The organism is Sulfitobacter sediminis (assembly GCF_040811725.1).
GTDB lineage: Bacteria > Pseudomonadota > Alphaproteobacteria > Rhodobacterales > Rhodobacteraceae > Sulfitobacter > Sulfitobacter sediminis.
In genome coordinates this window covers 219,654-303,499 of record NZ_JBFNXX010000005.1, presented here as the reverse complement: position 1 = coordinate 303,499, position 83,846 = coordinate 219,654, and the positions used below count along the sequence as shown (strand labels likewise).

General features: G+C 64.1%; 85 protein-coding genes and 1 tRNA gene (1 of these 86 only partly in view). 55 read left to right on the top strand and 31 right to left on the bottom strand.

The window, feature by feature from the left end; all coding sequences use genetic code 11:
- Positions 1-164 precede the first annotated feature (164 nt).
- The 18 genes from AB2B41_RS09405 (at position 165) to AB2B41_RS09320 (ending at position 17,282) form a co-directional block, all read left to right on the top strand.
- Positions 165-1,220 carry an acyltransferase family protein gene (locus AB2B41_RS09405; protein ID WP_367877519.1) on the top strand — a complete coding sequence of 352 codons (1,056 nt, stop codon included), beginning with the start codon at positions 165-167 and terminating at the stop codon, positions 1,218-1,220.
- Positions 1,221-1,397: 177 nt separating this feature from the next.
- Positions 1,398-1,877 (top strand): 50S ribosomal protein L15, encoded by a 480-nt coding sequence (gene rplO, locus AB2B41_RS09400; RefSeq protein ID WP_367877518.1) that lies wholly within the window; start codon positions 1,398-1,400, stop codon positions 1,875-1,877.
- A gap of 122 nt (positions 1,878-1,999) precedes the next feature.
- Positions 2,000-3,370 carry a preprotein translocase subunit SecY gene (gene secY / locus AB2B41_RS09395; protein ID WP_367877517.1) on the top strand — a complete coding sequence of 457 codons (1,371 nt, stop codon included), beginning with the start codon at positions 2,000-2,002 and terminating at the stop codon, positions 3,368-3,370.
- The gene (locus AB2B41_RS09390; RefSeq protein ID WP_367877516.1) at positions 3,367-3,945 is read left to right on the top strand and encodes an adenylate kinase; all 579 of its coding nucleotides are present in this window, start codon (positions 3,367-3,369) and stop codon (positions 3,943-3,945) included. Before secY ends, AB2B41_RS09390 begins: the two co-directional genes overlap by 4 nt.
- Positions 3,946-4,196: 251 nt before the next feature.
- A complete protein-coding gene (gene rpsM, locus AB2B41_RS09385; RefSeq protein WP_367877515.1) occupies positions 4,197-4,565 on the top strand; it encodes a 30S ribosomal protein S13 in 369 nt (122 codons plus the stop codon).
- Positions 4,566-4,580: 15 nt separating this feature from the next.
- Positions 4,581-4,973 (top strand): 30S ribosomal protein S11, encoded by a 393-nt coding sequence (gene rpsK / locus AB2B41_RS09380; protein WP_367877514.1) that lies wholly within the window; start codon positions 4,581-4,583, stop codon positions 4,971-4,973.
- A 118-nt stretch (positions 4,974-5,091) separates the two neighbouring features.
- Complete coding sequence (locus AB2B41_RS09375; protein WP_367877513.1) at positions 5,092-6,108, top strand: DNA-directed RNA polymerase subunit alpha; 1,017 nt, start codon at positions 5,092-5,094, stop codon at positions 6,106-6,108.
- A gap of 246 nt (positions 6,109-6,354) precedes the next feature.
- Positions 6,355-6,774 (top strand): 50S ribosomal protein L17, encoded by a 420-nt coding sequence (gene rplQ / locus AB2B41_RS09370; RefSeq protein ID WP_367877512.1) that lies wholly within the window; start codon positions 6,355-6,357, stop codon positions 6,772-6,774.
- Positions 6,775-6,910: 136 nt separating this feature from the next.
- On the top strand, positions 6,911-8,287 hold the full coding sequence (locus AB2B41_RS09365) for a trypsin-like peptidase domain-containing protein (protein ID WP_367877511.1): 1,377 nt from the start codon (positions 6,911-6,913) through the stop codon (positions 8,285-8,287).
- On the top strand, positions 8,287-9,594 hold the full coding sequence (locus tag AB2B41_RS09360; protein ID WP_367877510.1) for a replication-associated recombination protein A: 1,308 nt from the start codon (positions 8,287-8,289) through the stop codon (positions 9,592-9,594). Before AB2B41_RS09365 ends, AB2B41_RS09360 begins: the two co-directional genes overlap by 1 nt.
- Before the next feature lie 171 nt (positions 9,595-9,765).
- Complete coding sequence (crcB, locus tag AB2B41_RS09355; RefSeq protein WP_367877509.1) at positions 9,766-10,146, top strand: fluoride efflux transporter CrcB; 381 nt, start codon at positions 9,766-9,768, stop codon at positions 10,144-10,146.
- A complete protein-coding gene (locus tag AB2B41_RS09350) occupies positions 10,143-11,186 on the top strand; it encodes an RluA family pseudouridine synthase (RefSeq protein ID WP_367877508.1) in 1,044 nt (347 codons plus the stop codon). Before crcB ends, AB2B41_RS09350 begins: the two co-directional genes overlap by 4 nt.
- On the top strand, positions 11,183-11,866 hold the full coding sequence (locus AB2B41_RS09345) for an HAD-IA family hydrolase (protein WP_367877507.1): 684 nt from the start codon (positions 11,183-11,185) through the stop codon (positions 11,864-11,866). The genes AB2B41_RS09350 and AB2B41_RS09345 overlap by 4 nt, the downstream gene beginning before the upstream one ends.
- Positions 11,863-12,579, top strand: a complete 717-nt coding sequence (locus AB2B41_RS09340) for an ATP12 family chaperone protein (RefSeq protein WP_367877506.1) — start codon at positions 11,863-11,865, stop codon at positions 12,577-12,579. Before AB2B41_RS09345 ends, AB2B41_RS09340 begins: the two co-directional genes overlap by 4 nt.
- Positions 12,580-12,782: 203 nt before the next feature.
- Positions 12,783-13,799 carry an amino acid ABC transporter substrate-binding protein gene (locus tag AB2B41_RS09335; RefSeq protein ID WP_367877505.1) on the top strand — a complete coding sequence of 339 codons (1,017 nt, stop codon included), beginning with the start codon at positions 12,783-12,785 and terminating at the stop codon, positions 13,797-13,799.
- Between the two features lie 126 nt (positions 13,800-13,925).
- Positions 13,926-15,164 carry an amino acid ABC transporter permease gene (locus AB2B41_RS09330; RefSeq protein WP_367877504.1) on the top strand — a complete coding sequence of 413 codons (1,239 nt, stop codon included), beginning with the start codon at positions 13,926-13,928 and terminating at the stop codon, positions 15,162-15,164.
- A gap of 1 nt (position 15,165) precedes the next feature.
- Positions 15,166-16,461, top strand: a complete 1,296-nt coding sequence (locus AB2B41_RS09325) for an amino acid ABC transporter permease (RefSeq protein WP_367877503.1) — start codon at positions 15,166-15,168, stop codon at positions 16,459-16,461.
- A gap of 53 nt (positions 16,462-16,514) precedes the next feature.
- Complete coding sequence (locus AB2B41_RS09320) at positions 16,515-17,282, top strand: amino acid ABC transporter ATP-binding protein (protein ID WP_367877502.1); 768 nt, start codon at positions 16,515-16,517, stop codon at positions 17,280-17,282.
- 60 nt (positions 17,283-17,342) lie between these two features.
- On the opposite strand, the gene AB2B41_RS09315 is transcribed toward AB2B41_RS09320, so the two are convergent.
- The 8 genes from AB2B41_RS09315 to ttcA form a co-directional block, all read right to left on the bottom strand.
- Complete coding sequence (locus AB2B41_RS09315) at positions 17,343-17,831, bottom strand: SixA phosphatase family protein (protein ID WP_367877501.1); 489 nt, start codon at positions 17,829-17,831, stop codon at positions 17,343-17,345.
- A gap of 1 nt (position 17,832) precedes the next feature.
- Positions 17,833-18,486, bottom strand: coding sequence for a ferredoxin (locus AB2B41_RS09310; protein WP_367877500.1), 654 nt, complete (start codon positions 18,484-18,486; stop codon positions 17,833-17,835).
- A complete protein-coding gene (gene argB, locus AB2B41_RS09305) occupies positions 18,483-19,346 on the bottom strand; it encodes an acetylglutamate kinase (RefSeq protein ID WP_367877499.1) in 864 nt (287 codons plus the stop codon). The genes AB2B41_RS09310 and argB overlap by 4 nt, the downstream gene beginning before the upstream one ends.
- A gap of 123 nt (positions 19,347-19,469) precedes the next feature.
- Positions 19,470-20,123, bottom strand: a complete 654-nt coding sequence (yihA, locus tag AB2B41_RS09300; RefSeq protein WP_367877498.1) for a ribosome biogenesis GTP-binding protein YihA/YsxC — start codon at positions 20,121-20,123, stop codon at positions 19,470-19,472.
- Positions 20,120-20,872: an MOSC domain-containing protein gene (locus AB2B41_RS09295; RefSeq protein ID WP_367877497.1), complete on the bottom strand. Its 753-nt coding sequence runs from the start codon at positions 20,870-20,872 to the stop codon at positions 20,120-20,122. The genes yihA and AB2B41_RS09295 overlap by 4 nt, the downstream gene beginning before the upstream one ends.
- Complete coding sequence (gene yidC, locus AB2B41_RS09290; protein WP_367877496.1) at positions 20,872-22,725, bottom strand: membrane protein insertase YidC; 1,854 nt, start codon at positions 22,723-22,725, stop codon at positions 20,872-20,874. The genes AB2B41_RS09295 and yidC overlap by 1 nt, the downstream gene beginning before the upstream one ends.
- Before the next feature lie 172 nt (positions 22,726-22,897).
- On the bottom strand, positions 22,898-24,439 hold the full coding sequence (locus tag AB2B41_RS09285) for a putative bifunctional diguanylate cyclase/phosphodiesterase (RefSeq protein WP_367877495.1): 1,542 nt from the start codon (positions 24,437-24,439) through the stop codon (positions 22,898-22,900).
- A gap of 132 nt (positions 24,440-24,571) precedes the next feature.
- Positions 24,572-25,429: a tRNA 2-thiocytidine(32) synthetase TtcA gene (ttcA, locus tag AB2B41_RS09280; RefSeq protein WP_367877494.1), complete on the bottom strand. Its 858-nt coding sequence runs from the start codon at positions 25,427-25,429 to the stop codon at positions 24,572-24,574.
- Positions 25,430-25,737: 308 nt separating this feature from the next.
- On the opposite strand from ttcA, the gene AB2B41_RS09275 reads away from it, so the two are divergent.
- Complete coding sequence (locus AB2B41_RS09275) at positions 25,738-26,268, top strand: DUF3833 domain-containing protein (RefSeq protein ID WP_367877493.1); 531 nt, start codon at positions 25,738-25,740, stop codon at positions 26,266-26,268.
- Between the two features lie 93 nt (positions 26,269-26,361).
- On the opposite strand, the gene AB2B41_RS09270 is transcribed toward AB2B41_RS09275, so the two are convergent.
- Complete coding sequence (locus AB2B41_RS09270) at positions 26,362-27,834, bottom strand: aldo/keto reductase (RefSeq protein ID WP_367877492.1); 1,473 nt, start codon at positions 27,832-27,834, stop codon at positions 26,362-26,364.
- A gap of 100 nt (positions 27,835-27,934) precedes the next feature.
- On the opposite strand from AB2B41_RS09270, the gene AB2B41_RS09265 reads away from it, so the two are divergent.
- Both AB2B41_RS09265 and AB2B41_RS09260 read left to right on the top strand, forming a co-directional pair.
- The gene (locus tag AB2B41_RS09265; protein ID WP_367877491.1) at positions 27,935-28,309 is read left to right on the top strand and encodes a TIGR04076 family protein; all 375 of its coding nucleotides are present in this window, start codon (positions 27,935-27,937) and stop codon (positions 28,307-28,309) included.
- On the top strand, positions 28,306-29,391 hold the full coding sequence (locus AB2B41_RS09260) for an aldo/keto reductase (protein ID WP_367877490.1): 1,086 nt from the start codon (positions 28,306-28,308) through the stop codon (positions 29,389-29,391). The genes AB2B41_RS09265 and AB2B41_RS09260 overlap by 4 nt, the downstream gene beginning before the upstream one ends.
- 47 nt (positions 29,392-29,438) lie before the next feature.
- Here AB2B41_RS09260 and AB2B41_RS09255 read toward each other — a convergent pair whose 3' ends face one another.
- Positions 29,439-30,092 carry a hypothetical protein gene (locus AB2B41_RS09255; RefSeq protein ID WP_367877489.1) on the bottom strand — a complete coding sequence of 218 codons (654 nt, stop codon included), beginning with the start codon at positions 30,090-30,092 and terminating at the stop codon, positions 29,439-29,441.
- Between the two features lie 137 nt (positions 30,093-30,229).
- Between AB2B41_RS09255 and AB2B41_RS09250 the strand changes: the two genes are divergently transcribed.
- The 5 genes from AB2B41_RS09250 to AB2B41_RS09230 are packed head-to-tail and all read left to right on the top strand — an operon-like array spanning position 30,230 to position 34,891.
- Positions 30,230-31,006 carry an ABC transporter ATP-binding protein gene (locus AB2B41_RS09250; RefSeq protein ID WP_367877488.1) on the top strand — a complete coding sequence of 259 codons (777 nt, stop codon included), beginning with the start codon at positions 30,230-30,232 and terminating at the stop codon, positions 31,004-31,006.
- Positions 31,003-31,734 carry an ABC transporter ATP-binding protein gene (locus AB2B41_RS09245; RefSeq protein WP_367877487.1) on the top strand — a complete coding sequence of 244 codons (732 nt, stop codon included), beginning with the start codon at positions 31,003-31,005 and terminating at the stop codon, positions 31,732-31,734. The genes AB2B41_RS09250 and AB2B41_RS09245 overlap by 4 nt, the downstream gene beginning before the upstream one ends.
- Positions 31,731-32,645 carry a branched-chain amino acid ABC transporter permease gene (locus AB2B41_RS09240; RefSeq protein WP_367877486.1) on the top strand — a complete coding sequence of 305 codons (915 nt, stop codon included), beginning with the start codon at positions 31,731-31,733 and terminating at the stop codon, positions 32,643-32,645. The genes AB2B41_RS09245 and AB2B41_RS09240 overlap by 4 nt, the downstream gene beginning before the upstream one ends.
- The gene (locus AB2B41_RS09235) at positions 32,642-33,616 is read left to right on the top strand and encodes a branched-chain amino acid ABC transporter permease (RefSeq protein WP_367877485.1); all 975 of its coding nucleotides are present in this window, start codon (positions 32,642-32,644) and stop codon (positions 33,614-33,616) included. The genes AB2B41_RS09240 and AB2B41_RS09235 overlap by 4 nt, the downstream gene beginning before the upstream one ends.
- A gap of 18 nt (positions 33,617-33,634) precedes the next feature.
- Positions 33,635-34,891 (top strand): ABC transporter substrate-binding protein, encoded by a 1,257-nt coding sequence (locus tag AB2B41_RS09230; protein WP_367877484.1) that lies wholly within the window; start codon positions 33,635-33,637, stop codon positions 34,889-34,891.
- A 69-nt stretch (positions 34,892-34,960) separates the two neighbouring features.
- On the opposite strand, the gene yidD is transcribed toward AB2B41_RS09230, so the two are convergent.
- From yidD to rpmH, 3 genes are read right to left on the bottom strand one after another with little or no spacing between them, the layout of a single operon-like run.
- Positions 34,961-35,182 (bottom strand): membrane protein insertion efficiency factor YidD, encoded by a 222-nt coding sequence (gene yidD / locus AB2B41_RS09225; protein ID WP_367877483.1) that lies wholly within the window; start codon positions 35,180-35,182, stop codon positions 34,961-34,963.
- Positions 35,179-35,604, bottom strand: coding sequence for a ribonuclease P protein component (gene rnpA / locus AB2B41_RS09220; protein WP_367877482.1), 426 nt, complete (start codon positions 35,602-35,604; stop codon positions 35,179-35,181). The genes yidD and rnpA overlap by 4 nt, the downstream gene beginning before the upstream one ends.
- A gap of 25 nt (positions 35,605-35,629) precedes the next feature.
- Entirely contained in the window at positions 35,630-35,764 is a 135-nt protein-coding gene (rpmH, locus tag AB2B41_RS09215; RefSeq protein ID WP_043868490.1) for a 50S ribosomal protein L34, read from the bottom strand.
- Positions 35,765-36,075: 311 nt separating this feature from the next.
- On the opposite strand from rpmH, the gene AB2B41_RS09210 reads away from it, so the two are divergent.
- The 4 genes from AB2B41_RS09210 to AB2B41_RS09195 all read left to right on the top strand — a co-directional run bounded on the left by AB2B41_RS09210 (position 36,076) and on the right by AB2B41_RS09195 (position 39,800).
- The gene (locus AB2B41_RS09210; protein ID WP_367877481.1) at positions 36,076-36,810 is read left to right on the top strand and encodes a TVP38/TMEM64 family protein; all 735 of its coding nucleotides are present in this window, start codon (positions 36,076-36,078) and stop codon (positions 36,808-36,810) included.
- Positions 36,807-38,225, top strand: coding sequence for a dihydrolipoyl dehydrogenase family protein (locus tag AB2B41_RS09205; RefSeq protein ID WP_367877480.1), 1,419 nt, complete (start codon positions 36,807-36,809; stop codon positions 38,223-38,225). Before AB2B41_RS09210 ends, AB2B41_RS09205 begins: the two co-directional genes overlap by 4 nt.
- Positions 38,226-38,261: 36 nt before the next feature.
- Positions 38,262-39,647 (top strand): sensor histidine kinase, encoded by a 1,386-nt coding sequence (locus AB2B41_RS09200; RefSeq protein ID WP_367877479.1) that lies wholly within the window; start codon positions 38,262-38,264, stop codon positions 39,645-39,647.
- 76 nt (positions 39,648-39,723) lie between these two features.
- Positions 39,724-39,800: transfer RNA gene (locus AB2B41_RS09195), tRNA-Arg, on the top strand.
- A gap of 38 nt (positions 39,801-39,838) precedes the next feature.
- Here the strand turns inward: AB2B41_RS09195 and AB2B41_RS09190 are convergent.
- Positions 39,839-40,867, bottom strand: coding sequence for a phosphotransferase family protein (locus AB2B41_RS09190; RefSeq protein ID WP_367877478.1), 1,029 nt, complete (start codon positions 40,865-40,867; stop codon positions 39,839-39,841).
- Positions 40,868-41,196: 329 nt separating this feature from the next.
- Between AB2B41_RS09190 and AB2B41_RS09185 the strand changes: the two genes are divergently transcribed.
- The 5 genes from AB2B41_RS09185 to AB2B41_RS09165 all read left to right on the top strand — a co-directional run bounded on the left by AB2B41_RS09185 (position 41,197) and on the right by AB2B41_RS09165 (position 48,260).
- Positions 41,197-42,609 carry a hypothetical protein gene (locus tag AB2B41_RS09185; RefSeq protein WP_367877477.1) on the top strand — a complete coding sequence of 471 codons (1,413 nt, stop codon included), beginning with the start codon at positions 41,197-41,199 and terminating at the stop codon, positions 42,607-42,609.
- A gap of 847 nt (positions 42,610-43,456) precedes the next feature.
- Positions 43,457-44,551 (top strand): ABC transporter ATP-binding protein, encoded by a 1,095-nt coding sequence (locus tag AB2B41_RS09180; protein WP_367877476.1) that lies wholly within the window; start codon positions 43,457-43,459, stop codon positions 44,549-44,551.
- 89 nt (positions 44,552-44,640) lie between these two features.
- On the top strand, positions 44,641-45,753 hold the full coding sequence (locus AB2B41_RS09175; RefSeq protein ID WP_367877475.1) for an extracellular solute-binding protein: 1,113 nt from the start codon (positions 44,641-44,643) through the stop codon (positions 45,751-45,753).
- A gap of 93 nt (positions 45,754-45,846) precedes the next feature.
- The gene (locus AB2B41_RS09170; protein ID WP_367877474.1) at positions 45,847-47,364 is read left to right on the top strand and encodes an ABC transporter permease; all 1,518 of its coding nucleotides are present in this window, start codon (positions 45,847-45,849) and stop codon (positions 47,362-47,364) included.
- Positions 47,365-47,366: 2 nt separating this feature from the next.
- Positions 47,367-48,260: an ABC transporter permease gene (locus tag AB2B41_RS09165; protein ID WP_367877473.1), complete on the top strand. Its 894-nt coding sequence runs from the start codon at positions 47,367-47,369 to the stop codon at positions 48,258-48,260.
- Between the two features lie 60 nt (positions 48,261-48,320).
- On the opposite strand, the gene AB2B41_RS09160 is transcribed toward AB2B41_RS09165, so the two are convergent.
- From AB2B41_RS09160 to AB2B41_RS09145, 4 genes are all read right to left on the bottom strand, one after another.
- Entirely contained in the window at positions 48,321-49,070 is a 750-nt protein-coding gene (locus AB2B41_RS09160; RefSeq protein WP_367877472.1) for a maleate cis-trans isomerase family protein, read from the bottom strand.
- Complete coding sequence (locus AB2B41_RS09155) at positions 49,070-50,227, bottom strand: M24 family metallopeptidase (protein WP_367877471.1); 1,158 nt, start codon at positions 50,225-50,227, stop codon at positions 49,070-49,072. Before AB2B41_RS09155 ends, AB2B41_RS09160 begins: the two co-directional genes overlap by 1 nt.
- Entirely contained in the window at positions 50,224-51,267 is a 1,044-nt protein-coding gene (locus AB2B41_RS09150; RefSeq protein ID WP_367877470.1) for a pyridoxal-phosphate dependent enzyme, read from the bottom strand. Before AB2B41_RS09150 ends, AB2B41_RS09155 begins: the two co-directional genes overlap by 4 nt.
- Before the next feature lie 115 nt (positions 51,268-51,382).
- Positions 51,383-52,543: a sensor histidine kinase gene (locus AB2B41_RS09145; RefSeq protein WP_367877469.1), complete on the bottom strand. Its 1,161-nt coding sequence runs from the start codon at positions 52,541-52,543 to the stop codon at positions 51,383-51,385.
- Positions 52,544-52,640: 97 nt separating this feature from the next.
- Here AB2B41_RS09145 and AB2B41_RS09140 point away from each other — a divergent pair, with 97 nt between their 5' ends.
- From AB2B41_RS09140 to AB2B41_RS09125, 4 genes are all read left to right on the top strand, one after another.
- Positions 52,641-53,510 (top strand): alpha/beta hydrolase, encoded by an 870-nt coding sequence (locus AB2B41_RS09140; RefSeq protein ID WP_367877468.1) that lies wholly within the window; start codon positions 52,641-52,643, stop codon positions 53,508-53,510.
- Between the two features lie 101 nt (positions 53,511-53,611).
- Complete coding sequence (locus AB2B41_RS09135) at positions 53,612-54,931, top strand: Rieske 2Fe-2S domain-containing protein (RefSeq protein WP_367877467.1); 1,320 nt, start codon at positions 53,612-53,614, stop codon at positions 54,929-54,931.
- Between the two features lie 3 nt (positions 54,932-54,934).
- On the top strand, positions 54,935-56,389 hold the full coding sequence (locus AB2B41_RS09130; RefSeq protein ID WP_367877466.1) for a glutamine synthetase family protein: 1,455 nt from the start codon (positions 54,935-54,937) through the stop codon (positions 56,387-56,389).
- 62 nt (positions 56,390-56,451) lie between these two features.
- The gene (locus AB2B41_RS09125; protein ID WP_367877465.1) at positions 56,452-57,219 is read left to right on the top strand and encodes an SDR family NAD(P)-dependent oxidoreductase; all 768 of its coding nucleotides are present in this window, start codon (positions 56,452-56,454) and stop codon (positions 57,217-57,219) included.
- 294 nt (positions 57,220-57,513) lie between these two features.
- Here the strand turns inward: AB2B41_RS09125 and AB2B41_RS09120 are convergent, their stop codons facing one another.
- The 9 genes from AB2B41_RS09120 to AB2B41_RS09080 form a co-directional block, all read right to left on the bottom strand.
- On the bottom strand, positions 57,514-58,296 hold the full coding sequence (locus AB2B41_RS09120) for a crotonase/enoyl-CoA hydratase family protein (protein WP_367877464.1): 783 nt from the start codon (positions 58,294-58,296) through the stop codon (positions 57,514-57,516).
- Between the two features lie 3 nt (positions 58,297-58,299).
- Positions 58,300-58,689: a monovalent cation/H(+) antiporter subunit G gene (mnhG, locus tag AB2B41_RS09115; protein ID WP_367877463.1), complete on the bottom strand. Its 390-nt coding sequence runs from the start codon at positions 58,687-58,689 to the stop codon at positions 58,300-58,302.
- Complete coding sequence (locus tag AB2B41_RS09110; RefSeq protein ID WP_367877462.1) at positions 58,686-58,973, bottom strand: K+/H+ antiporter subunit F; 288 nt, start codon at positions 58,971-58,973, stop codon at positions 58,686-58,688. The genes mnhG and AB2B41_RS09110 overlap by 4 nt, the downstream gene beginning before the upstream one ends.
- Positions 58,970-59,470, bottom strand: a complete 501-nt coding sequence (locus tag AB2B41_RS09105) for a Na+/H+ antiporter subunit E (RefSeq protein WP_367877528.1) — start codon at positions 59,468-59,470, stop codon at positions 58,970-58,972. The genes AB2B41_RS09110 and AB2B41_RS09105 overlap by 4 nt, the downstream gene beginning before the upstream one ends.
- 4 nt (positions 59,471-59,474) lie before the next feature.
- The gene (locus tag AB2B41_RS09100) at positions 59,475-61,040 is read right to left on the bottom strand and encodes a monovalent cation/H+ antiporter subunit D (RefSeq protein WP_367877461.1); all 1,566 of its coding nucleotides are present in this window, start codon (positions 61,038-61,040) and stop codon (positions 59,475-59,477) included.
- The gene (locus AB2B41_RS09095; RefSeq protein ID WP_367877460.1) at positions 61,037-61,396 is read right to left on the bottom strand and encodes a Na+/H+ antiporter subunit C; all 360 of its coding nucleotides are present in this window, start codon (positions 61,394-61,396) and stop codon (positions 61,037-61,039) included. Before AB2B41_RS09095 ends, AB2B41_RS09100 begins: the two co-directional genes overlap by 4 nt.
- 1 nt (position 61,397) lies before the next feature.
- On the bottom strand, positions 61,398-64,271 hold the full coding sequence (locus AB2B41_RS09090; RefSeq protein WP_367877459.1) for a monovalent cation/H+ antiporter subunit A: 2,874 nt from the start codon (positions 64,269-64,271) through the stop codon (positions 61,398-61,400).
- Between the two features lie 166 nt (positions 64,272-64,437).
- A complete protein-coding gene (locus AB2B41_RS09085) occupies positions 64,438-65,034 on the bottom strand; it encodes a hypothetical protein (protein WP_367877458.1) in 597 nt (198 codons plus the stop codon).
- Between the two features lie 256 nt (positions 65,035-65,290).
- Positions 65,291-66,394: a Do family serine endopeptidase gene (locus AB2B41_RS09080; protein WP_367877457.1), complete on the bottom strand. Its 1,104-nt coding sequence runs from the start codon at positions 66,392-66,394 to the stop codon at positions 65,291-65,293.
- A gap of 154 nt (positions 66,395-66,548) precedes the next feature.
- On the opposite strand from AB2B41_RS09080, the gene AB2B41_RS09075 reads away from it, so the two are divergent.
- The 3 genes from AB2B41_RS09075 to AB2B41_RS09065 all read left to right on the top strand — a co-directional run bounded on the left by AB2B41_RS09075 (position 66,549) and on the right by AB2B41_RS09065 (position 69,616).
- Positions 66,549-67,220: a winged helix-turn-helix domain-containing protein gene (locus tag AB2B41_RS09075; protein WP_367877527.1), complete on the top strand. Its 672-nt coding sequence runs from the start codon at positions 66,549-66,551 to the stop codon at positions 67,218-67,220.
- The gene (locus AB2B41_RS09070; protein ID WP_367877456.1) at positions 67,220-68,566 is read left to right on the top strand and encodes a sensor histidine kinase; all 1,347 of its coding nucleotides are present in this window, start codon (positions 67,220-67,222) and stop codon (positions 68,564-68,566) included. Before AB2B41_RS09075 ends, AB2B41_RS09070 begins: the two co-directional genes overlap by 1 nt.
- An 84-nt stretch (positions 68,567-68,650) precedes the next feature.
- Positions 68,651-69,616: an NADPH:quinone oxidoreductase family protein gene (locus tag AB2B41_RS09065; RefSeq protein WP_367877455.1), complete on the top strand. Its 966-nt coding sequence runs from the start codon at positions 68,651-68,653 to the stop codon at positions 69,614-69,616.
- Positions 69,617-69,622: 6 nt separating this feature from the next.
- On the opposite strand, the gene AB2B41_RS09060 is transcribed toward AB2B41_RS09065, so the two are convergent.
- Positions 69,623-70,600 (bottom strand): DMT family transporter, encoded by a 978-nt coding sequence (locus tag AB2B41_RS09060; RefSeq protein WP_367877454.1) that lies wholly within the window; start codon positions 70,598-70,600, stop codon positions 69,623-69,625.
- A gap of 108 nt (positions 70,601-70,708) precedes the next feature.
- Between AB2B41_RS09060 and AB2B41_RS09055 the strand changes: the two genes are divergently transcribed.
- The 11 genes from AB2B41_RS09055 (at position 70,709) to AB2B41_RS09005 (ending at position 79,378) form a co-directional block, all read left to right on the top strand.
- Positions 70,709-71,224 carry an SRPBCC family protein gene (locus tag AB2B41_RS09055; RefSeq protein WP_367877453.1) on the top strand — a complete coding sequence of 172 codons (516 nt, stop codon included), beginning with the start codon at positions 70,709-70,711 and terminating at the stop codon, positions 71,222-71,224.
- A gap of 60 nt (positions 71,225-71,284) precedes the next feature.
- Positions 71,285-72,229 (top strand): ABC transporter ATP-binding protein, encoded by a 945-nt coding sequence (locus tag AB2B41_RS09050; RefSeq protein WP_367877452.1) that lies wholly within the window; start codon positions 71,285-71,287, stop codon positions 72,227-72,229.
- The gene (locus AB2B41_RS09045) at positions 72,226-72,987 is read left to right on the top strand and encodes an ABC transporter permease (RefSeq protein ID WP_367877451.1); all 762 of its coding nucleotides are present in this window, start codon (positions 72,226-72,228) and stop codon (positions 72,985-72,987) included. Before AB2B41_RS09050 ends, AB2B41_RS09045 begins: the two co-directional genes overlap by 4 nt.
- Before the next feature lie 50 nt (positions 72,988-73,037).
- Positions 73,038-73,835 carry a S49 family peptidase gene (locus tag AB2B41_RS09040; RefSeq protein ID WP_367877450.1) on the top strand — a complete coding sequence of 266 codons (798 nt, stop codon included), beginning with the start codon at positions 73,038-73,040 and terminating at the stop codon, positions 73,833-73,835.
- Between the two features lie 39 nt (positions 73,836-73,874).
- Positions 73,875-74,003: a hypothetical protein gene (locus tag AB2B41_RS09035; protein ID WP_367877449.1), complete on the top strand. Its 129-nt coding sequence runs from the start codon at positions 73,875-73,877 to the stop codon at positions 74,001-74,003.
- 2 nt (positions 74,004-74,005) lie between these two features.
- Entirely contained in the window at positions 74,006-74,947 is a 942-nt protein-coding gene (locus tag AB2B41_RS09030; protein ID WP_367877526.1) for a calcium/sodium antiporter, read from the top strand.
- 10 nt (positions 74,948-74,957) lie between these two features.
- Positions 74,958-75,737 (top strand): SDR family oxidoreductase, encoded by a 780-nt coding sequence (locus tag AB2B41_RS09025; RefSeq protein ID WP_367877448.1) that lies wholly within the window; start codon positions 74,958-74,960, stop codon positions 75,735-75,737.
- 288 nt (positions 75,738-76,025) lie between these two features.
- Positions 76,026-77,891, top strand: a complete 1,866-nt coding sequence (gene uvrC, locus AB2B41_RS09020; protein ID WP_367877447.1) for an excinuclease ABC subunit UvrC — start codon at positions 76,026-76,028, stop codon at positions 77,889-77,891.
- Positions 77,892-78,025: 134 nt separating this feature from the next.
- Positions 78,026-78,691, top strand: a complete 666-nt coding sequence (gene pgsA, locus AB2B41_RS09015) for a CDP-diacylglycerol--glycerol-3-phosphate 3-phosphatidyltransferase (protein WP_367877446.1) — start codon at positions 78,026-78,028, stop codon at positions 78,689-78,691.
- Positions 78,688-78,936: a molybdopterin converting factor subunit 1 gene (gene moaD / locus AB2B41_RS09010; protein WP_367877525.1), complete on the top strand. Its 249-nt coding sequence runs from the start codon at positions 78,688-78,690 to the stop codon at positions 78,934-78,936. Before pgsA ends, moaD begins: the two co-directional genes overlap by 4 nt.
- A 1-nt stretch (position 78,937) precedes the next feature.
- On the top strand, positions 78,938-79,378 hold the full coding sequence (locus tag AB2B41_RS09005; RefSeq protein ID WP_367877445.1) for a molybdenum cofactor biosynthesis protein MoaE: 441 nt from the start codon (positions 78,938-78,940) through the stop codon (positions 79,376-79,378).
- Between the two features lie 3 nt (positions 79,379-79,381).
- Here AB2B41_RS09005 and AB2B41_RS09000 read toward each other — a convergent pair whose 3' ends face one another.
- From AB2B41_RS09000 to ubiA, 3 genes are read right to left on the bottom strand one after another with little or no spacing between them, the layout of a single operon-like run.
- Entirely contained in the window at positions 79,382-79,744 is a 363-nt protein-coding gene (locus tag AB2B41_RS09000) for a hypothetical protein (RefSeq protein WP_367877444.1), read from the bottom strand.
- Positions 79,731-81,638, bottom strand: a complete 1,908-nt coding sequence (locus tag AB2B41_RS08995) for an OmpA family protein (RefSeq protein WP_367877443.1) — start codon at positions 81,636-81,638, stop codon at positions 79,731-79,733. Before AB2B41_RS08995 ends, AB2B41_RS09000 begins: the two co-directional genes overlap by 14 nt.
- 60 nt (positions 81,639-81,698) lie before the next feature.
- Positions 81,699-82,661 (bottom strand): 4-hydroxybenzoate octaprenyltransferase, encoded by a 963-nt coding sequence (gene ubiA / locus AB2B41_RS08990; RefSeq protein WP_367877442.1) that lies wholly within the window; start codon positions 82,659-82,661, stop codon positions 81,699-81,701.
- Positions 82,662-82,673: 12 nt separating this feature from the next.
- Between ubiA and AB2B41_RS08985 the strand changes: the two genes are divergently transcribed.
- Positions 82,674-83,402, top strand: a complete 729-nt coding sequence (locus AB2B41_RS08985; protein WP_367877441.1) for a 16S rRNA (uracil(1498)-N(3))-methyltransferase — start codon at positions 82,674-82,676, stop codon at positions 83,400-83,402.
- A protein-coding gene (locus tag AB2B41_RS08980) for a hypothetical protein (protein WP_367877440.1) crosses the window boundary here: on the top strand, positions 83,399-83,846 show its 5' portion. It continues 83 nt past the right edge of the window; the window shows 448 of its 531 coding nt (coding positions 1-448); its start codon is at positions 83,399-83,401; the stop codon falls past the right edge of the window. Before AB2B41_RS08985 ends, AB2B41_RS08980 begins: the two co-directional genes overlap by 4 nt.

Sequence of the window (83,846 nt, the reverse complement as noted above, 5' to 3'; positions counted from 1 at the left end):
TGGGCATGAACTGATCCTCCTGAACAGGATGAATCAGAAAACACACCTCATGGGAATCCCCTTTGATTCAACGAAAGATGGAACCGCTCTAATCGGGCCGTAAGGGTCGGCTATGATAAGATTGATGACCGTCCGCGAAGCCCTCGCGCGACGGGAGGGTTGTGATGAGGCGGGACAGGCAGTTGGTTTTGATCAGTTCGCATATCGGTATGCGTGAGGCAGGAGATAGCGGTGCGCAAAGCACCGGGCGGCTCCATGCCATCGACACGGCCAAGGGGATCGGCATCCTTTTCGTTGTCTTCGGTCATGCCTGGCGCGGGGCTTTCCATGCCGGCATCCTGCGGGATGAGGCACTGTTTCGTGCCGTCGATAACATGATCTATGCCTGGCACATGCCTCTGTTCTTCTTCCTGTCCGGGCTCCTGTTCCTCGAAGTGGTGGAACGGATCGAGGCCGCGCCTTTCCTCGCAAGCCGGGTGCGGCGGCTTCTCTGGCCTTTCGTTTTGTGGACATGGTTGTTCTTCGGGATGAAACTGCTCGCGGGCGGGGCCGCGAACCATCCGGTGACGCTGGCCGATTTTCCGCTGATCCCGCTGCCACCCTACGAGCATCTTTGGTTCCTCTGGGCGCTGTTCCTGTCGCAGGTGCTGGTGCTGGGACTGTTCCGGGCGTTGCGACCGGTACTGGATGTCGCGCGGTTGCGCGTCGTCTTCGGTGTGCTGGCGGTGGCGCTCACGCTGCTGATCCCGTTTTTCTATGTGCCCTCGCCGACCTTTGGGGCAACGGTTGAGCATTTTCCCTATTTCGTGGCCGGTATCGCGCTGGGTGGCATTGCCAACCGAAAACCGCCCGCTTGGTTGGTGGTGATGGCGGGTGCGGTCTTTGGCTTGCTGATCTGGAATGCATCGCAGATCTGGGCGTCGCTGCTGGTGTCGCTGGTGCTGACGGTGTCTGCCTGCATCGTCTTTGCGCGCCTCGATCCCGGGGCCGAGCGACCCTCGGCACCGATTGCATTCCTCCGGCTTCTGGGTCTCTATTCCCTGCCGATCTTCCTGGCGCACACGATCTTTTCGGCAGCATTCCGCATCGGGCTGTTGAAGGTCGGCGTCGATGGGCTGAACGTCCATCTTCTCGTGGCGACCATCGTCGGGCTTGCCGGACCGATCGCCCTTGTCTGGGGAAGCAGGCGACTGGGTGTGGCGAAACTGCTGGGGTTCTGAACCTCTGAGCAAGGTCATATGCCATCTCTGACGGTTCTGGGGTCACGGACCTCTTGATCCCCCATCCCCGCACCGCTATACGCCCCCGGTGGCGCCGATTCCGCGCCGCATTATTTGAAACGCCGCGTTCACCCACTCCCGTCGCTGGGGGGTGTTTCCGGCAGAAGGAGAAGCGACATGAAATTGCATGAACTGTCCGATAACCCGGGCGCAGCCAAGAAGCGGATGCGCGTGGCACGTGGTCCCGGCTCTGGCAAGGGCAAGACCGGTGGCCGTGGTATCAAGGGTCAGAAATCCCGTTCGGGTGTGGCGATCAATGGCTACGAAGGCGGCCAGATGCCGCTCTACCAGCGCCTGCCCAAGCGTGGCTTCAACAAGCCGAACCGCAAGTCCTATGCCGTTGTGAACCTTGGTCTGATCCAGAAGTTCATCGACGCCAAGAAGCTGGACGCGAAAAAGCCGATCGACGGTGCTGCGCTGGTGGCCTCGGGCCTCGTGCGCCGCGAGCTTGACGGTATCCGCGTGCTGGCCAAGGGCGAGTTTTCGGCCAAGGTCGATCTGCATGTGGCCGGTGCCTCCAAATCCGCTGTCGAGGCGGTCGAGAAGGCCGGTGGCAGCGTGACCGTAGCCGCGAAAGCTGAGGCGGCGGCGGAGTAAACCGGTTTCGAGGCTTGTGAGCGGGCGCGCGCCCGCTTACATAGACTTTCGAGTTTTCAGGGACGCCGCCCGCTGGAAAACAGCCCGGGCGGCGTTTGCGTCACAAAAAAAGAGACCCGAAAATGGTATCAGCCGTCGAAAACATGGCCGCCAACACGAGCTGGTCCGCACTGGGCAAGGCCACGGACCTGCGCAACCGGATCCTCTTCACGCTGGGTCTGCTGATCGTCTACCGTCTGGGCACATTCATCCCCGTGCCGGGGATCGACGGCACCGCCCTGCGGGAATTCATGGACAGCGCAGGCCAGGGCATCGGCGGTATGGTGTCGATGTTCACCGGTGGTGCGCTGGGTCGGATGGGTATCTTTGCCCTTGGCATCATGCCCTATATCTCGGCCTCGATCATCGTGCAGCTGCTGGGGTCGATGTACGAGCCCTGGAAGCAGCTCAAGAAAGAGGGCGAGCAGGGACGCAAGAAGCTGAACCAGTACACGCGCTACGGCACAGTGGCGCTGGCGACCTTGCAGTCTTACGGTCTGGCCGTCAGCCTGGAGGCAGGCGATATCGCCGCCGATCCGGGCATGTATTTCCGCATCGCCTGCATGATCACGTTGGTGGGCGGCACGATGTTCCTGATGTGGCTGGGTGAGCAGATCACCGCGCGCGGCATCGGCAACGGTATTTCGCTGATCATCTTCGTCGGCATCATCGCCGAGGTTCCGGCTGCGCTGGCGCAGTTCTTTGCATCCGGCCGGTCGGGTGCAATCAGCCCCGCGCTGATCGTGGGCGTGCTGGTGATGGTCGTGGTGACGATCATGTTCGTCGTCTTCATGGAGCGCGCTTTGCGCAAGATCCACATCCAGTATCCGCGCCGCCAGGTCGGGATGAAGATGTACGACGGCGGCTCGTCGCACCTGCCGGTCAAGGTCAACCCGTCGGGTGTGATCCCGGCGATCTTTGCCTCGTCCCTGCTGCTGCTGCCGGTAACGATCAGCACATTCTCGGGCAATTCCACGGGGCCGATCATGTCGGTGCTGCTGGCGAACTTTGGCCCCGGTCAGCCGCTGTACCTGCTGTTCTTCGTCGCGATGATCGTGTTCTTTGCCTATTTCTATACGTTCAACGTGAGCTTCAAGCCCGAGGATGTGGCCGAGAACCTGAAAAGCCAGAACGGTTTTGTGCCCGGCATCCGCCCCGGCAAGAAGACCGAGGAATATCTCGAATACGTCGTGAACCGCATCCTTGTGCTGGGTTCGGGATATCTCGCACTGGTCTGCGTGTTCCCCGAGATCCTGCGCGGCCAGTTCGCGATCCCCTTCTACTTCGGCGGCACCTCGGTGCTGATCGTCGTGTCCGTGACCATGGACACCATCCAACAGGTGCAGAGCCATCTTCTGGCACACCAATACGAAGGCCTGCTTGAAAAGTCGCAATTGCGTGGCAAGGGCAAAGGCAAGACGACCCGCAAGAAACGGAGCCCCGTACGTCGATGAATATTATCCTTCTTGGGCCGCCGGGTGCGGGTAAAGGCACTCAGGCGCAGCACCTTGTTGCGTCGCGGGGGATGGTGCAGCTGAGCACGGGCGACATGCTGCGCGAAGCCAAGGATAGCGGCACCGAAATGGGCAAGATGGTTGCCGATGTCATGGCGCGGGGCGATCTGGTCACGGATGACATCGTCATCGGGTTGATCCGGGAGAAGCTGGAAGGTGCCAAGGGGGGCAGTTTCATCTTTGACGGTTTCCCGCGCACGCTGGAGCAAGCGGATGCCTTGGGTCAGCTCTTGGACGAGATGGGGCAAAGCATCGACCATGTGATCGAGCTGCGGGTGAACGACGAGGTTCTGGTGGACCGGATCGTGGGGCGCGCGGAGGAAGCGCGGTTGGCGGGCAAGCCGGTGCGGGCGGATGACAATGCCGAGAGCCTGAAGGTGCGGCTGCTGGCGTATTACAAGCAGACCTCGCCGCTGATCGGCTATTACCACGCCAAGGGGATGCTGACGGCGGTGGATGGTCTTGGGACCATCGACGCGGTCAAGGATGAGATTGCCGGGGTATTGGACGGTTAAGCCGGGCGCCGGAGTTTGCGAAAACTCCGCCCCGATTTCTTCGAAGATTTCAGGCCCCGGCCGATTGGGTTGACGCCCTGCCGAAAACCCCATAGTCAGCGCTATCTCGAAAGAGAATCAATTCGTGCCGAGGGTCGCGCCCGGGGCACGAGATCACCTGATCAGCCGGGCCCGACGCGCGCAACGCCTCGGGCTTATGTTGTGAAAAAAGGGTCTGGCGTTACGGACCCGCAACGAAAGGAAGACGACACGTGGCACGTATTGCCGGCGTAAACATCCCGACTGCAAAGCGGGTTCCCATCGCCCTCACCTATATCACCGGCATTGGCAACGCCTCTGCCAAGGCCATCTGCGATGCGGTTGGCATCGAACAGTCCCGCCGGGTCAACGAGCTTTCGGATGCCGAAGTGCTCAAGATCCGCGAGCATATCGACGAGAACTACACCGTCGAAGGCGACCTGCGTCGCGACACGCAGATGAACATCAAGCGTCTGATGGACCTGGGCTGCTACCGTGGCCTGCGCCACCGCCGCAACCTGCCGGTCCGCGGCCAGCGCACCCACACCAACGCACGCACCCGCAAAGGCCCCGCAAAGGCCATTGCCGGCAAGAAGAAATAAGGGAGGGCTGCACCAATGGCACGCGATACCCGCCGCACCGCAAAGCGCAAGGTCTCCAAGAACATCGCCGCAGGCGTGGCGCATGTGAATTCGACCTTCAACAACACCAAGGTCCTGATCTCGGACGTGCAAGGCAACGCGATCTCCTGGTCGTCCGCCGGCACCATGGGCTTCAAGGGCTCGCGCAAGTCGACCCCCTACGCCGCCCAGCTGGCCGCAGAAGACGCGGGTCGCAAGGCACAGGAACACGGCGTCAAGACGCTGGAAGTCGAAGTGCAGGGTCCCGGGTCTGGCCGCGAGTCGGCGCTGCGCGCGCTGGCGGCTGCGGGTTTCAACATCACGTCGATCCGTGATGTGACCCCGATGGCGCACAACGGCTGCCGCCCGCCGAAGCGCCGCCGCGTCTAAGGACAGATTTTTAACGCTGGGGCCCGTGTGATTTTGCACGGGCCCCGGCACGCATTTTGAAACCTCGGGAGTCTCGCGCCGACCGGACATGCGGCACGAGGCAGGAATGGAGGGATACATGATCCACAAGAATTGGGCAGAACTGATCAAGCCGCAGCAGCTGGACGTGAAGCCGGGGAACGACCCCGCGCGTCAGGCGACCGTGGTTGCCGAACCGCTGGAGCGCGGTTTTGGCCTGACCATGGGCAACGCGCTGCGCCGCGTGCTGATGTCCTCGCTTCAGGGGGCCGCGATCACCTCCGTGCAGATCGACAACGTGCTGCACGAGTTCTCATCCGTGGCCGGTGTGCGTGAGGACGTCACCGACATCGTGCTGAACCTCAAGGGTGTGTCGATCCGCATGGAAGTCGAAGGGCCCAAGCGCCTGTCGATTTCCGCCAAGGGTCCGGGCGTTGTGACCGCTGGCGATATCTCGGAGTCCGCGGGCATCGAGATCCTGAACCGCGACCACGTGATCTGCCACCTCGATGACGGGGCGGATGTGTACATGGAACTGACCGTCAACACGGGCAAGGGCTATGTTTCCGCCGACAAGAACAAGCCGGAAGATGCGCCCATCGGCCTTATCCCGATCGACGCGATCTATTCGCCGGTCAAGAAAGTGTCCTACGACGTGCAGCCGACCCGTGAGGGGCAGGTGCTGGATTATGACAAGCTGACCATGAAGGTGGAAACCGATGGCTCCATCACGCCGGATGACGCGGTGGCCTTTGCCGCGCGCATCCTGCAGGACCAGCTGGGCATCTTCGTCAACTTCGACGAGCCGGAATCCGCGTCCCGCGCGGACGAGGACGACGGTCTGGAGTTCAACCCGCTTCTGCTGAAGAAGGTGGACGAGCTGGAGCTTTCGGTGCGTTCTGCCAACTGTCTGAAGAACGACAACATCGTCTATATCGGCGATCTGATCCAGAAGACCGAGGCCGAGATGCTGCGCACGCCGAACTTCGGCCGCAAGTCGCTCAATGAGATCAAGGAAGTGCTGTCGGGCATGGGTCTGCACCTTGGCATGGATGTCGAGGACTGGCCGCCAGACAACATCGAGGACCTGGCGAAGAAGTTCGAAGACAACTTCTGAGCCTGACGGGTGGGCGGTGCGCCCACCTTACGTAAGGTGGAGGTTTCCTCCACCCCCGGGGTGGGCAGGATGCCCACCTTACAAGACCGGGCGATACCGCCCTTTCATCGCCCGCCCAAGGGCGGACGACTATCGGGTGACGCGCCTCCCTTCAGGAGACGCTTACCCCAAGGAGAGCGGCTGACACGCATCGGCTGCCGGACAAAGCAAAAACGCCCGTAGAGGGCACATGATTGGAGAAGAACAATGCGTCACGCACGTGGATACCGCCGCCTGAACCGCACACATGAGCACCGCAAGGCGCTCTGGGCGAACATGGCAGGCTCGCTCATCGAACATGAGCAGATCAAGACAACCCTGCCCAAGGCCAAGGAACTGCGCCCCATCGTGGAAAAGCTGATCACGCTGGCCAAGCGCGGCGACATGCATGCCCGCCGCCAGGCCGCGGCCAAGCTCAAGCAGGACGCCCATGTCACCAAGCTTTTCGAGGTGCTGGGCCCGCGCTATGCTGACCGTCAGGGTGGTTACGTGCGCGTGCTGAAAGCCGGCTTCCGTTACGGCGACATGGCACCGATGGCGATCATCGAATTCGTCGACCGCGACCGCGATGCCAAGGGTGCCGCCGACAAGGCGCGGCTCGAGGCCGAGGACGCGGCTGCGGAATAAGATATTTTCGCATCTTGCGAAGGGAAAGCCCTGCCGTCTGGCGGGGCTTTTTGTTTTGAGGTCGTGCCGGAGTTGTATTGGAAAGATGAAGCAGGGGAGTTGCGCGTCATGGGGACGGAGCGCATATGATCGGGTGATGCGGTTTCTTGTTATTCTCTTACTGGTCTTGGCGGTGCCCCTGAGCGCGCAGCAGGTGCCGACTTCGGTTGCGCAGATGCAGCTTTCGTTCGCGCCGCTTGTGCGCGCGGCGGCCCCTGCGGTGGTGAACATCTATGCCAAGATCATGGCCGAGCCGCGCCGGACGCCCCTGCAGAGCGATCCGTTTTTCGAGCGCTTCTTTCGCGATCCGTTCTCCGAGCGTCCCCGGGTGCAGAATTCGCTTGGCTCCGGCGTGATCCTGTCCGAGGACGGGATCGTCGTGTCGAATTACCACGTGGTGGGTATGGCGACTGAAATCCGCGTGGTGCTGAACGACCGGCGGGAGTTTTCTGCGCGGGTGCTTCTGGGGGATGAAGAAGCCGACCTTGCCATTCTGAAAATCGAGGCGGAGGAGGCGCTGCCCTATCTCGCGTTACGCGACAGCGAGACGGTGGAGGTGGGCGAGCTGGCGCTGGCCATTGGCAACCCCTTCGGCGTGGGCCAGACCGTGAGCAGCGGGATCGTGTCTGGGCTGGCACGCAGCCGGGCGGGCGGGGGCAATTCGGGGCTGGGGTATTTCATCCAGACCGATGCGCCGATCAACCCGGGGAATTCGGGCGGCGCGCTCATTGACATGTCGGGACGGCTCATCGGGATCAACACGTCGATCCTGACGCGGTCGGGCGGGTCTAACGGGATTGGCTTTGCCATTCCTGCGGACCTTGTGCGGGCCTTCGTGGAACAGGCGCGGGCGGGGGAGAGGGTGTTCGGGCGGCCCTGGGCGGGGATCAGCGGACAGCCGGTGGATGCGGATATGGCGGGGCCTCTGGGGTTGGACCGGCCCGGGGGGATCATCGTGTCGGGGCTGCATCCGGCAAGCCCCTTTGCCAAAGCCGGGCTGGAAGTTGGTGACGTGATCATCGAGGTGGATGGTCAGCCGGTGAACACGCCTGCCGAGATGATCTACCGCATGTCGGTGGCGGGGCTGGGGAAGGTCGCGGAGGTCACGCATCTGCGGGACGGTGTGGCGGCACGGCTCTCGGTGGCGCTGATCGCGGCACCGGATGAGCCGTCGCGGGACGAGACGGTGCTGGGGGAGCGGACGCTATTGCCGGGGTTGACGCTGGTGCGGGTGAACCCGGCCGTGATTTCGGAGTTGAACCTGCTCTTGGAGACCGAAGGCGTTGCGGTGACGGATACGGGCCGTTTCGGCCGCCGTGTGGGGCTGCGGGTAGGGGATGTGATCCTGGCGATCAACGGGGTCGAGATCACGCATCCGGAGGAGGCGGCGGCCGTGCTTGCCGGACAGGTCCGGGTGATCGAGATGGTGGTGCAGCGCGGCGCGGGGCGGACGATCCTGCGGTTCCGGGTCTGATGGCGGATCTCTTCGACACCGGGGACGTGCCCACGCAGGGCGGGCATCGGCCGCTGGCGGACCGGCTGCGGCCCGCCACGCTGGCCGATGTGATCGGGCAGGAAAAGGTGCTGGGGCCCGAAGGGGCGCTGACGACGATGCTGGCCTCGGGCACGCTGTCCTCGCTCATCTTCTGGGGGCCACCGGGGGTGGGCAAGACGACCATCGCGCGGCTGCTGGCGGATGAGACGGAGCTGCACTTCGTGCAGATCAGCGCGATCTTTTCCGGGGTGCCGGAACTGCGCAAGGTCTTCGAGGCGGCCAAGATGCGGCGGGCGAACGGGCAGGGGACGCTGCTGTTTGTCGACGAGATCCACCGCTTCAACAAGGCGCAGCAGGACGGGTTCCTGCCGCATATGGAGGACGGCACGATCCTGCTGGTGGGGGCGACGACGGAGAACCCCAGCTTTGAGCTGAACGCCGCCGTGCTGAGCCGGGCGCAGGTGATGGTGCTGGAGCGGCTGAGCCTCGCGGAGCTTGAGATGCTGGCGCAGCGGGCGGAGAAGGAACTGGGCCGTGCCCTGCCGCTTGACGGGCCTGCACGCGAGGCGCTGCTGGAGATGGCGGACGGCGACGGGCGGGCGCTGCTCAATCTCGTGGAACAGGTCTCTGGCTGGACGGTCGAGGGCAGGCTGGACACAAAGGCGCTGGGCGCGCGGCTGTCGCGGCGGGCGGCGCAATATGACAAGTCGGGGGATGCGCATTACAACCTCATCTCGGCGCTGCACAAATCGGTCAGGGGGTCGGACCCGGATGCGGCGCTCTACTGGTTCGCGCGCATGCTGGAGGGGGGCGAGGACCCGCGCTATCTCGCGCGGCGGATCACGCGGATGGCGGTGGAGGATATCGGGCTGGCCGATCCCCAGGCGCAGGCGATTTGCCTGCAATCCTGGGAGACCTACGAGCGGCTGGGATCGCCGGAAGGCGAACTGGCGCTGGCGCAGGCGCTGACCTATCTCGCGCTCGCGCCGAAGTCGAACGCCGCTTACGTGGCCTACAAGGGGGCGCGGAAGGCGGCGAAAGAGACGGGGTCGAAGCCGCCGCCCAAGCATATCCTGAATGCGCCCACGAAGATGATGAAGGAACAGGGGTATGGCGCGGGCTATGCCTATGACCACGATGCCGAGGACGGGTTTTCGGGGCAGAACTATTTCCCGGACGGAATGGAGCGGCCCGCGCTTTATGCGCCGGTAGAGCGGGGGTTCGAGCGGGAGCTGAAGAAGCGGCTGGCGTATTTCGCGAAGCTCAGGGCGCAGCGGGAGGGGTGAACTTTGCGGGGGCGTTCCTGCGCGAGGCACGCTTTTCTCAGACGGCGGCCCTGAGGTTTCCGTTGCGCCGGAGTTGTATTGGAAAGATGAAGCAGGGGATGGACGCCGGGACCGGATCATCCGCGCCACCCCCAGCTTGACAATTCGGCCCCGAAGCACGACAGAGCGGCCATGTTTTCAACCACCCTCCTTGTTGCTTTCGGCGGTGCCATCGGGGCAGCACTTCGGTTCCTGACCGGGGTCGGCATGCTGCGTCTGACCGGGCCGCAGGAGTTTCCGCTGGCGATAATCGCGGTCAATGTCATCGGCTCTTTCCTGATGGGCGTTTTCGTGGTGGCGGCCGCGCATCGTGGGCTGACCTATCTCAGCCCCTTCGTGATGACCGGGGTGCTGGGGGGCTTTACAACCTTTTCGGCCTTTTCGCTCGAGACCGTGACGCTGATGGAGCGGGGGGATTATTCGGGGGCGGTCCTTTATGTGACGCTCTCCGTGGTCCTCTCCATCGCGGCGCTGATGCTGGGGCTGTTCCTGGCGCGGGGGGTTTTCGCATGAGCAGGGTGCAGACCGTGACCGTGGGGCCGGGCGACGGCGACCAGCGGCTGGACCGTTGGTTCCGTTCGAAGTTTCCGCACGTCCCGCAGGGGCGGATCGAGAAGATGTGCCGCAAGGGCGAGATTCGCGTCGATGGCGGCCGGGTCAAGGGATCGACGCGGATCGAGGTGGGCCAGCAGGTGCGCATCCCGCCGTTGCCCGAGGGCGAGGCGCCCGCGCCGACCAGGGCCCGGATCAGCGAGGCGGATGCCCGCATGATCCGCGACTGCGTGATCTACAAGGATGACCATGTCATCGCGATCAACAAGCCCGCGGGGCTGGCCACGCAGGGCGGCTCGCGGCAGGGCGAGCGGCATGTGGACGGTCTGGCCGAGGCTTTGAAGTTCGATCTCGACGAAAAACCCCGGCTGGTGCACCGGCTCGACAAGGATACCTCGGGTGTCCTTTTGCTGGCGCGGACGCGGGAGGCGGCCAAAGCGCTCACCGCGTCGATGCGGCACCGGGAGACGCGCAAGATTTACTGGGCCGTGGTGGCGGGCGTGCCGACGCCGTATCTGGGCGAAATCCGCTTTGGCCTGGTCAAGGCGGGCGGGCGCGGCAAGGGCGGCGAGGGCGAGAAGATGATCGCCGTGCACCCGCGCGACATGGACGACACGCCGGGCGCCAAGCGGGCGCATACGCTTTATGCCACGCTGTTCCGCGTGGCCTCTCGCGCCGCATGGGTGGCGATGGAGCCGATCACCGGGCGCACCCATCAGCTGCGCGCGCATATGGCCGAGATCGGCCATCCCATCGTGGGCGACGGGAAATACGGCGGGTCGGGGCAGGAGAACCTTGGCGACGGCTGGGGCGCGCAACTGGGCGGGATCATCTCGAAAAAGCTGCACCTACACGCGCGGATGATGCGCTTCGAGCATCCCGAGACAAAGAAGGTCATTACCGTGACGGCGGACCTGCCCGAGCATATGGCGCAGACCTTCGAGACCTTTGGCTGGACCGAGGATCTGGCGCAGGAAGACCCTTTCGAGGAGTTGCGATGAGCGCACCGTTGCGGTTGGTGATCTTCGACGTGGACGGCACGCTGGTCGACAGCCAGGGCGATATCGTCGCGGCCATGGCGCGGGCCTTTGCCGCCGTGGACCTTGCCCCGCCGCCGCGCGACGAGGTGCTGGGCATCGTGGGGCTGTCGCTCGATGTGGCCATGCCCACGCTGCGGCCCGACCTGTCTGCAGCGGCGCATGCGCGGATGGCGCAGGCCTACAAGGATGCCTACATGCAACTGCGCGCGGATGCAGGCGTGGTGCAGTCCTCGCCGCTTTATCCCGGAGCGATGCAGACTCTGCAGGCGCTCTACGCGTTGCCCGAGGTGCTGCTGGGTGTTGCAACGGGTAAGTCGCGCCGGGGGCTCGACAAGCTGATCGAGGGGCATGGGCTTGAGGGCTATTTCGTGACGCAGCAGGTGGCGGATTTTCACCCGTCCAAGCCGCATCCCTCGATGATCCTGCAGGCCATGGCCGACACCGGCGTGACCCCGTCAGAGACGGTGATGATCGGCGACACCAGTTACGACATGGAGATGGCCGCCGCCGCGGGCGTGCAGGGCATCGGGGTGAGCTGGGGCTATCACCCGCGCGAGCGGCTGGGGCAAGCCAGCCGGATCGTGGAGGATTATGCCGACCTGCGGGCGGCACTGGACCAGATTTGGAGCGTTTCCGCATGAGCGAGTGGAAGGCAAAGCGGTTCTGGAAAGAGGCGACAGTGGAAGAGGCCGAGGGTGGCTTTACCGTCCGTCTGGATGCGCGACCCGTAAAAACGCCGGCCAAGCGGGCGCTGATCCTGCCCACCCGCGCCATGGCCGAGGCCGTAGCCGCAGAATGGAACGCGCAGGAGGAAGAGATCAGGCCGCACCTGATGCCCGCGACCAAGACCACGAATGCTGCCATCGACAAGGTTGCCACGCAGCATGCGGAGGTGGCCGAGATGCTCGCGGCTTACGGCGACAGCGATCTTTTGTGCTACCGCGCCGATCATCCCGAGGGGCTGGTGGCGCGGCAGGCGGAGCAATGGGACCCGATGCTGGACTGGGGGGCCGAGGCGCTGGGCGCGCGGCTGGAGCCACGCACCGGGGTGATCCATGCACCACAGGACCCCGAGGCGCTACGTATCCTGTCCGAACGGACACATGCGCTTTCCCCGTTCGAACTGGCAGCGTTTCACGATTTGGTGAGCCTTTCGGGCTCGCTGATCCTTGGATTTGCGGCGGCAGAACAGGTCAAACCGCTTGACGCGCTTTGGGACATATCGCGCCTCGACGAGATTTGGCAGGCCGAGCAATGGGGTAAGGACGACGAGGCCGAACAGATGGCCGAAATCAAGAAAGAAAGTTTCCTGCACGCCGGGCGCATGTTCACCCTTTGTTGCGCACAGGACTGAGCGTTCCCGGACGGGACTGCCTTTTCCTTAGGAAGACCATCGGTAATCGCGGCTTTTTTGGGCCGCGCGCCCTTGACGATCAAACATGAATCCGAGCAGACTATGGGCCACTGACCGGGAACCCGGTAAGTATCGCCTCCGGTGCCAGAAAGGTGCCGGTTCAACCGCCCAAAAAGGTGGCGGATTATCAGGAAGAGGTAACAATGAAAAAATCTGTACTTTTCGGCGCACTGACAGTCGCCGGTCTGGCTGCAGGCGCTGCGGCGGCTGCGACGCTGGACGACGTAAAGGCACGTGGCAAGCTGAACTGCGGTGTGACCACCGGTCTCGTGGGCTTTGCCGCACCCGATGCGAACGGTGAATGGAAGGGCTTTGACGTAGCTGTTTGCCGCGCTGTCGCCGCCGCCGTTCTGGGCGACGCAACTGCCGTCGAATTCGTTCCGACCACCGGCAAGACCCGCTTTACCGCACTTGCCTCGGGCGAAATCGACATGCTGGCCCGCAACACCACCTGGACCTTCTCGCGCGATGTCGATCTCAAGTTCGACTTCGTCGGCGTGAACTACTACGACGGTCAGGGCTTCATGGTGCCCAAGGCACTTGGCGTGTCCTCGGCCAAGGAACTGGATGGTGCGACCGTCTGCATCCAGACCGGCACCACGACCGAGCTGAACCTCGCGGACTTCTTCCGCGCCAACAACATCAGCTACGAGCCGGTGCCGATCGAAACCAACGCCGAAGCCCAGCAGCAGTACCTTGCCGGTGCCTGCGACGTCTACACCACCGACGCATCCGGTCTTGCAGCCACCCGCGCCACGTTTGAGGCACCGGGCGACCACATCCTGCTGCCCGAGATCGTCTCCAAAGAGCCGCTGGGCCCGCTGGTCCGTCACGGTGACAACGATTGGGGCGACGTGGTCCGCTGGACCCTGAACGCGCTGATCACGGCAGAAGAGCTGGGCGTCACCTCGACCAACGTGGGTGAGATGGCGTCCTCGACCAACAACCCCGAAGTGGCCCGCCTGCTGGGCACCGAGGGTGAGCTGGGCGCGATGCTGGGTCTGGACGCGGATGCCTTCAAGCGCGCGATCGAAACCCAGGGCAACTACGGTGAAATCTTCGCCAAGAACATCGGCGAGGAAACACCCATCGGTCTGGCCCGCGGCCTGAACGCACAGTGGACCGACGGCGGCCTGCTCTACAGCCCGCCCTTCCGCTAAGAACCAAAGCCGGGGGGCGCGGATCATTCCGCGCCCCTCGCGCATAAGACCAACAGAATACCGACACGCGGCACCGCCGAAAGGTGCCAGGCTTGAACCAACGGTCGGTCAACGGGGAACAATCTGATGTCGACAACAACCGACCCTCAAGGGGGCACGTTCCGGCCATCCATGCTGTTGAACGACACGCGCTATCGCTCGATGACGCTGCAAGTGATCGCGGCCATCCTGCTGGCGCTGGCGCTGGCCTACCTCTACCGCAACCTCGCGGCCAACCTGTCTGCGCAGGGTCTGAACATTTCCTTCGACTTCCTCGGCAGTCCGGCGGGTTATGACATCAACCAGGTGCTGATCGACTACAACAGCCAGTCGAGCAACCTGCGCGCGGCGATCGTGGGCGTTCTGAACACGCTGCTGGTCGCCTTTCTGGCCTGTGTGACCGCAACGGTCTTTGGCGTGCTGGCGGGCGTACTGCGGCTGTCGAACAACTGGCTGGTGCGCAAGCTCATGGCCTTTTATGTCGAGATTTTCCGCAACATTCCGGTGCTGATCTGGATCGTGATCATCTTCACGATCATGATCGCCGTGTTGCCGGGGCCCGCCGCCTTCCGGGGCGAGAACCCGGATTCGACGATGTTCCTCGACCTCGTCGCCTTTACCAACCGGGGCGTTTATGTGCCCGGCCCCTATTTCACCCGCGGCATCGGCGGCGAGGAGGGGAGCATCGTGAACTGGCTCCTGGTCCTCGGCACGCTGGTCGCGTCCTTCTTTGTCACGCGGATGGTCACCGCCCGCGCCAATGCCACGCAGGCAGCAACGGGCGTGCGGCCCAAGACGTTCTGGACGAACCTCGCGATCTGGTTCGTGCCGCTCTTGGCGCTGCTGTTCATCCTCGGGCTCAAGTGGGACATCCCCGAGCTTCGCGGCTTCAACTTTGGCGGTGGCATCAAGGTGGGCGGTCCGCTGATCGCGCTCTGGTTCGCGCTGTCGATCTATACCGGTGCCTTCATCGCCGAGAACGTGCGCGCGGGCATCCTGGCGGTCAGCAAGGGCCAGACCGAGGCCGCGGCCGCGCTGGGCCTGCGGCCCAACCGGGTGATGAGCCTGGTGGTACTGCCACAGGCGCTGCGGGTGATCATCCCGCCGCTGATTTCGCAGTATCTCAACATCACCAAGAACTCTTCCCTGGCCATCGCCGTGGGCTATGCGGACATCACCGCGACGCTCGGGGGCATCACGCTGAACCAGACGGGCCGGGCCATCGAATGCGTGCTTCTGCTAATGCTGTTCTATCTGGTGATCTCGCTGCTGATCTCGGCGTTCATGAACGTCTACAACAACGCCATTAAGCTGAAGGAGCGGTAAGATGAGTGATACACATGCACAATCCGTCGCCTTCGTCCGCGAGACGTCCCTGCCGCCGGTGCCGCCGCCTACGGCCGAGACCGGAGTGGTCAAATGGATGCGGCAGAACCTCTTTGCGACCTGGGCAAACGCGTTGCTGACAATTGCGGCCGCCTACGTGATCTACCTGGTGCTGTCGGGCACCCTGCCCTGGATTTTCGCGGGCATCTGGAACGCCTCCAGCCTGTCGGAATGCCGCGAGATATTGCAGGGGGTCAGCGGCGGTTGCTTTGCCGTTCTGACCGAACGCTGGAACCAGTTGCTCTTTGGCTTCACCTACCCGTCCGAGCTTTACTGGCGGCCCACGCTGGCCTTCGTGTTGCTGTTTGCGGCACTGGCGCCGGTGCTGTTCTTCGATCTGCCGCGCAAGCTCTTGATCTTCACTGGCATCTATCCCTTCCTTGCCTATTGGCTGATCTGGGGCGGCACGATCCTGGTGCCCATTCTGGCGCTGGCGGGTGTGGTCATCGGCTACCTCGTCTATGTGCGGCTTGAGAAGGTAAGCTTTGCCGCCGGGTTCTTCGGCGGCCTGGCGGCGGCCATCGTGACCTGGGTCATCGCGGGCTACATCACCGCGGCGGCCGAGAACGTTCTGGCGCTGCAATCCGTACCCTCGCGCGACATGGGCGGCTACATGCTCAACATGATGCTGGGCGTGACCTGCGTGTCGCTGTCGCTGCCCATCGGCATCGCGCTGGCGCTGGGGCGGCAAAGCTCCATGCCGCTGATCAAGTGGATCTGCGTGGTCTTCATCGAATTCATTCGCGGCGTGCCGCTGATCACGCTTCTGTTCGTGGCGAACGTCATGCTGGCCTATTTCTTCCCGCCAGGGTCCGGGGTGGACCTGTTCCTGCGGGTGGTGATCATGATCACGCTCTTCTCTTCGGCCTATATCGCCGAGGTGATCCGGGGCGGTCTCGCCGCCCTGCCCAAGGGGCAGTACGAGGCGGCGGATTCGCTGGGCCTCGATTATCCACAGGCGATGCGGCTTATTATCCTGCCGCAGGCGCTGAAAATCTCGATCCCCGGCATCGTGAACATCGCGGTGGGCCTTTTCAAGGACACCACGCTGGTTTCGGTCATTTCGATGTTCGACATTCTCGGCATGATCCGGGGTCCGATCCTCGCCTCGACGGAATGGAACGGCGTCTACTGGGAACTCTTGGGCTTTGCCTGCGTGGTTTTCTTCGTCGTCTGCTATTCCATCTCGCAATACTCGCAGTGGCTGGAACGCCGCCTTGCGACCGACCATCGTTGATCGTGCTCAAGTAGCAAAGCGATTGCGCATAATGAACAGAAAGGGCTGAACACATGGCCGATACTGCACAGATGAAGGTATCCGACGAGGTCGCGATCACCATCCAGAAAATGAACAAGTGGTACGGGTCTTTCCACGTGCTGCGCGACATCGACCTCACGGTCTTTCGGGGCGAACGCATCGTGATCTGCGGGCCTTCGGGCTCGGGCAAATCGACGCTGATCCGCTGCATCAACGCGCTGGAAGAGCACCAGCAGGGCACGATCGAGGTGGATGGGACGCTTCTGTCCTCGGACTTGAAGAACATCGACAAGATCCGGTCCGAGGTCGGCATGTGCTTTCAGCACTTCAACCTCTTCCCGCATCTGACGATCTTGGAGAACTGCACGCTGGCCCCGATCTGGGTGCGCAAGACGCCCAAAAAGGAGGCCGAGGAGGTGGCAATGCACTTCCTCACCAAGGTTAAAATCCCCGACCAGGCGAACAAGTATCCCGGCCAGCTCTCGGGCGGTCAGCAGCAGCGCGTCGCGATTGCCCGCTCGCTCTGCATGCGCCCGCGCATCATGCTGTTCGACGAGCCGACATCGGCGCTGGACCCGGAGATGATCAAGGAAGTGCTCGACACGATGATCGAGCTTGCCGAAGAGGGCATGACGATGCTTTGCGTGACGCACGAGATGGGCTTTGCCCGCCAGGTGGCGAACCGGGTGATCTTCATGGACGAGGGGCAGATCGTGGAGCAGAACGAGCCGGAGGAGTTCTTCAAGAATCCCAAGTCACCGCGCACGCAGCTGTTCCTGAGCCAGATCCTCGGACACTAAACCATGGGTGGGCGGTGCGCCCACCTTACGTAAGGTGGAGCCCCGCTCCACCCACCGGTCTCACAACTCGCGCGGCACGACGAAGTGCCGCGCGTCTGCTTTTCCCCAGTCCGCGTCGCGCCAGTCGTCGATGTCGAATTCCGCCACCAGCGTCGCGCAGGTTGGATACTGATCGAACTGCGGATGATCGGGCGCATGCGCCACGATTTCCCTGGCAAACCAGCCGATGCCGGGATTGTGGCCAAGCATCAGCACCGTCTTGCCCGTTGCCCTGCGCAGGGTGCGCAGGATGTCGTGGTGCGGGGCGAGGTAGAGGTCGCGGGTGAAGGTCGTGGGTGTCTCTTCCGGCAGGTTCAGCCGAACCAGCGTCTCGCGCGTGCGCATGGATGACGACGACAGCACTTCGTCCGGCAGAAGGCCCTGTTCCCTCAGCCAGTCGCCCATCGCGCCCGCCGACCGGCGACCGCGCGGATTGAGCGGGCGGTCATGGTCCTGCCCGCTGCCCGACCAGTCGGATTTCGCGTGGCGCATGAGGATGAGGCGTTTCATGTCAGTTTCCTCTGAATTGGCGCATGTGATAGGCGGATTGCGCGGGCAGGCGCCCGAAGCCCTGGCTGACCGGGCAGGCGCGGCGCACGGCGCAGCCAAGGGCCATGTTATCAGCCCCGGCGGGCGTTGCGAGGAAAGCCTTGCAGGCGGGCACATCGTAGCCTTGGGGCGTCAGGGCGCCAGAAAGGCAGGCGGTGCGGCAGGGTTGGTCCGGGCACGACTGGCAGGGATTTGGCGGCGATTCCGGCAGGTCGATCCGTTCGGGCAAGGCCAGCGCCCCCCGGAAGGACACGAAGAGCCCGGCGACATCGTGCACCAGCAGGTTGACGGGCGAAGCATGGATGCGGCCCGTGCGCAGGGCCCAGGAATAAAAGGGCCGAAAGGGCGGGCCACCGAAAGGATAGAGCGGCATGGCACCGATCTCCGCTGCCCAATTCCCGATCACGCGCGTTGACCAGCGGTCCACCGGGTCGGGTTCGCCGTCCTGGCCTTCGGGACTTTGGGTGAATGCGGGCCAGAAGGCAGGCTCATCCGGGCCCAGCATGACCAATGTGCCGCAGCCCTCGGGCAGGCCATCGTCAGGCGTGGCTTGAAAACCGCCGAGCAGGGAAAGCTGGCGCTGGCGCGCTTGGCTTTCCAGCTCGGCGTACCTCATCCGCGGCGGATGATGCTGCCCGCACCGTGTGGCGTGAACAGCTCCAAGAGGCAGGCGTTGGGCACGCGTCCGTCGAGGATGACGGCAGCACGGGTGCCACCGGCCAGCGCGTCGAGCGCGGTCTGCACCTTGGGGATCATCCCGCCCGCGATGGTGCCATCGGCGATCATCTCGTTGATCTGGCTGGCCGTCAGCTCGGTCAGCACTTCGCCTTCAGCATTCTTGACGCCCGCCACGTCCGTGAGCAGCAACAGGCGGTCGGCCTGAAGGGCGGCGGCGATGGCCCCGGCTGCGGTGTCGCCATTGATGTTGAAGGTCTCACCATTGACCCCCATGCCCAGGGGCGCGATCACCGGGATGATATCCTTTTCCGTGAGATCGCGCAGGATGCGCGGATCGACCTTCACGGGCTTGCCGACGAGGCCAAGTGCGGGGTCTTCCGCCTCGCAGAGGATCAGGTTGCTGTCCTTGCCCGACAGGCCCACCGCGCGCCCGCCCTGTTCCGAAATCGACTGCACGATATCGGAATTGACCGAGCCCGAGAGCACCATTTCCACCACCTGCATGGTGGCGGCATCGGTCACGCGCTTGCCGTTGACGAACTCGGACTTGATGTCGAGCCGTTTCAGCATGTCGTTGATCATCGGCCCGCCCCCATGCACGACGATCGGATTGACCCCGATCTGCCGCATCAGGGTGACGTCGCGGGCAAAGATCTGCATGCCCTCGTCGCTGCCCATGGCGTGACCGCCGAGTTTGATCACCACGGTGGCGTCGGCATAGCGTTGCAAATAGGGCAGCGCCTGTGACAGCGTCTGCGCGGTGGCGATCCAGTCGCGATTCATGTCTTGTTTTCTCATCTCTTGGCCCTCTTGGTGAGGGGATCATATGAGATCGGGCGGGATTGACCACTGCTGAAATGCGGTGCCGGGTGCAGCGGTGCAATTGAGTTGTAGTGGAAAGATGAAGCGGGGGTCGCCCTGTCACTCCAGCGTGGCGATGATGGCGCGCAGCGTAGGGATGCCCCATCCTTTTTCGGAACTTGTCACGACGATCTCTGGGTAGGCGGCGGGGTGTTTCGCGAGCGCCCGGCGCACCTGGTCGAGGATCTTTTCGCGGTCCTTCTCCTTGACCTTGTCGGCCTTGGTCAGCACCACCTGGAAGGTGACGGCGGAGGTGTCGAGAAGGGTCAGGATCTCGTCGTCCACTTTCTTGATCCCGTGGCGCGCATCGATCAGAACGAAGGCGCGGCGCAGGGTCTGGCGACCGGAGAGGTACTGCTTGAGCAGGCGCTGCCATTTCTCGACCACCGCAACGGGGGCGTTGGCATAACCGTAGCCCGGCAGGTCCACGAGGTAATGGCTGTCGCCTGCGGTGAAGAAGTTGATCTCTTGCGTGCGGCCCGGGGTGTTTGAGGCGCGGGCGAGGCCCTTCATGCCGGTCAGCGCGTTGATCAGGCTCGACTTGCCGACGTTGGAGCGGCCCGCGAAACAGACCTCCATCCGGTCTGGGTCTGGCAGGCCCGACATGGCCACGACGCCTTTGACGAACTGGGTTTCGCCGGCAAAGAGCAGGCGGCCCTGTTCCAGCGTCTGCGGGTCCGGCTCTTCGGCGAGGGGGAAGGGGAGCGTTGTCATGCGCGGCCTGCCTTGTCGCCCACACGGACGGTGCCGCCCTCGATCACGCGGGCGTAGACGCCGAAGTTCTGGTGGCCGAAGCTGCGCTCCAGCGTGCCGAGGGTGTCGGCATCGCGCTGCCCCGTGAAGGGGTTCGCGGTGGTATGGGCGCAGCGTTCGATGGGCTCCTCCACCCGCAGGACCGCGCCGCCGATGCGAACCTCGTGGCCGATCCAGTCGTTTTCCTCCCGAGGGGCCGCGCCGTCGAGCCAGATGTTGCCGCGCCAGCGTTCGGGCTCCAGCACGCCGCCCAGGGGGGCCGCCACGGCCTGATGGGAGGCGGTCGTCATGATGGAGATCGAGGGAAAGGCGCTGTCGGTCATGCCGCGCGCCCCTGCGCTCACGATTCCGGTGGGGCGGCTGCGGTTGGCGGGGCAAAGCGGCGCGATCCAGTCGAGAAAGCGTGCCTGATCCTGCGCGTCATCGGGGCAAAAGGTCAGCTCGCCAAGCGCCTCGTGGCGCAGTGTCACCCGCCGCGCGCCTTCGTCCAGCCGCGCCCAGAGACCGGCAAGCCCCGGCGTGCGCGTGCCAATCACGAAGTTGTGACAGGGCGCCCAATCGCCATCCTTCGCACTTGGCTGCGTCGCTTCGTGGGTCACCGCCCACGCCCTGTCCCAGGGCATGGTCTGGCCCGCGACCAGTTCAACGCTCTCGATGCTCTCACGTCCGTGGCTCTTGATCGGGTGCCGCCAGAGCGCCGAAACGTGCATCACTTCCCGCCCTTTTTCGCGGGCTCCTTCACATCATTCGCCGCCTTCGGCTTGCGCTTGAAGCTGGAGCGGATGTTGCCCAGCACGTCGGGCTTGTAGCCCTGGCTGCGCATGATCAGGTACTGCTGGGTGAAGGTGATCGTGTTGTTGGCAATCCAGTAGACCACGAGACCGCTGGCAAAACCGCCCAGCATGAACATGAAGACCCAGGGCATCCAGGCAAAGATCATCTGCTGCGTGGGGTCCGTGGGTGCCGGGTTCAGTTTTTGCTGCAGCCACATGGAGATACCGAGCAGGAGCGGCAGGATGCCGATGAAGATCAGCGCCATGAAGCTGGTGGGTTCGGGCGCGTCCCACGGAGCGAGGCCGTAGAAGTTGAAAATCGAGGTCGGATCAGGTGCGGAAAGGTCCCGGAACACGCCGAACCAGGGCGCGTGGCGCAACTCGATCGTGACGAAGATCACCTTGTAGAGCGAGAAGAAGATCGGGATCTGCAGAAGGATCGGCAGACAGCCCGCCGCCGGATTGACCTTTTCCTTCTTGTAAAGCTCCATCATGCCCTGCTGCATCTTCTGGCGGTCGTCGCCCGCCTGCTCCTTGAGCTTTTCCATCTGCGGCTGGAGTTCCTTCATCTTGGCCATGGAGACGTAGGACTTGTAGGCCAGCGGGAAGAGCACCGCCTTGATGATGAGCGTGAGGCCGATGATCGCCCAACCCATGTTGCCGATAAGCTTGTTCAGCTCATGCAGCAGCCAGAAGATCGGTTTGGTCAGGAAAAAGAACCAGCCCCAGTCGATGCTGTCGATGAACTTGGTCACCCCGGCGGATTCGTATTCGCGCAGGATCGCCCATTCCTTGGCACCGGCGAAAAGTTGCATGGAGATTTCCGACGTCGCACCGGTTGCGACAGTCTGGGTGGGCAGGCGGGTGACGGCGCGGTAGATGTCGGACCGTGCGTCGTAGGTCAGCGCCTGGTCGAAGGTCTGACCCGCGCCGGGGATCAGGATCGCCTGCCAGAAGTGATCGGTGAAACCGACCCATCCCGTGGTCACACCCTCCTGCACGATGGCCTGGCGGCCCCATTTCGCGTTGACCTCGGCCTCGGCGATGTCTTCCCAGTCAGTCTCGATCAGTTCCTCGTCCGCGATGGCAACGGCACCCTCGTGCAGGATAAAGAAGTTCTCCAGATCGTCGGGTTCCGTATGCTGGACGATCATGCCGTAGGGGGCGAGGGTGACCGGCGCGTCGCCGTTGTTTGTGACGCTCTGGGTCATGGTGAACATGTAATTCTCATCGACCGCGATCGTGCGGCCAAAGACCTGGCCCGCGCCGTTGTCCCAGCTCAGCGTGATGGGGCTGTCGACGCCGAGGGCCTCGCCGCTGATCAGCGTCCATTCCGTGTCGGGGCCGGGGACGGCGTCAGGCGCGAGCCCGGTGCCCGCGGCCCAGCCCTGCAGCGCGTAATAGGCGTCAACGGTGCCCTGCGGCGACAGCATGGTCACGATCGGCGCGCCTTCGTCCAGCGTGGTGCGGTAATCCTTCAGTTTCAGGTCGTCGATGCGCCCTCCGACAAGCGAGATGGACCCGGTCAGGCGGGGTGTATCGATCTGCACGCGGGGCGCATTCGCGATACTCGCGCTGTCGGACTGGCTTACCGCATCGACGCCCGCAGGCGCGGTGCCCGCCGCCGGTGCCGCGGGCACCGCGGTGTCAGTGGGCGTGCCTTGAGTTGTCTGGACGGTGCCATCTATCGGGGTGTCGGGTTCTGGCGGCGGGAACAGGACAAACCAAACCAGGATCACGACGAAGCTGAGCGCCGTCGCGAGGATGAGATTCTTATTCTGTTCGTCCATGGGGACCGCCACCTGACTGTCTGCCGAAAACTAGGGTGGTTCAACAGAGGTCAGCCCTAAAGGTCAAGCGGATTCGGGCGAATTGCGACGCTTGGCCCGGGTGCGGGCGGGGATTGGCACGGATTTGCGGAAGCGGTTGCGGATCAAGGCCCGGTGGCCGCATGGCGGGGCGTCAGCGGGTCTTGTCGTTCATGATCCGCGGGACGTCCTGCAGCTTGGCCATATGTTTGTCGATCCAGTCGAGCGTCTGCTCGAAGGGCATCGGTCTGCCGATGCCGAAACCCTGGACGTGATCGCAGCCCAGTTGCGCGAGAAGGACGTGTTCGCCGACGGATTCGACCCCTTCGGCCAGCGTCTCTACCTGCAGCCTCTCCGCCATGGTCAGGATCGCGCTGATCATGCGCTGCTGGTCGGGATCGCGGTCGGCCTTCATCACGAAAGAGCGGTCGATCTTGATCCGGCTCACCGCAAATCGGCGGATCGAGGCGATCGAGGCATGACCGGTGCCGAAATCGTCGAGATCGATCCGGCAGCCAAGATCGCCAAGTGCATTGATGTTGCGCGTGATCATGTCGTCCGGCGCGCTGGCCACCACGGTTTCAAGGACCTCAACCGCCAATCTGGCCGGTGCGAGATTGAACCGGTCGAGTTCCCACTTGATCTTTTCCAGCAGCTTGGGATTGGACAATTCGGAGCCCGCGAAATTCACGCCAACCTGCGGGACATCGACCCCCGCGCTGTCCCAGGCCTTGAGCGCCGCGAAGGCGTGGTAGATCATCACCTCCGCCAGCCGCTCCAGCTGGCCGGCCTGCTCGACCGCCGGCAGGAACAGCGAGGGCGGGATCAGGCCGCGCTCGGGATGGTTCCACCGCGCGAGCGCCTCGAACCCGGTGACCAGCCCGGTATCGGTGGAAATTTGCGGCTGGAACCAGGGCTTGATCTGTCCGTTCTCCAGCGCGGTGACGACCTCCTCGCGGAGTTCGGCGCGGGCCCTCCGGTCGTGGCGCATCTGGTCCGAGAAGGCGCGCACCGTCGACGGGCCGCGCCGGTGCGCCTCGCGCAGGGCAATGGCGGCAGCCTGCAACCATTCCGCGCCGGTGTGCCCCGGTGCACGGCTGTGCTGGCAAAAGCCCACCGATGCAGACACATAGACGCCCATCCCATCGACCGAGATCGGCTCCTCGATCGCGTGCTGGAAACGGTTGGCCAGTTGCAGGCACATCTCGAGATCGAGGTGGCGCACCGGGTCGGTGCAGACCGCAAAGCGCGCGTCGCCGATCTGGGCAATCCGGTCGTTGCTGCGCAGCACCGCTTTCAGCTCTTCGCCGACGCGCCGCGCGATGGTGTCGGCGGCCTTCTGGCCGTAGCGTTCGATGATCTCCTCGAAGTCGTCGATCAGGATGCAGAAGGCAGCGGCGCTGCGGCGGGTTTCCTTGGCCTTGACGTAGGCGGTTTCGATCAGATCCTCGAAGACCGTGCGCGTCAGCAGCCCGGTCAGCGCCTCCTCGCTCCGCGCGAGCCGGCCGTTCAGGTTGCCGCCCACAAGGTAGACCACGGGCAATAGCCCCGCGAGCACGATAAGCGCCCCTTCTCCTCCGAACCAATAGGCAGCGAGGCAGAGCGCGGGCAGAAAGGCCAGCGCCGGCGGGCCGAGCAGCGCCAGAGACATCCGCCGCCTGAGATGTTTGAGAACGGAAGGCCATTTCTGCGCCATATATCGTCTCCCCTAGGCAACGCGGGGGCGTTGCTGGGGGGGGCTAGAGGAAAGCGGTGAGGGGGGGGTAACGGGGCAGGGTGGCGGGGAAGGAAATTTGTTTAAAACTCTTCGTATCTGGCTTGCCGTGCGCTATTGCCCGGTTGTGCGCTCCAGTCCGGCGAAATCGAAGAGCTTGGGGTCCAGCAGGTGAGAGGGGCGCGCGTTCATCAGCGCGCGGAACATCACCTGGCGGCGTCCGGGGCTGCGGGCCTCCCAGCCGTCGAGGATTTGCTTGACCTGCTGGCGCTGCAGCCCGTCCTGCGATCCGCAGAGGTCGCAGGGGATGATCGGATAGTTCATCGCGGTCGCGAACTTCTCGCAGTCGGCCTCGGCCACATGGGCGAGCGGGCGGTAAACGAAGAGATCGCCTTCCTCGTTCAGCAGTTTGGGCGGCATGGTCGCCAGCCTGCCGCCGTGAAAGAGGTTCATGAAGAAGGTCTCGAGGATATCGTCGCGGTGATGGCCAAGCACGACCGCCGAACAGCCTTCCTCCCGCGCGATGCGATAGAGATTGCCGCGTCTGAGCCGCGAGCAGAGCGCGCAATAGGTGCGGCCCTGGGGCACTTTGTCCACCACGATGGAATAGGTGTCCTGATACTCGATCCGGTGGGGCACGCCCATCTTCCGGAGAAACTCCGGCAGAACGGTCGCCGGGAAGCCCGGCTGGCCCTGGTCGAGATTGCAGGCCAGGATCTCCACCGGCAAAAGCCCGCGCCACTGCAGTTCGTGCAGGACGGCCAGCAGCGTGTAGCTGTCCTTGCCGCCCGACAGGCAGACGAGCCATCGCGCCTTGGGCGCGTCAGCATCGTGTCCGCCCTTTTCGATCATCCCGTATTGCTCGATCGCCTCGCGGGTATGGCGCACGATGCGCTTGCGGAGTTTCTTGAACTCCGTCGTCTGCGGCGCACCGTGAAAGAGCGGGTGGATGTCTTCGGGTTGATCGAGCATGCGGTCTGATAGATCAACGGGCGGAGCGGGGCAATTGCTTTGGTGATGCGGCCCCGAAAGGGGTGTTGCGCTGCAGATTTTGATCGTTAACGCCGGTTGGAAGGACGACAAGGCGGGATCACCAGCCGTACACCGCCCGTACACCCACCGTACATGGGCTGTGAACTTGAAGCCGACCCGCGTTGCAACGTTAACGGGCCGCGCGGTGAAGGCGAACCTGCGTCGGATCGGTTGGGTTGATCCGGCTCATTGCCGCGTTACTTCCTCAAAGGCGGCGATAGGGCCGCGGAGCAGAAGCAGGGTTTGTGATGCGTATCCTCGTGATGATCTGGGCTCTGATGCTTGCGCTGGCTGGATGCACCGGCAAGCCGTCCATCGACGATCCGAAGCTGTCGGACCGCGCATTGCGGATCGAGGAGTTCTTCGACGGGAAGGTCGTGGCGACCGGCCAGTTCCAGGATACCTTCGGCACGGTGCGGCGGCGCTTCGATGTCGACATCGACGGCACGTGGGACGGCCGGACGCTGACATTGGTCGAGGATTTCGATTACGAGGACGGCTCGGAAGAGCGGCGCATCTGGCGGATGACAAAGACGGGACCGCAGACATGGACCGGAACCGCGGATGGCGTTCTGGGGCAGGCACGGGGAACCGCGCGGGGAGACACGTTCAACTGGGTCTACCGGATCGACCTGCCGGTGCCGGATGGCACGTTGCGGGTGGCCTTCGATGACTGGCTTTGGCTGGTAAGCGATACGCGGGTCTACAACCGGGCCTACATGAAGAAATTCGGCGTGGATATTGGCGAGGTGCATATCACCTTCGACAAGGTGCGGTGAGAAACCGGCAAGGGTGAGTGATCGGCTGCCGCCGTGATTGGCAGAGCGGTTCTGAGGCTGCGGTGCGGCGCGTCGGGGCAATCGTGCAGCCCGTCACCCATCGCGAACCATCGCTTCGACGTCGATTTCCACCTTGTGCGCACCGATCAGCCCGGCGATCCGGTAGAGCGTATTCACCGGCTTGATATCGCGGAAGACGCGACCGTGCGCTTCGGAGATATCGACGACATCCGCTTCGTCGGTGATGTAGACGCGGGTGCGCACGACGTCCTCCGCGCCCCCCCCCAGCGCCTCGATGGCGGCGATGATCCGGTCGAGGATGTAGACGGTCTGCGCACCGGCGTCCTCCGGTGCCACGGCGCGGCTGTGGCCGGACACGGCCGTGGTGCCGGCAACAAGAATGCGGTCGCCGATCCGGCGTGCACGGCAATAACCGGCGATGTCCTCCCATTTCGAGCCCGTCAGCACGCGGGTCTCTCCGGGGCGTCCCGGTACGGCGTGCGCGGTCTGGGCGGGGGGCATCTCTGCCAAGTGATGCGACAGGTCGCCCGAGGCTGTCAGGAACGGCGGCTTGCGGTATTCGTCGCCACAGTCGCCGGGGATCGGCCGGGTCTGTTGAAAGCCCTTGTCGAGCGTCGCCCGGTCCTCGTCATCCAACGCGAAGGAGAAGAGGCGCATGTTGTCCTTCGCATGCATGTTCTCGCCCAGCCGTGCGCCGATGATCACACCGGCGACATGCGGCTGGTCGAGCACCCAGCGGGTGGCGACGTTCGAGACCGACACCCCGTGTTTGTCGGCCACTTTCTTCGCGGCCCGCAAGATCGCCTGCAGCGCGTCCCATCCCCCGGCTTCGTCGATGAAGCGCTTGTATTTCATCTTGGACCAGTCGGCGATCTCGTCAGGCTCGGGCTGGTCGACCCAACGGTCGGAGAGAAACCCGCCGCAGAGCGTGCCATAGGCCAGAACATGCGCCCCGTGTTTGGCGCAGACCTTTGCCATCTCGCCCGCCGCGCGGCGGTCGATCAGCGAAAAGCTGACCTGATTGGTGCGCAGGGGAACGCCATCGGACAGGGCGAGATTGAAATGCGCGGCGTCGAAATTCGTCACGCCCAGTTCCGCGATCAGGCCTTCGGCGCGCAGGCGTGACAACTCGTGCAGGCTTTCGAGCAGGGTATCGTCCAGGTAATCCCAGCAGTGGAATTGTAGGAGATCCACACGCTCCGTCCCAAGCCGGTCCAGCCGGGCCTGCACGCCTTCGCGGATCGCCCCGGCGCTCAGGGGACCGGGGGTCGGCACCCATTTGGTGAAGGCCAGCGGGCGCGGGTCGGGCGCACGCGCGAGCAGCCGCCCGGTCAGGATTTCCGCGCTGCCGTAGTGATCGGCCATGTCGAAGGTGTCAAAGCCGGCATCCACGTAGGCCTGCAGCGCGTCGGCCCCGGTGTCCGGGTCGATCTCATTGCCGTCACGTTCCATGTCTGCAACCTGCCAGAGCCCCGTCAGGACCCGGCTGATCGTCATGCCTGGCGCGATCTCGAAACGCTCCGGTGCCTGTTTCGTCTGGCTCATGTTGTCCTCTCCCGCGTGCCGCGATCCTGTATCGCCGCACCAGATTGACGACAAATTCCGGAAGTGCAAACCTGATCCGGTGTGATCGGGCGGGAAAGCGATGGCAGAAAAATCCGAGGAAGCCGGTTTCTGGCTTTATGATCTGCGCGTGGAAACCGTGCTGGACGGCCGCACGCCGGTCTGCCTACACGTGGAGGGAGAGAGCTTTCGCGTGATCGGCGAGAACCTTGTCTTTGAAAGGGATCAGAAGGTGTCGATGTACGCGCTGGCGGGGCTGCTGCCGCTGTTGCCCGCCAAGCAGAGGGAGACGGCCCCCGGCGACTGGATGTCCACGGATGCCGAGGTTGCCTGTCCCGATCCCCATTGCGGCGGGCGATTCCGGATCGTGCGGGAAGACCGGCGCTGGTTCTCGCATGCCGAGACAACCGGCTTGCCCGATGCACGCGGCACGCCCTACTGGCAGGAGCAGGAATGAGCACACCGGAAACCATGGACTTGCGGCCCGGCCACCCGATTTCGCGGGTGATCAAGGGGGGCTGGCAACTGGCGGGAGATCACGGCGAGGTGGACCGTGCGACGGCCATTGCGGACATGGAAGCCTTCGTCGAGGCGGGGATCACGACGTTCGATTGCGCCGACATTTACACCGGGGTGGAGGAGATGATCGGCGACTTCATCGCCGACCTGCGGCGCAGGCGGGGCGCAGAGGTCGCCAACCGGGTGATCGTGCATACCAAGCTGGTGCCGGACCTCACACGGCTGGATGTCTTCAGTCAGGCGGATGTGGAGGCCATTGTCGATCGCTCTTTGCAGCGGTTGCAGAGCGAGCGGCTGCACCTGGTGCAATTCTACTGGTGGGACATGAGCCGGGGCCATGCGCTGGACGCGCTGGGGGCTTTGAAGCGATGCCAGGAGAAGGGCAAGATCGCCAATCTTGGCGTCAACAACTGGGACGCCGAAAGCGTCGCCCGTTTCACCGATGCCGGGTTCGATATCGCGGCGGCACAGGTGCAGTATTCGGTGCTGGATCGCAGGCCTGCAGTGACGCTGGCCCCCTGGGCGGCCGAGAATGACGTGCATCTGCTGAGCTTCGGCACGCTCGCGGGTGGGTTTCTGACGGACAAATGGCTGGGACAGCCCGATCCCGGCTTTGAATTCTCAAACCGTTCGCTGATCAAGTACCGGCTGATCATCGACGAATTCGGGCCTTGGGACCTGTTCCAGACCCTGCTGCAGACGCTGGACGCGGTGGGCAAGCGGCACGCTGTGCCGCTCAGCGCGGTGGCCACGCGCTGGGTGCTGGACCAGCCGCAGGTGGCGGCGGCCATCGTGGGCGCGCGCTATGCGCGGCATCTGCCGCAAACGCTTCAGGTTTTCGACCTTGCCCTGACCGACGCCGACCGGGCCGAGATCGCCGCCGTGCTGGACCGATCCGGCGGGCCGAATGGGCCGGTCTTCTGCCTCGAAAGCGACCGCAGCGGGCGGCACGGGCGGATCATGAAGTACAACCTGAACACCAATCCCGACGATCAGATCCACGCGGCAAAAGGCGACTGACCCGGCTCAGACGCCTTGCCAAGACCGACCGGCACGCGCGAGGTCGGTCAGCAGCATCTGCGCGACCGGATGCGGCGCATCGGCGCGCGTCTCGAAGCGGATGGTCCTGTGCTGTGCCATCTGATGCCGTCGCCTTCGGCCCTGACGTCGATTTCGTGGGGCGTGTCGACGCCGCCGCTTTCCATCGTCAACACCGTCGCCTCAAGTCCCGGCCCGTTCAGCGCCATGGCAACCGCCGTGTTGAGCCGGTCCGGCCAGCGCACAACCGCGCGCGAGAGCGTGCCGGTCCACGGCTCCTCGATCTCGGGGCCGCGCATCGTGATCTCCAGCTTGCGGGCCTGCAGAGGCATGTTCGCCATGCCGCAGGCGAAGAGACGCAGGGGATGACCGGATTGCGCCGAAACGGTTGCGATACGCGCATGGAAGGCTGCGTCGGCCATGGCAACGGCCCCCACCGACCAGAAGGGCGCCAGCGAAAGCGCCCCTGGCCCAAAGTCGCGCAAAGCATCTGGACCCGCCGAGTCGATGATCAGGTCCGCGCGGTGGCCAAGAAAAGCCTCCGCCTCTGTCGTGTGGCCCGGCAGGCCAGGCACCGGGTGTCGGGTCAGCACCCGGCCAAGGCGCCATCCGTCCAGATCGCTGATGCGCTGCACCAAGGCGCTGCCGATCTCACCGTAACCGATGACCGAGACGGTCTTCATGCGTCTATCACCTTCCCACATGCTTTTGACCCGTCTAACGTAGTCCGAAAGAGGGATCAGAAGAAACGGGGACGGGGCCGGGTGCGGACAAGGAAACAGCCCAAGGCAATCAATGTGCATTTGGCGGAGGGCAGGCGGTGAGCGGCGGGCACCCCATTCTGTCGACCAGGGACCTGTCCTGCAGCTTCGGTGCGCTTCGGGCCGTGGATGGTGTGAGCCTCGACATCGAGCGCGGCACGATGACGGGCCTCATCGGGCCCAATGGCGCGGGCAAGACGACCTTCTTCAACCTGCTCGCCGGAGCCTTGAAGCCGACCGGGGGGAGCGTGCATTTCGATGGGCAGGACGTCACGGGGATGAGCCCGGACCGGCTGTTTCACCTTGGCCTGACGCGCACATTCCAGATACCCCGCCCCTTTTGCCGCCTGAGCGTGCTGGAAAACCTGTTGCTGACCCCGCCCCGCCAATCGGGAGAGACGATCACGGGCGCTGTCTTTCGGCGCGGCAGGATGCGCGCGGAGGAGCGGAAAATGCGCGAGAAGGCGATGGGTATCCTTGACTTCATGACGCTGGCTGACCTTGCCGATCATCCAGCGGGAAAAATCTCGGGCGGGCAGACCAAGCTTCTGGAACTTGCGCGTGCGCTGATGGGCGATCCGGCGCTGATCCTGCTGGATGAACCGGCGGCGGGGGTGAACCCGTCGCTGACCAACATATTGATCGACCGTATCGAGGCGCTGAACCGGCAGGGGCTTACCTTCTTCATCATCGAACACGACATGGATTTCGTGATGCGCCACTGCGCGCCGGTGATCGCGCTGGCCGAAGGCCGGGTGGTGTTCCACGGCTCCGCCGAAGAGGCGCAGGCGGATGAAGGTCTTCTCGATGCCTATCTCGGGACCGGCGTGGCATGAGCGCGGAGAACACCCTGGCGGTTTCGGGGCTGGAGGCGGGCTACATCAAGGACCTGCCGATCCTGCGCGGCATCGACCTTAAGGTGCGGCGCAACGCGCTGACCTGCATCATCGGCCCGAACGGGGCGGGAAAATCCACGCTGATCAAGGCGATTGCCGGGCTGGTGCCGGTCTCAGCCGGGGCGGTTGCATTGGATGGCAGGACGATCACGGGCATCCGGGCGGACCAGATGGCCGATCTTGGCATGGCTTACGTGCCCCAGACCGACAACATCTTTCGCACGCTGACGATACGCCAGAACCTCGCGCTTGTCCTGCGCCGGAACCGCCAGCGCGACCAGCGGCTGGAGGAGCTGTTCAGAATGTTCCCGCCTTTGAGGGACAAGCAGGGGGACCCGGCGGCCTCGCTTTCGGGCGGGCAGCGGCAGATGCTGGCCGTTGCGATGGCGTTGGCGAACAAGCCGTCGCTGATCCTGATGGATGAACCCTCTGCCGGGCTCGCGCCCAAGGCGGCGGCGGAGGTGCTGGACCTCGCGCGGGAGTTGACCCGCGAGGGGGTGTCGATCCTGCTGGTGGAGCAGAACGTGAAACAGGCGCTCAGGGTCTCGGACCACTGTTACATCCTTGCCGAGGGGCGCAATCAGATCGATGGCCCGGCAGCGGATATTCTGGCGGACCCCATCGTGGGTGAGATTTACCTTGGGCGTCGAAGGGTGAGTACGCCATGATCCAGAACCTGATGGACGGCATCCTGACCGGCTCGATCATCTCGCTGGGGGCGATTGGCCTGACGATGGTCATGCACATGCTGCGGTTCGCCAATTTCGCCTATGCGGAACTGCTGGCAATCGGGGCTTATGCGGCACTGGTCTTTGACCGGCTGTTCGCAGCACTGGTGCCGGTCATGGATCAGTCCTTTGGCGGTCTGAGCCTGACCTGGTCGCTGACACTGGCCACGCTTGCGGCGATGGCCGTTACCGGGGTTTCCGCCGTCCTGATCGACTGGGCCGTCTTTAAGCGCATTCGCGAAAAGGCCGACGCGCTGTCGATGGTTTTTGCTTCCTTCGGCGTGGCGCTGATCATCCGAAACGTGATCACCCTGATTTTCGGGCTGAAGGCGGAGCTTTATTCCAACGATATTGCCTTTGCCATGGTGCTGAGCCGCGATCCGCTGCTGCTGATCAAGCCCGATCAGGTTTTCGTCCTTGTCGCAGCCCTTGTGCTTATGGGCGTTTTCCACATCGTGTTGTCCCGCACGACCTTCGGCTTTGCCCTGCGGGCGGTGGCCGAAAACCCGGCCCTTGCGCAGGTGGCGGGTGTGCCGCTGGCCCGGATGGTTGTCGTGGTCTGGCTGATCGGCGGCGCCTTTTCCGCGGCTGCGGGTGTCTTCTATGCGCTCACCAACCACCTGTCGCCGCTTATCGGGCACAACTTCCTGCTGCCGGTCTTTGCCGCCACCATCGTGGGCGGTATCGGCAGCGTATACGGCGCGCTTCTGGGCGGGTTCATCGTCGGCACGGCCTCGGGCCTTGCGCTGCAGCTCCTGCCATCGGGCTATATTCCGGCGATGCCCTTCCTGATCATCCTCGCGGTGCTGCTGGTGCGTCCGCAGGGGCTGTTCGGAGAGGCGCAGACATGATCGGCGTGATCTCCTACCTCGCCTTTTTCGGCACCGTGGCGGCGATGCTGGCGATTGCCGTGCTTGGCCTCAACCTGCAATGGGGCAACACCGGGCTGTTCAACGGCGGCGTGGCCGCGTTCTTCGGGGCGGGGGCCTATGGGGCCATGATCCTCGGCGGCCCCGCCGATCCGATGCAATTCGGCGGGTTCGAATTGCCCTATCCGATCGCCTTCGCGGGTGGCATCCTGCTCGCCGCGCTTGTGGCGTGGGTGGTCGGCCTGCTGACCCTGCGGCTCAGGCACGATTACCTCGCCATCGCGACCTTCGGCGTGGCCGTGGCGCTGGAAGCGGTGGCGCGCAATGCCGAATGGCTTACCGGCGGGGCCAAGGGCATGCGTGGTTTTCCAAGGCCCTTCGAAGGGGCCTTCGCTGACCAGTTCAGCTACAACCTCGCCTTCCTCGCCTTTGTCGTGATCGTCCTGATCCTTGTCTACATCGGCCTCGAACGCCTGATCCGCTCACCCTATGGCCGCGTTTTGCGCGCGATCCGGGAGGACGAGGTCGCCGCCCGCGCGCTCGGCAAGAACGCCACGCGGCTGCGGCTGGAAGCCTTTGTCCTCGGCTCCGCCATCATCGGCGCGGCGGGGGTGCTCTACGTCAGCTTTTACGCCTTCATCAGCCCGCAGGACATGGCCCCGATCCTGACCTTCCAGATATGGGCGATGCTGATCGTCGGCGGCGCGGGCAACAACCGGGGTGCAGTCCTCGGCGCCTTCCTGATCTGGGGGGCATGGACGTCGAGCGGTTTCCTCCTTGCCCGGTTTGCGCCGACGGCGGTTCAAATCTACACTGGACCGATCCAGTACATCATGATCGGATCGATCATAGTGGGGATGCTGCTCTGGCGCCCGCAGGGCCTGTTGCCCGAACGCATCGAGACAACGAAAACGGGGAACGAAGCGCCCCAAGTGAAAGCTTCGCAAGGATAAACAGGGAGACCTTCCAACATGAAAACCAGATTTCTCAGACAGCTTGCCGTGGCGGCGGCTCTGACCATCGGCGGCGCCGGGGCGGCCATGGCGGAGTGCCCGGTCAAGGTGGGCGTGGCCCTGCCGACCTCGGTCGATTGGGGCAAGCCCATCGCCGAAACGGCCCTTTGGGTCGCCGAGATGATCAACGAGGCGGGCGGCGTCGACGGCTGCCCGGTCGAGACGATCCTGCGGGACACGCAGGTTGACGCGAAGGTCGGCGTCGACGCGGCGAAGGCGCTTGTCGATCTCGACAAGGTGCAGCTGATGATGGGCGCTGTTTCTTCCGGTGTTACGTTGCCGATCCTGACCTCGGTCACGGTGCCTGCGGGCGTGATGCAGATTTCCTGCTGCTCATCCTCGACACGGATCACCGCGCTTGCGGAAGAAGGCAGCACCAAGGGCCTCTGGTTCCGCACCTTCGCCACAAGCAACGTGCAGTCCGCGGTGCTGACGAAACTTGCCAAGGAGGCGGGTTACGGCAAGGTCACGGTCTTCTACAAGAACGACGACTGGGGCCAGGACATGGCCAGCCTTCTGGACAACACGCTGAAGGCCTCCGGTATCGAGGTCGCGGCATCCATTGCGATCACGGACAACCAGCCATCCTACCGCGCCGAGGTGACCGAGGCGCTGGGTGGCAATCCGGATGCGGTGATCCTTGCCCTTTATCCAAAAGAAGGCATTGCCGTGGTCCGCGAATGGATTTCGCTGGGGGGCACCACCAAGATGGTCGGGGCCAACTCGCTGAAGTCAGAAGAATTCCGTGACGCGGTGGGAATGCAGTATCTCGGCGACTTCATCGGAGCGGACACCTCGTCGCCGCGGACGGACTCCGCCTCGGCCTTCGTGGAAGCCTACAAGGCGCATTTCGGCTCCGACCCGAGCGGGCCGGGCCTTGCCAACAGCTTTGATGCCGCCGCGATTTCGCTTCTGGCCTATCACGCTGCTGGCAATGGTGCGACAGGCGCCGAGATTGCCGCCAAGGTGCCGATGGTGACGGACCCGGCGGGCGAGCCGGTCGAGGCGAACGTCGAAGGCTTCAAGAAAGCCATGGCGCTGCTGAGCGACGGCAAGGCGGTGTCCTTTCAGGGGGGTACCGGCGCTGTGACCTTCGACGCGAATGGCGACGTCTCCGCACCGGCGGTGTCCTGGGCGTTCTCCGAAGATGGCATTGTTGAAAAACAGTACATCCCGCTTGAAGAGGTCAATGCCTTCATCGCGTCCCTGAACTGACGCTTCATCAGACGTCATCCCCGGCGTTGCTTGGCGCCGGGGATCGACCAACGCGACCGCGTTCGGCACCTAGTCCGGGACGTTGTCGATGCCGCTGCCGCCCCAGGGATGGCATCTTGCGATGCGGCGGGCGGCAAGCCAGCCACCTTTCAGTGCACCATGTTTTTCCAGCGCTTCGAGCGCGTAGGCGCTGCAGGTGGGCTGGTAGCGGCAGTTGTGGCCGACCCAAGGGGAAAAGATCAGGCGATAGGCCCGGACGGGGAGGGCGAGGAGGCGGGCGAGAGGTGTCATGGAGCACCCCCGTGGAGCCGCGCGAGCGCGGCGCTCAGATCGGTTTGCAACTGGGCAAAGGGGAGATTGGCCGTGGTGTCCTTGCGGCCGACAAACACGTAGTCGTGGCCGGGGCGGCCTTCGGTCGGCAGGATCAGGCGGGCGATCTCGCGCAGGCGGCGCTTGGCGCGGTTGCGGGCGACGGCGTTGCCGACCTTCTTGGAGCAGGTGAAGCCGACGCGGATCGTCTCCGGCCCCGGGGGTTCATCGGTGCGGCGGCGGCGCATTTGCAGGACAAAGCCCGGTTTGGCCACATGGGCCGCGCGGGTGGCGCGCTGGAAATCCGCGCGCTTGGTAAGGGTGACAAGACGCAAAGAAACCGCCGGGGGCGCGTCCCCGGGTGTGGCGGTATCGCCATCCTGGGGGGCCTCCGGCGGTGTCATGCTTGTCCGGTGCTGTAAGCGCGGTTTACGCGCTCAGCGATTTCCGGCCACGAGCGCGGCGCGCGTTGAGGACCTTGCGGCCCGCCTTGGTTGCCATGCGTGCACGGAACCCGTGGCGGCGCTTGCGCACGAGATTGGAAGGTTGATAGGTGCGTTTCATCGCTCCGTCTCCATCTGATTCAAGGCTGGCGAGCGGATTCGGCCCGCCAAGCGGCAATTCAAGCCCGCTCTCTACTGGGGGCGGGGGGGCAAGTCAAACCCCCCAAGGGTGTAAAAAACCGGGTTTTGCAACATTTTCGCACCGGGAGCGGGGAATATGTTTCAATGCGCAGGCTTTGGGCCCGATTGGGTGCCGAAACACACACCGGGTATCAAGCGGCCGTGATCGGGGTATCGCCGGACGCGGGGCCGGTCCATGTATGAGGGAACAAGGTGAAATTCCCATGACAGGCGGTGCGACCGATGAGCCCCATGGCTGACACGGACAAGAGCAAGACGGGGATGGCCCGTATCCTTCCGATCCTTCTGATCGCCCTCGTGGCGGTCATCGGGGCCTTTACCCTGCGCGATTATCTCAGCTTCGAGGCGCTGCGCGAGAACCGTGAGGCGCTGATCGCCTTCCGGGATGCGAATTACGTGCTGACGGTCGTGGGGTTCGTGCTGGGCTATACGGTGATCGTTGCGTTTTCCTTGCCCGGGGCGGCGATTGCGACGCTGACGGGGGGGTTCCTGTTCAACCTTTTTCCCGGTGTTTTTTACAATGTCACCGGGGCGACGCTGGGGGCTGTCGTCATCTTTCTTGCCGCGCGATGGGGTCTGGGCGAGGCGCTGAAGGCGCGGATGGAGGCCTCGGAGGGGATGGTGGCCAGGATCAAGCGGGGACTGGATGAAAACCAGTGGTCGATGCTGTTTTTCATCCGGCTGGTGCCGGCGGTGCCGTTCTTTGTCGCCAACCTGATCCCGGCGTTTCTGGCGGTGCCGCTGTATCGTTACGTCATTTCCACCTTCCTTGGCATTCTGCCGGGGGCGCTGGTCTATACTTCGGTGGGCGCAGGGCTGGGGGAGGTTTTCGCGAGCGGCGAGACGCCGGACCTTGGCATCATCTTCGAGCCGCATATCTTGTTCCCCATTCTGGGGCTTTGCGCATTGTCGCTCTTGCCCGTGCTCATCAAGGCCGTGACCGGCAAGAAGGACCTGCTGAAATGACCCGCATCGAAACGGACGTTCTGATCATCGGCGCGGGCTCGGGCGGGTTGTCCGTTGCGGCGGGGGCGGCGCAGATGGGGGCGGATGTGGTCCTGCTGGAAGGGCATAAGATGGGGGGCGATTGCCTGAACTTCGGCTGCGTGCCGTCGAAGGCGCTGATCGCCTCGGGCAAGGCGGCATACGGGCAGCGGCATGCCTCGAAATACGGGGTCGAGGATGTGGCGGGGACGGTGGATTATGCGGCCGCCAAGGATCACGTGAAGGACGTGATCGCGCAGATCGAACCGATGGACAGCCAGGAAAGGTTCGAGGGCTTCGGGGTGAAGGTCATCCGTGAATACGGGCGCTTTATCTCGCGCGACGAGGTGCAGGCGGGCGATACAGTGATCAAGGCGCGGCGCGTGGTGATCGCCACGGGTTCCTCGCCGCTGGTGCCGCCCATTCCGGGACTGGAGACCGTGCCCTATGAGACCAACGAGACGATCTTTGATCTGCGCGAGCGGCCCGAGCATCTGCTGATCGTGGGCGGCGGGCCCATCGGCATGGAGATGGCGCAGGCGCATGTGCGGCTGGGCTGCAAGGTGACGGTCATCGAGGGCGCGAAGGCGCTGGGCAAGGACGATCCGGAGCTTGCTGGGGTGGTTCTGGAGGCGTTGAAGGGCGAAGGTGTCGTGATCGAGGAAGACGCCATGGCCGCGGAGGTGCGCGGCAAGGCGGGTGCCATTGAGGTCGAGGCCAAGGACGGGCGCGTGTTCAAGGGCACGCATCTGCTGATGGCGGTGGGGCGCAAGGCGAATACCGAGCGGCTGGATCTGGAGAAAGCGGGGATCAAGCCCACCAAGAACGGGATCAGGGTGGATGACGGAATGCGGACCACGAACCGCAAGGTTTACGCGATTGGTGACGTGGCGGGCGGGCTGCAGTTCACCCATGTGGCGGGGTATCATGCGGGGGTGATCATCCGGTCGATGCTGTTCGGGCTGCCGTCGAAGGCCAAGACCAGCCATATCCCCTGGGCCACCTATACCGACCCGGAACTGGCGCAGGTGGGGCTGACCGAGGCGGAGGCGAAGAAGAAGCACGGGATCAGGCTGGAAGTGGTGCGTTTTCCCTATCACCACAACGACCGGGCGATTGCCGAGCGCAAGACGACGGGGTTCATCAAGGTGATGGTGGTCAAGGGACGTCCCGTAGGGGCCTCCATCGTCGGATACCAGGCGGGGGAGCTGATAAATCTTTGGGCCTTGGCACTGGCAAACAACCTGAAAATGAGCCAGATTGCCGCCATGGTAGCCCCCTATCCCACCATCGGCGAGATCAACAAGCGCGCGGCGGGCGCCTATTTCAGCCCGCGCCTGTTCGAGAGCGACATGGTCAAGCGGGTGGTCGGTTTCGTTCAGCGGTATCTGCCGTGAGGGCTGTGGTGTCGGGTCTCGCCGGGTAGGTCTTCGATGTTCAATTCCCTGTCCGGGCGGCTGCTGATCCTGACGACGGTCTTCGTGATGATCGCGGAGGTCCTGATCTTTGTCCCCTCCATCGCGCGCTTCCGGGAAGACTACATGTTGAACCGGCTGGAGCGCGCGCAGATCGCGTCGCTGGCGCTTTTGGCCGATGATATGCTTGATCCGGCGCTTGAAGCGGAACTGCTGGAAAACGCGCAGGTGTTCAACGTCGTGCTGCGGCGTGACGAGGTGCGGCAGCTGATGCTGTCCTCGGACATGCCGCAGACCATCGCCCAGACCTATGATTTGCGCGACCCTTCGGCGCTGGTGCTGATCCGGGACGCGCTGGCGCGGATGGTGAAGGCGGAGAACGAGGTGATCCGTGTGATCGGATCGCCGGTGCGCGAGGCAGGGTTGCAGATCGAGATCACCATGGAAACCGCGCCGATGCGGATGGCGATGATCGACTACGGCATCCGCATCCTGATCCTGTCGGCGGTGATTTCCATCGTGACCGCCTTTTTGCTGTTTCTGGCCATGCGCGCGCTGCTGCTGAAGCCGATTGCGCGGGTCGTGGGGCATATGCAGCGCTATGCCGAAGCGCCCGAGGACGCGCGGCGGATCATCAAGCCCTCGGCCAGCGTGACGGAGTTACGCGAGGCGGAGGACGCGCTGCGGACCCTGCAGACGGACCTTACGCAAGCATTGAAGCAGAAAGAGCGGCTGGCGCAGCTGGGCTCGGCGGTGAGCAAGATCAGCCACGATCTGCGCAACATCCTGACCTCGGCGCAGCTCTTTACCGACCGGATCGAGGCGTCGAAGGACCCCATCGTGCGGCGCATGGCACCCAAGCTGGTGGGCTCGATTACCCGCGCTGTGCATCTGTGCGAAAGCACGCTGGCCTTTGGCAAGGCCGAGGAGCCGGGGCCGACGCTGACCATGGTGTCGCTGGCGGAACTGCTGGAAGACGTGGTCGAGAGCGAGCGGCTGGCCACGGTGGGCCATGACATCAGCTTTGGTGCCGATGTGCCTTTGGGCATGATGGTGCGCGCGGACCCCGAGCAGCTTTACCGGGTGCTGTCGAACCTTGTGCGCAACGCGCGCCAGGCGCTGATGAGCAGGGGGCAGGGCGGCGAGATCGGGCTGCGGGCCGAAGACAGGGACGCGACCTGGGTGATCGAGGTATCGGACACCGGGCCGGGCCTGCCCATGAAAGCGCGGGATCACCTGTTCCAGCCCTTTCAGGGCGGGGCGCGCAAGGGGGGATCGGGCCTTGGGCTGGCCATTGCGGCGGAACTGGTGCGGGGGCATGGGGGGCAGCTGAAGCTGGTGAAAACCGACGAGGACGGGACGACATTCCGGCTGATCCTGCCGAAAGGGGACGGGGCGGTCTGACGTCGGGAGATTGTGGTGAGGGAAGGGAAAGTTGGGCTTGCAAACCCCGGCAAGGCCCACTAAACCGCCCGTCAGTGGACCGATAGCTCAGCTGGATAGAGTACTTGACTACGAATCAAGGGGTCGGGGGTTCGAATCCTCCTCGGTCCGCCACTTTCCTTACATAGCAATCCGACAAGCGCTTCGGAACGTCAGGCTGACTTGAGGGTCGCGGAGACACCCGTGAAACCGCGTTCGGCGGCTTCGAAGTTGCGCGACAGGCATTCGGTCAGGGGCGACTGGGCGGAGAAATACGCCCCCACGCGGCAGATTTGCGCGGCGAAGTCGGGGTGCACGCCCGCGTCGTCGAAGCGGCGGATGCGTGTCTTGCTGAGCCAGCCGCGTTTCTTGGCCTCCTTCGTGATCAGCTTGAGGCGCTGGACCACGTGGAAGGTGAGGTAGACGGAGAGGTATTCGAGGTAATCCTCGATCTTGTGGCCGCAGCTGGGGTCGTAGGCGTCGATGATCACGTCGACCATGTGGTCGGGGCGCAGCGGCCATGCCTCGTCGCCGATCAGCCAGGCGAGGTCTTCTGCACCGTGGCGCATCCCGCAGTATTCGAAGTCGAACCAGCGCAGGCGGCCATCGGAGTCGATGGCGGCATTGCCCGAGCGGCAGTCCCATTTGACGAACTGGTCCGCCCGGTTCGACAATAGCTCGGAGACGGCGGCGGGATCGAACCGGTCGGAGATCCCGCCGGACATCTCGTTGAGGAAACTGATCGCGCCGACGAAATTGTCCATCCAGAGCTCGGTTGATCCGAGGTGCGGCAGCATTTCGTGCAGCTTGGTCTGGCGCGCGGCGGCGTGAATGCGGAAGATCGCGCCGACCGCGTCCTCGGCCAGCGCCATGCGCTTGGCGCCGCCGACCTTGGCGATCTCGACGTTGAGCCGGCGGTCGCCGACGTTGGACTGAAACATCACCTCGCCCACCACGCCGAGGCATTGGGGAAGGTCGTCGCAGTGCTGACCGAGTTCGGTCAGTACAAAGGCTTCCAGATGGGTGCGGCGGAAGTTGGGGCGCAGGGTGGCAAAGACCTCGCGGTCGTCGGCGAGCGTCAGCAGCAGGCTTGCACGGCCTTCACCACCGGGGGCGGCGATGTCGTCGACCTTGGTGCCGAAGTGTTTCTCGGCGGCGGCGAGGATTGTCTCGCGTGCCTTGTTTCTCGATGAACTGCCCATACCGGTTCGCTGCCCGTCTCGATTGAATGACCGGAATACCGATACCCGGGCGATGCGGCAGAATCATGTCAAAAGCTTGGCGATTTGTCCGAAAATCGCGATCGGCCGCGCTGGAACTGTTCCGCGAATGGAGACGATGGGAGCGCCGTCGTTGATTTGTCTCCGCATTCCTGCCGCAATTTGCCTTAATTGGGTCACTTTTGGCGAAATTCTTGATTAGTTTTGCCGCTTTTGGCCAGCTTGGAGGGAATTCAAGCATCTGCATCAAGGGCATCGGACACCTGAGTCCGATGACAGGAAAGTGCGGCCTGTCAAAGGAGGGTATTCCCATGGGACGGCATTTCAATTTCGGTGGCTGGCAAGCGAGCAGCAGCAAATCCTACCACAACGGTGGCGTGGAGGGGAAAAGCTTCTCCAAGTGGTACGACAAGCATCTGTCGAAGCATTTTGGCGACGACAATGACGATGATGATGTGAAGGGCTCGGGCTCCGGTGGCACCAAGGGCAGCGGTTCCGGTGGCACAAAGGGCTCCGGCTCGGGCGGCACCAAGGGCAGCGGCTCCGGTGGGACCAAGGGCTCCGGCTCTGGCGGCACCAAGGGCAGCGGCTCCGGTGACACAAAGGGCTCCGGCTCTGGCGGCACCAGGGGCAGCGGCTCCGGTGGAACGAAGGGCTCCGGCTCTGGCGGCACCAAGGGCAGCGGCTCCGGTGGCACGAAGGGTTCCGGCTCTGGCGGCACCATGGGCAGCAGTTCCGGTGGGACCAAGGGTTCCGGCTCGGGCGGGACGAAAGGTAGCGGCTCCGGTGGCACGAAGGGCAGCGGCTCTGGCGGCACCAAGGGCAGCGGCTCCGGTGGGACCAAGGGTTCCGGCTCTGGCGGTACCATGGGCAGCGGTTCCGGTGGCACGAAGGGCTCCGGCTCTGGCGGTACCATGGGCAGCGGCTCCGGTGGGACGAAGGGCTCCGGCTCTGGCGGCACCAGGGGCAGCGGTTCCGGTGGCACCAAGGGGTCCGGCTCGGGCGGTACCATGGGCAGCGGCTCCGGTGGGACCAAGGGGTCCGGTTCGGGTGGCACCAATGGTGGCGATCCGGGGACGGGTCCGGTCGATCCGGGTGCTGACGACAAGACGACCTACACCTACCTCATGGGCGAGCCCGGGGATATTGCAGTCGACGTCACGACGACGCCACAAGGCTCGCTTTTCTTCGTGGTCCGGCAGGACGGCTTTGACGGCAACGACCAGGATATCGACGGGATCGTGTTCGACGTCGCCGACCAGAGCAGTCTGGACGAGTTGGTGATCTATCCAGACGAGAACAACCAGTCTCAGGGTGACATCACTGATCTTCAGATCGGCGCCGACAGCGTCACGGGTCTCTCCAACGGTGCGAGTGCCGATGGGACGTACGACGTCGGATTACAGTTCGGCACCGTCCCGGACGAGGTGACGGGGAACATCTCGCAGACGAACTTCACCGTAAGTTCGGCGGATGGATCGCCGGTGGGCTTCGAGGACATCGACCTGAACAACATGAAGGTCATCGTGAACTCGGAGGCCGGGACACCCTCGGCGCTGGGCGTGACCAGCAGCAACGCCCCGGACTGGACACCGGCACCCACGGTCGCCGATCCGGAGCCGACGGTCGAGGACATCATGGCGTTGATGACGCCGATGGCGGACGACGGGATGCCGGCCTCGATGGACGACAGCATGGCCGATGACGAGCTCTTTGAGTTCTAAACGGCCAGAGAACCACAGAAACGAAGCGGGCGGGGCCGAAGTGCCCCGCCCGTTTCCGTTCCGGGCCCCTGCGACGGGCGAGGCTTTCGGGGCCGTGCCCGGCCATGAACCGGATTTGGCCGCCGTATTCCTGGGTGCCCTGAACGAAGCTGGCGAGGGACTATTCCATGCGAAGAGAAATGTGGCGGGGAATGGCTCCGGGAAAACCGGAAAGGGGTTGATCGGGCGGCGTCGCCTTTGGTTTCAGGTTCCTCATACGAAGGCATAGGGGGCTGTGGCGGTGGTGGGCTGCATCCTCGTAAGCACAGCGGCTGGATACTGCAGGCCCTGGCCGGGGGGTCTGTTACGGGAAAGACCCGGTCGCAGAACCGTTCTGAAGCGGCGAAAATGGCGCCCGTGGTGGCGACCTCTTGGCAATATGGTTCCCTGGAGAATCGCGCGGCTTCACCTGCAGCCAGCAAGCCGCCCGGGGACATGCGCCGACAGAAGGGCCGGAGGATCATTTCCCTGGCAGCGCTTGGACGGGACGGAGGCAGGTTGAAGGACAAAGCTGCGCACGCGCAGTCGAGTCAGAGAAAAGGGAAAACGCCTGGGTGTTTTGGGGCCGATCCTTGCCCCGATCCTGTCACCTGGAAAGGCAAATGGACGGAAAAAGACCGATTGCACGGGCAAAATGACTTCCTGTAGGTGCAATCCTTGAAAGATGTTTCGAAATGTGGGCCGACAGGGAAGCAACCCGGAATTTCTGATTGTAAATCGGAACGCAAAGTCTCACAGTCGGGGCGGAAAAAATGAAGCCTGACCGGTTGCACAGAACGCTGGCGGGAAAAAACGGGGATGAAACGGAATGACATCAGCCGACGGGGCCTTTGTTGCCTTTGAGCGTGTCCAGAAAAGCTACGACGGTGAAACACTCGTCGTTAAGGACCTCAACCTCTCCATGCCGAAAGGCGAGTTCCTGACTATGCTCGGGCCCTCGGGGTCGGGCAAGACGACCTGCCTGATGATGCTGGCGGGTTTCGAGACGGCGACCCACGGCGATATTCTGCTGGACGGTGTGTCGATCAACAACATCCCGCCGCACAAGCGCGGCATCGGCATGGTGTTCCAGAACTACGCGCTGTTTCCGCACATGACGGTGGCCGAGAACCTGTCATTCCCGCTGGAAGTGCGCAAGATGGGCAAGTCGGAGCGCGAGGAGAAGATCAAGCGCGCGCTGGGCATGGTGCAGATGGAGCGGTTCGCGGGGCGGCGTCCGGCGCAACTGTCCGGTGGCCAGCAGCAGCGCATCGCGCTGGCGCGGGCGCTGGTGTTCGAGCCCGAGCTGGTGCTGATGGATGAGCCCCTGGGCGCGCTGGACAAGCAGTTGCGCGAGTCGCTGCAGTTCGAGATCACCAAGCTGGCGCATGATCTGGGCATCACCACCGTTTACGTGACCCACGACCAGACCGAGGCGCTGACCATGTCGGACCGCGTCGCGGTATTCGATGACGGGCGCATTCAGCAATTGGCCCCGCCGGATGAGCTTTACGAAAAGCCGCAGAACAGTTTCGTGGCGCAGTTCATCGGCGAGAACAACACGCTGGAAGGCGTGGTTCAGGAGATCAAGGGCGATACCTGTATCGTCAAACTGGACAGCGGCGACATCATCGACGCGCTGCCGGTGAACGTGAGTAAGGTGGGCGAACGCACCAAGGTGTCGATCCGCCCCGAACGGGTTGAGTTCAACCCCGAGCGTTTGCAGGCGGGCACCCATACGCTGAAAGCGGAAGTCCTTGAATTCATTTACATGGGTGACATTTTCCGGACGCGTCTTCGGGTTGCGGGCACCGATGACTTTGTTATCAAGACACGCAATGCCCCCGACCAACGCCGCCTCACACCGGGCGAGATGATCGAGATCGGGTGGCTGCCAAAGGATTGTCGGGCACTCGACGCATAAGCGAGAGGGCCTGCACAGTAAGAGGGCGCGGTCGCCCGGATCGCATCCTTGAAATACCAAACCGGGTAAGAAAGAAACGGGAGAACCAAATGAAGACCACTCTGAAACTTCTGGCCACCTCGTGCCTGACGCTGACTGCCACGATGGCACTGTCGGACGCGCACATGGCCAAGGAAATGACGATTGTCAGCTGGGGCGGCGCCTATTCCGCATCCCAGCAGAACGCCTATCACAACCCCTACATGGAAATGACGGGCATCAACATCATCAACGACGAATCCTCGTCCGAAGCGGTGGCCAAGCTGCGCGCGATGAACGAGGCGGGCAACATCACCTGGGACCTCGTGGACGTGGAAGCCGCTGACGCGATCCGTCTTTGCGACGAAGGTCTGGCGATGGAGATCGACCCCGACGAGGTGCTGGCAGACGCGCCCGACGGCACCAAGGCCTCGGAAGACTTTGGCGAGTCGCTGGTGTCCGACTGCTTCATCCCGCAGATCGTCTTCTCGACCACCTTCGGCTATCGCACCGACATGGTGCCTGCCGGTGTCGAGCCGCCGACCGGTGCGTGCGACGTGTTCGACCTGGAGAAGTATCCGGGCAAGCGTTCGCTGAACCGCAACCCCATCGCCAACATGGAATGGGCGCTGCTCTGTGACGGCGTGGCCTACGAGGACGTCTATGACACCCTCGAAACCGAGGAAGGTCAGGCGCGCGCCTTTGCCAAGCTCGACACCATCAAGGATCAGACGATCTGGTGGACCGCCGGTGCGGAAACCCCGCAGCTGCTGGCCGATGGCGAGATCTTCATGGGCTCCACCTACAACGGCCGTCTGTTCAGCGTGATCGCCGAGCAGGGTCAGCCGGTGGGCATGGCATGGGATTGGCAGATGTTCGACCTGGACGGCTGGATCATTCCCGCCGGTCTGCCCGAGGATCGTCTGGCACGCGTGATGGACTATGTTAAGTTCGCCACCGACACCCAGCGTCTTGCGGATCAGGCCAAGTACATCTCTTACGGTCCGGCACGTGCCTCTTCTGCGCCGCTGGTGGGCGAGCATGCGACCCTCGGTATCCCGATGGCGCCGCATATGCCGACCGACCCGGCCAACGCGGAAAACACCTTCTACAACAACTACCTGTGGTGGGCCGATTACCGCGACGACCTGGACGCCAAGTTCCAGGCGTGGCTGAGCCAGTAAGAACCTGAAGCGGGGCGCGGCACGGGCCGCGCCCCAATTCACCCGGTATCGCGGATCAACCGCGGACCGACACGAAAGAAACGGGGACGACACATGGCCGAAAAGATGCTTGCCGCCGATGGCCGACCGCTCAAGGCATCGCTGAACCGCGCCCTGAGACGGCAAAAGCTGCGGGCGCTGGCCCTGATCGCGCCGCTTCTGATTTTCATTCTTTTGAGCTTTGTGATGCCGATCGCGGACATGCTGTTCCGCTCGGTCGAGAACCAGATCGTCAGCGAAACGCTGCCGCGCACCACCGAGGCGCTGGAAGACTGGGATGCCGCAGACGGCACGATCCCGGACGAACCGGTTTTCGCCGCCCTTTACACCGACATAGTGCTGGCCAACGAATACAAGACGCATACCCGCCTCGGCAGCCGCCTGAATTACGAGCTGACGGGCATTTCCTCGCTCTTCCGCAAGTCGGGCCGGGGTGTGGGCCGTTTCGACACCGATGCCTATACCGAGTTTTTCCAGAAGACCGATCCGGCCTATGCAGATCCCGCGCAATGGGCCGCGTGGATGGCCGACGACGCGGTGCGCGACGCGCTGCCGCTGACCGCCGATGCCTATGACGCCTGGGCGCGCGTGCTGGTCGAGGTCGAGAACGACGATCCCGCCGCCGAAGAGCCATGGGATTTCGTCTATGCCGCGCTTTACCGGGACGCGGCGAACGGTGCGGCGCTGCCCGTCGCGGTAGACGTTTCAGCGGTCGAGCCTGTTTCGCTAAAGGCGCAGTTCGAGGATATCGACGACGACTGGCTGGACCCGGAGGTCTGGCAGACGATCAAGATTTACGCGCCTGACTATACCAGTGGCTATTTTCTGAATTCCGTGGACCTGATGAAATCGCCCGACGGGATCGAGCCGCGTCCCGAGAACGAACAGATCTATATCACGCTGTTCATCCGCACGATGATCATGTCGCTGGCGATCATGGGGATGTGTGTCCTTTTGGGCTATCCCATCGCCTGGCTGCTGGCGAACCTGCCGGACCGCACGGCAAACCTGCTGATGATCCTCGTGCTCTTGCCCTTCTGGACGTCGCTTCTGGTGCGCACCTCGGCCTGGAAGGTGCTGTTGCAACAGCAGGGGGTGATCAACGACACGCTGGTCTGGCTGGGCGTCGTCGCGGACGGCAACCGGCTGGAGCTGATCAACAACCAGACCGGCACGATCATCGCGATGACGCATATCCTTTTGCCCTTCATGATCCTGCCGCTTTACTCGGTGATGAAGACCATTCCGCCCAGATACCTGCGCGCGGCCAAGTCGCTGGGGGCGACCAACTGGACAGCCTTCTGGCGGGTCTATTTCCCTCAGTCGGTGCCGGGGATCGGCGCTGGATGCATCCTCGTCTTCATTCTGGCCATCGGCTATTACATCACGCCGGAACTGGTGGGCGGGACCAAGGGTGTCTTTATCTCGAACCGGATCGCCTATCACATCTCCAGCTCTCTCAACTGGGGTCTGGCGGCAGCACTGGGCACCATCCTGCTGGCGGTCGTGCTGATCCTCTACTGGGTCTACGACAAGATCGTGGGCATCGATAACGTGAAACTGGGGGGCTGAGCATGAGCGGATTGCCACCATATGCGACGACCGGCCAGCGTATCTGGTACTATGGGTTCCGGGTGATCTGCGGGCTGATCTTTTTCTTCCTGATCGCGCCCATCCTCGTGATCATTCCCCTCAGCTTCAACGCGGAGGATTTCTTTACCTTCACGCCCGAGATGCTGAGCCTCAGCCCCGAGGGCTATTCGCTGAAGCATTACGAGGACTTCTTTACCAACTCCGACTGGCAGTTGGCGCTGACCAACTCGCTCAAGATCGCGCCGGTGGCGACGCTTTTGTCGGTGTCGCTGGGCACCTTGGCCGCCATCGGGTTGAGCCAGAGCCACGTGCCGTTTCGGCGGGCGATCATGGCGACGCTGATCTCGCCGATGATCGTGCCGCTGATCATCTCGGCGACGGGGATGTATTTCTTTTACTCCAACCCATACATCCCGACGCCCTTTGGCGCGATCGAACTGCCGTTTACGCTGACGGGGACGTATATCGGGGTGGTGCTGGCCCATGCGGCGCTGGGCATTCCGTTCGTCATCATCACCGTCACCGCGACGCTGGTGGGCTTTGACCAGTCGCTGACACGGGCGGCGGCGAATATGGGGGCGGGGCCGGTGACGACCTTCTTCCGGGTGCAGATGCCGCTGATTTTGCCGGGCGTGGTGTCGGGGGGGCTTTTTGCCTTCATTACCTCGTTTGACGAAGTGGTCGTGGTGCTGTTTGTCGGTTCCGCCGGGCAGAAGACGCTGCCGTGGCAGATGTTCACCGGTCTGCGCGAACAGATCAGCCCGACGATCCTGGCGGTGGCCACGATCCTGATCGCGATCTCGATTGCGCTGCTCTTCGTGGTGGAGTTGCTGCGCCGCCGGTCAGAGCGGCTGCGGGGGATGTCGCCGAGCTGACCGCTGGGGGCGTTTTCTTGGAAGAAAACGGATCGGAGATTTCCAAATCTCCGGACCGGATTATTCGAATAATCCGGCGCGCCGCCAGAGCGTGCCGGGTGCATCGGGTACCGGGGCAATCCCGGCCAGCCTGAGCATGTGCCAGGCCAGCACCTGATTGCTGGACATCACGGGCATGCCGATTTCCTTTTCGATATCGCCGATCACGTCGAGCGTGCGCAGGTTCGTGCAGGATAGGAACACCGCGTCGCATGTGCCTTCCCCGGCCAGTTTGAGGGCGGCGTCGCGTAGGGAGGCGGGGGCGATCCGCACCACGTTGCCTTCGACAGGTTCGTTGAAGCTGCCGAAGCGCGGTGTTGCGATGCCTGCGTCTGACAGGACGGCGCGCATGCGGTCCGAGATGCTGGCGACATAGGGGCTGACAAGGGCGATCCTCTGCACACCGAGCGCGCGGCAGGCGGCGATGAGGGCGGCGGCTGGGTCGGTGGCATGGGGTGTTTCGACGCCCTCCCGGATCAGGTCGGCCACGCGGGCCGAGCCGAATTGCGCCGAGGCGGAGGTGCAGCCGTAGCCCGCCGCCGCGATGCGGGCGGCGCGGGGCAAAAGGCTTGCGGCCTCGGTCAGGCGGCTCTCCATCGCGGCGATCGTCTCGGTGCTGAGTTCGGCACCGGAGGCGACGCGGCTGACCAGCATTTCGACGTCGGCGGGCAAGAGGCGGCGCATGTCGTATTCGAGGGTTTCATCGGATTGCAGGACGATAAGCGCCAGTTGGATTTGCCGGTCCGGGGTGAGCGTGTATGGCAGGTCCATCAGAGCACCCGGATGTCAGGGGATTGCGGGGCGGAGAGGTATTCGGCCCCGGCTTCGGTGATCAGGATATCCTCTTCGTGCACCATGATCTGGCCGCCGGGCAGCGTCACGCCCGGCTCCAGCGTGAGGACCATGCCTGGTTCCAGCAGCGTGTCGTCCTGCGGGATGATCGAGGGCCATTCGGTCAGCTGCATCCCGAGGCCGTGGCCAAGGCGGCCCGCGTCCGAGCCTGAGCCACCGGGGTTCGTGATGTCGTTCATCGCGTGGAAGAGGTCATGGATCCGCGCACCGGGGCGGGCGCGGGCGAAGGCGGCGGCGGTGGCGTCGATGAGGAGCGCATGGGCATCCGCGACGTCTTGCGATGGAGGGCCAAGGCTGTAGTTGCGGTCGAAGTCGCAGAAGTAGCCGTCCCAGACGAGGCCGGTGTCGAGCATCAGGACATCTCCGGCCGCAAGCGGCGCGTCGGTGGCGGGGGAGATGACGTCGCCGTAGCCCCCCGGCCCGGCACCTCCTGCGAGGTAGGGGACCCAGTCGGCGCCTTCTTCAAGGCAGAGGCGCTGAAAGTCGCGGAAGACCTGGGCAAGCGGGATGCCGGGGCGGGCGATCTCGGGGACGCGGTCGAAGGCGCGGTTGGCGATGGCGGTGGCGGTCCTGATCTTGGCGATCTCGGCGGCGGATTTCACGAGCCGCAGGCGGCGGGTGATCTGTGCATCGCTGACGATCCGGCGGGGGACGAGAGCCGCTTCGAGCCTGCGGAAGTCGGCAAGCGGCATGCGCAGGTGGCTTTCCATCTGGTCGGCGACGCCGATCTGTCCGTCTGGCGGTGTGACCTCGCGCAGGGTGTCGGCGAGCAGCGTGAGGCCGTCGTCGGCATAGTCGGGGGCCTGCCAGGTGCGGATGTCGGTGATCCATGTCTGGCGCATCAGGTGCGCGCCGATGGAGGGGATGACGGCGATGGGACCGCCCGCGGCGGGCAGGACGAGGAACCACGGGCGCGTGGGGCTTTCCCAGAAACGGGTGAGGTAGCCGGTGTAATAGCGGACTTCCGGCTCGGTCGTCAGCAGGAGTGCTGCGAGGCCTGCCTCTTGCATGAGGGTCTGCGCGCGGGATGTGCGGGCGCGAAATTCCTCCGGAGGGAAGCCGCGGGGCGGTGTCATTCACCGGTCGCTTCGCTGAGGACGACCAACACGCGCGAGGTGTCAGCGAGGCCGAAGGCGGGTTCACCCCTCGCGGCGAGAAGTCCCGCTGCGCCTGCCGCACCCGATGGCGTCGAGGGGAGGCCCGCGTCGGCGCAGGCGGCGGCGCCTGCCTCGCCTTCGGCTTCGCTGATGGTCATGAAGATGTCCGCGTCGCGTGCGAGGCCCCGGAGCGCGATGAGCGAGGGCTCCTTGCAATCAAGGCGTCCCATGGCGGATTCCGGCCCGGAGGTGATCTGCGGAGTGCCCGCCGCGACAGAGGCGAAGAGCGCGGGAGCGGCCTCGGGTTCGACCACGATGATGCGGGGGGCGTTGCCCCAGGCCTGGCGTGCCAGCGCCGCGCAGGCGGCGGCAAGCCCGCCCACGCCCGCCTGCAGGAAGATGTGGCTGGGTGGCTCCGGCATCTGGTCGATGGCCTCTTGCATGAGCACGAGGTAGCCTTCCATCAGGCGGTGCGGACGTTCGGTATAGCCCGGCCATGAACTGTCGGAGAGCAGGGTCCAGCCGTTTTCCTCGGCGGCCTTTGCGGCTCCTGCCATGCTTTCCTCGTAGATCGCGCCGTGACGGCGGACCTCGGCCCCGAGCGCGCGAAGGCGATTGGCAAATCCTTCGGGCACCGTCTGCGCCAGGAAGATGACCGCCTGCGCGCCGAAGGCCTTGGCACCGGCTGCGACCGACAGCCCGTGGTTCCCGGCGCTTGCGGTCACGTAGGTCCGGCCCCGCGCCTTGCCCGCCTCGGCGTCGTGGGCGATCACGTAGGCTGCGCCGAGCGCCTTGAAACTGCCAAGGCCCATCCGGTCGCGCTCGTCCTTGACGTGGACCTCCGCGACAGCGGCGCGGGCGGCGAAGCCCGGTACGGAAACGAGAGGCGTTTCCGCCGCGGCCGGGCATCGGTCCAGCAGTGCCTGCGGTCGGTCGACATCGGTACTGGGAACGGGGATGGTCTGAAGCGTCGCGGCAAGCGTGTCGGCCTGGGCGGGGGTCTTGATGAAGTAGTCCATGTCCCACCGCTAGCACAGGGCTGGTCTTGCGGAAACTGATTTGCAGCGGGGGACCCTGAAATCAGATCGCGGGAGCCGGCAAGAGTTCTCCGGCGGGGCCCGGGCGCCTTGCCCCTCAGACAGCGGGCAGGGTGACCGCGAAGGTGGCGCCGTTCCCCTTTTCCGAGATGAGCTCGATCGTGCAGCCGTGGTTGGCTGCGATGCGGCGGCAGATGGCAAGCCCGAGACCCGTCCCCGACAACTCTGGTTTCTCGTTCAGACGCTTGAAGGCGTGGAATATCTGATCGTGCCGTGATTCATCGATGCCGATGCAGTTGTCCTGCACGGTGATCTTGTGGTGCTTCTGACACGGCACGCGGATTGCCTTGATCCTGATGCGCGGCGGCCTGCCGGGTTTATGGAAATGTATCGCGTTCTCGACAAGGTTCTGGAAAAGAATGCGCATCTGCGCCGGGTCGGCGGCAACGCAAGGCAGATCGCTCACCGTTACCCTGGCTCCGTGCAGCCGGATCCCGTTGTCCAGGTTCTCGAGTACGTCGGCCAGCACCGCATTGAGATCGGTCGGTTGCGTGGCGACGTCCTGGTTGATCACCTGGGTGTAATTCATCACGTCGGTGACCAGCTTGCCCATGCGCGAGACGGTGGCGAGCGCCATGCTGCAGAGTTCGACCGCGTCGGGTTCCATGGTTTTTCCATGCACGCTGAGCAATTCGTTCAGCAGCAGGTTCAGCGTGTTCGAGGGCGCCTTCATGTCATGGGACATCGCGTAGGAAAACGCCTTGAGTTCGTCGTTGGTGGTGGTGGCGATAAGGTGTTCGGCGCGTGCGTTTTCTTCCGCTGATTTCTGGGCGGTAATGTCGGCGGCGGCGCCGATATGGCGGATCACCTTTCCGTCCGGGTCACGCTCGAACACCGTATCGTTCGACAGCAGCCAGACCCAGTTGCCGTTCTTGTGACGGACACGGTATTCGAGCTGCGTGACGGCCCCGTCCCGAAGCGACAGGATGGCAGCGAAATGGGAGACGATCCTTGACAAATCCTCGGGGTGGATGATGCGCGGCAGCATTTCCGCACCCATCTGCTTGATCTCTTCGCCGCTGTACCCCAGCGCCTCGGCAATGGAGCGGTTGGTGTATTCGTTCGACTGGGATTCATGGTTGAAGACGTAGATGACGCAGGGCGCGATGTCCGTCACCTTTCTGAGGAACGGTTCCGCATCCCAGCCGTCTTTCGCCGCAACGGCCAAATCCTCAAGAATGACTTGCGAACGCTGCATGTGATCTCCTGCACCCGGAGGCAAACTATTGTTCAGGCGTTAACGAAGGGTGAATCGCCTCGCGAAAAGGTATATGGGACCCAGAAGGGAGATCGGGATGCACGAGATATTCGCGCCGAGCATGGCGCTGGACCGGGCCGAGCGGGATAGGCAATTCTCGCCCTCCCGGTCGGCCAAGGATGCCGCGGGCGCATTGGCGCGGATGGTGGAGCGGACCGACGCGGCGCTGCGCGACACAGATATCACGGTAGAGCGCGACCTGGTCTATGGTGCGCGGCCCCGCGCGCGGCTCGATCTCTTCCGTCCGTCGCAGGCCGGTGCGGAGGCGCTGCCGTGCCTCGCCTTCATCCATGGCGGTTTCTGGCAGGAGGGTGACAAGAGCGTATCGGGTTTCGCGGCAGCGCGTTTCGCGGCGCAGGGCTGGGCCTGGGCCTCGATCGGCTACACCCTGACGCCGGATGTGAGCCTGACAGAGCTGACCGGTGAGATCTGCGATGCGCTGGACTTTCTCCATGCACGGGCGGCGGCACTCGGCTTGGATGCCAACAGGATCGTGCTGGCAGGGCATTCCGCGGGCGGCCATCTGGCCGCGATCGCGCTGGCCGATGTCCTTGACAGAGGGAGCGCGCGCAAGATCGCCGGGGCGGTGCTGGTAAGTGGCGTGTTCGAGCTGGCACCGGTGGCGGCATCCTATGTCAACGATCTGGCCCGGCTGAGCGCGGCGGAGGTGCAGCGCCTGTCGCCCGCAAGGTGCGAACCGCAGGCGCATGTGCCGGTGCATATCCTTTACGGTGCGGACGAGCCCGAGGCTTTCAGGCTGCAGTCCGAGGGGTTGCATCGCCTCTGGGCGCCGCATCTCGACCGGCTCAGTCTGTCGGTCACGCGGGGCCGCGACCATTTCGACGTGCTCGACGAGATGAACGACCCGGCAAGCGAGACGATGCGCCGGATTGCTGAAATGGTCTGAGCCCCGGGGCCCGCAAGGGCGATTGATTTCAGGGGCATACCTGCGCAGGATGTCAGGAAAAGGCGGCCCCAAGGGTGGGGTGCGCGAAGCGGGGATATGCCATGATCAGCCAGGAGCTTAACGATACCATCACGCGCACCGGGCCGGGGACCGAAGCGGGCGAAGTGTTGCGGCGGTACTGGCAGCCTGCGGCTTTGACGGATGAACTCGCGAGTAATCGTCCCGTCGTGCCGGTCACCCTGCTGGGCGAACGGCTGGTGCTGTTTCGCGACAACGACGGTGAACTGGGTTTGATCGACCGGCATTGCCCGCACCGGGGCGCTGACCTGTGCCTGGGGCGGCTCGAGGACAACGGACTGCGCTGTCCGTTCCACGGCTGGCACTTTGACCGGACGGGGCAGTGCGTGGAACAGCCCGGCGAGCCAGAGGGCAGCCGGATGCACGAGAGCATTCGCACGAAGAACTATCCGGTGGTCGAAAAGAACGGCATCGTCTTTGCCTATCTCGGTCCCGGCGACCCGCCGCCTTTCCCGAACTTCGACTGTTTCCGCGCGCCGGAGAGCCATGTCTTTGCCTTCAAGGGGCTGTGGGAGTGCAACTGGCTGCAGGCGCTGGAGGTTGGGATCGACCCGGCGCACGCCTCCTTCCTGCACCGGTTCCTAAAGGACGAGGACCCTGCCGACAGCTATGGAAAGCAGTTTCGCGATGCCGCTGCCGATACAAATATCCCGATGACGCGGCTGTTGCGGGAATACACCCGGCCGGAGATCACGGTGGAGGAGACCGACTACGGTCTGCGGCTGATCGCGCTCAGGCATCTGGAGAACGGGCAGAGCCATATCCGGATCACCAACCAGATCTTCCCCGAGGCGATCTCCATCCCCATGAGCCGCGAGATGATCATCACCCAGTGGCACGTGCCGATCGATGACGAACATTGCTATTGGTACTCGATGTTCACCAGCTTCACCGATCCTGTCGACAAGGAGAAGATGCGCGCGCAGCGGCTGAAAGAGCATCGCCTGCCCGATTACGCGCCGATCAAGAACAAGCGCAACAATTACGGCTTCGACCCCGAGGAGCAGCGGATCGAGACCTATACAGGCATGGGGATGGACATCAACGTGCATGACCAATGGGCGGTGGAAAGTCCGGGGCCGATATTCGACCGGACGAAGGAACACCTTGGCAAGACGGATGTGGGCATCATCAAGTACCGCCGGATGCTGCGGGCGGCGATTGCGGCGCTGAAGGACGGCAAGGAGGATGCTTTGCCGATGCGGAACGGGGTGGATCCGGCGACGCTCTATGGGCCGATTTCCAATGACACGATTGGCGACAAGGATGCCTGGCGCGAAGTGTCGGCCAAGAGCGACGCCGAGCGGCGCGCGGCCTGTGCCGGTTGGGATGCGACGGTTTGAGCGATGACTGACCTGCGGGCGCAGATCGCGGCGGGCGCGCTGGCGCGGGCGGGGCTGCTGGATGAGGCGGGCATTGACCGTGCGGCGGCCTTGGCGGCGGAGGTGGCGGGGTCGGGGATCGAGACCGTGCGGGTGCTGTTCACGGATCAGCACGGGATATTGCGCGGCAAGACGGTCGTGGCCGGGGCCTTTGCCTCGGTGCTGGTGAACGGGATGGCGGCACCCTCGACGCTGTTATTGAAGGACACCTCGCACCGGACGGTGTTTCCGGTGTGGTCGAAGGACGGTGCGGTTGCCGGGGATATGCGCGGGGCGGGGGATATCCTGATGGTGCCGGACCCTGCGACCTTTCGCAGGCTGCCGTGGTCCGAGGCTTCGGCCTGGGTGCTCTGCGATCTGGCCTATGCGGACGGGGCGGCGATGCCGCTTTGCACGCGGGCGATCCTGCGGGATGCGGTGGCGCGGCTGGCGGATCAGGGCAAGGCGCTGCGGGTGGGGCTGGAGGTGGAGTTCCATGTCTTTCGCGTGACCGATGCTAGGATGGATCACGCGGGGGCGACCATGCCGGGGGCACCCGTTGAGACCGAGAACATCGCGCAGGGCTACCAGTTCCTGACCGAGCGGCACTACGACGCGATGGAGCCGGTGATGGACCGGCTGCGGCGTGTCTGTGAGGGGCTGGGGCTGCCGATCCGGTCGATGGAAGTGGAGATGGGGCCGAGCCAGATCGAGTTTACCTTCGATCCCGCCGATCCGATGACCCATGCCGACAACATGGTGATGTTGCGGACGGCGATAAAGGAGGTCTGCGCGCGGGAGGGGCTGCATGCGACCTTCATGTGCAAGCCGAAGCTGGAGAACGCGGCGGCGAGCGGGTGGCATCTGCATCAGTCTTTGGTGGATGTGGCGACCGGGGCGAACCTTTTTGTGCCTTTGGGCAGTGAATTGACGCCCGATTGCAGCGCCTGGATCGCGGGGCTGCTGGCGCATGCGCGGGCGGGATGCCTGCTGAGCACGCCGACGGTGAACGGCTACAAACGCTACCTGCCGCATCAGCTGGCCCCGAACCGGATCGCCTGGGGGCGGGACAATCGCGGGGCGATGATCCGGGCGCTGGTGGCGCCGGGCAATCCCGCCAGCCGCATCGAGAACCGCGTGGCGGAGCCTGCGGCGAACCCTTACCTCTTTTTCGCCGGGCAGATCATCGCAGGGATGGACGGGCTGGCGCGGGGGCTGACCGCACCTGCGGCGGTGGAAGACCCCTATGATGCGGAGGTCGAGGCTTTGCCGGAGAGCCTGCTAGCGGCGGTGGAGGCTTTCGGAGCGTCGGAGTTGTATCGGGAAGCGCTGGGGGATGCCTGTGTCGACTACCTCTGCACCATCCGGCGGGCGGAGTGGGAGCGGTATCACCTTGCCGTCTCGGAATGGGAGCAGCGGGAGTACTTTGGCATCTACTGAGCTTGCGCGGGGCGGGGCTTTCGGTGTCTAAACGCGCAGGGAACTGAACGGGAGTGCAATTCATGGACATGTGGTCGGGAAGCGTGGCAATCGTCACCGGGGGCGCGTCGGGGCTGGGGGCTGCGACGGCGGAGGCGCTGGCGGGGGCAGGGCTGAAGGTGGCGATCTTTGATCTGAACGCCGAGGCGGGAGAGGCCTTGGCGGCGGAGCTGGGCGGCAGTTTCCACAGCGTCGACGTATCGGACGCGGGCAGCGTCAAGTCGGCGATGGACGCGGTGGTCTCGGAGATTGGCGCGCCGCGCGTGCTGGTGAACTGCGCCGGGATAGGCCCGGCGTCGAAGACCGTGTCACGCGGGGAAGCCCATGATCCTGCTATGTTTTCCAAGGTGATCGGCATCAACCTGATCGGTTCTTTCATCTGCGCCTCGCAGGCCGCGGCCCATATGGTGGGCGCGGAGCCGCTGGCCCCGGACGGGGCGCGGGGGGTGATCGTGAACACCGCCTCGGTGGCCGCCTACGAAGGTCAAGTGGGGCAGGTGGCCTATGCGGCGTCGAAAGGCGGGATCGTCGGGATGACGCTGCCCATGGCGCGGGATCTCGCGGACAAGGGCGTGCGGGTCTGTACCATCGCGCCGGGGCTTTTTCTGACACCGCTATTGCAGGGCTTGCCGCAGGATGTGCAGGATTCGCTGGGCAAGCAGGTGCCCTTCCCCTCGCGGCTGGGGAACCCGGCGGAGTTCGGCAAGTTGGTGTGCCATATCCTCGACAATCCGATGCTGAACGGCGAGGTGATCCGGCTGGATGGGGCGATCCGGATGGCGCCGCGCTGAGGGCGGCGCTCCTCGCGCCCCTGGCGGGGGCTCCTCGCCTAGAGCGGAGAGATCCGGAGGGCGTTGTTGCTCGGGGTAGCGGCGCTGCGGGCTCACCAAAACCAGCAACTGGTTTCGCATCCGCCCTTGCATGGAGCCTGCCTGACACCCGGCCACCCGCCGATCAAGATAAATAGCGGTATCCCGGCAAAGCCGGGTCCCTCCGCGATTTCTCTTGACCGCCGTGCGTCCGGGCGTCCGCCTGTCCCCACGCAAGGGCGGCTCCGAAACCAGCGGCGGGTTCAGGTCGGGGTGTTATTTGCGGAAGTTGGGTTCGCGTTTTTCGAGGAAGGCGCGCAGGCCTTCCATGGCACCCTCGGTGCTTTGGGCGACGGCGGCGGAGAGGCTTTCCATGAAGAAGCCGTCGTCGCGGGACATGTCGGCGATGCGGCCCAGGGCGTTGATCATCAGGTAGTTGGAATAGGGCGCGTTGTCGGCGATCTTGCGGGCGAGGTCCCGGGCGAGCGGCAGGCCTTCGCCCGCGCCTACGGCGTAATGGGCAAGGCCCAGGGCCAGCCCTTCCTCGGCGCCGTAGCTGCGGCCGGTGAGCATCATCTCGCGCATGCGGTCCGGACCGATGAGACGTCCGACGCGCACGGTGGCGCCGCCGCCGACGAAGATGCCGCGCCGTCCTTCGGGGAGCTGGAAGCGCACCGAGGGTTCGGCGATGCGTACATGGGCGGCGGTCGCGACCTCGAGCCCGCCGCCGATGACTGCGCCCTCCATCACCGCCACCACAGGCAGGCCGCCGTGTTCGATGAGATCGGTGATCCGGTGCCATTTGCGCGATTGCGCCGCCGTCTGTTCGGGCGAGCGATGCTGGTGTTCGTCGAGGTCGAGGCCTGCGCTGAAGTGTCCGCCGTCGCCGCGCAGGATCACGGCGGCGACGCCCTCGGGCGGGTTGGCGAAGAAGGCCTCGATCGCGTGGATGAGCGCATCGCTCATGGCGTTGCGCTTGGGCGCGCGGTTGAAGGTCAGAAGGGCGATATCGCCGTCGATTTCTACGATCAGGTCGCTTTTGCCCGCGCTCTTCTCCACGGCCTAGCCCTTTTCCGGCGCTGCGAGTTCGCGGTCCGCCTCGGGCACATTGAGCGTCGACCATGTGTCATCCTGCGGCGGCGGCGGCGGGGTTTCGCAGGACCGGCGGTGGATGTTCACCTTGGCGATGAAATTTGCCGAGATGGGTGCTGTCACGAAGAGGAAGGCCATGATCAGGACCTCGTGAAACGAGCCGTCGCCAAAGACGAAGGCGTGGATCATCGAGGCCAGCAGCAGCATGCCGATGCCGATCGTGCCGACCTTGGTCGGCGCGTGCAGGCGGGTCATGGAATCGTTGAATTTCAGCAGGCCGATGGTGCCGACCAGCGCGAAGCCCGCGCCGATGAGAAGCGAAATGCCGACCGCGTAAGTGCCGATGACCTCAAGGCTCATTCGATGATGTCCCCCCGCAGAATGAAGCGCGCGTAGGCGACGGTGGAGACGAAGCCCAGCATGGCGATGATCAGCGTGACCTCGAAATAGATGCGGCTGCCCTGGGCGATGCCCAGAAGCACGATGAGGCCGATGGCGTTCACCACCATCGTGTCGAGTGCCAGGATACGGTCGCCCACCGAGGGGCCGATCACCAGGCGGATCATCGACATCACCTGCGCCAGCGCCACCGCGACGAAGGCGAGGATCAGGGCGAGGCTCAGGAAATCGGTGGCGATGTTCATGCGAAAATCTCCTTCAGGCGACGTTCGTAGCGGTCCTTGATGCCGTCGCGCTCGGCATCCGGGTCATCGGTGTGCAGCACGTGGACAAGCAGGCTGTGGCCTTCGTCCGAGAGGTCGGCCGAGACGGTGCCGGGGGTCAGCGTGATGGTGCCCGCGAGGATGGTGATCGCCTCGGGCTGGCGCAACTCGAGCGGCACGACGATCCATGCCGGCTTGAGCTTGGCGTTGGGTTTGGTCAGCACGATCCAGGCCACTTGCACGTTGGCGACCATGATGTCCCAGAGCACGATCACCGCGTAGTTGAGAAACTTCCAGACCGAGATGCCCCCGGGACGTTCGGGCCACCAGATCGCGGTGATCTTGGTGATGATGATGCCGAGGATGAGGCCGAAAACGGCCATACCCCATGAGAACTGGTTCTGCAGCAGGACCCAGACCACCGTCAGCAGCAGCGTCAGCAGCGGATGCGGAAAGAGCCAGCGGTACGCGCGTGCGATCATGTCAGTGCTCCTCCTTCTTCTTCTCGGCCTTGGCGTCACCCGGCCGGGTCAGCTTGCCCGGGGTGTCGAGCACAGTCGAGATATAGGGTTCGGGCGCAAAAAGCGACGCAGCCGTGTTCTCGGCGTAGCGATAGACCGGGCCGGCAAAGACCGTATGTGCGACGAGCAGCGCGATCAGGCCCCCGACAGCGGTATACGACAGGACCGAGGGTGGCGGGGTGGTTGTCGCGGCTTCGTTCTCGGCGAGGCTCTTGGCCTTCCAGAAAAGGACCGAGCCGGCGCGGGCGAACCCGACGATGCTGATCAGGCTCGAGATCAGGATGACGGCCCAGATCCAGGTGGCGGCAGAGGTCTCGAAGCCCGCGTCGAGGATCAGCAGCTTGCCGATGAAGCCGGAAAGCGGCGGCAGGCCGGTCATAGCGATGGCGGCGGTAAAGAAGAGCGCCGAGGTGAGGACGGCGCCGGAGATGGGCGGCATCGCCTCGAGCCGGAGGTTGGCGCGGCCCGTGCGCACCAGGTCCGAGATCAGGAAGAGGGCGGCGGCGGCCAGTGTCGAGTGGATGATGTAGTAAAGTGCCGCCGAGATGCCCGCCGGCGTGAACATCGAGATGGCGACCATGACCATGCCCATGGAGCCGATCACGGAGAAGGCGATCAGCCTGTCAAGCTTGCGCGCGCCCAGCACGCCCACCATGCCGATGGCGAGCGAGATGAGTGCGGCACCCATCAGCCAGGCGCCGTGCAGTTCTGCCGTGATCTCGAGGTCAGGCGGGAAGACGATGGTGTAGACCCGGATGATCGCGTAGGCGCCGACCTTGGTCATGATCGCGAAGAGCGCCGCGACGGGGGCGGGGGCCTCGGCGTAGCTGGAGGGCAGCCAGAAATGCAGGGGCACGAGGGCGGCCTTGATTGCGAAGACAAGGAGCAGCAGCGTGGCTGTCAGGCGGATGCCCACGGTGTCTTCCGGGTCGATCAGCGCCACGCGCTCGACCACGTCGGCCATGTTCAGCGTGCCGGTCTGGGCATAGAGCGCGCCGAGCGCGAAGAGGAACAGCGTCGAGCCGATGAGGTTGAAGAGCACGTATTGCACGCCCGCGCGCAGACGCAGGTTGCCGCCCGAGTGGATCATCAGGCCGTAGGAGGCGATGAGAAGCACCTCGAAGAAGACGAAGAGGTTGAAGAGGTCGCCTGTCAGGAAGGCGCCGAGGATCCCCATCAGCTGGAACTGGAAGAGCGCGTGGAAGTGCCTGCCGCGATTGTCCCAGCCCGAGCCGATGGCGTAGAGCAGTACGAAGAGGGCGAGGACCGAGGTCAGCAGCACCATCATGGTACTGAGCCGGTCTCCGACCACCATGATGCCGAAAGGCGCGGCCCAGTCGGAAAGCTGGTAGAGCATGATCTCGCCTGCCGCGGCGCGCCAGGCTAGGCCGGCGGCGATGGCGATCAGGGCCACGACACCGGCGACGGAGAAGATGCGCTGGATGCCGATGTGATAGCGTGCCGCGAGCACGATGAACGGGGCAAGCAGGGCGGGCAGGACGATGGGGGCGATGATCCAGTGTGTCATGCCTGGTCCTCCGCGCGCGCAGCCTCTTCGGCGGCAGGATCGTTCACCGTGTCATCGTCGGCACCAAGGTAGGCACCCAGCGCGATCATCACGACCACGGCAGTCATGCCGAAAGAGATCACGATGGCGGTCAGCACCAGTGCCTGCGGCAGCGGGTCGGTGTAGCGGGCGGCATCCGTCAGGATGGGCGGCGCGCCGACAGAGAGGCGACCCGAGGCAAAGAGAAAGACGTTGACCGCGTAGGTCAGGAGCGACATGCCCAATATCACCGGGAAGGTGCGCAGGCGCAGGGTCAGGTACATCCCTGCGGCGGTCAGGATGCCGATGGCGGAAGCGACGAGCAGTTCAAGTCCCATCTTATGCGCCCTCCGCTTTGGGGTTTGTCGGATCGGCGGGGTCGCGTGAAGGGTCGATGTCCATCGGGTGTTCGCTGTCTTTCACATGGGCGCGGCGGGCAAGGCGCGAGAAGCTTTCGAGCGAGAGCATCACGGCACCGACGACGGCAAGGAAGACGCCAAGGTCGAAAAGGGCCGCCGTAGCCAGTTCGAATTTCTCGAAGGGCGGGATGCGGACGTAGGTGAAATCCGAGGTCAGGAAGGGCTTGCCTACGAACCACGAACCGATTCCGGTGAGGCCTGCCACCAGCACGCCCGCGCCGATGATCCCGTGATAGGGGTAGCGCAGTCTTGCCGAGGTCCAGGCGAAACCGCTGGCCATGTACTGCATCACCACGGCGATGGAGACGATGAGGCCCGCGATGAAGCCGCCGCCGGGTTCGTTGTGGCCGCGCAGGAAGATGTAGAAGCCCACCAGCAGCACCACGGGCATGATGACACGTGTCAGGACCACCATCATCATCGGGTGCATGTCGCCCGCGCGGGGCTGGTCGGGCTTGCGGTTCAGAAGGCGCGCGCGCACCGGGCCATTCAGCAACGTCTCGGTCAGCGCGTAGATCAGGAGGGCGGCGATACCCAGCACGATGATTTCGCCGAAGGTATCGAAGCCGCGGAAGTCCACGAGGATCACGTTGACGACGTTGGTGCCGCCGCCGCCCTTGTAGGAATTGGCAAGGTGGAATTCCGAGATCGGCGTCGTGGCGGCCTCGCGCAGGAGGAAGTAGTAGGACATCGCGAAAGTGGCCGCACCTGCGGCGAGGGCGACCGCTACGTCGCGGAAGCGGCGGAGCACCGTGCTTTCCACCGGTGTGCGGTTGGGCAGGAAGTTGAGCGCCAGCAGCAGCAGGATGATCGTCACAACCTCGACGGTGATCTGGGTCATGGCAAGGTCGGGTGCGCTGAAATAGACAAAGCCGATGGAGACCATGAGGCCGACGATGCCGATCAGGATCAGCGACAGCAGGCGGTTGCGGTGCAGGAAGACGAGGCCGCCGGTCGCGGCGACAAGCATGACCCAGGCCGCGATCTCGACCGCACCGGCAGGTTGCGGCGCGCGGGTCGCGGCACCGAGGGTACCGCTGGTCCAGGCGTGGTACCCCGCTGCAACAATCGTCACGCCCGCGATGGCCGCGTAGCGCGAGAAGGAGCCGTTGTGCAGGCCATGGCTGAAGCCACGGGCAAGGGCAACTGCGCCTGCGATGATGGCCTCGAAGATGGTCTTTGCCTCGGGCCGCGGCGCGGCCTCCCATGCCTTGAGGAGCGGATTGAAGATCGCCAGCACGATCAGGCCGCCGACAACCGCCGCGATGGACATGTAGAGGGCGGGGACGAGGCCGTGCCAGATCTTGATGTACTTCACCTCGAGTTTCGCGGTGCCGCCAATAACTGCGTCCGCCACGAGGAACACGAAGTTCTGCACCAGGAACGGGGCACAGCCGATCACCACGACCAGCACCACCAGCAGCGCGGGCGGGCCCCACATGCCGAAGCCCGGATCGTGCGGCTTGTGCGGGTAGTCGTTGCGCACCGGGCCCAGGAAGGTGTGGCTGATGAAGCGGAAGCAGTAGGCGGCAGAGAAGAGCGAGCCGATCACCGCGAAGGTGGGCACCAGCCAGGGCATGCCGAAGAGCACGGTGTGATTGGCCTCTTCCAGCATCATCTCCTTGGAGAGAAAGCCGTTGAGGAAAGGGATGCCGGCCATCGAGAGGGCCGCCAGCGTGGCGATCACGAAGGTGAAGGGCATGAGTGTGCGCAGCCCGCCGAGGCGGCGGATGTCGCGGGTGTGCGCTTCGTGATCGACGATGCCCGCCGACATGAAGAGGGCGGCCTTGAAGGTGGCGTGGTTCATGATGTGGAAGACCGCCGCCATGGCACCGAAGGCGGTGCCGGTGCCCAGAAGCATGGTGATCAGGCCAAGATGGCTGACGGTGGAGAAGGCCAAGAGCGCTTTTAGGTCATGCTTGAAGAGCGCGATCACCGCGCCCAGCACCATTGTGACAAGACCGGCGGTGGTGACGATGGCGAACCATTCGGGCGTGCCCGAAAGAACGGGCCAGAGGCGGGCCATCAGGAAGATGCCAGCCTTCACCATTGTGGCGGAGTGCAGGTAGGCCGAGACCGGCGTGGGCGCGGCCATGGCGTGGGGCAGCCAGAAATGGAAGGGGAATTGCGCCGACTTGGTAAAGCAGCCGAGCAGGATCAGCAGGAGCGCGGGCAGGTAAAGCGGGCTTTCCTGGATGAGTTCACGGTTCTGGAGGATGACGCTGAGGTCGTAACTGCCCACGATATTCCCGAGGATCAGCATGCCACCGATCAGGGCAAGTCCGCCCATGCCGGTCACGGCAAGCGCCATACGCGCGCCTTGTCGGCCTTCGGGCAGGTGCTTCCAATAGCCGATCAAGAGGAAGGACGACAGCGACGTCAGCTCCCAGAAAATCAGCAAAAGCAGGATGTTGTCCGACAGGACGATCCCCACCATCGCGCCCTGGAACAAGAGCAGGTAGGTGAAAAACTCGCCCATGTTGTCGTCGCGCGACAGGTAGAAGCGGCCGTAGGTGATGATCAGCAGGCCGATGCCGAGGATCAGCAGCGCAAAGAAGAAACCCAGACCGTCGAGCATCAGGTTCACATTCAGCCCCAGCGACGGCATCCAGTCGATACCCGTGGTCACCACCTCGCCCGCGAGGACGGCGGGCAGGTTGGTCAGCAGGCCGATGAAGGCGGCGAGCGTGACGGTGAATGTAACCCCGGCGCAGGCCTGTCTGCCCGCATTGTTCATGATGCCGGGCAGCAAAGCACCCAGGAAAGGCAAGGCAACGACAAGGAAGAGGGACACGCGAACTCCTGATCTCGGCCTGAAAGGTTCGGGCATATCTGTGACATTTGGCCGGGTTTCTCAAGGGAAACCGACAAAAATTGTCACGAATAACGCCCGGCCGAGCGCAAAAGGCCGACGGCAAAGCCGTTTTCCTGCGTCATGCTCCTGCGTGAAAAGAGTGCCTTCAGTCCGGTTTGTTCTCGGCTGAGACCAGACACAGCGCGGTGAAAAGAAGAGCAAAAAGAATCGAGGTTTGCAGCGAGGCCCCCGCAAGAAAGCCGAGCCCAAGCATCTTGATCGCGCCCGTCACGTTGAGCATCGCGACCACGGGCGCACCGGATACGCCGAAGATACCGATGCTCTCTACCGCGACAAGGGAACCGGCCAGCAGGCGGTTCAAGGCGAAGACGGCAAGGACGAACCCGAACTCGGTCACCGGTGCCATTCGCTCGGCTTCCTGCAGGTCCGCAAAGAAAAGGCTGGTCGGCGCAGCCCAGCCGACCCACTGGCCGAATGCCGTTATGCAGATCAGCGCCAGCACGGTACCGCAAAGCGCATGAGCCAGCCTGCGCGCACCCGAGACGGCGGCAAGCAGGCCAAGGCCGGTGGCAAAGAACCCCAGGGCTGTTGCCGGGACCATCGGGGTTTGTGTCGATGCGTGCCGGATCAGGCCGTCGATTCCGATCCCCCAGCCGATGAGCAGCGCCAGAAAGGCGTAGAGTACCGTTCCTGCGGCAAGCAGAATAGCAAACGGCGATATTGATCGGTGGTCTTTAAACATCCGGTCAATTCCTCGGGCCAGGAGAGTGTTGTTTTGGGAAGTACTGGATTTTGTCTACAACATCTCCAGCGAGAAAGCCAGCCTCCAAGCTCGCTTTTTCGAGGTTTCTCGACCTTGTGCTGAAGGGAGGAAAGAATTCTTGCGGCCTGTCGGTGGCTGTAAGGCGTGACCGGAGGCCATAAAAAAGCCCCGCGTGGCGCGCACGCGGGGCAGGTACCTCGGACCTTCAGAGGGGGCTTGGCCCGGGCGGGTTACGTCAGGCTTCTTTTGGCTTCAACGTACCCACGGTCACGTCGAGCGTGACTTCTTTGCCTTTGCGAAGCACCGTGACCTCGGTCGTCTCCTCGGGCGTGGTCGTCGCCACGGCCCGGGTCAGGTCGCGCAGTTCGTTCACTTCGGTGCCGCCGAAGGACAGGATGATGTCACCCTTCCTGAGCCCGGCCTTGTCGGCGGGGCTGTCCTCGGCCACGGCCTCGATCACCGCCCCTTTCGGCGCGTCATACCCCAGCACGGAGGCAACCTCGTCCGTCATCGGGCGAATGTTCACGCCAAGCCAGCCGCGTGCCAGTTCCCCGTCGTCCGCAAGGTCGGCCACGATGGTCTGCACAAGGTCGGCAGGCACGGCGAAACCGATACCGACCGAGCCGCCGCCCGGAGAGATGATCGCGGTGTTCACGCCGATGACTTCGCCCGCGTTGTTGAAGAGCGGGCCGCCCGAGTTGCCCCGGTTGATCGCGGCGTCGGTCTGAATGAAATCGTCGAATGGGCCGGAGCGGATGTCGCGCGACAGGGCCGATACGATCCCGGAGGTCACCGTGCCGCCAAGGCCAAAGGGATTGCCCACCGCGACCACCTCGTCGCCGACGCGCAGGTTGGCTGAGATGCCGAAAGATACGGTCGGGAACGCGGCGTCCGCCTCGATCTTGAGTAGGGCGATGTCGGTCAGCGGATCGCTGCCCACGACTTCCGCGTCGAAGCTGCGGCCATCGGCAAGCTTGACCGTGACAGTCTCGGCGCCTGCGACAACGTGATGGTTGGTGACGATCTGACCATCCGCGGAGATGATGAAGCCCGAGCCAAGCCCCTGTGCAGGTGCGCCCCGTTCGGGCGTGCGGTTGCCGAAGAATTCGCGCAGCTGCGGCGGGATGTTTTCGGGCATGTCAGCGGAGGCCATCCGCGCCTTGCCGGTCACTTCGATGAAGACGACGGCCGGTGAGACCTCTTCGACAAGATCGGCGTAGCCGCCCGGCGGCACGGCGAACGCGGCAGAGGGCGCGAGGGTCAGCGCGGAGGCAGAAAGCATCGCCGCTGTCAGCGCGGCGATTGCCGTACGGGAGGTTAGGGGAAGAAGTGAACGCATGAGAAGTGCCTCTTTTGGATTACCGTGATGGGACGGATATGCTGCCGCTGCCTTACACGCGCGTGTGGCACCCTATACAAATTTGTAACGAAGGCTCCTGCCGGGGCGGATGTCGCTATATAACGGCACGACGGTGCGGGAACGACGGAACGCCATGAAGCTGTTGATCATCGAAGACGACGCCACGACAGGGGCCTACATCGCGCGCGGATTGCGCGAGGAAGGGCATGTCGTCGATCTGGTCGGGGACGGCAAGGACGGGCTGATCGCGGCAACGTCGAACAGCTATGACGTCGTGATCCTTGACCGGATGCTGCCCGGTGTGGACGGGCTGACCGTGCTCAAGACGATGCGGGGCGCGGGTAACAAGACCCCGGTGCTGTTGCTCACCGCGCTTGGCGAGGTCGGCGACCGGATCGAGGGGTTGCACGCGGGGGCTGACGACTACCTGGCCAAGCCCTTTGTCTTTGGCGAGCTGTCCGCGCGTGTCGCGGCCCTGGCGCGGCGACCGCAGGCGCTGGAGGCCGAGGTGGTGTTGCGGGCCGGCGATCTGGAGATGAACCTGATCTCGCGCAAGGTCACGCGCGGCGGTGTCGAGATCGACCTGTTGCCGCGCGAATTCGCCCTTTTGGAGCATCTCTTGCGCCGCAAGGGCCGGGTGCAGACACGTACGATGCTGCTGGAAAACGTCTGGGACATCGGGTTCGACCCCGGCACCAACGTGGTCGAGACCCACATCAGCCGGCTGCGCGCCAAGGTCGACAAGCCCTTTGACCGTGACCTGATCGAAACCGTGCGCGGCGCGGGCTACCGGATCGCCGGGTGATGGGGCGGCTGCAACAGCTTTGGCGGTCGATGCCGATCCGGTTGGCGATCTTGCTGGTTCTGCTTTTCGCCGCGGTGTCGCTGCTGAGCCTTGCGGCCAGCTACGCTGTCACGCAGTCGTCATTCGAGGAATCGATCCGCGCCGATCTGCGGCAGGATCTTGCGGGGTTCCGGGCGGCACCCAACGCGCGGGCGGTGGCGCTGCTGGTCGAGGCGGAATCGCGCGAGGCCGATCCGAACCGGCTGATCATCAGCTATGTCGCACCCTCGGGCCGCATCTACGGCAACGGGGCGATTGCCCGGGACGACGCAGGGTTTCACATCTTCTCGCTAGACCCGGAGCGGACGCAATTCCGCGGGGAGTACATCTCGCTCACTGACAAGCTGCACGGCGGGTTGATCACCATTGCGCGGAGCCGGGCCGAGATCGTGGCGCTGCGGGGTATCTTTGTGAACATTTTGCTGATCAGCCTGTTGCCAACGGTGCTGATTGCGCTGTCGGGTGGCCTGATCCTTGCCCGGCGGTCGAAGCGGCATGTGGAGGTCGTGAGCCGCGCGCTGGACCGGATGACCAGCGGTGATTTGGGCGCGCGGGTGACGATCGGGCCGCGCTGGTCTGATGATCTGGTGCAGATTGGTGGCAAGCTGAACCAGATGGCGGGGGCGCAGGAGGCGCAGATGAAGGCGCTCAAGGGAGTGTCTTCGGACATCGCGCATGACCTCAAGACGCCGTTGCAGCGGGTGGCCGTTTTCCTCGAAGAGCTCGAGCGCGAAATCGGTGAGCGGGGTGCGGCGGCGGCGCTTTTGGGCAAGACAAAGCACGAAGTGGAGGGCATGAACCGGGTCTTCCAATCGCTGCTCCAGCTTGCGCAGGTGGAGGCGGGATCGCCCCGGTCGCGTTTCGAGCCCGTCGATCTGGCCGAAGTTGCGCGCACCGTGGTCGAGGTTTTCGAACCTGCGGCGGCCGAAAGCGGCCATGGGCTGAACCTCGTTGCTGATCTGGAGAAAGCCTTTGTACAGGGGGACCGGGCGCTGCTTGGCCAGCTTCTGTCGAACCTGATCGAGAATGCGCTGCGGCATACGCCGAAGGGCTGCGGTGTCGAGGTGAAGCTCATCGCTGAGAACGGTCAGCTGAAGCTGATCGTCGCGGATAACGGGCCCGGTGTTCCGGCGGAAGAAAGGGGCAAAGTAGTGCAGCGGCTGTATCGGCTGGACCGGAGCAGGCATACGCCGGGGCATGGACTGGGGCTGAGCCTCGTGGAGGCGGTAGCGGGGCTGCACGGGGCCTCGGTCGTATTGGAAGACAATGCCCCCGGATTGCGCGCTGTCGTGACGTTCCCGGACTGATGGACAGGTTTTCTGGGAGCGACGGCTTGTCATCGTCGGCCACATCGGGGCATCTGGCGCAGAACCGAGACGGAGGATCGCCCGATGCGCGCCATGCAAGTCACCGCCTATGACACCCCGCTTGAGATGCGTGAGGTGGAATTGCCGATCCCCGGCCCCGGCGAGGTGTTGGTCAGGGTCGAAACCTGCGGGATGAACTTCGGCGATACGCTGATGATCAAGGGGACCTATCAGGAAAAGCCACCCTTGCCCTTTACCGTGGGCATGGAACTGGCGGGTATGGTCGAGGGGCTGGGCGAAGGCGTGACGGGGCTAACCAAGGGCCAGCGCGTCGCGGCCTATGCGGGTGTGGGCGGACTGGCGGAATATGCGGCGATCCCGGCGGATATCTGCGTGCCGATCCCCGACGAGATGAGCGCGATCGACGCGGCGGCTTTCCTGATTGCCTATGGTACCAGCCATGTGGCGCTTGATTACAAGGCGCGGATGCAACCGGGTGAGCGGTTGCTGGTGCTGGGGGCCTCGGGCGGTGTGGGGCTGACGGCGGTGGAACTGGGCAAGGTCATGGGGGCGGAGGTCATTGCCTGTGCGCGCGGCAAGGACAAGCTGGAGATCTGTCGTGTGGCCGGGGCGGACCACCTGATCGATTCAGAGACCGACGACATTCGCGAGATCGTCAAGGCGCTGGGCGGGGCTGACGTGGTCTATGACCCGGTAGGCGGCGATCAGTTCAAGGCGGCGCTGCGCGCCTGCAACCCGGAGGCGCGGCTGCTGCCGCTGGGGTTCGCCAGTGGCGAGGTGCCGCAGATCCCGGCGAACATCCTGTTGGTCAAGAACCTCACCGTGATGGGACTTTACTGGGGAGCCTATGCCAAGCTTGATCCGAAGGTGCTGACCGACAGTTTCCGGGTGCTCTTTGACTGGTACGTCGAGGGGAAATTGAAGCCGCATGTAAGCAACGTGTTGCCCTTGGCGCAGGCGAACGATGCGCTGGACCTTCTGCGCACGCGCCAGGCGACGGGCAAAGTGGTGGTCGAGGTGCAGAAGTAAGCGGCTCTACCGCCGCAGGCCGTAGCCTTTCCTGACCGCCCGCGCCTTCTGCTGTTCGCGCAGGAAGACGAAGAGTCCGGCCGCGAGGATCAGCGCGATGCCGAGCCAGACTTCCCACGCGGGCAGTTCGCCGAAGATTACGACGCCCCAGAAGACCGCCATGGGCAAAAGTACATACTCGAAGGGCGCCACCGTGGCGGCATCGCCCAACCGGTAGGCCTGGCTGAGGCAATAGCCGATCACGGCTGAATTCAGGCCGAGGGCGATGAACACCCATTCGTCGCCCGGCGCGGGCCAGACCCAGGCGCGCAGCAGGAAGGTAAGCGACGTGCTCGTGTCAGGACCGACAAAGCGTCCGTCGCCTGCCACGGCGAAAAAGCCCAGGGAAACCACGACGAACATCGCCTGGATATAGACCGACAGAACCGATGCCTTGGCCGTGAGACCCAGCCTGCGGGTGACGATCTGATTCAGGGCGTAGGTCACGGCGGCCACGACGGGCAGCAGCAAGACCAGCCGCGAGACCTCGAGCGTCTCGGAGGACGCCCACGGCCGCTGCATGATCACCACCCCGACAAACCCCACGGCCACCGCCCCGAGGCGCATCGGCCCAACCTTTTCGCCAAGAAGCGGGATCGAGAGGAGCGTGATAAAGAGCGGGGCCACGAAGAAAAGCGCCGTCGCCTCGGCCAAAGGCAGGGCGGCGAGGGCCACGAAGAAGGTCATGTTCGACACCACGATAAGCACGCCGCGCAGCAGATGCAGGCCAGGCTGGCGGGTCTTGAGCATGTGAAAGCCGCCTTCGAAATGCACCAGCACGAGGCTGAGCCCGATGCCGATGGCCGACCGCGCAAAGACGATCTGGTGGAGCGCGTAGCCGCCCGAGAGCTGCTTGATCAGCATGTCGTTGAGCGAAATCGCCAGCATCGCCACCATGATCGACAGGATGGCGAGCCCGGCGCGGTTCTGGGCGTCCTGGGTCATCGTTCTGACCTATCAGCTATGCCGCCCCTGTCGAGGGCAATTGCGACAGCCCCTTGGCGCGGCGGTGCAAGCTGCTATCTTGCCGCCACGTAATCAAGGAGCCTTCCCATGCAAATGTCCGATACCCGAACGATCTCTGTCCCTCCGGCGGAGGTCTATGCGGCATTGCTGAACCCCGAGATGCTGCAGAAATGCGTGCCGGGGGCGCAAGAGGTCACGGGGTCTGTCGAAAACGGTTTCGAGGCGACGGTGGTGCAGAAGGTCGGGCCGGTGAAGGCGACCTTCAAGGGCGAGGTTACGATCTCGGACATGGTCGAGAACCGCTCGCTCAAGATCGACGGGTCGGGCAAGGGCGGTGCGGCGGGCTTTGCCAAGGGCGGGGCGGAAGTGACGCTGACCGAGAAGGACGGCGGAACGGAACTGTCCTATGACGTGGAGGCCAAGGTGGGCGGGAAGCTGGCGCAATTGGGCAGCCGGATCATCGACGGCTTTGCCAAGAAGATGGCGGACCAGTTCTTTGAAAACCTGCAGACGGCGCTGGAAGGCCCCGCGGAACCCGAGGCTGCGGAGGCGGAGGGTGAGAAACCTGCCAAGAAGGGCTGGTTCAAACGCTCGAAAGACTGATAGGGCCCTGTCATATCTCCTTACGTGCCCTAGGTACGCGGCGAAACAAGGGCGAGACCAATGGGAAATATCGTAGAAATCAGGGACCTCAGGAAGTCATACAAAGACGGCTTTGAGGCGCTGAAAGGCGTGACCCTCGACATTCGCGAGGGCGAGATCCTCGCTCTGCTGGGTCCGAACGGGGCGGGCAAGACGACACTGATTTCGACGGTTTGCGGAATCACGACGGCGACGTCAGGATCGGTTACGGTGGGCGGTCACGACATCGGGCGAGACTACCGCGCGGCACGGTCGATGATCGGGCTGGTGCCTCAGGAGATCAATCTGGAACCCTTCGAGCGGGTGCGCAATACCGTCAAGTTTTCGCGCGGTCTTTTCGGCAAGAGCCGCGATGATGCAGCCATCGAGAAAGTGCTCAAGCAGCTGTCGCTTTGGGACAAGCGGGACAACCAGATACGCGAGTTGTCGGGCGGGATGAAGCGCCGGGTACTGATCGCCAAGGCGCTGAGCCATGACCCAAGGGTGCTGTTTCTTGACGAGCCAACCGCCGGGGTGGATGTGGAACTGCGCAAGGACATGTGGGAGGTCGTTGCCGGCCTGAAGGCGGCGGGCGTGACGATCATCCTGACCACCCATTACATCGAAGAGGCCGAGGCGATTGCCGACCGGGTGGGCGTGATCGCAAAGGGCGAGTTGATGCTGGTGGAGGACAAGGACAAGCTGATGGCCCGGATGGGCCAGAAGGAGCTCCAGGTGCAACTGACCGAGCGGATCGACGCAATCCCGGAAAGCCTGCGGTCCGACCGGCTGCGGCTGTCCGAGGACGGCGCGGCGCTGATCTATGCCTACGACACAAGGGCGGATCGGACGGGGATCACCAAACTTTTGAGCGACGTTGCCGATGCTGGTCTCGTGCTCAGGGACGTCGTCACACGGCAGTCGAGCCTTGAGGAGATTTTCGTCAACCTGGTCAAGAACGGCGACGGCAAGGAGGACGCAGCATGAACTGGACCGCGATCCGCGCCATCTATGTGTTCGAGATGTTCCGGTTTTTCCGGACCATCGCGCAGAGCTTTCTTGCACCCGTCATTTCGACCTCGCTTTATTTTGTCGTCTTCGGCGCTGCCATCGGCAGCCGTATCGACGAGGTGGAAGGCGTGAGTTACGGCGCCTTCATCGTGCCGGGTCTGATCATGCTGACGGTGATCACGCAGTCGATCTCGAACGCGTCCTTCGGCATCTATTTCCCGAAGTTCATCGGCACTTTCTTCGAGCTGCTCTCGGCCCCGATCAGCTTTATCGAGATCGTGATCGGCTACGTGGGTGCGGCAGCGACCAAGGCGTTGATCATCGGGTTGATCATCCTCGTGACGGCCTTTTTCTTCGTCGATTTCACCATTGCGCATCCGCTTGCGATGCTGGCCTTCCTGCTGCTCACGACGATAAGCTTTGCGCTCTTCGGTTTCATCCTCGGTATCTGGGCGGGGAGTTTCGAGCAGTTGCAGATCGTGCCGCTGCTGATCGTCACGCCGTTGGTCTTTCTGGGCGGGTCGTTCTACTCGATTTCCATGCTGCCGCCGGTCTGGCAGACGATCTCGCTGTTCAACCCGGTGGTCTACCTGATCTCGGGGTTCCGCTGGGCGTTCTATGACAGCGCGGATGTGCCAATCCTCACCAGCCTGCTGGCGATCTGCCTCTTCACCGGCATCTGTCTGACGGTGATCTGGTGGATATTCCGGACAGGCTGGCGCATCCGGGAATAAAGGGTGAGCGCGCCTTGTTTGCCGGGCGGGTCCACTCTACATGGGGTCTCATGAAAAACTGGCTGCCTTTCCTGAAATCCGATCCGACCGTCGCCGTGATCCGCCTTGCGGGCATGATCGGTGGTGCGGGACGCGCGACGCTGAATGATACGAGCCTCGGATCGGTCATTGAAAAGGCCTTCACCCGTGGCAAGCCCGATGCGGTGGCGCTCGAGATCAACTCGCCCGGCGGCAGCCCGGTGCAATCCTCCCTGGTCGCGGCGCGCATCCGGCGGCTGGCGGAGGAAAAGGACATCCCCGTGATCGCCTTTGTCGAGGACGTGGCTGCGTCGGGCGGATACTGGTTGGCGGTGGCGGCGGACGAGATCTACGCCGACCGCTCTTCGGTGATCGGGTCCATTGGTGTGATCTCGGCCAGTTTCGGCCTCGACAGGTTCATCGAGACCTACGGGATCGAGCGCCGCGTGCATACGGCAGGCAAGTCCAAGAGCATGCTGGACCCCTTCCGCCCCGAAGACCCCGAGGATGTCGCGCGGCTGAATACGCTGCTGGAGGATGTCCATGCCAATTTCAAGGACCACATCTCGACGCGGCGTGCGGGCAAACTGCCTCAGGATCGCGACCTTTTTACCGGCGAGGTCTGGCTGGCCCCCCGCGCGCATGAGCTGGGCCTGATCGACGGGATCGGCCACCTGCGCCCGATGATGAAAGAGCGTTTCGGCAAGAAGGTGCGTTTCCGTGAGTACAACGCCAAGCGCGGCCTGCTGGCGCGTTTTGGCACGCAACTGGTGCAGGACGCGGTGCAGGGTATCGAGGAACGCGCGGCCTACGCGCGCTTTGGTCTGTAGTCCATGATTGCCAAGATCGTCCTTCTTTTCCTCGTGTTCATGGGTTTGCTTGCGTGGTTCGGCAAGATGCACTGGCTTGGCTCGAAGCGTCTGAAGCAGACGAAATGTGCGGCCTGCGGACGCTACCGTATCGGCAAGGGTCCCTGCGCCTGCGGAGGTGAGGGCTGATGCTGATGCCGTGGCTGATGTCGCTGCTGGGTCTGGTGATCCTGCTGCTGGCCGGTGACGCGCTGGTAAAAGGGGCGGTGAACCTGTCGTTGCGCTTGGGTGTTCCTGCGCTGATCGTGAGCCTGACGATTGTGGCCTTCGGCACCTCGGCACCGGAGCTTCTGATCTCGATCCAGGCAGTGCTGGACGATGCGCCGGGGATCGCGCTGGGCAACGTCGTGGGTTCGAACACCGCGAATATCCTTCTGGTGCTGGGGATACCGGCGCTTCTGGCGACGATGCACACGTCGGAGTGCGAGACCCGAAAGACCTACAATTTTATGATCGCGGCCTCGCTGTTGTTTATTGCCTTGGCGTTTCGTGGCGTGTTCGACTGGCTGGCTGGCCTCGTGCTGTTGGGCGGGCTGGCCTATGTGCTGTTCGACGCTTTCCGCGACGCTCATGCGCATCGGAAGGCCGAGGCGGACGAGGAAGAGCCCGAGGGCGCGGATCCCAACATGCCCGGCTGGCAGATCGCGGTTTTCCTCCTTCTTGGCCTGATCGGCCTGCCACTCGGCGCCACGCTGCTGGTCGAGAACGCGACGATCATCGCGCAGACCTACGGGGTGAGCGACACGGTGATCGGCCTGACGCTGGTCGCCGTCGGCACCTCGCTGCCCGAGCTTGCGACCACGGTCATGGCGGCTTTGCGCCGCCAGGCGGATGTGGCACTGGGCAATGTGATCGGGTCGAACATGTTCAACCTGCTGGCGATCATCGGCATCGCCAGCCTTGTGGGTCCCATCGGGGTGGACCCCGCCTTCCTGACCTTCGATCTTTGGGTCATGCTGGGCGCATCATTGCTGCTGATCCCCTTTGTGTTCCTCAAGATGGACATCACGCGGCTCTGGGGGATCGCGCTGAGCGCCCTATATGCTGTCTATATCTTCTTGGTGCTGATTTAGGAGAGACGCCATGCGGCGGGCACTTGTGACGGGCGCGGGCCACAGGCTTGGCGCGGCGATGGCAGTCTATCTGGCCGGGCGGGGCTATGACGTGGCGGTGCACTACGCCTCGTCCGCCAAGGGTGCCGAGGCGACGGCGGCTGAGGTGCGCGAGAAGGGCTGCCGCGCGGTGACATTGCAGGCCGACCTGCTCGACGACGCTGCGACGACCGGGCTGTTCGCGGCGGCGGCAGAGGCGCTGGGCGGGCCGATCACCTGCCTGATTAACAATGCCTCGATCTTTGAATACGACACGATCCGCAGCGCCACCCGCGAAAGCTGGGACCGTCACATGGGGAGCAACCTGCGTGCGCCCTTTTTGTTGACCCAAGCGATGGCGGCGCAGGATCTGCCGCATTTGCAGGACGATCGGGGGGAGCCTATGGCGCAGGGGCTGATCGTCAACATGATCGACCAGCGGGTGCGCAAGCTGACGCCGGAGTTCATGACCTACACGCTGGCCAAGATGGGGCTCTGGGCCCTGACCCAGACCAGCGCGCAGGCGCTGGCCCCGGCGATCCGGGTCAATGCCATCGGCCCGGGACCGACCCTGCAGGGGAGCCGCCAGACCGAGACGCATTTCGCGCAGCAGCGGGCGGCCACGGTGCTAAAGCGGGGGGCCAACCCCGCGGACATCAAAGCGGCGCTTGGCTATTTCCTGGATGCGCCCGGGGTGACGGGGCAGCTTCTGTGTGTGGATGGCGGGCAGCACCTGGGATGGCAGACACCGGACGTTCTGGGTGTTGAATAGGGTGCGGCCCGTTCATAGTTCTGCACTGCAGGCGGGAGCCGTCACATTCCTGTCACAAAAGGCTATTCATTTCATGCACTTATGCGAATGTGAAAAAAATTATCAATGAAATCAAGCGCCTAGAGAACTGCCTAAATTTTGAGCAGATTTGGGAAGCTAGCCGAAAACAAAGAGAATTTCGGACGTGCCCGACCTTGTCCCAAGAGTTATCCACAGCATTCGTGGACATGTTAACACTTGAGGCCGAAGGCGGCATATTGCAGCGCAACGAGAGAATCACAGGCAGGCATGAGCGATAAGGCGCAGAAAGAGCTATCGAGTCACGAGGTGATCCAGAGTTATCTCAAGACGATAGACACCTCGCCGGGCGTCTACCGTATGCTCGATGCCGAAAGCCGCGTGCTTTATGTGGGCAAGGCACGAAACCTGCGTGCGCGGGTTAGCAATTACGCGCGGCCGGCGGGGCATTCCCCACGCATCGCGCGGATGATCGATCTGACCGCCTCGATGATGTTTCTGACCACCAAGACGGAAACCGAGGCGCTGCTCCTCGAGCAGAACCTGATCAAGCAGCTCAAGCCCAAGTTCAACGTGCTGCTGCGCGACGACAAGTCGTTTCCGAACATCCTCGTGACCGCCGATCACGATTATCCGCAGATCAAGAAGCATCGCGGGGCGAAAAAGGAGAAGGGGGCATACTATGGACCCTTCGCCAGCGCGGGGGCGGTGAACCGGACGCTGAACCAGCTGCAGCGGGTGTTTCTGCTGCGCGATTGTTCGAATTCGATGTTCGAGAGCCGCACGCGGCCCTGCCTGCAGTACCAGATCAAGCGTTGCTCGGCTCCCTGCGTGGGCAAGATCAGCCCAGAGGAGTACCGTGAAAGCGTGAAGGATGCCGAGCGCTTTCTGTGCGGCAAGACGACGGACATTCAGGGGCGGTTGGCCAAGCAGATGACAGAGGCGTCGGAGGCGATGGAGTTCGAACGGGCCGCAGCGCTGCGAGACCGGATCAAGGCGCTTACGCAGGTGCAGACGGCGCAGGGGATCAACCCCAAGGGCGTGGCCGAGGCAGATATCATCGCGCTGCACATGGACAGCGGGCAGGCCTGCGTGCAGGTGTTCTTTATCCGCGCCAACCAGAACTGGGGGAACCGGGATTATTATCCGCGCGTCGGGGCTGATGTGGATGCGGCCGAGGTGCTGGAGGCCTTCATCGGCCAGTTCTACGACACGCGCGAGCCGCCCCGGCAGCTGATCCTGTCGAACGAGATCGAGAACCCCGACCTGATGGCCGAGGCGCTGTCGGGCAAGCTGGGCCGCAAGGTCGAACTACTGGTGCCGCAGCGGGGCGAGAAGGCGGAGCTGGTCGACGGGGCGCTGCGCAATGCGCGCGAGAGCCTCGCGCGGAAGATGGCCGAGACGGCGACGCAGGCGAAGCTCTTGCGCGGGCTGGCGGAGGCTTTCGATCTGGCGGAGGTGCCGGAGCGGATCGAGGTGTACGACAACAGCCATATCCAGGGAACGAACGCCGTGGGGGCGATGATCGTCGCGGGGCCCGACGGGCTGATGAAGAACCAGTATCGCAAGTTCAACATCAAGGGTGAGGAACTGACGCCCGGCGATGACTTCGGGATGATGAAGGAAGTGCTGACCCGGCGGTTCAAGCGGCTGATCAAGGAGGACCCGGACCGCAGCGAAGGACATTGGCCGGATCTGTTGCTGATCGACGGCGGCGCGGGGCAGGTGAGTGCGGTGGCCGAGATCATGCGGGAATACGGGGTCGAGGACATCCCGATGGTGGGCGTCGCCAAGGGGATCGACCGGGACGCGGGCAAGGAGGAATTTCACCGCGTGGGCAAGATGCCCATGGCGCTGCGGCACAACGATCCGGTGCTTTACTTCGTGCAGCGCCTGCGGGACGAGGCGCACCGGTTTGCGATCGGGACGCACCGCGCCAAGCGCGCCAAGGCGGTCGGCGCCACGCCGCTGGACGATGTGCCGGGCGTGGGCGCGGCACGCAAGCGGGCGCTTCTGGCACATTTCGGGTCGGCCAAGGCGGTGAGCCGCGCGAACCTGAGCGATCTCAAGGCGGTCGAGGGCGTGTCGGATGCGCTGGCCGAGACGATCTATGCGTTCTTTCATGAGCGGGGTTGATTCAAAGGAGCGCGCAAGCGCGCACGACATTTTTGGTTGGGGGCTCTGCCCCCAAACCCCCGGAGTTGTAGTGGAAAGATGAAGCTGGGAGGTTGGCGCTTTTCCCTTGGGACGGTGCGGAGTAGGGTGCGGCCATGAAGTGGAATCTGCCGAATATCCTGACGCTTTTGCGGTTGCTCGCGGCACCGATGGTGGCGGTGATGTTTCTCTATTTCACGCGGCCCTATGCGGATTGGTTTGCACTGCTGCTGTTTTTGTCCGCCGCGATCACCGATTGGTTTGATGGCTACCTCGCGCGCGCCTGGAAACAGGAGACCAAGCTGGGGGCGATGCTCGACCCGATTGCCGACAAGGCGATGGTGGTGATCGCGCTGATGGTGATCATCGGGTTTTCCAGCTGGTCGCCCTGGCTGGTGTTGCCTGCGACCGTGATCCTGTTCCGGGAAGTCTTCGTTTCGGGGCTGCGCGAGTTTCTCGGCGATGTGGCGGGCACGCTGAAGGTGACGAAGCTGGCCAAGTGGAAGACCACGTTCCAGATGACGGCCATCGCGGTACTCTTCAGCCAGGGGGTGTTCGAGCACTACCTGGGCATGTCGGTCTTTGGCATGGATGAGCGGATGATCTCTGCCATTCTGAACGGGGACGAGGAGGATACGCTGGGGCTGTGGTGGAAGCTGGCGGGGATGGAATGGGCGGGGCTGATCGGATTGTGGCTGTTGTGGCTGGCGGCGTCGCTGACGGCGATCACCGGTTTTGATTACCTCGCCAAGGCCATGCCGCATCTGAGGGAGGGGCACTGATGGATGTTCTCTATTTCGCCTGGGTGCGCGAGCGGATCGGTCTGCCGCGCGAGCGGGTGGAGACCGAGGCGCAGACCGTGCGCGCGCTTGTCGAGGAACTGCGCGCGCGCGAGGACCGCTATGATCTGGCCTTCTCGGACCTGTCGGCGCTACGGGTGGCGGTCGATCAGAAGCTCACGGACTTCGACGCCTCCATCGCGGGTGCGCGCGAGGTCGCGTTCTTCCCGCCGATGACCGGGGGCTGACGTGGAGGTTTCTGTTCAGGAAGCCAGCTTTGATGTGGGTCAGGAACTGACCGCCTTCACTGCGGGGGCCGAGGGCAGCGGGGCCGTGGTCAGCTTCACGGGGATCACGCGCGATATCGCGGGCGGTCTGCGGCACATGGAGATCGAGCATTATCCCGGCATGACCGAACGGGCGCTGGGCGATATCCGGCTGGAGGCGATCACGCGGTTCGGCCTGACCGGGGCGCGGATCATCCACCGTTACGGGCGCGTGGCGCCCAATGAGGTGATCATGATGGTGCTGACCGCCGCGCCGCATCGGGCGGATGCCTTCAAGGGGGCGGAATTCCTGATGGATTACCTCAAGTCCCGCGCGCCCTTCTGGAAACGGGAAGTGACGGCTGATGGCGCGGAATGGGTCGCGGCGAAGGACGAGGACGAGGACGCGCTGAAGCGCTGGTAGCGTTCAGCGCTTGCTGGCAAAGATCGCGCCGGCACCCTCGGGGGATGTCGACTGGCTCTCGATATAGGCGCGCATTTCCTCGGCCTCGTGCCGCGCGTCGCGCAGGCCTTCCATGGCCGCGGAAAGTTCCGCTTCGGTCTGGGCAAGCTGGTTGGTCAGTTCCGCCTCGCGCTGCTGCAGGTAGGTGATCGCTTGGTCGCGCGTCTCTTCGGCCTCGTGCAACTCCTGGCTCATCCGGTCAAGCTGGGCCACATCGTCCGGGGCTACCCGCGTGAAGCGGTGCAGCAGCCAGTTCGCGAACCAGCCAAGGCAGAAGGCCACGAAGAGGATGATCGCGGTGGCGAGGACGAATTCAGTTCTGCTCATCGGTGGTGCCTTCTTCGGACGGGTTTTCCACTGTATCGCCGGATTGCGCATTACTTTCCAGCGTTGTTTGCTCCGGTGTCGCGACGGTATCGGGGCGGATCAGCTTGAATTCGATCCGGCGGTTGGCCTCGCGGCCTTCCTCGGTTCCGTTGTCGGCGATGGGGTTTTCCTCGCCGTAGCCTTTCGCCGTGAAGGAGCCGGTCAGCACGCGACGCGCGCGCAACTCGTTCAGCACCGATTCCGCACGGCTCTGGCTGAGGGCGAGGTTCATGCTCTCGCGGCCCTGGCTGTCGGTGTAGCCCTGGATTTCGAGCGGCAGGTCGCCGCATTGCTTCAGGATTTCCGCGATGTCGTCCATGATGCTGAGCGCCGAGGCGTCGATTGTGGCCGAACCTGGCTCGAAGTTGATCTTGCCGCCCTTCAGCACGTCGCTGATCTGGGCCTCGCATTCGTCCGGCGTGGGCAGGCCGAGGACCGGGTCCAGCTTTTCAAGGTAGGTCACGTCGATATCGTATTCCGCCCCTTCGCCCAGCTTGGCCGAGAGCAGCGAGGCGATCTCGTTGCTGGCCTCGGGGTTACCAGTATTGCCGGTCACGGACAGGCTGTCAGGCGTGACGAGCACCCGTCCGTTGCTGAGCACTGACAGCGCCTCGAGCCCGGTCAGTACGCGCTGGGCCCAGTTTGACGGCAGGTCTTCGGCGATCCGTGCGGCGGTGTAGACGCGGTCCGTGCCGAAACGGGCCTTCGCGTAGCTGTCAGCGAGTTGGCGCAATGCGGCATCGCTGACACGGCCGCGCAGCTGCACCTGTCCTTCGGGGCTGAGGGTGGCGACGAATTCCGGGGGACCCTGGTTGGGGTCGGGCAGTTTGGGCAGTTTGGCGCGCAGGGCAAAGACTTCCGGCAGGCTGGTCTCGAGCTCTCCGACCACGCGGTCAAAGGTGTCCTGGTCGCTGCCGGGTTCGGCCACGAGGGTGATATCGGCATCCGCGAAGGTGACCGAACCGCCACCCAGCCGGTGCACGGCGTCGATGCTTTGCGCCACCGCTTCCGACCACGAAGGGCTCGGTGCGCCAAGACCCAGTGTGCAGCGTGGTGTACCTGTCACGCCCGCGCGGGTCGCGGCGGCAAGGATGCGGATCCGGGCCTCCTCGGTGTCGGCCGAGCAACTGTCGAAGCGCGGGCCGCCCGCGTCGATCTCGAAGCGGAGCGTGAAGGGGGTGATCACCGGGCGCGGGGCCGCGATATCGAGCGTCAGTGCAACGCCCGGCGGTGTGCCGCGCCGCAGGGCAGCTTCCATCCGGGCTTTTTCCTCGGTGCTGTCCGCGATGGCGGTGACGGTGACGCGTCCGGCCTCGACCGAGGCTTTGGCGCGGGGAAGAAGTCCGATGGCGGAGATCGCCACGGCCAGCGCATCCTCCCAGCCGTCGGGTGCGGGGTAGTTCGCCTGTTCCAGAAGGTCGGCGACGTCGGGCGTCCGGGCGGTTTTCTTGAAGCCGTCGATCACACCCTCGCGGTCGGTGCTGCGGGGGATGAGGCCAATGACCGAGATGCCGCTGTCGTTGCGCAGGATTTCGACGGAGAACTTCGGCGGCGCGATGGCTGCCTGGGCCTCGACCTCCATCTCGTCAATGACGCGGGCGGCGTCGACGATGGAGCCTGCGGTGCTGAGTGCCTGAAAGCGTAGCGCCTCAGTCGGCGCGATCCCGGCCAGCGTCACCTGAAGCCCGTCGGCCTGAACCTCGGCCCAGGTCAGGCCAGCGTCATCCAGCGCATCGCGCACCCCGATCTCGGAGGTTTCCTCGATCAGCTTGACGCTGAAATTGGCGGCCACGAGGGACACGACCGCCGCCGCGAAGAAGGTCATCGCAATGATCAGGATGGAGGACAGGCGCATGTGTCGGTCAGGTCTCGGCTGTTTTGCGCTGGTTGTACGCGCGGGGGCGGCGGGGCGCAATCATACCAGCAGGGCCGCTCCGAAAAACAGAAGCGGGATTATGCCGGTATCGCGGTTGGCGCGAAACAATTGCAGCATCTTGGCCGGATCATTGATGTCGAGGCCACGCAGCTGCCAGGCCATGTGCCAGCCCATGGCCCATGGACCCGCCAGCGCCACCACGAGGGCCAGTGCCGAGGCATTGGGCATGCCCGCAAAGATCACCGCCAGCCCCATCAGGCCCACGGTGGCCATCAGGAAGCGGCGCAGCCATTGCGGGGAGCTTTCGCCAAAAAGCCGCGCGGTGGACTTCACGCCGATGAGCGCGTCGTCCTCGGTGTCCTGATGGGCGTAGATCGTGTCGTAGAAGAGCGTCCAGGCGATGCCAGCGGCATAAAGCAGGACGGCGGGCGCGCCAAGGCTGCCGGTGTGGGCTGTCCAGAGAAGCAGTGCACCCCAGTTGAAGGCGAGGCCAAGGAAGACCTGCGGCCACCAGGTGAAGCGCTTGGCGAAGGGGTAGATCGTGACGAACAGGAGCGAGAGGAAACCCAGCGAGATCGCGGCGATGTTGAAGGTGAAGAGGATGCAGGCAGCAAGCAGCGCCTGGATCACCATCCACGCAACGGCGCCGTTGACGCTGACCTGACCGGAAGGAATGGGCCGCGACCGGGTGCGCGCGACCTGCGCGTCGAAGTCGCGGTCTGTAATGTCGTTCCACGTACAGCCTGCGCCGCGCATCAGGAAGGCGCCGATGCCGGAGCCGACGAAAAGCCACAGGTCCTCCCAACGGGGGCTTTGGTCGTAGAGAATCGCCAGCGCCAGCCCCCACCAGCAGGGCAGCAGCAAGAGCCAGGTGCCGATGGGCCGATCCGCGCGGCTGAGCCTCAGATAGGGGCGCGCGAAGGCGGGGGCATAGACGTCGACCCAGTTGTCGGCGGGCGCATCGGCGACCGGAGCGTCTGGTGATGGGGAACTGTCTTGCATATATCGGGGCTCATGAGTGCGAAGATCAGATTGTATGTAGAGCAGCCCTTGGGCGAGGGACAACCGGTTCCTTTGGACAAGGCGCAGGTGCATTACCTTTTCGGGGTCATGCGGCAGAGCGCAGGTGGCGCGTTACTGGTCTTCAACGGGCGCGATGGGGAGTGGCTGGCGACGATCGAGGAGGCGGGCAAGCGCGGGGGGCTCCTGCGTTGTGTCGAACGGACGCGCGCCCTGCAGATGCCGCCGGACCTGTGGCTGATGTTCGCGCCGATCAAGAAGGCCCGCACCGATTTCATTGTCGAGAAGGCCGCCGAGATGGGTGCACGGCGGATCGTGCCGGTGATGACCGAGTTCACCAATTCGGGTAGGGTGCAGCGGGAGCGGTTACAGGCACATGCGGTCGAGGCGGCCGAGCAATGCGGCGGGACGTTTGTACCCGAGGTGGCGGAAGCGGTGCGGCTGGACCGGCTGCTTGACCGGTGGGACGGCGCGCGGCGGATCATGTTCTGCGACGAGGCGCGGGTGGGGGAGACACATGGGTTGCCGCATATTTCGGGGGATGCTGGTCCCTGGGCAATCCTGATCGGGCCGGAGGGCGGGTTTTCGGAAAGCGAGCGGGCGCGGCTGGAGCGGATGGATTGTGCGCATGTGGTGTCGCTTGGGCCACGCATCCTGCGCGCGGATACGGCGGCGGTGGCGGCGATGACGCTCTGGCAGCAGGCACTGGGGGACTGGGCGTGAGCGGGTTTCTCCGCCCCGAGGCGAAAGCGGCGATCTGGCGCTGGCGCGAGGCGCTTGCCGGGGGCGCTGTCGCGCTTTTCGGGTTTTGGTTGGTCACCTCTCCCGGGTTTCTCCTGGCGGTGCCGGGGTATGCCGCGATCGTCGTGGGATCGGCGCTGGTCTGGCTGGGGATTCAGCGGGGACGCTTTCGTGCCCCGGGCGACGGTGCGGGTGCCGTGCAGGTGGACGAGGGGCAGGTGACATACTTCGGCCCGCTGACGGGCGGCACCGTGGCGCTGCGTGACCTCGACAGCCTGACGCTGGAGGGTAACATGTACCCCGCCCACTGGCGGCTGAGCCAGCGCGGGCAGCCGCCCCTGCTGATCCCCGTGAACGCGGCGGGGGCGGAGGCGCTTTTCGATGCCTTCGCGGCTTTGCCGGGTCTCAAGACCGAGCGGATGCTGG

What these genes read in the sequence shown, in the direction of transcription:
- AB2B41_RS09145 (WP_367877469.1), bottom strand. Translation starts at nt 52,543, where the DNA reads ATGCAGCGTTCGCAAGTCATTCTTGAGGATTTGGCCGTTGCGGCGAAA.
- AB2B41_RS09025 (WP_367877448.1), top strand. Translation starts at nt 74,958, where the DNA reads ATGCGGCGGGCACTTGTGACGGGCGCGGGCCACAGGCTTGGCGCGGCG.
- AB2B41_RS09130 (WP_367877466.1), top strand. Translation starts at nt 54,935, where the DNA reads ATGACTGACCTGCGGGCGCAGATCGCGGCGGGCGCGCTGGCGCGGGCG.
- rpmH (WP_043868490.1), bottom strand. Translation starts at nt 35,764, where the DNA reads ATGAAACGCACCTATCAACCTTCCAATCTCGTGCGCAAGCGCCGCCAC.
- AB2B41_RS09285 (WP_367877495.1), bottom strand. Translation starts at nt 24,439, where the DNA reads ATGGCGCAGAAATGGCCTTCCGTTCTCAAACATCTCAGGCGGCGGATG.
- AB2B41_RS09125 (WP_367877465.1), top strand. Translation starts at nt 56,452, where the DNA reads ATGGACATGTGGTCGGGAAGCGTGGCAATCGTCACCGGGGGCGCGTCG.
- AB2B41_RS09110 (WP_367877462.1), bottom strand. Translation starts at nt 58,973, where the DNA reads ATGAACATCGCCACCGATTTCCTGAGCCTCGCCCTGATCCTCGCCTTC.
- AB2B41_RS09320 (WP_367877502.1), top strand. Translation starts at nt 16,515, where the DNA reads ATGGCCGATACTGCACAGATGAAGGTATCCGACGAGGTCGCGATCACC.
- yidD (WP_367877483.1), bottom strand. Translation starts at nt 35,182, where the DNA reads ATGACACCTCTCGCCCGCCTCCTCGCCCTCCCCGTCCGGGCCTATCGC.
- AB2B41_RS09255 (WP_367877489.1), bottom strand. Translation starts at nt 30,092, where the DNA reads ATGAAGACCGTCTCGGTCATCGGTTACGGTGAGATCGGCAGCGCCTTG.
- AB2B41_RS09165 (WP_367877473.1), top strand. Translation starts at nt 47,367, where the DNA reads ATGAGCGGATTGCCACCATATGCGACGACCGGCCAGCGTATCTGGTAC.
- AB2B41_RS09360 (WP_367877510.1), top strand. Translation starts at nt 8,287, where the DNA reads ATGGCGGATCTCTTCGACACCGGGGACGTGCCCACGCAGGGCGGGCAT.
- AB2B41_RS09180 (WP_367877476.1), top strand. Translation starts at nt 43,457, where the DNA reads ATGACATCAGCCGACGGGGCCTTTGTTGCCTTTGAGCGTGTCCAGAAA.
- AB2B41_RS09330 (WP_367877504.1), top strand. Translation starts at nt 13,926, where the DNA reads ATGTCGACAACAACCGACCCTCAAGGGGGCACGTTCCGGCCATCCATG.
- AB2B41_RS09205 (WP_367877480.1), top strand. Translation starts at nt 36,807, where the DNA reads ATGACCCGCATCGAAACGGACGTTCTGATCATCGGCGCGGGCTCGGGC.
- AB2B41_RS09085 (WP_367877458.1), bottom strand. Translation starts at nt 65,034, where the DNA reads ATGTTTAAAGACCACCGATCAATATCGCCGTTTGCTATTCTGCTTGCC.
- pgsA (WP_367877446.1), top strand. Translation starts at nt 78,026, where the DNA reads ATGAAGTGGAATCTGCCGAATATCCTGACGCTTTTGCGGTTGCTCGCG.
- AB2B41_RS08985 (WP_367877441.1), top strand. Translation starts at nt 82,674, where the DNA reads ATGAGTGCGAAGATCAGATTGTATGTAGAGCAGCCCTTGGGCGAGGGA.
- AB2B41_RS09185 (WP_367877477.1), top strand. Translation starts at nt 41,197, where the DNA reads ATGGGACGGCATTTCAATTTCGGTGGCTGGCAAGCGAGCAGCAGCAAA.
- AB2B41_RS09240 (WP_367877486.1), top strand. Translation starts at nt 31,731, where the DNA reads ATGATCCAGAACCTGATGGACGGCATCCTGACCGGCTCGATCATCTCG.
- AB2B41_RS09140 (WP_367877468.1), top strand. Translation starts at nt 52,641, where the DNA reads ATGCACGAGATATTCGCGCCGAGCATGGCGCTGGACCGGGCCGAGCGG.
- AB2B41_RS09265 (WP_367877491.1), top strand. Translation starts at nt 27,935, where the DNA reads ATGGCAGAAAAATCCGAGGAAGCCGGTTTCTGGCTTTATGATCTGCGC.
- AB2B41_RS09200 (WP_367877479.1), top strand. Translation starts at nt 38,262, where the DNA reads ATGTTCAATTCCCTGTCCGGGCGGCTGCTGATCCTGACGACGGTCTTC.
- AB2B41_RS09335 (WP_367877505.1), top strand. Translation starts at nt 12,783, where the DNA reads ATGAAAAAATCTGTACTTTTCGGCGCACTGACAGTCGCCGGTCTGGCT.
- AB2B41_RS09055 (WP_367877453.1), top strand. Translation starts at nt 70,709, where the DNA reads ATGCAAATGTCCGATACCCGAACGATCTCTGTCCCTCCGGCGGAGGTC.
- ttcA (WP_367877494.1), bottom strand. Translation starts at nt 25,429, where the DNA reads ATGCTCGATCAACCCGAAGACATCCACCCGCTCTTTCACGGTGCGCCG.
- AB2B41_RS09315 (WP_367877501.1), bottom strand. Translation starts at nt 17,831, where the DNA reads ATGAAACGCCTCATCCTCATGCGCCACGCGAAATCCGACTGGTCGGGC.
- AB2B41_RS09270 (WP_367877492.1), bottom strand. Translation starts at nt 27,834, where the DNA reads ATGAGCCAGACGAAACAGGCACCGGAGCGTTTCGAGATCGCGCCAGGC.
- rnpA (WP_367877482.1), bottom strand. Translation starts at nt 35,604, where the DNA reads ATGACACCGCCGGAGGCCCCCCAGGATGGCGATACCGCCACACCCGGG.
- AB2B41_RS09170 (WP_367877474.1), top strand. Translation starts at nt 45,847, where the DNA reads ATGGCCGAAAAGATGCTTGCCGCCGATGGCCGACCGCTCAAGGCATCG.
- rplQ (WP_367877512.1), top strand. Translation starts at nt 6,355, where the DNA reads ATGCGTCACGCACGTGGATACCGCCGCCTGAACCGCACACATGAGCAC.
- AB2B41_RS09345 (WP_367877507.1), top strand. Translation starts at nt 11,183, where the DNA reads ATGAGCGCACCGTTGCGGTTGGTGATCTTCGACGTGGACGGCACGCTG.
- AB2B41_RS09035 (WP_367877449.1), top strand. Translation starts at nt 73,875, where the DNA reads ATGGGTTTGCTTGCGTGGTTCGGCAAGATGCACTGGCTTGGCTCGAAG.
- AB2B41_RS09175 (WP_367877475.1), top strand. Translation starts at nt 44,641, where the DNA reads ATGAAGACCACTCTGAAACTTCTGGCCACCTCGTGCCTGACGCTGACT.
- AB2B41_RS09365 (WP_367877511.1), top strand. Translation starts at nt 6,911, where the DNA reads ATGCGGTTTCTTGTTATTCTCTTACTGGTCTTGGCGGTGCCCCTGAGC.
- crcB (WP_367877509.1), top strand. Translation starts at nt 9,766, where the DNA reads ATGTTTTCAACCACCCTCCTTGTTGCTTTCGGCGGTGCCATCGGGGCA.
- AB2B41_RS09295 (WP_367877497.1), bottom strand. Translation starts at nt 20,872, where the DNA reads ATGCACGTTTCGGCGCTCTGGCGGCACCCGATCAAGAGCCACGGACGT.
- AB2B41_RS09135 (WP_367877467.1), top strand. Translation starts at nt 53,612, where the DNA reads ATGATCAGCCAGGAGCTTAACGATACCATCACGCGCACCGGGCCGGGG.
- AB2B41_RS09070 (WP_367877456.1), top strand. Translation starts at nt 67,220, where the DNA reads ATGGGGCGGCTGCAACAGCTTTGGCGGTCGATGCCGATCCGGTTGGCG.
- AB2B41_RS09210 (WP_367877481.1), top strand. Translation starts at nt 36,076, where the DNA reads ATGGCTGACACGGACAAGAGCAAGACGGGGATGGCCCGTATCCTTCCG.
- ubiA (WP_367877442.1), bottom strand. Translation starts at nt 82,661, where the DNA reads ATGCAAGACAGTTCCCCATCACCAGACGCTCCGGTCGCCGATGCGCCC.
- AB2B41_RS09160 (WP_367877472.1), bottom strand. Translation starts at nt 49,070, where the DNA reads ATGGACCTGCCATACACGCTCACCCCGGACCGGCAAATCCAACTGGCG.
- AB2B41_RS09390 (WP_367877516.1), top strand. Translation starts at nt 3,367, where the DNA reads ATGAATATTATCCTTCTTGGGCCGCCGGGTGCGGGTAAAGGCACTCAG.
- AB2B41_RS09310 (WP_367877500.1), bottom strand. Translation starts at nt 18,486, where the DNA reads ATGAGGTACGCCGAGCTGGAAAGCCAAGCGCGCCAGCGCCAGCTTTCC.
- AB2B41_RS09340 (WP_367877506.1), top strand. Translation starts at nt 11,863, where the DNA reads ATGAGCGAGTGGAAGGCAAAGCGGTTCTGGAAAGAGGCGACAGTGGAA.
- AB2B41_RS09155 (WP_367877471.1), bottom strand. Translation starts at nt 50,227, where the DNA reads ATGACACCGCCCCGCGGCTTCCCTCCGGAGGAATTTCGCGCCCGCACA.
- AB2B41_RS09060 (WP_367877454.1), bottom strand. Translation starts at nt 70,600, where the DNA reads ATGACCCAGGACGCCCAGAACCGCGCCGGGCTCGCCATCCTGTCGATC.
- AB2B41_RS08995 (WP_367877443.1), bottom strand. Translation starts at nt 81,638, where the DNA reads ATGCGCCTGTCCTCCATCCTGATCATTGCGATGACCTTCTTCGCGGCG.
- yihA (WP_367877498.1), bottom strand. Translation starts at nt 20,123, where the DNA reads ATGACAACGCTCCCCTTCCCCCTCGCCGAAGAGCCGGACCCGCAGACG.
- mnhG (WP_367877463.1), bottom strand. Translation starts at nt 58,689, where the DNA reads ATGAGCCTTGAGGTCATCGGCACTTACGCGGTCGGCATTTCGCTTCTC.
- AB2B41_RS09080 (WP_367877457.1), bottom strand. Translation starts at nt 66,394, where the DNA reads ATGCGTTCACTTCTTCCCCTAACCTCCCGTACGGCAATCGCCGCGCTG.
- AB2B41_RS09150 (WP_367877470.1), bottom strand. Translation starts at nt 51,267, where the DNA reads ATGGACTACTTCATCAAGACCCCCGCCCAGGCCGACACGCTTGCCGCG.
- uvrC (WP_367877447.1), top strand. Translation starts at nt 76,026, where the DNA reads ATGAGCGATAAGGCGCAGAAAGAGCTATCGAGTCACGAGGTGATCCAG.
- AB2B41_RS09000 (WP_367877444.1), bottom strand. Translation starts at nt 79,744, where the DNA reads ATGAGCAGAACTGAATTCGTCCTCGCCACCGCGATCATCCTCTTCGTG.
- AB2B41_RS09230 (WP_367877484.1), top strand. Translation starts at nt 33,635, where the DNA reads ATGAAAACCAGATTTCTCAGACAGCTTGCCGTGGCGGCGGCTCTGACC.
- AB2B41_RS09095 (WP_367877460.1), bottom strand. Translation starts at nt 61,396, where the DNA reads ATGGGACTTGAACTGCTCGTCGCTTCCGCCATCGGCATCCTGACCGCC.
- secY (WP_367877517.1), top strand. Translation starts at nt 2,000, where the DNA reads ATGGTATCAGCCGTCGAAAACATGGCCGCCAACACGAGCTGGTCCGCA.
- argB (WP_367877499.1), bottom strand. Translation starts at nt 19,346, where the DNA reads ATGAGAAAACAAGACATGAATCGCGACTGGATCGCCACCGCGCAGACG.
- AB2B41_RS09045 (WP_367877451.1), top strand. Translation starts at nt 72,226, where the DNA reads ATGAACTGGACCGCGATCCGCGCCATCTATGTGTTCGAGATGTTCCGG.
- AB2B41_RS09065 (WP_367877455.1), top strand. Translation starts at nt 68,651, where the DNA reads ATGCGCGCCATGCAAGTCACCGCCTATGACACCCCGCTTGAGATGCGT.
- yidC (WP_367877496.1), bottom strand. Translation starts at nt 22,725, where the DNA reads ATGGACGAACAGAATAAGAATCTCATCCTCGCGACGGCGCTCAGCTTC.
- AB2B41_RS09245 (WP_367877487.1), top strand. Translation starts at nt 31,003, where the DNA reads ATGAGCGCGGAGAACACCCTGGCGGTTTCGGGGCTGGAGGCGGGCTAC.
- AB2B41_RS09350 (WP_367877508.1), top strand. Translation starts at nt 10,143, where the DNA reads ATGAGCAGGGTGCAGACCGTGACCGTGGGGCCGGGCGACGGCGACCAG.
- AB2B41_RS09325 (WP_367877503.1), top strand. Translation starts at nt 15,166, where the DNA reads ATGAGTGATACACATGCACAATCCGTCGCCTTCGTCCGCGAGACGTCC.
- rpsK (WP_367877514.1), top strand. Translation starts at nt 4,581, where the DNA reads ATGGCACGCGATACCCGCCGCACCGCAAAGCGCAAGGTCTCCAAGAAC.
- AB2B41_RS09375 (WP_367877513.1), top strand. Translation starts at nt 5,092, where the DNA reads ATGATCCACAAGAATTGGGCAGAACTGATCAAGCCGCAGCAGCTGGAC.
- AB2B41_RS09050 (WP_367877452.1), top strand. Translation starts at nt 71,285, where the DNA reads ATGGGAAATATCGTAGAAATCAGGGACCTCAGGAAGTCATACAAAGAC.
- AB2B41_RS09040 (WP_367877450.1), top strand. Translation starts at nt 73,038, where the DNA reads ATGAAAAACTGGCTGCCTTTCCTGAAATCCGATCCGACCGTCGCCGTG.
- AB2B41_RS09100 (WP_367877461.1), bottom strand. Translation starts at nt 61,040, where the DNA reads ATGACACACTGGATCATCGCCCCCATCGTCCTGCCCGCCCTGCTTGCC.
- AB2B41_RS09190 (WP_367877478.1), bottom strand. Translation starts at nt 40,867, where the DNA reads ATGGGCAGTTCATCGAGAAACAAGGCACGCGAGACAATCCTCGCCGCC.
- AB2B41_RS09275 (WP_367877493.1), top strand. Translation starts at nt 25,738, where the DNA reads ATGCGTATCCTCGTGATGATCTGGGCTCTGATGCTTGCGCTGGCTGGA.
- AB2B41_RS09235 (WP_367877485.1), top strand. Translation starts at nt 32,642, where the DNA reads ATGATCGGCGTGATCTCCTACCTCGCCTTTTTCGGCACCGTGGCGGCG.
- AB2B41_RS09260 (WP_367877490.1), top strand. Translation starts at nt 28,306, where the DNA reads ATGAGCACACCGGAAACCATGGACTTGCGGCCCGGCCACCCGATTTCG.
- AB2B41_RS09405 (WP_367877519.1), top strand. Translation starts at nt 165, where the DNA reads ATGAGGCGGGACAGGCAGTTGGTTTTGATCAGTTCGCATATCGGTATG.
- rplO (WP_367877518.1), top strand. Translation starts at nt 1,398, where the DNA reads ATGAAATTGCATGAACTGTCCGATAACCCGGGCGCAGCCAAGAAGCGG.
- AB2B41_RS09075 (WP_367877527.1), top strand. Translation starts at nt 66,549, where the DNA reads ATGAAGCTGTTGATCATCGAAGACGACGCCACGACAGGGGCCTACATC.